Raw genomic sequence first — 114,600 nt, 5'->3', positions numbered from 1 at the left:
TAGTAATTTGTTTTCACATTTTTTATGAGGTGGTGTTTTGTAAGGTGTTGATTTTTAATCTTATTATATAGAATCTAGAAAGTTGTTATTTGTAAAAGGCTAGATTTGAAAATAGACAAATCTGTCTATTTTTTATAAAATATAGTAGTTTATAACTCAGATTTATAAAAAAGTGATGTTTAATAATATCTTTCAAATTTTAGAGAATTTTGGTTTTCTCTCAAAACATCGTTCGGTATACCTTCAATTTTCAGATGCATCCCTGAATAGCCAAGTTTTTTTACAACGTATAGATGGGCAACATTATCTTAATCAGGGCATAACTGCAGATTTGATTTGTTTATCAACCAATGCTCACCTTCCACTTAAAAAATTTATAGGTGTACAGGTTGCTGTTGATCAGGTGACAGATCAAGGACAATTATTTCGTACTACAGGTATTATTACTGGAGCGTCACAGGGGCAAAGTGATGGTGCTCTAACTTTATATAAGCTCACAATAAGTGATTCAACTTATCTTTGGCATAAACGCAGAAATAGCCGTGTGTTTATGAACAAGAGTGTGAAAGAAATTAGTGAAATTCTTTTTCAAGAATGGCAAGGGAAAAGCCCATTATTTGCTGCTAGCCTTACACTAGATTTGAGTGGGTTAAAACAGCAATATGATACTCGTCCTTTCATTATGCAGTTGAACGAAACTGACTATGACTTTCTAACTCGTTTATGGCGAAGTGAAGGTATTAATTGGCTGATTGATGAAGCGGAACTGATTGTACCGAATAATACAGATCATATTCAGGCACAAAAATTACGTCTCATTGATGATAATAACCAATTTCAAGCGCTGACAAGAAGAACGGTTCGTTACCATCGAAGTCATGCAACTGAACAGTTTGATAGCATGACTAGTCTAATCGCTGGTCGTAGCTTACAGCCGACTTCTGTGTATGTGCAGCGTTGGCAGTCAGATGTATTACAACAAACAGATGGGGCTGGTAATGTACAAAGCAAACATCAACATAGCAGTAATTATGACAATCAGAGTTTAAGTCTTGAAGATGCTTGGCATTTTAGCCCAGCATGGATACAAGATTTGAAAGGTGAAGATGGTGCAACACCAGCAAGTGGTCAGCAGCTAGAAAAGTTCAATCAAAACTTAAGTGCTTATCATGATGCTCAATCTAAGCAGTTTGTTGCTCAAACTACTGTACGGGATACACAAGTCGGCTATTGGTTTGAACTTAATGAGCATCCAGAAATTGATCTACATAGTGGAGCAGACAAAGAGTTCTTAATTATTGGTAAGAGTTACTATAATCAAAACAATTTACCCAAAGATTTAAATCAGCAAATTCAAGCTTTGGTTCAACAAAGCGATTGGCAGTTGGGTAACACAGAAGAACGTCAGGGTAATGAGCTGATTTTACAACGCCGCAATATTAAAATTGTGCCTGAATATCAACCATTACAAAATCGACCTAAAGCTTCTCCTCAACGTGCACGTGTCGTTGGTCCAGAGGGTGAAGAGATTTATGTTGATCAATGGGGACGCATTAAAGTTCGTTTCTTGTTTACCCGAAGTGATGACCATAACCACGATGGTGGAGCGGGAAGTAATGACAATGACACTGATTCAGCTTGGATCGATGTTTTAACCCCTTGGGCTGGAAAGGGGTATGGTGTACGTTTCTTGCCACGTGTTGGAGAAATCGTTGCTATTAATTTCTTTGATGGTAATGTCGATCGCCCATTTGTAGTTGGACGCATTCACGAGGCCGAACGTCATCCAACCCGATTTGACCAGAAAGGACAGTTACCCGATACCAAAAAACTAAGTGGGATTCGTTCAGAAGAGGTGGATGGAAAAGGCTTTAACCAGTTACGACTTGATGATACGACTGGGCAAATTAGTGCACAGTTACAAAGTAGCCATGCTGTTAGTCAGTTAAACCTTGGTAATTTGAGCCATCCTAAAGAAAGTGCGACAAGTGAAGGTCGTGGTGAGGGGTTTGAACTCAGAACGGATCAATGGGGGGCTGTTCGAGCTGGTAGTGGTTTACTCATTACTACTCATAAACAAGACCAAGCCCAAGGTGTACACCTTGATGCAAATAATGCCGAACAACAAATAGAGGATAGCCTCAACAATGCCAAAGCACTTAGTGAAGTTGCTAAAAATCAGCAAACCGATCCACTAGAAGTGCTTGAAAATCTAAAAACTTTTTTAGAACAAATTGAACAGCAAGATAAAGATAAAGCAGCTGTATTTAAGCAAGCTATTATGGTGTTAAGTGCACCAAATAGCATGGCTATAGTGAGTAACGAAGACATACATCTAAGTGCAGATGGCCAATTAAGCCAAAGTGCTGGAGATAGTATTAATTTAAGCACTCAAAAGAACATAATTGCACACGCACAAAATAAGATCAGTCTTTTTGCAGCCCAACAGGGAGCTAGGCTCTATGCGGGTAAAGGGAAAGTTGAGATACAAGCCCAAGCTGACGGAGCAGACTTAATTGCACGTAAAGGTGTTCAGATTATTTCTACAGAAGATCGAATTGAAATTACTGCCTCTAAAGAAGTTGTAATCACATCTGGTGGTTCCCAAATTAAGATCAATAGTTCGGGAATTTTCCCCGTCACAGGCGGGAAGTTTGAGGTGAAAGCTGGGCAGCATGTATTTACTTCTGGAGCAAGTGTAAGTGCAAATACTCAACAGTTACCTGTGTTGGGAGAGCTAAATCAGCATAATTTGCGGTATCTTTTGAAAGATAAAGAAGGTATTCCGTTTGCTCATCATAAATATATTGCTTTTATGGCAAATGGGAAAAAGCTGGAAGGTATTACTGATGAGAATGGATATACTCAGTTAATTAAAACTGTACGTCCAGAAGAAATATCTGTCCACTTGTATAACAATGAAGAAATTAATATAGATTAGTCATGACAAAATTCTATCCATATGTTGTATTAAAAACTAATGTTAGTCCTAAGTTATTAAAATATAACATTTATATATACAACACAGTACGCAACCAAGCTGAGACAGCTATTCTTTTTAAGGATACTGCTTTTAAGAAAATAGGTAATGAGCTTTATCAAACTAAATCGATCGAAATCGATAGCTCAAAAATAGGACTAGAAAGACTGAGAGATTGTGTCATTATTCTTAATTTATATCGACTAACTACTTCAGGGCAAGAAAGTTTAGTGATTAGTCATTATATTGTTCCAGATAAAATTGAATCTTATCCTTACCAAAATCATGAAAAGAATAAAAATATTCCAGTAACAAAATACGTTGAGTCAACTGCTGTCACTAAAGTTGTTAAAGGTGATGTTTCTAAAAATGATTTTGAACTTGCTTTAAACCGAAATCGAATTTTTCAGTGTATTGACTCTGGGTGTAAACCAGGAGAGGCAAAAGATCCTTTTTCTAAAGCCCAAATTGAGGCTGGATTACAGTCGAGATTGAATGAACCTCTTCCAGATCAAGATAGAACATCATTATGTGGGCCAGCAGCTTACTTTTTTTGTTTAATTAATTTAAGTCCGTCTAACTATAAATTAGCAGTAAAACAACTATGGGAAAAGGGTCAAACTAAAATTGGACAGCTTGAAATTAAGCCTTCAATAAATGGATGCAGAAGAGTCCGAAATTTTTATAAAAAAACAAATGGTGAACCCAATATTCCTCCAATTGATTGGATCACATTTGCAAGCTTACGTGAATCTGAGAATTTAGCTCTTAAACTTAATGATCCTGAACAAGAGGTTGCAGGAATTACACCCTGGCCAGAACTGAGTAACTGGTTTAAGAAAACAGGCTTTAAGGGCTTAAAAACGTACCCCTTTTATTTTAATGGTTATAGTCCTAGTTTAATAAGTGAAATTAACCGATACGCTGGTGAAGGTTATTATGTAATTACCTTAATATCAGCAAGCCTTCTTAGTAGTGGTACTAGTTCAGGTACTCAAAGTTTTCCAGATCATTGGATTGTTTGGACTGATAAATTAAGAGATATAAAAGGACAGCCGATTACAAACTCTTCAGATCCTTATAAAACTGAAGTTCGACTGAAAATGTTTACGTGGGGGGAAAACACCCAAAGACTCGGTAGAGGTATATCTCTATATAATTTCGAAAAGAAAGTTTTTTTTGCTTTAATTGTTAAAAAGGAAAAATTCTAATGAAAATTAAACTTATTGCTATTTTCTCAATATTATTGATACTTACAGGTTGTGGTAAGAAATATACGATTACACCTGACGAATTACCAGTTGCTCAGGTCAATCAAAAATATTATCAAGTGATTCATATTGAAGGTGGTAAAGTCGTTGATAAAGATCAACCATTGAATACAAATATACCTGAAGATTTAGGAGTAACAGTTCAACCTGCTAATAATCTCGATGGTTATAATATTATTGAAGTCAAGGGAACCCCAAAGTATAAAGGTACATTTACAATTCATATTTGGGCTGGTTTTTATGGAGGCGGTAGTAATGAGATCAATAAAACTTATAATTTTACAGTTAAGTAAAAAGAGATTTTAACTTGTAATAAGTAAATTGAAATTTCTATCCATTTAATAGGAATAAGAGAGACTAATGATGGGGAAATCTAATCACTATATTTGCTCTATTATTTTTTTAATATTATTGATACTTACAGGTTGTGGAAAAAAATACAAGATAACACCTGATAGCCTGCCTATAGCTCATGTTAATCAAGAATATAAGAAAACTATAGAAATATCAGGAGGTAAGGTTGTCGATCAATATGCTGAATTAAATACGAATATTCCAAAAGACTTTGGGATAACTGTTCAACCAGATAATGATTCAAATGGCTATAATATTTTAGTTGTGAAGGGGACTCCAAAATGTAGTGGAGAATATCTCATAACGATAAGAGCTGATTTCTTCGGTGGTGGTGGTGCTGAAATCAAAAAAACCTATACTCTCAAAGTTGAGAAATAAATATTTTAAATTTTAAGAAGTTCCAAAATTAACTTAATACTCTTCCCAAAAAATAGTTTTATTTATAGGCTATTTTTATTTGCAATTTTTATCAATGCAAATTTAACAATAAATTTTAATATTTGAAAGCCTTCTTGGTCGTGGTAGTTAATTTTGAAAAGAAAGTGCTTTTTGCTTCAATTGTTAAAAAGGAGAAACTCTAATGAAAATTAAAATTATCGCTATTTTCTCAGTATTATTGATGCTTACAGGTTGTGGTAAGAAATATACAATTACTCCTGATAGTTTGCCTATAGCTCATGTGAATCAGGAGTATAGACAACTTATTCAGATTTCTGGAGGTAAGGTTGTAGATAAAGATGCTGAATTAACTACAGATATTCCCGAAGATCTTGGTATTACAGTTAAACCAGAAAATGATTTATCTAGATACAATATTATAGAGATCAAAGGAAAACCAAAATATAAGGGGTCATTTTCTATAAAAATTTGGGTGGGTTTTTATGGAGGTGGTAGTAATGAAATTAATAAAACTTATACTTTTACAGTTCAGTAAGAATTTTAAAAATTAAATTAATCTACATGTCTATTATTGAACCAGATTAACTAAATATAAAAATAGTGTCGATCAAAGATGTTATTAGATTATTCTTTATTTCTTTGTGATAGGAAACATAAGGACGAATGGGAAAGGAAAGTAACTAAAGTTGCTTACTTTCCTTACTTTAAAAATAAATTAAACCTGAACTTAATTTATATAAATATTACTTCTTTTGCTTAAAACGGTATTTACATTTTAGACAGCGATAATCTTGAAAAATATTCTTGTCGATTATTACGCCAGCTTTCTTACCAAAAATATTACCAACTACACCGCCAGTAATTCCTGCACTAATGGCACCAACAAAAGTCCCTACAGTTCCGCCAACAATTACACCTAAAGGACCAGCAACAGTACCAATAGCTGCTCCAACAGTAGCACCAGTCGCAGCACCACCTACAGTGCCTGCCGTTGTGCCAGCAGCTGTGAGTAAAACACCGCCAGTTGTTCTAAGTAATTTGTCATGGTCACGTGCTTCAATTTCTGTAGAACCACACTTAGGACATTGCAGAGCTTTTTCCATAAAATTTCCTGTCTTCATCATTGAGTGACACAGTTGACGGCTAAATCAGTAAAGTGGGTAAAGAGCCTGTCTTGCGATGCAGTATCTTTTGCCTATTGAGTGATCGTAACGATAACTGGTCTGCTTTGATTTTAGCTGAACATTGACACAAATATTTATAGATCATGTAAACACTTGTACTTTAATAATTATCTCATTAAATACCAATGCTTAGAATGACTAAGGTTTACATATCCATGTGTCTAGCAGAGAGCAATTCAATAATGATGAATAGAATGTGAATGGTTTTTTGAATAGATTTTCTGAAGTTGCTTAGGGTGACAATATGGTAAATGATAAAAGGCTTATCCAGTTTGAATAAGCCTTTTTTGAATATTAGAGTGCTTTTTTCCAACTTAGAAATTTATATAGCCCAAACATGAATGTAATCCAGATTGGAATTAAAATAACTGATTTTTCAAACCCTTGAGTCCACATGATATATAAAATCATGCCAATAAAAATCAAAACGATATAGTTACTTAAAGGTGAAAATAGAGCAGGGAACTTGGCAACTTTATTTTCAAGTTTCATGGCACGTTTAAACTTTAAATGCGTAAAGCTAATAATTGCCCAGTTTAAAACCAGTGCAGTCACGGCCATGTACATGAGATAGCTTAAAGCTTCTTCTGGGATAAAGTAGTTCAGCAATACACAACCGAAAATCAGAATAGAAGAAAAGATAACAGCAGGTGTTGGAACCCCTTGTTTGCTGACTTTTGTAAAAATTTTGGATGCATGGCCTTGTACTGCTAGACCATATAACATACGACTGTTTGCGTACATACCGCTATTATAAACAGACAGTGCGGCTGTTAAAATAATAAAGTTAAGCAAATGTGCTGCCCAACCAATACCAAGCTGGCTAAAAATCATCACAAATGGACTTTTATCTAAACCACCGAGGTCAAGCTGATTCCACGGAATAAGCGACATGATGATAGCAAGCGAAGCCACATAGAAAATCAAGATTCGAAAGATGACTTGGTTAATGGCTTGTGGAATGCTTTTTTCAGGATTTTCAGCTTCAGCAGCAGTCATTCCAATTAGTTCAATACCGCCAAAAGCAAACATTAAAAAGGCGAGCATATAAAATAGGCCCGAGAACCCATGCGGGAAAAATCCGCCATGTTGCCATAGGTTTGAGACGCTAGCGATAGAGTCACTACCCGCTGTAATCAATAAATATAGACCAAACACAATCATCGAAATGACAGCAGCGACTTTAATAATAGCTAACCAAAACTCAGATTCACCATAAAATTTAACATTGCCCAAGTTCAAACATGTGACTAGAACAAAGAAAAATAAAGCTGATATCCAAGCGGGAATATGGGGCCACCAGTAATGTACATATTTAGCGACTGCTGTCAGCTCGGTCATTGCAACTAGAATGTAAACTACCCAATAGTTCCAGCCCGATAAAAAACCGGGGAATCTTCCCCAATATTTTTGTGCAAAGTAACTAAAAGAGCCGACCACAGGTTCTTCTACGATCATTTCACCCATTTGGCGCATAATTAAAAATGCAACCAAACCAACGATGGCATAACCTAAAATAATAGAAGGACCAGCGGACTGGATGACTTGTGCAGAACCTAAAAATAAACCTGTCCCGACAGCACCACCCATAGCGATTAACTGGATGTGACGATTTTTAAGTCCACGTTTTAATTGGGAAGATGAGTTGCTCAAAATATATGCGCTGAATTAAAAAGCTGGCGCTATTGTAATAGATTGGTTAGGGATAACCTAGTTTGAAAAGGATTTTACTCAGTTAAATAAAAAAGGATTCGCACAAAACTGCACGAATCCTTTTTTAGAAAAAGAGATCTTTTTAAGATTAGAAAGACACCATTTTGCCAGGGTTCAGCATTGCACCGATTCCATACATGCTTTTTGCGAGTGGAATAACAACGGGTGCAAGGGTACGACCAAACATAATATTTTGATGGTCAATTTTAGATAACATTTCAAAGTCATTAGATTGCCCGACAAAATCACTTGCGATGGCTTTACCAATACGAACAGTCTGCGCCACACCATGACCGCTCCAGCCGTGAACAGCATAAATTGGGAATTTATTGCCAAACTTACGGCTATCGACTGCACCATTTACCGTTAAATCAGTCGTTCCACTCCAGACAAAATCCATCTCTAGATTTTTAATTTGAGGGAAAACTGTATGAATTCGATGCTCTAGATAATTTAAAGTTTTCTCTGGTCCCCAACATGTGCCAGTGCCTTGTCCACCAAACAATAAACGGTTATTAAACACAGGGCGGTAGTAATCAATCTGGAACTGAGTGTCATAAACTGGATGTCCAAATGGCAGAAGCTCTTTTGTATCAAGCTCTAGCGGAGCGGTGGTTGCAACATAAGTATAAAATGGAATAGTGGTATTGTTTTGTTCTGATAAAAGTTTAAATGACGCATGATGTACCGCTAACACCACAGACTTTTTAGCTTTTACGACAGCATTTGCTGTATGAACATAAATACCATCTGGTTTTTCTTCTATTGAAATGACTTCTGTTTGTTCATAGACAGAACCGCCGTTTTGGCAAAAGCCATAAATTAAGCCACGGTTTAAAGCTAAAGGATGGATTTGTCCACCCAACTCATCAATTAAACCGCCCGTATAATAATCAGACTTAATATAGTCCATGAGTTCATGTTTACCCACAATGCGGGTATGGTCTTCACCTAAATATTTTCGTGCGTCGGCGCCTTGTGTTAAGCCAACTAAATGTCCTTCATGAACGGCGGCAGTAATGTGACCATATTTTCGGTCAAAGTTAAGTTGGTATTTTTCCGAGATGTCATCAATGAGTTGCATCGCTTCTGTAGAGGTAAAATGCCAGAGTTTTTTGGCATCTTCATAGCCTAAGCGATCGGCCATTTCTTGAGCTTCCCAGCGAGCTAAACCGGGGGTAAGTTGTCCGCCATTTCGGCCAGAAGCTGCACTACCAATGCGATTTTTTTCTAATAAAACAGTATCTACGCCTTGTTCAGCTAAATGTAATGCACTCGATGAACCTAATAAACCACCGCCAATAACCACGACATCACATTCAATATCAGCTTTTAAACTGTCAAAAGTATGCCAATCAGAAAGTGAGCTTTCATAGTAGTTTGCTGGATTATCTGCCGATGCACCTTCTACAGTTGTTGCGTCAAATTTTGCATGCTTTGGATTTAACCAACTCCACTCTTTGCCCACTTGTAGAGATTTACTTGGTTTATATTCCACGTCTTTTAAAAGTTGAGGTTTAGAAATAATTTTCATGACGAAGTTCCTTAAAAATTAATAAGCATTACTGATAGCAATACTTTGTTTTTTAATCGTTTTATAGATAAATAGGAGAATGCCCAAAGCTAACCAGAAACATCCAAAAATCAGTGAAGATGAGTCAAGATTAACCCAGAGGCAAATAATGCTGATTACAGAGATAAGCGGTAAAAATAGGTTTAGAAATTTGTTTTTAAAACCTGCGCGCTGTTTATCTTTAATATAAAACTTCATAAAAACAGAGAAATTTACGGCTGTAAAAGCGACTAGGGCACCAAAGCTGATGAGGCTTACGACTTGGGCTAAATCTAGAAAAACCGCAGACATTGAAATAAGACCAACAAACAAAACCGAAAAAAATGGTGTACCTAATGAGATATGAATTGTCCCAAAATACTTTTTAGGAAAAATATTATCGGTACCCATTATATACAGTAAACGTGAAGCACTGGCATGAGAGGCAAGGCCAGAAGCGACAGTGTTCATAATTTGTCCGCATAAGAATACAGATTGGAAAAAAGCACCACCCACGTAAAGCACAATTTCAGGCAACGCTTCAGATGGATGCTGAAAGCGTAGATTGTTTGGAAAATAAAGTTGAATAAACCAAGCTGCTGTGAAGAAAATCAGTCCGCCTGCAAGAGTTGTTAACATGACTGCGCGGGGAATATTTTTGGTGGGTTGTTTGGTTTCATTAGAAAGCGTGGTAACCGCATCAAAACCTAAAAATGAAAAGCACAAAACTGAGGCACCCGCAACGAGGGGGAGTAAAGATTGGTGCTCATGCCAGAGTGGCGCCAAAGTAAGCACATGCTCATAACCTTGAGTCGAGCCAATACCCTTAATCACTAAATAAACAAAAATGACCATAAGTATGATGGGGGCAAATACAAACAACAGGCTTAAATTGGCGAGTAATCGAATGCGGAAACAATTCACTAAAGTGACTAGGCTTGCTGATACAAGTACCCAGAACCAGTAAGGCAGGCTTGGGATAAGGGCTGTGAGATAAATCGCAGCTAGCAAAACATTAATGAGGGGTAATAACAAATAGTCGAGTAGTGAACACCAACCGACAAAAAAACCACTTTTAGGCCCTAAACTTTCAGCAGTATAGCTATATGCTGAACCTGATTTTTCTGAATTTTGACTAAATCTTGCATAGCTCCAAGCGGTGAGTAGCATGGCACCAAGTGCGAGCAAATATGCCAGTGGTACGTGTCCATTGGTAATTCCAGAAACAATACCGAAGGTATCAAATACCGTCATAGGGGTCATGTAGGCAATACCAATAATCGTGACTTGCCAAAGAGACAGTTTTTTTAAGGAAGACGTTTTATTTTCCATGTCATTTCAACCTCAAATTCGTTGTTTTGCTTTTCATCCGGAAAAGCGATGCTATTTTTGAGCCAAAACTTCCCCTAGACCTGAATAAACAAGTCTGTTTGGAGAAACTTTGAACAAAAGCTAGGGGCTGTTTCGCTTTAGTGATGCCCTAAAGCAAGATCAGATATTTATATTTTCGGCTTCACTCTAGATCACGACCAGTTGAAAAGATTGACACGGTCGTGAGAGAACCTGCTCATGGCTTTGGTCTTTAAATAATGTGCCTGTTCTGATGGTGATGTCATTTGAAGTAATCACTCGAGAAGAGTCGTTAATCACAATTGCTTTTTGCTTAATATTCTTGAGCTTCGGCATAAGAAGTTTTTCGAGTGCGGAAACTAAAATATCGGTAGCAATTACACCGATAAATTGATCACGAATCATGACCGGATGGGCAAGGGTGATGGTGTATGCGCCATTGCAAATATAGTCGACATAGGGTCCATGGATGCACGGACTTTTGTTTTGAGCAGGCTTATGGAACCATTCGAAAGAGCGAAAATCTAAAAATCGCTGAGCATTTTGATAGTTTTCAAGTTTGGCTTGCTGTAACTGATCTTCTTTTTTATACCACCATTCGAGTGTCCAATAATCCTGTTCTTCTTGCGTTGCAGGACTATAACTTGCAAAACCAATACCTTGACTGTAATGGCTTTCCTGTAATGCCTTTTTAATTTCCTTTTGCAAAGCTGTGCGTTCTGAACCTGAAAGCTTAACGTCTTTTGTTTTTTCAGGTTCATGTTTTGAAAGAATTTTGCTCGCTTTAGTTGCCAGCTTTTCTGTAATGGCTGTCGTTTCTTCAACCACCGTCTTTAACAAATTTTGAAGCTCTTCTATATCTAAATGTTGGGTCATTCCTATAACTCCTAAAATTCCGTATTTCTCACTCGATATTTGATAAGCGCTCTGTTTTATTATTTTTATTCGATAGATAACTTATATCGAAGCATTTGGTCTGTTAGCATCGAAATGATTTTTCGCGCTTGAATAACAGCATCATCTTCATTGCCTTGAACAAAAGATGATAAAAGTTGGTGGTGTTGAGCGACGACCAGTTGATGAAATTGATCATCTTGATAAAGCACTGCGATGAGCGGCGCCCATTCGGCTTGTATAGTTAACTCTTGATTTGCCAAGCGAGCTGATTGAGCAAAAGAGGTGAGTGTGAGCAAGCAACGTAAATCAAGTTGGGCACGAGTGTCTGCTTCAACGGCCTGTTCAAATTGATCGATAAGTTCTTTGATTTTGCCCAGCTCATATTCAGTGGTTCTTTGTGCTGCCAAATATGCAGCATGACTTAAAATTGCACTATGAAACTCGCCTAAATCAGCTAGATATTCATTGGAAGCTTGACGCAGAGGGTGCTTGTTTAAGAGTAAATCGGAAGGTAACTCGCAAACAAAGCTTCCGCCGTTTCGCCCACGTCGTGTATCAATCAAACCTTTTACGCGTAAAGTATTTAAAGCTTCACGAACTGTAATGGGTGACACTCCCATTAAGCGAGCTAAATCCGCTTCGTTAGGAAGCTGTTCATTGCTTTTGAGCAATCCAGAGATAATTGCATTTTCCAAGCGTTCTACAACTTGTTCCGATCGAGTTGCCTGAGCGATAGGTGCAAAAATTATCGTATATGCTGACATGGCGAATTCTCTAAAAGCTAAGTCCGAGACTTAGCTTAATGAAACGGATAAATGGTTAAAACACGCCATATTGATGGACTGCCTGTTCATCTTCAGGCACAGCTGGTATTGCATCCCAAAGTTCAACAATTTTGCCATTATCTACACGCCATAATTCAAAATAGGCATGTCGATTTCCAGCAATACTTCCTTCGGAATGTGTCAAGACAAATTGACCATCAGCAATGGAGCGGTGAGTTTTGGAGTATACCAAACCTTGTCCTTCATTACGGATATTGTTCAAAAAATCAATCACTTCCTTAACACCATCGCCAATATCTGGGCTATGTTGAATGAACTGATCGTTGTGAGTGTATTCTTTAAATGCTTCGTAGTTGCCATCAATTAATGACTTCTTAAAGAACGAGGTCACAATCTCACGATTTTTCTCTGGATCATGATGAGTGACGATTTCTGTTGGACCATCTAATTGTGTTCTACCACTCACATTCGGAGCTGCTTCTGCTACCAGTCCATCCCAATGTTCCACAATTTTGCCGTCTTTCACTCGGTAAATATCAAAACCAACTAACGGGTTTTCATCTAATCCTTGAAAGCGGCCATGAATTGCAACCAAGTCACCATCTGCCAATACACGTACAGCTTCATGTTGCATGTCAGGACAGTCTTCTACCAATTGGCGAAGGCCTGAAATGCCATTTGCAACGAGTGGTGAGTGCTCTATAAAGTCTTCAGAAAAATAACGGTCCAGAGCAGTGGTGTCGTGCAAATTAAAGAGTTCGTGATGGGCTTTAGTCACCAAGTCTTTCATTTCTTGTTTATTCATTTTGATTTCCTTTCAAAACTCATTGTTATTATTCATTTGAACTCATTACATGTTTAACGCGGGTATATTCTTCAAAACCGTAGCCAGATAAATCTTTACCATAACCTGACTTTTTGAAGCCGCCGTGTGGCATTTCTGCGGTTAAAGGAATATGGGTGTTAATCCAAACTGTACCGAAATCGAGTTCACGAGACAGACGAGTTGCGCGGGCATGGTCTTTGGTCCAAACACTTGAAGCTAAGCCATATTCAACATCGTTGGCTTTTTCAATCGCATCATTTTCATCTGTAAATTTTTGAACGGTAATCACTGGTCCAAAAATTTCATTTTGAATTGCTTCGTCGTGTTGTTTTAAGCCACTAATAACCGTCGGTTCAAAATAGAAGCCTGGACGGTCTGCCTGTTTCCCGCCCGTTTCAACTTTAGCGTGAGCAGGTAAGTTGTCGATAAAGGCTTTAACATTTTTCAATTGGTTGGCATTGTTAAGTGGGCCATAAAGTGCGTCTTGATCATCTGGATCACCAAAACGGGTATTTTTTGCAGCTTCAACAAGTTTAGCTAAAAACTCATCATGAACTGCTTCAGACACAATTACACGTGTTGCCGCAGTACAGTCTTGGCCTGCGTTGAAATAGCCCGTTAATGCAATCATTTCAACTGCTTTATCGAGGTCGGCATCTTCAAAAACCACTACAGGTGCTTTACCACCAAGCTCAAGATGAGCTTTTGCTAAATTTGCCGCAGCAGAAGCAGCAACTTGTAATCCGGCGCGAACTGAACCTGTAATCGAAACAAGTGCAGGGGTTTTATGTGATACAACTTTTGAACCGACCTGAGCTTGGCCTAACACCACGTTAAATGCACCTTTAGGGAAAAATGGTGCAGCAATTTCTGCCAGTAAAAGCGTACTTTCAGGCGTAGTATCACTTGGTTTAAGCACTACTGTGTTGCCTGCGGCTAAAGCTGGAGCAATTTTCCAAACAGCCATCATGAGTGGATAGTTCCAAGGTGTAACTTGACCAACCACACCAACTGGTTCGCGGCGAATTGAAGAGGTTAAACCTTCTAAATATTCACCTGAAGCAGTGCCATTGAGTAGGCGAGCAGCACCTGCAAAGAAACGAACCTGATCTGCTGATGCACCCACTTCTTCCGATGCAATTAAGTGTTTTAACTGACCCGTATTACGACTTTGAGCCTCAATTAAACGCTCCGCATTTGCTTCAATAGCATCTGCCAAGTTGAGTAATGCTTTTTGACGAGTCGAAGGTGTACTGCGTCCCCAAATTTTAAATGCTTCTTTTGCAGCAGCATAAGCTGCATCAACTTCTGCCTCGGTTGCATTCGGTGATTGCGCATAAACTTCACCGGTCACTGGGCTTACCAAGTCGAAATAATCATTTCCTTTGCTAGCAATATATTCGCCGTTAATAAAGTGTTGTAGTTGAGTTTTAGCCATTTTTTATACCTTGTCCTTAGGTTTTAACATATAACATATAATACTATATGTATTATGTTTTAAATTTTCTGTCAAATGCTTTGATGAAGGGAGTAAGTGAAAAAAGTTGGAATTTAAATCAAATTGGATTTTAAGTTTTTGATTTGATTGTTTAAAAAATATTAAAAATTTATTGAAGATTTTTAGGAGAGGTTGATTGTCGTACTAGTTCAGTAGATTTGATGAAAGACAATTGAATAATTTGCTAATCGAGAGCAGCTTGAGGAGCCAAGATTCATACTTAGCTCATCAATTTTTTGATCTTATGATTTGAAATTAAAGTGAATGATTAGGTTTTATGACTCGCAAGCAGAATGCTAGTTTCACTGTTATAAATACCTGAAATATTCCTGATTCTTTCTAAAACTTTATCGAAGTTTTCTAAGGTGTCAGAGCGTAGCTCAACCAAAATGTCCCATTTGCCATTGGTTTTATGCAAACATTCCACGGCACTTTCTAGGCGTAATTCTTTAATCACAGACTGTGCTTTAGTGCCTTCGACCATAATGCTCATCCATGCACGGATGACGTTGCGTTCAGCATTCGGTTTAAAACGAACCGTATATCCGGTAATAATGCCCGAAGACTCAAGATACTCCATTCTCTTCTTAATAGTTGCTCTTGAAACGTGAACTTTTTCGGCTAATTCAGTAACAGACATCCGTGCGTTATCTTTAAGTAAACCTAAAATAATTTGATCAATGTTATCCATATTGTAATTGTCAATTATCAAATTGGTAAAAAATAATTCATTTTTGACTGAATTACAAATTTTGTGAATCAATTTGATTTTGAATAATAGGGTCATCAGTTAAGCCTAATAATTCAATTTAATGGACTAGATAAAATGAATAATTTTGCAGTTTCTCGTGATGACTTTAATGAGTGGATGGTTCCAGTTTTTGCACCGGCAAATTTCATTCCGGTACGTGGCGAAGGTTCACGTATTTGGGATCAAGAAAATAAAGAATATATCGATTTTGCAGGCGGGATTGCAGTAAACGCATTAGGTCATGCACATCCAGTGGCAGTGAATGCTTTAACAGAACAAGCAACAAAACTTTGGCATGTAGGCAACGGTTATACAAATGAACCCGTTCTACGCCTTGCAAAACAACTCACCGAAAATACATTTGCAGATAAAGTATTCTTCTGTAACTCAGGTGCAGAAGCGAACGAAGCTGCACTCAAGCTAGCTCGTAAAGTTGGGCTAGACAGTGGTGTAGCTGGTAAAAGCGATATCGTTGCATTTAACAATGCTTTCCACGGCCGTACCTTATTTACCGTTTCAGCGGGTGGTCAACCTAAATATTCACAAGACTTTGCACCACTTCCAAATGGCATTAATCACGTTGCCTTTAATGATTTAGAAGCTGCCAAAGCAGTCATTAATGAGCAAACTTGTGCCGTGATTGTTGAGCCGATCCAAGGTGAAGGCGGCGTTATTCCTGCTGACATCGAATTTTTAAAGGGTTTACGTGCACTGTGTGATGAGTTTGGTGCCTTACTTATTTTTGATGAAGTACAAACCGGTGTTGGCCGTACAGGTGCACTGTATGCTTACATGAACTCTGGTGTTATTCCAGATGTGTTAACGACTGCAAAAGCACTAGGTGGTGGTTTCCCAGTAGGAGCAATGCTAACAACCGATAAGTTTGCTCCGCATTTTTCAGTCGGTACACATGGTACGACTTATGGTGGTAACCCGTTAGCGAGTGCGGTTGCAGGAGCAGTATTTGAGTTTATTAATACACCTGAAGTGCTGAATGGCGTTAAAGAGCGTCATGACTACTATAAAAACGCTTTAAATCAATTAAATGAAAAATATGAAGTCTTTAAAACGATTCGCGGTGAAGGCTTATTGATTGGTTGTGCATTAAAAGATGAATTCGCTGGTAAAGCAAAAGATATTAATAATCTTGCGGGTGAAGAAGGTTTATTGAGTTTGATTGCTGGTCCAAACGTTGTACGTTTTACACCGTCTTTGATTATTCCATTTGCTGATATTGATGAAGGTCTAAAACGCTTTGAACGTGCGCTTGCTCGCTTTGTAGAAATGCAAAAGGATGAACAAGCAGCATGATGATTATTCGTTACATTGAACCTAAAGATGTTAATGACCTTTACCTGTTGGCGCAAAAAGCAGGTTTTGGTTTGACATCTTTGCAGCCAAATATGGAAAAGTTGGCTGCACGTATTGAACGGGCCTGTAAAACCGTAGCAGGTGAACTTCCAAAAGCAGATCAAGTTTACTTATTTGTTTTAGAAGATACTGAACTCAACAAAGTTGTCGGTGTTTGCGGAATTGAAGTTGCACTTGGTTTAAAAGAACCTTGGTATAACTTTCATGTAGGAACCCAAGTTCATGCATCTGAACCCTTAAGTGTTTATAACGCTTTACCTACTTTATATTTGAGTAATGACCATACCAACTGTAGTGAGCTTTGTACTTTATTTTTAGATCCTGACTATCGCTTAAATAAAAATGGCAAATTTTTATCTAAAGTCCGTTTCTTATTTCTCTCAGCATTCCGTCAATATTTTGAAGAAACGATTGTTGCTGAAATGCGTGGATACTCTGATGCAAATGGACAGTCACCATTTTGGAATGCGGTAGGTCATAAGTTTTTTAATATTGAATTTACCAAGGCCGATTATTTAAGTGGAGTTGGGCAAAAGGCTTTTATTGCTGAGCTGATGCCGAGACATCCACTCTATGTCGATATGTTGCCTGATGATGCGAAAGCTGCGATTGGCATTGTTCACCCAAATACTCGACCAGCCTACAACCTCTTGCTTGAAGAGGGACTACGCTACAAAGGCTATGTCGATATTTTTGATGGCGGTGCGACGCTACAAGCAGATATCGAAAATTTACGGGCAATTAAAGAAAGTCAGACTGTAGCGGTACAAATTGAACAACCTGAAAATATCGCTGTAGGTGATGAAGCTTACATTGTAGCCAATGATGACTATGAAAATTATCGCGCCATTCTTGTGTATAGCAAACCGCACCAAAATATATTGCAGTTAACAAAAGAGCAGGCAAACCAATTGAATGTTGAAAATGGCTCTTTAGTTCGGGTGCTAAGTGTTCAAGTTAAACAAATTTCGAATCCAGAAGTGGTCAATAAACTCAAAGCGACTGAACATTTTCGAATGGCTGTTAATTAAGCGGAAATTACTACACATTTCACCAAATTTAAGAAGGAATAATATATTATCGCTAGCGCAAGATGGGTATATGGATAAATACAATCTTGCTCGCTGAGCTGGAATTAATTAGCCTGTTTTTCTATATAAAAGGTAAATCAATAAAATATTTAATTAACTTATATATTTTAAATATTTATTGAAAATATATTGAGAAGAGCGGGCTAATATAATAACGAAGGAAAGGAATGATGAATAATTTTTATTGTTATAGGTGATAGCTTTTTAAAAGGAATTTATAAGGTCTTAAGTGATTTAATAATATCTTTAGAATGGTTTAATGGACTAAATTAATAATCATATAATTTATTTATTATTAAAGCATTTACGACGGTTGCTATAAATTGGAGTAAATATTACATGAGTAAGAATAACGGAAAGCAGTTCCTGGAAGGAGATCTTCTTGGTAGTCAACATATGACTGAGCAAGAAGAAGAGAAATTGCAGCGCTCACTGACAAATCGTCATATTCAGATGATCGCAATCGGTGGTGCAATTGGTACTGGATTATTTATGGGTTCCGGGAAAACATTAAGTGTTTCGGGTACTTCAATTGTTTTAACCTATTTAATTATTGGTTTCTTCTTTTTCTTCGTGATGCGGGCAATGGGTGAATTGTTGCTTGCCAACACGAATTTTAAAACCTTCGCCGATTTTGCAACAGCTTATCTTGGTCCGTGGGCGGGGTTTTTCCTTGGTTGGTCCTATTGGTGTAACTGGATTATTACTGCGATTGCCGATGTAATCGTGATCGGAGGGTACATGCAGTTTTGGTATCCCGATTTACCCGTTTGGATTCCGGCATTTACATCATTGGCCATCTTAACCATACTCAACTTTGTGGCCGTTCGGCTTTTTGGTGAACTTGAGTTTTGGTTCTCACTCATCAAAATTACTGCAATTATTCTATTTATTCTGGCTGGTATTTATTTAATTGGGACCGGGTTTACTTCACCAAATGGTGTTAAGGCTTCAATGAGCCATTTGTTTGAAACAGAATCAATGTTTCCTTATGGGGTAACAGGTTTCTTGGCAGGTTTTCAAATTGCCATATTTGCATTTGTGGGTATTGAGCTTGTCGGTACGACTGCTGCTGAAACTAAAGATCCGCATACTTCACTTCCAAAAGCGATTAACTCTATTCCTTTACGTATTTTATTATTCTATGTGGGCGCGTTGGTTTGTATTATTGCAGTCACATCTTGGGCAAAAGTTTCACCAGAAAAGAGCCCATTTGTGGAAATGTTTACTTTGGTCGGGTTACCAATTGCGGCAGGTTTAATCAACTTTGTTGTTGCGACTTCAGCTTTATCTTCTGCAAACAGTGGAATCTTTGCGACCAGCCGTATGTTATACGGTTTGGCTTTAGACAACGATGCCCCTAAAAGCTTTAGTAAGCTGTCAAAAAGAAAAGTTCCAATTCGCGGACTTATATTTTCAATGGCGTGCGTAACGGTTGGAACATCTATTTTATTTATTGTGCCTAATGTTATGACTGCATTTACGATTATTTCAGCGCTCACTTCAATTTTATGTATTTTTACGTTTATGTTGATAGTGCTTTCATATATTTATTATCGTAAGAAAAGCCCTGAATTACATGCCCAGTCAAAATATAAAATGCCGGGTGGATTATTTATGGCTTGGATGACCATGTTATTTTTAGTGTTTACTATCGTAATTTTGGCTTTGGACCATGATACTTTAATTGCACTTGAGTGCTCACCAATCTGGTTTATTGGTTTATTTATTGCGTATAAATATAAAAAGAAAAAGATGTTGCAGCTTGATATTTTAAAAGCACAAAAGGTTGATTATATTTAAGCTAGAAGATGTAATTTTTTTAAAGCTAGGCGTGTGTCTAGCTTTTTTATTTTTACAATAAGGAGCTAATTGAAAGAAGTTCAACTTAAAAAGATAAGAGGTATACAAATAAAATTTGAAATGAGATATGGTAAAAATTGTATAATATATAGTTATATATAGATCAGTTGTTTAATTACTAATTCGTTAAAAAATGAGAAAATAATGTTTGAGATAACCCCATACGTTGGAGCCGGTTTAATTAAGTTTGGCATAAGAAGAGAAGAAGTAAGAAAACTAATGTCTGAGTATGAGCCTAGAGTGTCTTGGGAAACCTCTTATTCAGAACCTACTATTGATCGTTATGATAAAACTGGTGTGAATGTACACTATGATAGTACTGATAAAGTTATAGCATTGGAGTTTTATGAGCCTGCTCAAATTCTTTTTAAAGGTATAGAAATATTTAATCTTTCTGCATCAGAAGCTTATAAACTAATGGCTTCATTAGATAAAGATATTGCTATTGATGGGGATGGTCTAACTTCATTTAAATTTGGGATAGGCTTTTATGAGCCGAATTATGAAGAAGAACCATTTTTACCAGTTGAAGCAATTATAATATTCATAGAAGGATATTATGATTAGAAATATAATGAGAAAAATAGATATTTGAAAATTTATATCATTCAAACAAAAGATTCTTGAATAAAAGGAAGTATAGTGGATAAGCAAAAAATTGTAATAGACTATTTAGATAAAAATAATGAACTATCAAAAGAGTTAATATGGGGAGAGATGTACAAGACTGATCAGTACTTTGTTAGAAGTATTCCTTTCTTTGCACCTAATCTTGCATTTGATGATCTTATTCAGGTTGAAATAGAAAATGAAAAGCTCTATTTTGATGATTTAATAAAACCATCTAATAATTCAACATTAAGAATTGTATTTTTTAATAACGATATTAAATGTATTGAAAAAATATTAACTACTTTGGAGTCTTATTTATGTAGTTGGGAAGGCTTTGAAGGTAGATACTATTATGCAATTAATATACCCAAAAAGGTTGATTATAATCTAATTAAAAAATATTTAGATGATAAGAAGATTTTTTTTGATTATGAGGAATCATGCTTGTCAGATAAGCACTCAAGTGATTTATGCTTGTTTTAAAATATTAGTAAATAAAAGAGAGGGGGAATTAGTCATGAGTGATGTTGATAATTTAAATAGAAAATTTGTTGGATATGATAATGTGCATTCTATAAATATGTATTTTGATGACTTTGATGGAGCCTATAATTTAGATATGGTTTTAGCCAAAGATTTATCAGATATATATAGTGAAAAAATAAAAATTAGATTCTTTAATATTACTAATCTTTATCTGAATGATGTTGGTAATAGGTTTACTCAGTTTTGTAGAATGTATATTGAGAAAAATTTAGATGGATGGGATGGTGTTAAATACAACTTAAATCAATTAGAAGATGATAGAATTCTCTTTAAATTTTTTAACTTTGAATTGTTGGAAGAGTAATTTTTATAAAATAATAAACTTTGTATTTGGGAATTTATTTAGTCTATATAAATTAATTTATTGAGAAAATAATGACTGATTTTGTTAAAGAATTATCTGCCTGCCGTGTTGAGGGAACACAACTTCCTTTTTATCCTGAAAAAGTACAAGGTTATACAGAGCAAGAAGTAGAGCTAATTGCTAAAAATCTTAATCTTGATATACATGGACAATTTAGAGATTTTTTACTTCAAATAGGAAAATGTTCAGGGGGCTTATTATTGAGTGATGAGTTCTACATGTATGATTATAGATGTGAAAAATATTTTTTTATCAACTATCAAAAAAATATTCAAGAAGATGATTATATGTTTGATAATCAGGGAAAATTAAATCCTGTAGGCAAAAAAATATTTTTTCTATCCTGTGAATATGAAACCTATCTGTATTATTTATTTACTTCTGAGCAGGATAATTATGTATGGTTCCTTGATAGTGCTGAATCTGCAATTTGGGAAAAAACTAATATGACCTTATTTGATTATCTAAAAAATTATGTTTTTGAAAAAACTAAAAGAAATCGATTTATAGATTTTGATTTAACAGAAGAACAAATTAATAGATCTATTACAGGTCGTTTGTTATAGAAAAAGCCTCATAACGAGGCTTTTTCTATACTCTTTATTTAATATTGGGATCGCCTTTTTTTAAGAAAAAGCGAATCGCTAACTTTTGTAGGAATGTTCCATAAGGAGGGTGGAAAAGCTGAGTCGGGAAAAACCGATGACGAATAAATACAGTTTTTGCATGAGAAAGTTCACGAAAACCTTCTTCGCCATGATATGACCCCATGCCTGAGTTTCCGATACCACCGAAAGGAGCATCGTGGTTGACTACATGCCAGCCCCAGTCATTAATGGTCACACCACCCGAATGAGTTTCACGTAAAATACGATCACGTTCTACTGAATTATGCGTAAAGCAATAAAGTGCTAAAGGTCTTTCGTCCGATTTCACATAGGTAATCGCATCATCTAAAGAATCATAAGCCACCACAGGTAAAATAGGGCCAAAGAGTTCTTCTTTCATAATGCGCATATCTGGCGTGCAATTCAGCACAATCTGTACAGGCATCCTGCGACCTTGTTGGTCAAAGCTGTAAGTGTCACAAGGAACAATACGTGCACCTTTTTCTTGTGCATCGGTCAAAATATCTTGAATACGTTTTAAATGACGGTCATTTACAATCGATGTGTAATTCTCATTGTTTGTGATGTTTTGACCAAACATTTTTATAAAGCTTGATTTCGCTGCATCCACAAACTCATCAATACTTTCTTTTGGAACCAACGCATAGTCAGGCGCTACACAGATTTGACCACTATTAGTTGCTTTGCCATGGGTAATACGTTTTGCTGCATCGGCAAGTGGATAATTACGGCTCACAATGGCCGGTGATTTGCCACCTAACTCAAGTGTAACAGGTGTTAGATTTTCAGCAGCAGCTCGCATGACGACTTTGCCAATGGTAGGAGAACCTGTAAATACAATATGGTTAAATGGCAAAGAGGTAAATCTTGCTGGGTCTGTAATTTCTTCACCAAACACGGCCACTTCATCTTCATTAAAAACTTCGGCAAGCATGCGTCGAAGCATGGCATTAGTATTCGGTGTAATTTCAGGCAGCTTAATCATGACTCGGTTGCCTGCAGCTAAGGCGGCAATGAGGGGGCCAAGTGCTAAATAAACCGGGAAATTCCAAGGCACAATCACACCAACCACACCTTTCGGTTGGTATTGCACACTTAAACGGTTTGATAAAAATAAAAGCTCGGTACGCCGTTTACTTGGACGCATCCAGCGGCGTAAATAATGAATGGCATGATCGGCTTCCAACACAGAGCCAAGCAAATCTAGTAGTTTAGATTCATCAAATGATCTAGAACTAAAATCGGAATTAATCGCAGCAGCTAAAGCATCTTGATAACGGATAATTTGTTTTTTGAGTTGATGCAGTTTGGTGCGGCGTGCTTCAAGGCTTGGGTAAGGATCTGCCTCAAAATTGGCACGTTGTTTGGAAAAAATAAGTTCCATATGTTCAGTGGCAGAGCCGCTATATTCTTTTAAGGTAGACTGTTCCATTATTATTCCTTCCATACTTTTGCTTATCATACTTTATGCTTGAAGCGTTGTATGGTCGATGTTAAATTGAGACAACAAGAGGTAGTTTAGTGCCATTATGCATGTCACTCTAGGGATGGTGTGAATTAAATGCCTAATAATGTTTATAAAAATACAAATGCGGTTATCGAAGGAAATTATGATAATACATCCTTAGGTGCCAATACATATTTGCTAGGTTTGACCAGTTTATTTGATGAAATGGGTTCGCAAGACCATTCAATATCAAATGTTCTATCTGGCACAAATATTTCACCAGATGCGATGAATCAATCCTCTTTATATATTTCCCAAGTCCAAAAAATTCAGCTATTTCAAAATATTCAAAAGCTATCTCATGATCCCTTGATCGGACTACGCGCAGGGCAAAAGCAGCGGTTGTCTGATTTTGGGGTATATGGCTATGCGTTATATTCCTCACGTAATTTTAGACAAGCAGTCGAGCTTGGCATTCGACACATTAAGCTTGCAGGGCCTATTTTAAAGAAGTCTTTTTATATTCGAGATGATGTTGCCGTTTTTGAAGGGCAGGATATTATTGCTCTTGGTAAGCTTCTGCCTTTAGTGTGCGAGTTTTGGTTTAGCTCAATGCAAACCTTGATTGAACGGGTGCTTGAAGGGCCGTTCCAAGCGAAGAAGCTTTTGTTGCCCTATCCAGCGCCTGACTATGCAGAAGAATATGAAAAAGTTTTTCATTGTCCTGTTCAGTTTAATGCTGGGGTGATGCAATGGCACTTTGATTTAAAATGGCTCGATGTGCCTTGCCCAAATGCCAACCCGATTACTGCGGACATGTGTAAGTCGTTTTGTGAGCGGATGTTGGGTGCTGCTGAACTTGAAGAGCCTGAGCTGGTGAAAACGATTCGTTTAATATTATTGGATGGAACGGGGCTTTTTCCATCGGCTCAAGAAATGGCTGAACGCTTACATATTTCAAAACGGACTTTACATCGGCGCTTGGCAGGTTTTAGTCTGACTTATCAAGAGTTATTAGATGAAACTCGGCGTCGTCTTGCGGATGAATATTTGCGAGGAACAACTTTAACCGTAGATGAAATTGCTGAGAGAATCGGCTTTTCAGACACCTCTAATTTTAGAAAAGCCTACCGTCATTGGACAGGCATTTCACCAAATGAGTATCGAATACAGTACCTAAATTAGAATCAGCGTTGTCTGCTACTTAAATCGAGAAAGTAACTTTTTCTGCAAAAATGGATTACAGAGCAAAATCGCAAATAAAATAATAAATATGCCGATAATGCTGAATAGATCCGGTAATTCATGCCAAAAAACAAATCCCCAAATTCCTGCAAAAATAATAGCAATGTAATTCATTGGGCCAATTTGTCCTGCCGGTGCTAAGCTGTAGGCATAAGACATAAACAGTTGACTAATATTAGCTAAAAGTCCTGCGGCAATGAGGAGTGCTAGTTCATGCCAAGTGAAAATACGCCAATGCCAGAACATTGGAATAGAGGAAATTAAACTACCAAAAACACAGAAGTAAAAAACGATACGTTCAGGCGGCTCTGTACTGGTTAAAGCCCTTACGGTGACAAAGGCCATTGCTGATAAAAAGCATGCACCCAAGCCAATAAATGATAGTGCGTTAAATAGACCTTGATCGGGTTTAGCGACAAATAAAACCCCAATGAGCCCAATCACAGCGGCAAAAATAATCGATTTGGTAATTTTTTCTTTTAAGAAAAGCCATGCAATCAGTGGAATAAAGATAGGAGATGAATAACTAAAAACCATGGCGTTCGATAGTTTTAAGTTCGCAATGGCATAGAAAAAACCATACATGGCGGCTAGGCCGACAATACTTCGCCACGTATGCATCCAGAGTTTATCGGTTTTAATAAAATCTAGCCCCTGTTTAAAGAGCATCGGAATAAAAATAAATAAACCTACAGCATTTCTAAAAAATACGACGGTCGCATTGTCTACCGTTTCTGAAGCAAAACGAATGCACACTCCCATAATGGAAAATAATAATGCTGATGTCATAAGACAAAGCAGTGCTTTTCCAAGTTGAGTTGAGGGGAGATTTGAAGCAGTCTGATTTTGCATAGAGAAATGAGTTTTTGGTTTTCGATGTTATTTTAGCAGCGCTGTTATGTTTTAGTGAAATGTGTCGTAATTAATATGGGAAATAAGAAAGATGAGGTGATATAACCTCATCTTATAAACCTTATTAGGTCACGGGTGCTGGGTTAAATACAGCGAGTGAGTTATGAATACCCCAACGGTCCGACCACGTTTGCTGCTCACCACTAGCCACTTGTAAAATCAGTTCAAAAAGTTCCCAGCCCACGTCTTCAATGGTTTTCTTCCCAATAGCTATATCGCCGGCACTGATATCAATCAGGTCATACCAACGGTTTGCAATATTGTTTCGGCTTGCCATTTTAATAACCGGCACAGCTGCCAGCCCATAAGGTGTACCGCGGCCTGTGGTAAAGACTTGGACCGTAATTCCAGATGCCATTTGCTGCGTACCACAGATAAAGTCACTTGATGGCGTTGCTGCAAAAATTAATCCTTTTTTAGTCGGTCTTTGACCCGGTGCGAGAACTTCTACAATCGGTGAGCGGCCCGATTTGGCGATCGATCCCATCGCTTTTTCTACAATGTTATTTAGTCCACCTTTTTTATTACCCGGTGTGGTATTGGCACTTCGGTCTACTTGGCCTGCTGCTAAGTAGTCATCGTACCATTTCATTTCTCGAATTAGATCTTTGGCAACTTGTTCATTTACTGCGCGTGGAGTAAGTAGGTGAATGCCATCGCGGACTTCTGTAACTTCCGAAAACATGACGGTGCCGCCACATTGCACAATTAGGTCAGCTGCGAAACCAACGGCAGGGTTAGAGGTGACTCCCGAAAATGCATCACTCCCACCACATTGCATGCCTACAACTAAATTAGAAGCTGGAACTTTTTCTCGAGTACGTTGATTAAGCTTTTCAAGGTGTTGTTCTGCCACGGTTAAAATATGGTTCACCATACTTTCAAAACCGTTGTGGCGTTCATCTTGCAACTGAATAATATCTTCGTTTGCTAGGGGAATATATTTGTTTTCTTTGGGAATATTTAAAAGTCGTTCGGGTTGCATTTTTTCGCAGCCCAGACTTATAACCATAATTTCTCCACCAAAATTAGGGTTGAGTGCAAGGTTATGTATGGTACGAATAGGAACAATTGCAGCGGGTGCATCAATTGCTACACCACAACCATATAAATGGTTTAATCCAACTACTCCATCTACATTTGGATATTTAGGAAGTAAATCGCGCTCAATAATTTTAACGACATAATCGACAATACCCTCTACACAGTTAACACTGGTCGTAATACCTAAAATATTCTTTGTGCCGACGCTACCATCCTTATTTTTATAACCTTTAAATGTATATCCGCTCAAGGCTGGAAGGTTTGGATCAGGACGAGTTGCTAACTCAAGATCATCTAGCTCAGGTGCCTCAGGCATTTGGGTAACGGCTTCATTTACCCATGAACCCGCGGGTAAATCTTTATTGGCATAGCCAATAATCTCCCCATAACGAACAATTGCTTCACCTTGCTTTAATGACTCTAATAAAACTTTATGTCCCTGTGGCACATGATCAACCAAAATAAGTTGGTATTCCTCAATAGGTGTAGAAGGTGGTAAACCGCCGTCATTCACTACAATGGCTACATTATCAAGAGGACTAATTTTTATGAGGAGAGGCTTCAGCATGATCGTTCCTTGTATACATTTGAAGAGAGGTCATAACGCTTAAGTTAGTTAAGCGTTATGACTTAAAGTTCTAAGAGGTAGGTTTTAATTCGAAGCGCTGAATTTTGCCGACAATAACCGTATAGCAAATGACAGCTGCGATGGCATGTACACCAACATAAGTTAATGCAAGGTTGAAAGAGCCTGTACTTGCCAAGATATAGCCGATCACAATTGGGGTCACGATTCCTGCCGTATTACCAAATGCATTCATCATTCCACCTGATAAACCAACCATTTCTTTTGGTGCAACGTCAGACATCACTGCCCAGCCTAAAGAGCCGATTCCTTTACCGAAGAATGATAAGGACATAAAGAATACGATTGCTGCTTGAGAATCGACGTAATTACACATAATGATTGAGGTTGAAACCAAGAAGCCGACTACGATAGGTAGCTTTCTTGAAAAGCTTAAGCTGTAATTCATTCGAATTAACTTATCTGAAATTAAGCCACCTAAAATTCCGCCTACAAAGCCACAGAGTGCTGGTGCAACCGCCGCAAAACCCGCTTCTAAAATGCTGAGATGTCTTTCTTTGACAAGGTAAACAGGGAACCAAGTCAAGAAAAAATAGGTCAGTGTATTTACACAATATTGGCCAATAAAAATACCGAGCATCATACGTGAAGCAAGAAGTTGTTTAACTTTACTCCAAGTAATTTTCTCTTTTTTAGCGTTTTGGCTGTTTTCGCCCATATCCAGTAAAGCACCTTCTGAAGCAATGTATTTGACCTCTTCAGGATTTACTGTTGGATGATTCGTCGGGCTATAAATGACCTTGAGCCAGATAAAGGAAAGAATGATTCCTAAACCACCCATGACCCAGAAAATAGACTGCCAATGGACGGTTGCAACAAGCCAGCCCATGAGGGGAGCGAAAAGTACGGTCGAGAAGTAAGAGGATGAGTTGAAAATGGCAGCTGCAGTACCACGTTCTTTGGTTGGAAACCATGCAGCAGCAATTTTACTGTTACCCGGAAAAGCAGGTGACTCAGACAAACCGACTAAAAATCTGAGTATAAAGAGTGAAGTAATAATGGTCGCAGTATCACCTAAAATGTCGGTAAAACCGATTAAAACAGTGAACAAAGACCACAAAAACAGACTCCAGAAATATACACGGCGAGCACCAAACTTATCGAGTAGCCAACCACCTGGAATTTGACCAATCACATAGGCCCATGCAAAGGCCGAGAAAATATAACCCATGGTGACTGAATCGATTCCCAGCTCATGAGACATTGGCGTTGCAGCCATTGAAAGGGTTGCACGATCACCGTAATTAAAAGCCGTGACCAAAAAAATCATCGCAAGAATGTAGTAGCGAGTTTTTGTATGTTTGGCTCTTTGCTGAGTCACTACAGCAATATTTGTTTGCAGATTATCCATATACAAACTCTTTTAATAATCGACCTATTTGCATATCCGTGAAATAGGTGACGTCATGTCAAATTCATCGATAGAATAGATGAGAAAACGGAATTTTGTATCTACTCTATAGTCCTAGTTCTAAAACCGCGCCTTTAGATGTATGACATCATATGATTAAAAATATTATTTTGACAAGTAGGCTCGAAAAATAATTTTCACATGGATTTATATTGACAAGTTGTCTGATGTCTTATAAGTTTTGGTAATGAAAAAATAGTATCAGAATGCCAAGGAGTATTTTAATGGCGACCTCTACACCTATCGTTAAATCAATTCGAGCAATTCCTGTTGCTGGACATGACAGCATGCTGCTCAATTTGAGTGGTGCTCATGGACCTTATTTCACTCGTAACATACTCATTATCGAAGATAACTCTGGAAATATTGGTGTAGGTGAAATTCCAGGCGGAGAGAAAATTTTAGCGACATTAAATGATGCTAAAGCCTTGGTAGAAGGGCAACCAATTGGCGAATATAAAAATCTACTTAAAAAAATTCAGCAAACTTTTGCTGATCGTGACAGTAGTGGCCGAGGTAATCAAACCTTTGATTTACGTACAACCATTCACGTTGTAACAGCCTATGAGTCAGCATTGCTTGATTTACTTGGTAAGCATTTAAATGTAAATGTTGCAAGTTTACTTGGTGAAGGGCAACAACGCAGTGAAGTTGAAGTATTAGGGTATTTATTCTTTATTGGTGACCGCAAACAGACTTCATTAGACTATGCGACTACACCTCAACATAACCATGATTGGTATAAAGTCCGTCATGAAAAAGCGTTAACACCTGAGGCTGTGCAGCGTTTAGCAGAAGCTTCTTATGACCGTTATGGTTTTAAAGACTTTAAATTAAAAGGTGGTGTATTACAGGGCGAACAAGAAGCCGAAGCTGTTACAGCTATCGCGCGCCGTTTTCCAGAAGCACGTGTGACGCTTGACCCAAACGGAGCATGGTTTTTAGATGAAGCAATTGCTTTGGGTAAACATCTTAAAGGCGTGTTGGCCTATGCAGAAGACCCGTGCGGTGCAGAACAAGGTTATTCAAGCCGTGAAATTATGGCTGAGTTTAAGCGAGCAACGGGGTTACCGACCGCCACGAATATGGTTGCTACTGACTGGCGGGAAATGTCGCATAGTATTCAATTGCAAGCTGTTGATATTCCTTTAGCTGACCCGCATTTCTGGACGTTGGAAGGTTCGGTGCGTGTTTCTCAGTTATGTAAAATGTATAACTTAACGTGGGGATCGCATTCAAATAATCACTTTGATATTTCCCTTGCCATGTTTACTCATGTTGCAGCGGCTGCAGTAGGTAAGGTAACGGCAATTGATACGCACTGGATTTGGCAAGAAGGTACAGATCAACTGACTAAAGCACCGCTTGAAATTAAAGACGGTAAAATTCAGGTACCAACAGCACCGGGACTTGGTGTTGAGCTGGACTGGGACCGAATTAACCAAGCCCATGAACTTTATAAATTAAAAGGTTTAGGAGCTCGTAATGATGCGGATGCGATGCAATTTCTAATTCCTAATTGGACTTTTAATAATAAAAAGCCATGTTTGGTTCGTTAATCTGACTCGATTTGTATTTAAATATTGAATTGATAGCTGTCCTTTGGGGCAGCTTTTTTATTGCTATAAAAAAATTAATTTTAAAAAGAAAAAAGATATTGATTAAAATAAAATTTATGATGTAAGATGTCTGACAACATAAACATGTATGGATATTTTCTAATGGATGCTCTTGAGTTAAAAAACATTGTTTCTGATGGCCTTCTTTCTTTTCCGGTTACTGACTTTGACCAAAATGGGGACTTTAATAAATCTTCTTATGCAAAACGTCTTGAATGGTTAGCACCTTATGGTGCAAGTGCATTATTTGCTGCGGGTGGTACAGGCGAGTTTTTTTCGTTAACTGGCAATGAATATTCTGAAGTAATTAAAACAGCGGTCGATACTTGTAAAGGTAGTGTACCGATTATTGCCGGGGCAGGTGGCCCGACACGTCAGGCGATTGCTCAAGCACAAGAAGCGGAACGTTTAGGGGCACACGGTATTTTGTTAATGCCGCATTACCTAACTGAAGCAAGCCAAGAAGGTTTAATTGAACACGTTAAGCAAGTATGTAACTCAGTAGACTTTGGCGTAATTTTTTATAACCGTAGCGTTTCAAGATTAAATCTCGATTCAATCCAAAAGTTAACTGAGATGTGCCCGAACTTAATCGGTTTTAAAGACAGCTCCGGTCAAATCGATATGATGACGGCCGTGACTCAGACTATGGGTGATCGGTTGTCGTATTTAGGTGGTTTACCAACAGCAGAAGTTTTTGCAGCGCCTTATAAAGCTTTAGGTTGCCCAGTTTACTCGTCAGCTGTGTTTAACTTTATTCCAAAGACTGCTATGGAGTTTTATGACGCACTTCGCAGTGATGACTTTGAAACAACCAATCGTTTGATTAAAGATTTCTTCTTGCCATTGATAAAAATTCGCGACCGTAAATCAGGTTATGCGGTAAGCATGATTAAAGCAGGTGCCAAAATTGTTGGCCACGATGCTGGTCCTGTGCGTCCACCATTAAGTGATTTAACTCAAGCAGACTATGAAGATTTGGCCGCGCTTATTGCGACACTCGGTCCGCAATAATTTAACTGTTTAGGTAGTGGAGCTTTAAAATGAGTAAAAATAACGGTCGGCAGTTTATTAATGGCCAACGCGTTGCTGCAAATGCACCAGCTTTAGAAAGTATAGGTGCAAAAGACTATCAGCCAACAGGTTATGTATTTAGTCAGGCAACACTTGAAGAAGTGGATCAAGCTGCTCAAGCTGCGCATAACGCTTTTTTAGTTTATAGCCAAACGACTCAAGAACAACGTGCATCTTTTCTTGAAGAAATTGCTCGCCAAATTGAAGCATTGGGGGCGAACTTGCAGGAGGTCGCTTCACTTGAAACAGGTTTGCCACTTGCTCGTCTTCAAGGTGAAACAGGTCGGGTTACTGGTCAGCTAAGACTATTTGCTGAACTTTTACGCCGTGGCGATTTTTATGGTGCCCGTATTGATGTGGCATTACCAGAACGTAAGCCTTTGCCTCGTGTTGATTTGCGTCAATATAAAGTTGGTGTAGGACCGGTTGCTGTGTTTGGCGCGAGTAATTTCCCACTTGCATTTTCAACTGCAGGCGGTGATACCGTAGCTGCTTTAGCAGCAGGATGTCCAGTTGTCTTTAAAGCACATTCTGGCCATATGGCGACTGCTGAGCTTGTTGCAGAAGCCATTGAAAAAGCAATCGAAGTTTGCGATATGCCTAAAGGCACATTCAATATGATTTTTGGTGGCCGTATTGGCGCAAACTTGGTAGAACATCCACTGATTCAGGCAGCTGGTTTTACGGGTTCTCTTGAAGGCGGAATGGCGCTTTATAACCTTGCGCAGAGCCGTCCTCAGCCAATTCCATTCTTTGCTGAAATGTCGAGTGTGAACCCAGTAGTGGTTTTATCTGAAGCGCTGAGTTCTCGTGGTGAACAAATTGCTCAGGATACGGTTGCTTCATTCAATATGGGATGTGGTCAGTTCTGTACAAAACCAGGGTTAATTTTAGGCGTACAAGGTCCTGAATTTGAGAGTTTCGTAGCAGCTTTAGCTGAAAGCACGCAAAAAGCTGTGCCTCAGGTTATGTTGAATGAAGGTACTTTAAAAAGTTACCGTCAAGGTATTGATGCTCTAAACAGCGAAGCTGGTTTTGAAGTTATTGCGACAGGTCAAGAGGCCGAGCTAGTTTCTCAAGCAAAAGCACATCTATTTAAAGCGGACCAATCTGTTTTACTGTCAGGCAACCCAAAACTACAACATGAAGTTTTCGGGCCAATGTCGATTGTGATTGGCGTAGAGGATGAAGCGACTTTATTAAAAGGAATAGAAGCTTTAGGTGGACAGCTCACGGCAACGATTATTGGTGATGAAAATGAGTTGTCCGAAGCAGGCGAACTTCTTCATTTGCTAACTGGTAAAGCTGGCCGTGTATTGTTTAACGGTTTCCCGACAGGAGTTGAAGTGTCTGATGCCATGGTGCATGGTGGCCCTTTCCCTGCAACCAGTGATGCACGCGGAACTTCGGTAGGTACGGGAGCAATTGAGCGCTTCTTGCGTCCGGTATGTTTCCAAAATACACCACAAGTTTTATTACCCGATGCATTAAAAGATAATAATCCACTACAGATTACTCGTCTGGTCAATGGGCAGTTAAGTCAGGCTCAACTTTAAAAGTTGTGCAGCTCAATCAACGCTATTGAGCTGCATATTTTTTAACTTATTCAACGCATTATTAAATATCAACAGAAGTACAAGTTGCTTACTTTTTAAATATATGTGAGAGCTTGATAAGGGAGATAAAATATTTTGATTTTAATAACTTAGAGGTATAAAAACCGAATATGACTATCGTCTAAGTTTATAGTAAAATGAATTTTCTAATTTTTTCAACATTTCATGAGTTCTTCAGATTATGTCTAGTGCAATTAAACCTAGATCAACAAAAAAACTAAGCCAGATTATTGTAGAACAACTGATCGAAAAAATTCAGTCTGGAGATTTCCAAGTCGGAGAGAAAATTCCGACCGAACTTGAATTAATTGAAACTTTTGAAGTAAGCCGTTCCGTTATTCGTGAAGCAATTACTGAATTGCGTTCTTTAGGGTTTGTCGAAACTCGTCACGGGATTGGTACTTTTGTAAAAGAGCAAACTGTTGAACAGAATTTTTTGCTGTCTAATGCCAGTTTAGAAACTATTAACGATATTGTTTCTTTACTTGAGCTTCGAATTAGCCTTGAGTCTGAAGCTGTTTTTTTAGCCTCTGAGCGCCGTAAGCAAATCCATATTGATAAAATGAAAGCTGCGCTTGAAGACTTTGAACGCCATATTTCATCAGATGCAAATGATGGCACGGTAAAAGCTGATTATGATTTCCATATTGCCATTGCTGAAGCTTCTGAAAACCAATATTTCGTTGATTTTCTAAAGTATCTCGGTGAAAAAATTATACCGCGTGCACGCTTAAAATCTATTGAGCAAAGCCCAGAAAACCGCGAAGAATATTTAAAAGCGGTTCATCATGATCATGTCAATATTTATAACGCAATTGTCGATCAGGACGGTTTATTGGCCCGACAAATGATGCGAGCTCATTTGTCTAAAAGTATTAAAAAGTTTAAGCAGTAAAGCTTGAGCTAAGACTAAGATAAAAAAGAGAGCTTATTTAAGCTCTCTTTTAATTTTTAGGGTGCTATTTACAGCTAAAGTTTTCAGCTTTTTCGCTATTACCTTGACCATTGTAACGGGCAATCAGTGGGTAAGGACAAAGTGGACGGGTGCGGTCTGGCGCCCAGTCTTGTGGAAGCTCAGTATTGATTTGACCACTCGGGTTACCTGCGCCGCGTGCGGTTGCAATAATTTTGTCAGGTGCTTGCCCATATTCCACCCAGTTGACTAAAGCAGTCAATGCATCAAATTGGTCAGTCGCAATGCCATCACGGGTATGGTTCATGCCCGGAACTCTAAAGAAACGTGCGAATTCAGGTGCTGTACCTTTTGCGTCATTTTTATAGTGTTGTAGCAGTTGATCGTACCAATTTTGGGTGTCATCTACAGAGAAAACGCCGTCTGCTGTGCCTTGTACCACAATCATTTTTCCACCGTGATTACGGAGTTTATCTAGATTCAATTCATCGGGCGGCATCATGAATGACATCGAACTTTCGGTATACACATCATTGGTTGCCGATAGTTTTGGATAGTCGGTATCGAAGTTAAAATTAAAGGCAAATTGTCTAGAATTTTGAGTCACAGTTGGGTCTGGTGGAACCTGAAAAAGAATGCCGACTGCAACCGGGTCACGTGCTGTTCCCACCGAAGATTCGAATTTCCAGCTTGCCCAGTTACTACCGACTAAACCGGGGTCGAAAGGTTGAGTTGCATAGAGCGCTTGTCCAGCCGAATTTACAGGACCGCGGTAAATGTTGGCTAATACATCAATTTGTTCGGTGCTTAAACAAGTACCATCTCTTGTGCTTGAGCAAACGGGTACATCTTTGTGAATATCAAAAGCTGTACGGCAAGCCTCGACATCTTGAACCAAGCCATCTGCAACACCGTCTAAGGCATCGCATCGATCTAAAATCGCTTTTGCTAAAACTTTACGCTCTGAAAGGGTCAGGGCGGTACTTAAGTCATTTTCATCTGTTGCGACACGACGAAGCTGCTGCGCTGTGTAGAGTTGAGCTGCTGCTGCACGAGGTAAATGAAAACCTGGTGTACTCGCTAGAATTCCGTCATATTGGTCGCCCAAACGGGTTGCGGCAATCATGGCGTGTCGCCCACCGTTCGATGTACCGCCTGCATAGGAGCGGTCTGGCAATTTACCATATGCGGCTTTAATTAGGTTTTTTGCCATAGGCGTGAGTTTGGTAATCGAACCGTAGCCGTAGTTAATTCTGGCTTGAGGGTCTAAACCAAACATTGGATTTTGTGAAGCATTATGTCCTGCATCGGAAGAAATAACAGCAAAACCATTATGCAGGGCATTGGTCAGTGGACCACCGCTACCGACCTGACCCGTTGCAGGTACTAAATTACCATCGGTTCCACCATTGCCTTGATAGAGAAAACGGCCGTTCCAGTCTATTGGTAAGCGCATTTCAAAACCAATTTGATAAGTTTGTCCATCCACAGGGCTTACACGTTGATCCATATAACCTTTGACCAGACAATGTGCGCCAATCGGTTTATTGGCGACCGTCAATGTGCCTGTTTCTTGAAGGGTGGCGGAACTAATGACCGTATTGTTGTATTGAAATCCGAGTAAGTCTGAACAGCTTCCTGTCATTTTTACGCCAACAGCAGGAGACAGCTGCGGTGGTTTGTTTGTTGAGGGAACCGTTGCCTCATCATTATCACTTCCACAGCCTGCCAAAGTACCAAGCATGGCAAGCACTAAAGCGGAGTGCATCAAAATTCGTTTATTGTTGGTGTAATTCATTTATTCATATCCTTATTGAATGAATGTTTGCAATTAATCTAAAACCAAAAAATTAGCTGTGCTTCGTGCAATCATTTTGTTATTTTGCCAAGCTTCACTTTCGAGATTCAGTACGGTTTTGCCTTGTTTAATGAATCGGCATTTCATAATGACTTCTCCCACAGCACAGGGCCTTAAAAAATCCATCGTTAAATTGATGGTGGTAGCGGGTTTATGGCCATTGGCGAGATACGCAAAAAGTCCCATCACGTCATCAAGCATGGCGCAGATCATGCCGCCTTCAACGGTGCCGCGTGGATTAGTAAAGCTTTCTAGGGCTGTGTAATGGATAGTGAGTTCAGTATTTTGGTCATTCCAATGGATATTATGTCCGCCCAAATGGTGATGGATGGGCGGTAAGTGTTCTAAAGTTTTTTGATCCATAATGAAGGCTCCATCCTTTTTGTAGGTGTTATAAAAATTATTATTTCAGGGTATAGGCATCATAAATAACCGCTTTGCCCAAGCGCATTGCACTACCTACCGCAACGGTCTGGTTAAGCCATGAATATTTAGGTGAGCTGGTTTCAAACTGCATGGTAATTTTGAAATAGTAATTTTTCGGGTCGACATCTTTGCCTTGGGCAAGCTGTTTTAGTGTTTCTGCCGAGCCATGGCGGTAACCTTTGGTTTGAAGATAAATAAGCGCACCGTCATCGGTTTCTAACAAATATCGCGTATCAATAATGGCTAGTCCTTTACTGTCGACAATTTGCCAATCTGCACCATTATTTAAAATGCGGCCTTTAAGTGATTTGCCTTCAAATGTCCCACCTGTAATAGGAATAATTCGGCGTTTACCTGCGTCACTGGTCGTGCCTAACTCCCAAACAGGCGCATTTAGATCAACACTAAATTTTGCTAAAGGCTCAAGCTGAATAGGTGGAGGGCTATATTGCGTTTCGGCATGAGTCAGGCCAATTAAAAAAATTCCGCAGAGTAGCGTTACAACTTTCTTCATGATGAATTTCCCGAAATAAAAAGAGGTTCTATGTGTGACAGAACCTCTTGTTTTGAATTATTTAAATTTCCATGTGTAGTCGATGTTGATACGGGTTTCGTTTACAGGTTTGATGTTGGCTGTAGAGAGCATGTTGTTGTCATAAATGGCGTAGCGCGCGCGTAACCCTAAATTTTTTAACCAGCCACTTTGAACGGTGTAACCTAAATCAAAGTCTGTTTCGTGTTCTTTTAGATTGGTTCCGCCTAAGTTAGGTGCATAAATATTGTGACCTGTGGTGTAACGGGTCATAAAACGTAAACCCGGCACATAATCTTTAAAGTCATATTCATAACGGAAGCTATAGGCTTTTTCTTTTGGATTTAAAAACTCGCCTGGCCATGTGTCGATGAGTAGACCCGTTTCACCTCCCGTCAAATACGGAAAGGCGGTGTCGCCGTGATGTTGGAAGGTTCCAAAAATAAATTTATGGTTTTGATGTTTGAGTTCGAAATGCGCATGATAAAGGTCATTATCGACTAAGCCTGCTTTCGCCTGTCCGTCATCTCGGCTGCGGTAGTAACGTAATTGCGAGCTAAAGTTAGTGGTGTCATTAATTTTGTGTTGATGTAAAGCACCGACCATGGTTTGGTTATAAAGCTCATCAACATCCATATAAAAAGCGGTGAGCTTGAGTGCAGGATTAAACTGATAGTTTCCACCTAAGTAATAAAGCCCATCAGTTTCAGCACTTTTAAAGCGTCCATTTACGCCTGAAATTTTAATTTTTTCATAGTTGGTCGAATCCCGATGATTCACTTTATCGAGGTATGCTGCCTGTAAATCAAAATCTTTAATATCTTTACTAGTCAGTGAAATGCCTCGATAGGTTTGAGGAAGCAAACGAGCAGGTGAAGCTACTAAAACTGGGTTCATCGGCATTAGCGTACCAATGCGTAGCTCGGTCTGGCTCATTTTCGCTTTTGCTGTGACCCCAATTTCGCCATAAGAGTCAGCAGGTTCGTTGGTGCGGGTGTCTCTAGGTAAGTTTCCTGTACCACCATGCTCTGCATCCGCATCGAGTTTAAAGCCTGCCGTTGCAAGCATATCCAGTCCAAAACCGACAGTCCCTTCGGTATAACCTGAATTGGCTTTAAGAATAAACCCTTGTGTCCAGTCCTTGGCAGCAGGGTAAGCGGATTGCTCTTGGTAGTCGCGGTCAAAATAGAAATTTCGCGTGGTGAGTTCTACTGAACTGTTATCAATAAAACTGCCAGCCCACACTGAACCTGAGAGCATAAGGGTAGAGTACATCCATAATTTCGACATAGCATTTCTTCCTGAAATATCATTTTTTGTTTTCAACAAGGCATAATTGTTCTGTCTGCCTTGTTTGGTTTTTAAATCGAATTATTTTCCGAGCAGTTCTCGGGCGACGATTTCTTTCATAATTTCATTGGTTCCCCCATAAATTTTTTGTACCCGCGCATCCACAAAAAAGCGTGAAATCGAGTATTCCTGCATGTAGCCGTAGCCGCCGAAAAGCTGAAGTAACTGATCAATCACTTCACATTGAGTGTCGGTAATAAAGCACTTCAATGCGGCAACCTGAGTCACGCTTAACTGGTGTTGTTGATATAGCGCTGCACATTGATCTACAAAGGCTTGTGCGGCTTTTGCTTTGATTTGTGCGTTTGCTAGTACAAATCGCGTGTTTTGCATTTGGCTTAAAGGTTGTCCGAAAGCTTTACGTTCTAGTACATAGTCTTTGGTGATTTCGATGGCGCCTAAAATTGACCCCAAAGCCATCATGGAAATACTCAAACGTTCGCGAGGTAACTCTTGCATTAAATAAGCAAAACCTTGTCCTTCTTCACCCAAACGCTGAGTTGTAGGCACACAGACATCATCAAAAAATAGTTCGGCTGTATCTTGGGCATGCAGCCCGATTTTTTGCAAAGACCGACCTTTTTTAACGCCGTCTAAAGTGGCATCGACTAATAAAATTGAAATACCTTTTGCTTTGGCCTGTGGATCGGTTTTTGCTACCAGAACGATCAGGTCGGCATGCAAACCATTTGAGATAAACGTTTTTGAACCATTCACACGATATTGTTCATTTTCTAAAATGGCCTGAGTGCGTATAGCCTGTAGGTCTGAACCCGCATTGGCTTCGGTCATGGCAATTGCAGTGACGACTTCACCTGTCACCATTTTCGGTAACCAATAACGTTTTTGCTCTTCGGATCCGATATTTTGCAGATAAGGAGAGACCAGCTCATTTTGCCCGCCAATCGCAACTGCCAAAGACGCAAAGCCCGCTTGAGCAGTTTCTTGAACCAGCATGAGGGAGTAATGAACAGGAGCGCCGTAGCCGCCATATTCCTCGGGTACATCGACGCACAAAAAACCATTCTCCCCAAGACGAAGCCATAAATCACGTGGGATAAGGCCATCGTGTTCCCACTGTTCGTAATACGGGGCAACCTGTTCTTTTAAGAACCTGCGATAGCTATCCCGAAATAGTTCAAATTCTGTATCGTGTGGCATGTTGAACCTTTTTTAGGCAAAAGTGAGGCTGTAGCTCAAACCGAAATTTGAGCTTCCTTTTTTATTTCAATTGCTTATTGTTTTAAGGTGGGCACCCGAATAATCAGCGGGTTATCAGTCTGCTTTTGATAAAGCTCATCAATTAATGGTGCACGACGCTTGGTAATACTGCTTTGATTGAGGTTGCCTTTATCGGTCACTTCACCTGCATCGAGTTGAGGTGGTTCGATCATTAAATAAAGCATGGAGACTGTATTTGAGCTGCCAGTCGCATCTTTATTAAAGGTCGTTAAAAATTGGCGGAACCATTGCTGAACCTTAGGGTGTTGTAATATCTCTGTTGCAGAATGCTCACCAAGTTTAAGACCTGCATATTGAGCACACGCTTCTAATTTTGGAAAAATCAGAAAACTAACAGCATTCAGGTTTGAACCTGTAATACAAACATCTTGAATCAGTAAATTACCTTGAATGAGCACTTTGTTGCGTAGTGTGCCGACATTCACAAAAGTACCCGTATTGAGTTTAAAGTCTTCAGCAATTCGTCCGTCGTACATCAGTCCTTTGGTTGGATCATTGATGTCGACTAAACGAACGGCATCGCCTGTATGGAAAAAGCCTTCATCATCGAAAATAGTACTTTGTTGGTCCGCTTTTAAGCGCCAATAGCCTTTCATGACATGTTTGCCACGAACACAAAACTCAAGTTTGTCACCACATGGAACTAGCTTAATTTCGCATCCCGGAGCAGGGTAGCCAATAAAACCAGCCATCACACGTGGGCCAGTTGTAAAAGCACAAGAGGGAGCAGTTTCAGTCATGCCTAATCCGCTCATAATGCGAATTTTTTCTCCGCAATGTTGCTGAGCAATTTTATCGAGTCTGTTCCAGCCCGCTTCTGAAAGCGCTGCACCTGCAAAGAATAGAATTTTAACTTTGGCAAAAAAGCGGTCTCTTAATTCTTCATCTTTTTCTAACGCTTCGGTGAGTTCTTCCCAACCTTTTGGCACATTTAAATAAACTGTCGGAGAAATTTCTTTGAGATTACGAATAGTTTCGTCAAATTTTCCGGCAACGGGTTTGCCATCATCAATGTAAATCGTACCGCCGTTATAGAGTGCGATGCCGACATTGTGACTGCCGCCAAATGTGTGGTGCCAAGACAGCCAGTCGAGTAGGACAGGCGGTGTTTCTTCAAACTCAGGGAAAGTCTGCAATAGCATTTGCTGATTAACACATAACATTAAATGTGTGGTCGGTACAGCTTTAGGTAATTTGGTTGAACCTGATGTAAATAAGAATTTGGCAATCTGGTTTTCATCAAGGGTTTGGTAAAATTCTTGAACATTTGAAACTGGCGTATCTAACAGTGATTGAAAAGATGTGCAGATCTGATCGCCCACAATCCCTTTATTGGTCACCACTTCAATATCAGATGTAATACACGCTTGAATGGCTTTAGCAAAGGCTAGTCCATCGCTGGCATAGACCATACCAGGTGTGAGCACTTCAAACACATGTTTGAGTTTGCCAAAGTCTTGAGAAATCAGAGAGTAGGCAGGGGAAATAGCAGAGAAAGGCACACCCGCCAGCATGGCGCCCATAGAGAGTGTTAAATGTTCGAGATCATTACCACTTAAAATGATGAGTGGTCGTTCTTGGCTTAAATTACGGTCATGCAAAGCTTGAGCAATGTGCCATGCGCGTTGTAGAACTTCTGCATAACTCAGTTTGACCCATTCGCCTTGAGCATTGCGTTTTGCTGCAAAAATATGGTCGGGTTTGGTTTGTGCAAAATGAATTAACCGATCTGTCAGTTTTTGTGGATACGGTTTTAATTGCTCTTTTGGGCTGATATAGAGCGTGTCATCTTTATGGTGATAATGAATATCATGTTGCCCTAATTTTACGAACCGTTCGCGGTCTTGTGATTGAGTGGCATTCATTTGCATTTCTTTCACTCCATGGAAAGCGCATCACTGCGCTTTATTTTTTGCATCATGCAATTTTTATTTAATTTGTCGGTATTCGCATTAGCCTGACTAAATCGGGTAATGACGTGTTTGAGTTTGAATAGTAATCCAGCGTAGTTCGGTAAATTCGGCAACAGAGACTTTACTACCAAAACGTCCGTAACCACTCGATTTTGTTCCGCCAAATGGCATTTGAGCTTCGTCATGTACGGTTGCGCCGTTAATATGACAAATACCAGAATCAATCTGTTTAGCGACTTCTAATGCCAGCGAAATATTTTGGCTAAACACTGCCGAAGAAAGGCCGAACTCGCTGTCATTTGCCAGTGTTACACCTTCTTCAATGCTTGAAAAACGTTGAACTGTGCATACAGGTCCAAATGATTCTTCGCGGTAAAGCAGCATGTCAGGTTTAATATTGAGAACCAGTGTCGGTTGCATAGTGGTGTCTTCAATATGGATACCTAAAGGTAAGTCAGCCCCTTTGTTTTGGGCATCTTCTAGCAAATGCTGAATACGGTTTGCAGCACGGCGACTTTCTAAAACACCGAGTACATTGTCTTTTGAGGTTGGATTACCTGCCTGAATAGAGCGGGTTTTTTCAATCAGTTTTTCAATAAATTGGTCGGCAATATTGTCTTGAACCAAAACACGTTCGGTCGACATACAGATTTGACCCTGATTAAAGAATGCTCCAAAAGCAACTGCATTTACGGCTTCATTAATGTCAGCTTCATTTAAAACCACAACAGGGGCTTTCCCACCGAGTTCGAGTAAAACTGGTTTTAAATATTTGGCAGCAGTCTCGGCAATAATTTTTCCGACTTTGGTTGAGCCGGTAAAATTAATGCGTTTCACGGCTGGATGAGACACTAAGCGCTCCACGATTTGTGGTGCATCTTCGGCGGCATGCGTAATCACATTCACGACACCTTCACCCAGACCCGCTTCATGTAACACTTCACCAATGAGACGATGTGTTGCTGGGCAGGCTTCTGAGGCTTTTAACACTACCGTGTTACCACAAGCCAAAGGCATGGCAAGCGCACGTGTTGCCAAAATCACAGGAGCGTTCCAAGGTGCGATCCCTACAATCACACCGCAAGGAACTCGTACACCCATCGCAAGATTGCCAGGCACATCTGACGGAATGAGGCTTCCGTCAATTTGTGTGGTCATTGCGGCTGCCTCACGTAACATGTTGGCAGCAAGATGAACGTTAAACCCATACCATGTTGCAGTTGAACCTGTTTCTTGCATTCCAGTTTCAATGAATTGCTCGGTCTTTTGATCCATTAAATCGGCTGCTTTTAATAAGCGTAAGCGACGTTCGGTAGGCGAGAGTTTCGACCATACTTTAAAAGCTTGTTGTGCCGAATCGATTGCACGGTCTACATCTTCTAGTGTTGCGGCAGCAGCTTTACTGGCTACTGATCCATCAATTGGGCTAATACGCTCAAAAGTTGCCTGATTTGATGCATCAATAGATCGACCGTGAATAAGTAACTGTACATTTTGCATGGGTTGTGTCCTTACATTGCCATTAAAGAATCAAAAGTTAACCAGTACGTTTATAGCTCTGTAAACCCGGTTTAATTGATTTTTCATCTAAAAATTGTTTCAAACCTTCTTGGCGGCCATTTTCAGTATCTCGGTGGATACATTGATCAAGTTTGGCATATAAGTAGTCTTCGTTTTGGTCCCATGTCAGTTCACGGCAACGCTTAAAGCCATTTTTAGCGGTACGAAGAACCACAGGGTTTTTCTCAAGTAGGCAATTTGCAAGTTCAGTCACTTCTGCTTTTAATTGGGCAAGCGGTACGCTTTTATTCACAAGGCCCATGGTTTCAGCTTCTTTACCACTAAAGGTTTTACCCGTCATGATGTAATACAAAGATGCACGATGACCTACGGTATCTGCCATTGCTTTGCTTACAAGGTTACCCGGTGGGATCCCCCAGTTAATTTCAGATAAACCGAAAGTTGCTTCATCTGCTGCAATTGCTAGGTCACAAGCCACTAAAGGTGAGAAACCGCCTCCAAAGCACCAGCCGTTAACCATAGCAATAGTTGGTTTTGAATACATACGAAGAAGTTGCCACTGCCAGCGACATGAGTCGCGGCGAATACGTTCTTGGAAAATTTCAGGCTGAGTGTCGACTTCACGGAAATATTCCTTCAAATCCATACCCGCTGTCCAAGAATCACCTGCACCCGTCAACACTAAAACACGTGCATCTTGATCAAGCTCAAGAGTTTCTAGCACATCAATCATTTCGCGATTGAGTGTTGGGCTCATGGCATTTTTCTTTTCCGGACGGTTTAGGGTGACCCATGCAATTCCATCTTCAACTTTAACATCTACTGTTTCCCAGCGGTTTTCATAACTCATCTTCATACTCCTTGAATGATTTTTTGCTGTTCTGGGATTTAATTTAATATCAGTTAAGCTTACATTCAAGTCTTTTTTATAAAATTTCATAAATATTTTATAATCCATTGTATTTTAAATATTAATTAATTTTATCGATGATTTAATATAAAAATATGTTGATTTTTTAGTAAGTTTAACTGATATTTTGGTGTGTTTAAACAATAATACACAAAGGGCTAAATGGAACGACTAGTCAATAAAGGACAACACAATGGAAAAAATATCAGGACAGCCTTCAAGGGCAAAAATAACGTTGCTACTGTGCTTTGCCATAGCAATTTTTGAAGGGTTTGATCTTCAATCAATGGGGGTAGCCGCTCCACGAATGCGGGCTGAGTTTATGCTAGACAATGCCCAGATGGCGTGGGCATTTAGTGCTGCAATTTTAGGGACGTTACCAGGTGCGATATTAGGCGGTCGGTTTGCTGATATTGTAGGGCGTAAGAAAATTCTGATTTTTAGTATTTTACTTTTTGGAATTATGTCTTTGCTAACGGCTTATGCAGCTAACTTCAGTTTGCTATTACTCATTCGTTTTTGTACAGGTTTAGGAATGGGTGGGGCATTACCAATGATGATTACACTTGCCTCTGAAGCTGTACCTGACCAGCACAAAGGCACCGCAGTGAGCATTATGTATAGCGGCATTCCTTTTGGCGGATTACTCACTTCTGTGGTTGCTATGTCGTTGGCAGGCGATGCAGAGTGGCGTCATATTTTCTATATTGGTGGGATTGCACCTATTTTACTCATTCCACTGATTATGCGCTTTTTACCAGAGTCAAATGACTACCTGCAACGAAAAGTTCAAGCGCAAAAAACCACACCATTCTTTGAAGTTTTATTTGCCAAAGAACGTCGTATGTCAACCATTCAGCTTTGGATAAGCTTTTTCTGTACGCTGGTGGTACTGTATTTCTTGTTGAACTGGTTGCCATTGCTGATGGGTGCGCAAGGTCTATCAAAACTACAGGCAAACTATGTACAGATGGGCTACAACGTTGGCGGAATTTTAGGTTCAATCCTCATGGGCGTATTGCTTGATAAATTACGCATGAGCTTTGTGATTAAGCTGATTTATCTCGGCATTTTATTCTCACTGTGCTGTTTAGCAATTTCTCCAACAGTGGCTTTACTAGCACTTTCGGCAGTGGGTTGTGGCTTATTCATTGTGGGTGGACAATCGGCGTTGTATGGTCTGGCAGCCATGTATTATTCAACTGAAATGCGTGGAACTGGAGTAGGTGCAGCAGTTGCAATCGGGCGTATTGGTTCTTTTGCAGGGCCGTTAATGGCTGGTTTTTTACTCTCGCTTGGACAAAGCTCGACCATCGTGATTGGTTCAAGCATTCCAGTGATTTTAATTGCAGCGATCTCTGCATTACTTCTTGTCAAAAAACCTAAACAGCCTGTACATTTAGTACAAAGCTCAGGTGCTCGCTAAGTTTTAACGAAAGTATGGGGTAGATCCTCATACTTTCACTACAGTTTTTCTTATGATGATTGAAAGGTTATGGTACGTTCGAATTTAGTTCCAAAAAAAGTAGAAGATGAGCCTAAGTTAAGTTACATGATTGCTCGTGTTGACCGAATTATTAGTAAACATTTAACAGAACACTTAAAAGAGCTTGAAATTACCTTACCGCAATTTACTGCACTTTCTGTTTTAGCTTCAAAAAGTAATTTATCCAATGCCAAGCTTGCTGAGCGCTCTTTCATAAAGCCGCAATCTGCCAACAAAATTTTGCAAGATTTACTGGTGAATGGCTGGATTGAGAAAAAACCTGACCCAACACATGGCCGCCGTATTTTAATTACACTGACAGACAGTGGTATTGATAAGCTAAATAAATGTAATGAAGTGGTTTTGAAAGTTGAAGAAAAAATGCTTGAAGGCATTGATATTAACTTGGCTTATTTAATCCGTAATAACCTTGATATTATGGTCAATAATCTTAAAAATCTTTAATTGAATGTGGTTTGTAAATTAATTTTTTAAAATCTACAGAAATGCTTAAGCACTGATTCACACAGAAAATTTATTTCATTTTGCAAATGAACTTGCTAGCATCGAAGAGACGTTTTTGGTGATGTGTGGCAGCGAATGTCTTCAGGACAACAAGTTTTACTTAAACTAAGAAAAATGATTATTTCAGGGGAACTTGAGGGCGGTGCCAGAATTGCCGAAATTCCGACTGCCGAGTTACTTGGCGTTTCAAGGCAGCCTGTTCGTATTGCCTTTCGGTTGCTCGAGCAAGAAGGCCTCCTCATTAAAAACCCAACTCGTGGTTATACAGTTCGTGAAATTTCAGAGCAACTTGTTCATGATGCGCTCGAAGTTCGCGGTGTGCTTGAAGGGTTGGCTGCAAAAACTTTGGCAGAACAAGGCTTAAGCGAAGAACAGAAAAAGACACTGCAACATTGCATTCAAGAAACTGAAAAACTTTTTAATGAAACAGACGAGTTTGGCGATGCTGAACTGGAACGTTATCACCATTTCAACGTCATTTTTCATGACACGATTATTGAAGGTGCGCAAAACGTTGCACTCATCCAAGCCTTAGCGAAAAACAATCAATTGCCGATGGCGTCTGCCCAAGCCATTACCTATGACCAGAATCAAGCTTTGTCTGAATATCGTCGTTTGCACTATGCACATTTGCAGCATTGTTCGATTTTCGATGCGTTGGTACATCGTCAGGCAGGGCGTGCTGAAACCTTAATGCGTGAACACAGTAGTGTGGTGATTTTGGGTGAAACGCTAAGAAATGTTCTCAGCGCTTAAGGTGAAAGAAGTTCCTTTATTTCTGAATAAAGAAACTTGAGTATTAAAGCTCAATCACAAGATGTTTAGTTTTTGCACGAGAACAGCAGGGCGTAAACTGGTCATTCAATGCATGTTCCTCATCGGTCATGAACATATCTCGATGATCTGGAGTGCCTTCTACCACACGGGTAATACATGTACCACAAATACCTTGTTCACACGAAACAGGAATATCAAAACCATTTGCAATTAATGCTTCTGTTGCTGTCTGCTCTGGTAATACTTCAATTCGGCGGCCTGTACCTTTCACTTCAATGGTGAAAGCTTCATCGTTGGACGTATCTACCTTTTGAGCAACAAAATGCTCTTGATGTAACTGTTCGCTATGCCAACCCGCTTGTTCGGCCGAGCTCATGACAAACTGCATAAACCCTGTAGGTCCACATACATATAAGTGTTTATCAGGTGAAGATTGGCCCAAAGCTTCTGCCATATTACATTCGGTGTCTGGTTGGTCTTGAATGTGAAAATGAACTTGCTTACCAAAGTGCTCGGTTAAATTGCCATAGAAGGCAATCATTTCATGACTACGAACGAAGTAATGTAATTCAAAAGGAATATTGGCCGACTTAAGCCGATATGCCATCGACAAAATAGGGGTAATACCGATACCACCCGCAAATAAAACCGCTTGTTTGGTTTGAGGATGAATTTCAAATAAATTACGCGGCTCACCAATTTTTAAATGATCGCCTTCACGATATTCGGTGTGGATGCAACGTGAGCCACCGCGTGAATTGGCATCATGTAAAACGCCAATCACATAACGATGCTTTTCAGTGCAGCAGTTTGAAAGTGAATATTGACGGGTGAGGCCGTTTTTTAGGTGCACATCAATATGCGCACCTGCTTCAAAACTCGGCAGCTCCGTACCATTTGCTGCAACCAATTCAAATGCACGAATAGTCGGGGTGAGCTGATGAATTTTTTGAATAATAACGTCCATGTTCATGCTCCTTTAAATAATCCGAATGTTTGGAAACTTCTGTGCGGACGTTTCAGGAGGTGTTTTATTTTCTTCGGCAAGTAGTCGCTCAATCACCTTACGGGACTGGACACCGCCTGCGTCGATGTTGAGCATCAGTAACTTGCGATGTGGGTTGTTTAAAATATTTTGTTGTTGTTGCTCCAGCATTTCTAAATCTTCAGTAAAGATTTTGCCTTGGCCTTCGCGAATTTGATCGGTGAGTTCAGCATTGTCTGGCTGGAAGTTACGTGCCATTCCCCAGAAATACCAGTGAGAGGTTTCAGTTTCTGGTGTAATAAAATCAACCACAATTGAGGAAACTTTTTTGTCACTTGGTGCGTGATAACCACCATGTCCGGCATGCGCTACACCCACTTCAATATGCACATTGCTTGGCGCAAAGAAGTGGCAACGTTGCCAACGGTCAACGGGTACATCGTCTGCCAAGTGATTACCGCGAAGGGCCATTTGCCAAAATGGAGGTGCGATCACATTTTCCATATAGCGTTCAGTAATGACATGGTCGCCGTCAACTTTAGTGACTGGCAGGGCTTCATCAATTTCTTTTTGTCCAATACTGCTGGAGTGAACATAGGTTTCGTGGGTTAAATCCATCAGATTATCGACCATCAAGCGATAGTCACACTGAATGTGAAACAGGCCTCCGCCATAGCTCCATTCAGGATGATCTGCCCATTCTAAAGTTGGCAGTTTTGCTTCATCTGCTAAAGCTTTCTCGCCTGGCCATATCCAAATAAAACCGAATTTTTCGACAACTGCATATGATTTATTGCAAGGAAAACCATTTACACGTTGGGCTGGCATTGAAACGGTCTTTCCGTCACAGCCCATCACTAAGCCATGATAGCCACATACAAGGTTGCCATCTTCGACATAGCCAAGTGAAAGTGGGGCACCACGATGGGGACAAAAATCTTCAACGGCTGCAACTTGATTTTTTTTGCCACGATAAAAAACAATTTTTTCACCACAGATGGTGCGACCTAATGGTTTGTCTTGGATTTCTTCTGGACGGCAGGCAACATACCAAGCATTTTTAATAAACATTGTGACGACTCCTTATCACTTATTGGATCCAATTTATAATAAATAAAAATATTGGTCAATTGATAAGCAGTATATTTTTTAAAAAATATTGATCTTTTTATTTGATTGTTTTGTAGATTTTTAATTGCTATTAAAGACTTTTGTATTTACTTTGAATTTTAGAGTGAAATTTTTTATTCATCTTAATTTGGATCCATAATGACTGTGGTTAAGCCATTATGGGAGTGTGGAAATTTAGAAATTAACCGTGTAGTGAAGCATCATGCGCTGTTCATCCAGACTTTTGCCATGTTTGGTGTCGTAGTTAATATTTAAGAAAAGAAACTTAAGATTTTTAATCCAAGCATTGAGATCATACTGAATCAACACATCACTTTCTTGTTCAAAGTCATTTTGATTCATTGTTTGAAATGAATCGCCATAAATATATTTGTAGGTCACTTTTAGACCCTTGATATAGTCTTTAAAGTCATACGAGGCAACGAAATGATAAGATTTTTCATCTGCTTTGGTAAACGCGCCTAAGGTCCAGTTCACCATGTGCGGGATGGGCATATTGTCGAGTTTTGGAATACCATCTTTGCCAAAGTTTTCTTGATAGCCAATTCCAGTTGTAAAGTTTCCATGTTTAATGAAATGCATGGCCCCTATAGATGTATTGTCATATTCGCCAAGCTTTGATTTGCCGACATCGTCGTGGCGAAACACACGTAATTTTGTGGTGTGCAGCTTCGTCCATTGATAATCAAAAGCAAAGTAACTTTGATTGATGAGATCTGTTAAGTAACCATTATAAAATTTCCAGTGGTACCGAGGTGTATTGCCGTCCCATTGAAAGAAATAGAGTCCGTCAGATTCATGTTTTGATATGGCGAGTTTGTGATAGTCCTCCTCATTTTTTGGTGAATAACGGTTAATCAAACCCAGCTCGAAATTTTGTTGCGGTGTCTTATATTTTAATTCTAAGCCTTTATAGTTCACCCGTAATTGATGTGTGTCTACTTGTGGCGTAAGTGGTGAATTGGGAGTGATTTCACCTACATTCATGTGAAAGTTTTGATATTCAACTCCAGCACCTAAGCCATATTTAACTTGGTCTTGTGCTTGTTTCTTGGTGTTAGGGTCAAAGGGTATGACCATATCATTGGTGTGTTGGTCGCTACTTAGGCGATATGCATATTGGATGCTTGGATTGAGGTGGAGTTGAACCTCATTAAGCTTGGTGGTCCAGTCACCACGATAAATCAAGCCTTGACTCAAGCTATTAGTATCGGGGCTAGTACCATTTTCATATTGTCTGTCGAAGTTGAATGTTTTTAGTGTGAGTGTATTTTGAAAATTAACATCGACTGCACTATGAGCTAAACAGCAGGCAAGGGTCGTCCCTGAGAAGAAAATCCCATAAATAAAAATATGCTTCATTTTTAAATCCGTTTAAAAGCGTTTTACTGTTCTAAATCCGACATGGCTAGTTGCAAGGTCGAGTTCCTGTGGATGCCTCGCGGCAGCGCGATAACGTGCGCAATAATTGGTTGCGCATAAATAAGATCCACCTTTAATCGTATATTGCAAAATCTGTTCGTGACTTTGCCGATATTTCGATGGATCTCCCATATGGTGATCTCGTGGGCCTGTATAGGGTGTTTGCGTCCATTCCCATACATTGCCAATCAAGTCATATAGCCCAAATGGGTTTTTGCTAAAACAACCAACAGGGGCCACATCCTTAAAGCCATCTTCCTGAATGTTTTTATAAGGAAATTCGCCTTGCCAGAAATTGGCTACAATATGGCCTTCGTGGGTCGGGCCAATATCGGAATTTTGCTGAAAACCTTTGGCTGCATATTCCCACTCAAGCTCAGTCGGTAAGTCATGACCTAGCCAGTTTGCATAAGCGTAGGCATCATTCCATGTCACCATACGAACAGGCTCATGAGGCGCGGGTTGTTTAGGGTTGTTTAAGCCCCATGGATGTTTCCAATTGGCCCCTTTTTCAAATTTCCACCATTGTAATTCTTCAACTGGATGATCTGGTTGTAGAAACATAGCTGCGCCGCCTTGCTTCTCTGCATCGGTGACATAACCCGTTTGTTTAACAAACTCTTGAAATTGAGCATTGGTGACTTCAGTCGCATCAATTAAAAAAGCGGGAACTGAAGTTGCCTGTAAGTTTAATGGGCGTTCATCTTCATAACCTTGTGTGGTGCCTAAAACAATTTTTCCTTGCGGAAGCTTGACCATGCCTGCTTCTTTATTTTTAGGCCAACCCGAAGGAAGGCCCGAATAAGAATTACATTTAGCTTTGCTGCCTAAGTCGGGCAAGGTGGTCTGTTCTAGTTGAGGCGTGGTTTTTTGGCATGCACAAAGTAAGAGGAACGATGAAAGCATCATGATCTGTTTCATCTGGTTTTCTCTACTTTTTGTTGTATTGCTCAAAATCCACAACACCATTTTCGTCTGCATATCTTAAATATTTATCATTTAAGACTTTGGCGATCTCAGGATGGGCTGCATAAACATTATGTTGTTCATTAAAATCTGTTTTTAAATTGTAGAGTTCCCAGCTATGGCTCTTAAATTTAGAAGGTGAGTTTTCAACAAGTTTCCATTCGTCAGTTTTAGCGTAGCGGCTGCCATGTAGTTCTTTAAAGTCATAATAATTAACAGGACGAATACGGGCAGTATTATCTTTAAACGCAGGGATCAGACTAAAACCAGATGGTTTGATTTTGGTACTAGTTGCTGGATAAATTTGACTATTTTGAATGCCTGCTAGCTCCATAACAGTTGGGAATATATCTCTGACTGTCGCAAAGTTATTGTTAATTCCATGTTGTTTAGAAATCTGAACAGGTGATTTAACAATAAATGGGACTCGTACTCCGCCTTCTGAAGCAGCTGACTTCCAGTGGGTAAATGGTGTGCTGCTCACTTCGGCCCAGCGTGGTCCCATGTATAGATATGAGCTGGCGTTGCCTATATTTTCATAGCGATTGTCAGCATCACCCATTGGGAAATTATGATCACCACCTTCAGCGCCGTTATCTGACATAAACACAATCAAAGTATTGTCATATAAATGATGCTTTTTAAGATATTGAATGACATCGCCCACACGGTCGTCTAATTGGGTAACCATGCCCGCATAAACTTCCATTTTACGCGCTTCATATTTGCGCTCTTGTGGGGTGAGTTCATTCCAGCTTTTTGTGCCTAAAGCTTGGTTACCACGCTCGACTGGGTATTCTGCATTTTCAGGAATTAATCCTAATTGCTTTTGTCTCTCAAAGCGTTGTTTACGAATTGCATCGTAGCCTTGATCGTATTTACCTTTATATAGGTCTCTATAATGAGCAGGTGCTTGTAGCGGCCAGTGTGGAGCGGTATAGGCTAGGTAGGCAAAAAATGGTTTTTGCGCTTTATTTTTGTCTAAATATTCAAAAGCTTTTTGTGTAAAAAAGTCGGTCGAGTAGTAGTTGTCAGGCAAAGTGGTCTTTTGACCATTTTCAGTATATTGAGTGTTGCGTGGATAGTTTTTGGGTTGGTCTTTAAAATGTAAATCGAAGCCATCGAGCAGAGCAAAAGATTGATCAAAACCACGGGCTTTAGGGTTTTGTTCGGGAGCATAGCCTAAGTGCCATTTACCAACCATGAAGGTGTAATAATCTTTTGTCTTTAAAATCTCTGCGAGTGTGTAAGCATTTTGCGTTAAATGACCTGAATAGCCATCAATTTTGAGGAGTGCACGCGGGCTATCGGCTCCAACTAATTTTTCTTGTCGTTTTGAAGTTTCATACATGGCACCTAAACCTACCAAGTGGTTATCGGCACCTGTCATAAGCTGTGCACGAGTAGGTGAGCACATTGATGAAGCATGAAAATTAAAAAGCATTTTTCCTTGCTTTAATAGACTATCAATATGAGGAGTTTTAATTTCGCCACCATAAGCACCAATATCTGAAAATCCAAGATCATCGGCCAAAATAATCATGATATTCGGTGGTTGTTGATTTTTTGGAGGTGCTGCTTGCGCTGTGTAAAACAATTGGCTGGCAAAAAAAAGTCCCAATGTAAGCTGGCTTACTCTTTTGAGTTTCATAACAACAATCCTTTGATGTTTTAAAAATGCATCTTGCATTTCCTGGAAATAAACTGAGCTTTTTTTGGCTAAAAAATGCTCTGGAATCGATCATAATAGATTTTTTAATATGGATCCATAAAAATATTCAAGCATCCTAATTTTATGGTTTTAATAATTTTATACTTATATAATTTATGTGTTTATATACTTTTTGATAATCTGTTTATAATTTTAGTTGATTTTTTGGATCCAAATATTCAGTATAGAAAAAGAGCAGGATGCTCAAAAAACAAATATTCCTCTAGGTCATTATGGATACGGATGTGCATACCACCCAATCGCTCATATCAGCAATGTCGTGTGTATGTCTTATCCAAGGGAGATACACAAATGGAAAGAGACGTTCTAAGTGAGATCAATCAAAACAATATGAGCCGCTATCAATGGTTCGTCATTTTGATCTGTATTTGTCTCAATATTATTGATGGCTTTGACGTGATGGTAATGGCATTTACTGCTCCATCCGTGTCAGCAGAATGGTCACTTTCAGGCGCACAAATTGGCTTGTTGTTAAGTGCTGGCCTTTTTGGAATGGCTGCTGGTTCAATTTTTCTCGCGCCTTTAGCCGATAAAATCGGTCGCCGTTTACTCATCTTAGTTTGTCTTGTAATTGCAGGTCTTAGCATGCTGGGCTGTGCTTTTGTACAAAGCCACGGCATGTTAGCTGCACTTCGGTTTATTACCGGAATTGGGGTGGGGGGCATCCTTGCGAGTAGTAATGTATTGGCAAGTGAATATGCCAATGCTCGCTGGCGTAGTCTCGCAGTGAGCTTAATGTCTACAGGTTATGGAATTGGTGCGACACTGGGCGGGGTACTATCACTGGCATTGATTGAGCATTTAGGTTGGCGCTCAATCTTTTTAGCAGGAGGGGTTACTACCATTGCAATGCTGCTAATCAGCGCATGGTTATTACCTGAATCTTTAGATTACTTACTCGCGAAGCGACCAAAACAGGCACTAGAACGAATTAATGCAACTGTAAATCGTATGGGGCTAAACGAATTACCAGTTATGCCGCGTTATGAAAAGATCAGCACGCAAAATAGCAGTGAACTGGGCAAATTATTTGCTGGACAACTTGGATTTCAAACACTTTGTTTGTGGTTTGCATTCTTTTTAGTGATGTTTGGCTTTTACTTTGTCATGAGCTGGACACCAAAAATTCTAATTTCAATGGGAATGTCACCAGAGCAAGGTGTAAGTACCGGTATTTTAATTAGTATTGGTGGGATTTTCGGGGCAGCCATTATTGGTTTATTGGCATCACGTATGAAAATCTTCTATGCCTTAAGCCTGTTTTTAGGACTAACCTCGGCATGTGTTTTCCTATTTGTCGCTGTCTCATCTCAAGTCAGCATTGCACTCATGGTGGGGTTATTACTTGGCACACTCATTAATGGCTGTGTGGCAGGTTTATATTCTATTTCTCCAACAATTTATGATGCTGAAATCCGTAGTCGTGGCGTGGGCTATGCAATTGGTTTTGGACGAATTGGGGCAATTTTATCGCCAACGGTTGCAGGCATCTTCCTGGATAAAGGTATAGCACCCGCAACGCTTTATGCCTATTACGGTGTGGTGTTTATTTTGGCTATTTTCCTGATTTTAAGTTTGGGTAGTGCTTTTTACCGAAGTAAGAAAGAGCAGAACTACTCGCTTAAAACAGCACCTTAATCCATTAAAAATTAAAGAGTTGAGATAAAAAATGAAAAAGACACCAGTATGGGTGGGGGTATGTTTGTGCCCATTATTTAGTCAAGTTGTGCATGCCGAATTTCTTGCAGACAGTAAAGCTGAGCTAACACTACGTAATTTTTACTTTGACCGAGACTATAAAAAAGACCCATATCCCTATACAGCAAGTAGAGATTGGGCGCAGGGTTTAATTTTTAAAGGACAGTCTGGCTATACTGAAGGTGCGGTTGGGTTTGGTGTTGATGTACTGGCAATGGCAGGTTTTAACCTGATGGGAAGCCGTGCTGATGACTATGCGCGTAGTGGCTTATTACCAGTGAATACCGATAACTCGCGTGATGATTATTATGGAAAAATAGGCATTACAGGAAAGGCTAAATTTAGTAAAAATGAGCTTTTTGTGGGTGATTTAGTTCCACAATTACCGACCATTTTTTCATCGCCAGCGCGTTTGTTCCCTCAGACTTACCGTGGTATCCGTTTTGTTTCAAATGAAATTCCAAATCTTCAACTCGAAGGCTTTTATGTCGATGAAGTACGACAACGTGATTCGATTCGTTATACCGATGTTGGAACAGACAATATCAACCATCGTTTTGACAAAGCGGCAACTACTGATTCTTTTTATACATTAGGTGGAAGCTATCAGTTAAAGGATTATCGTCTACGGGCTTACCATGCTGAACTCAAAGACATTTACCAGCAACAATTTTTAGGTTTTAACGGCAAACAATCTTTAAATGATCAACTTAATTTTTTAAGTGACGTGCGTTTTTTTAATAGTGAAGAAACTGGAAGTAAAAAAATAGGAGAGGTCGATAACCGACATATTAGTGGCTTATTTGGTTTGAACTATCAAAACCATACAGTTTCTTTGGGCTACATGCAGTCGTTTGGTTCAACTGGTTTACCATTTTTGTCAGGAACTGAAAGTCCGGTTGTGCTTGATTTTATGAGTTCTGACTACTCAAATAAAGATGAAAAAGTCTATTCGATTCGTTATGAATATGACTTTAAAAATGCGCGGGTAGGTGATGTTTCATTAAATGGACTACGCTTTATGACCCGCTATGCAAAAGGTGAAGACATTGATTTGTTGCAATATGGCGATCAGCGTTTTAAAGAAGAGTCGATGGAATTTGATTTAGGCTATAAAATTCCTGAAGGTAAGTTAAAAGGTTTGGGAGTGCGAGCTCGTTTTTCTCACTATCGCAACGATATGCCTACCAATATGACATTTCATTCGACAAATGAAACGCGGTTAAATGTCGATTACACCTTTAAGTTTTAACGTTCAATATTTATTAAATTAAAGACAAGTTAAAACATTGTGAGCAGCAATGTTTTAACTTTAGTTATCAACTTCACAAAATCCCTCTATAATACCGCCAATCTTATTAAAGCCACTTGAGTCTCTCATTAAACACATGGCTTTAATCTCTCATTTTTTTAAGTCAATTTCTTCGCTGTGATTCGGCTTATTTTTCAATATTTAGAATTTTATGTGTCTGTGCTGACACATAAAAATATTTAGGTGCCAGCATGGAAATTAAGGTTAATTATCTCGACAATCTTCGACAGGAAGCTAAGTTCGATGACTTTACAGTAATTGCCGATCAACCAATTCGCTACAAGGGTGACGGTTCGGCACCGGGCCCATTTGACTATTTTTTAGCATCGTCAGCATTGTGTGCAGCATACTTTGTAAAAGTGTATTGTGCAGCTCGAGATATCCCAACCGATAATATTCGTTTATCGCAAAATAATATTGTTGACCCTGAAAACCGCTATAAGCAAACATTTAAAATTCAAATTGAATTACCAGCCGATATTTCAGAGAAAGATCGCCAAGGGATTTTACGTTCGATTGACCGTTGTACTGTTAAAAAAGTGATTCAAACGGGTCCCGAATTTATTATTGAAGAAGTTGAAAGCATCGACGCAGATGCGCAAGCATTGTTATTGCCAAGTTTAACTTCAGAAAGCCATACCTATATTCAAGGTAAAGACCTGCCATTAGAAGAAACCATTGCCAATATGTCTGCCGTTTTGGCAAATTTGGGCATGAAGATCGAAATCGCGTCTTGGCGTAATATTGTTCCAAATGTGTGGTCGTTACACATTCGTGATGCACAGTCTCCGATGTGTTTTACCAATGGTAAAGGTGCAACTAAAGAAAGTGCTTTAGCGTCTGCATTAGGCGAGTTTATTGAGCGTTTAAACTGTAACTTCTTCTATAACGACCAGTTCTGGGGTGAAGATATTGCCAATGCTGAATTTGTGCATTATCCAGATGAAAAATGGTTTAAACCGGGTCCAAATGGTGAATTACCTAAAGAAATCTTAGATGAATATTGTCTTGAGATTTATAACCCAGATGATGAGTTGCTTGGCACACATTTATATGACACCAACTCAGGTAATGTAGAGCGCGGCATTTGCTCGTTACCTTTTGTGCGCCAGTCTGACGGTGAAGTTGTCTATTTCCCATCAAATTTAATTGAAAACTTGTACTTAAGTAATGGTATGAGTGCAGGCAACACTCTGGCAGAAGCCCAAGTTCAATGCTTGTCAGAAATTTTTGAACGTGCTGTTAAACGTGAAATTTTAGAAGGTGAAATTGCACTTCCAGATGTTCCAGAAGACGTATTAGCAAAATACCCAAGTATTGTTGCTGGTATTAAAGGTCTAGAAGAGCAAGGTTTCCCTGTATTAGTGAAAGATGCATCGTTAGGTGGTCAGTTCCCTGTAATGTGTGTGACTTTAATGAACCCGCGTACGGGTGGGGTGTTTGCGTCTTTCGGTGCGCATCCAAGTTTTGAAGTTGCATTGGAGCGTAGTCTGACCGAATTACTTCAAGGTCGTAGTTTTGAAGGCTTAAATGATTTACCTCAACCGACTTTCCAAAGTAATGCGGTTACTGAGCCGAACAACTTTGTTGAGCACTTTATTGACTCAAGCGGTTTGGTATCTTGGCGCTTCTTTAGTTCTAAATCTGACTATGATTTTGTTGAATGGGATTTTTCTGGCGAAGGCGAAGAGTCGAATGCAGAAGAAGCTGCAACACTGTTTGGTATTCTCGAAGAGATGGGTAAAGAGGTATATATGGCAGTCTATGAGCACTTAGGTGCGACCGCTTGCCGTATTTTAGTACCGGATTACTCAGAAATTTATCTCGTTGAAGATTTGATTTGGGACAATACCAATAAGGCACTTTCATTCCGTGAAGATATTCTAAATCTGCATCGTTTGGATGATGAGCATCTTGAGGCATTGGTTGAGCGCTTAGAGGAATGCGAGTTAGACGATTACACTGAAATCACCACACTCATTGGTATCGAATTTGATGACAATACAGTTTGGGGTCAACTCACTATCTTAGAATTGAAATTGCTAATTTATGTTGCTTTACAACAATTTGAAGAAGCAAAAGAGCTCGTCGAAACTTACTTGCAATACAACACCAACACCGTTGAGCGTGGCTTGTTCTATCAGTGCATGAATGTGGTGCTGGAAGTAATGTTAGATGAAGAACTAGAGCTTGAAGACTACCTGACTAATTTCCGTCGTATGTTTGGTGATACACGAATGGATGCGGTATTAGGTTCTGTAGAGGGTAGTGTTCGTTTCTATGGTTTAACACCAACAAGCATGAAACTAGAAGGACTTGATCGCCATTTACGTCTGATCGAGAGCTATAAAAAATTGCATGCAGCTCGTGCTAAAGCCGTAGCGATGTAATTTAAAAAAGTGAAAGAAAAAAGCCTATTTTTAAATAGGCTTTTTTCATAAAACAACTCGCAATTTAAGCAGAAGCTTTAGTGATCTCTAAAGATTCTGTCACTGTTTGATCATCTTGCTGCTCACCCAAAGTATGTTTAGCCGGAATATAAGACATTGCGCGTTCTGCAAGAGCTGTAATGGTGAGACTTGGGTTAACCCCTAAATTTGCACCTAACATTGAACCATCTACAACATATAAGTTTTTATAGTTAAAGACACGGTTTTGTCCATCTACTACGCCACGCTCTGGACTTGATGCAATTGCGCAACCACCCATACAGTGGGCTGTAAAAGGTACGTTAAACAAAATTTCGGTAATAGTCGTCATTGGGTGGCCATTAAACATTTTGGCAACTTTTTCAGTAAATGCATTGGCCTGCGGAATATACACAGGTAGCTTTTTACCTTCGCTCGATAACACCTTACCAAAAGGCCAGAACCAATTACGTTTCAAGCGCATGTTAATTGAGGCATCTGCTGTTTGCATCACCAAGAAAATTAAAGTCTGACGTGCAAAACTGACAGGGTTACTCATGCGAAGGAAAATAAATGGATGGCAAATAAGTGCCCATAGCCAAAAGAATATACGTGTCCAACCCGGTTTGCCTTTAGCCATGTAAGTACACATAAGACCCATGGCATCTGAACCAGTTTGGTAACGTGTCGCTTCAATGTGGGTGTCATGGTCAATGTAAATACTTGAACCAATGGCCACACCTTTACTCATGTCGACATCTTTACCAAAAAAACGAACACCTAAAATCGACTCGGCATTGGTACGTACCCGATTACCCAAATCATCAGAAATATTTGGTAGTGAACCAGACTGTTTTAAACGGAACAACATTTCTTGGGTTCCCAAAGAAGATGCTGAGAAAATCACATTACGAACACGCCATGTACGGCGTTGTTTGTTAAACCATGAGCTTGAACATTCAGTCGTAACTTCATAGCCATCGCTGCCATCGGCTTTACCATTAAGTGGTTTAACGTCAACAACTTTGGTTTCTTCGTAAACCTTGGCACCATTTTTTTCGGCAAAATACAAATAGTTTTTATCTAATGTATTTTTTGCGTTGTGTTTACAACCCGTCATACAGCCGCCACATGCCGTACAAGTTCCGCGGTCTGGACCTTCGCCGTTAAAGTACGGGTCAGGGTAGGTCTTGCCACCTTGTTCACCTTCGGGGGGAAAGAAAGTTGCAACGCGCGTCGGTTTAAACGTATGTCCAACCCCAACTGCATCGCCCATTTTTTTGAGCATGTGGTCGGCAGGACCGAAAATTTTATTATCCGTCACCCCAAGCATACGTTCGGCTTCAGCATAGTGCTGTGGCATTTCATTTTTCCAGTCCGCTGCATCTGCCCACGTGCCTTCATCCCAAATATGTTCAGGTGGAACAAGTAGGGTATTAGCGTAGGTGATTGAACCGCCACCTACGGCGTTCCCGCAAATAATGGTGACATGGCGAAAAAAACGCATGTTGAAATAACCAAAAAGTTTCATGCCCGGGCGCCAAATCCAGCGACGGGTATTCCAGTTATTTTTAGCAAAATCTTTAGCTTCCCAGCGTCGCCCCATTTCCATTACAGCAACTGAGTAGCCCTTTTCGGTTAGCCGGCAGGCAGAAACACTACCACCAAAGCCTGAACCAATAATGAGGTAATCATAGTCATAATTGTTTGTTGTCATGCCGAGGACTCCTCTCTGGCGATATTTTTATATTGACTGTGTATGTTTATCAATGAATTGCCCAATGCGCTCAATCGAGTCATTAGATTCTTTTAGTATACCCGCGTGGAATTGAAAAACATGTCCGACCTGGTCATAAACCCTTAAGTTTGTCGGAATACCATACTTTTCAGTTTGTTCAGCCAGGCGTTTTGCATCGTCTAATAAAACTTCTTCGGTACCGACATGAATCAAAACAGGTGGTAATCCAGTTAATTCAGCATAAAGTGGGGAACAGGTTGGATCGGTTGCCGATTTTTGTCCGCAATAGTTTTTTGCACACCAAGTTAACCAGCCCTCTGACAACATCGCATCTTGGGTAGCATGAGTTTTAATCGTGCTTCCAGATAGGCTTAAGTCAACCCAAGGTGAAAGTAAAACTAATGCTGCTGGTAACGGTAACCCTGCATTTCGTATTGCAATTGCCGTACTTAGACTCAGTCCGCCGCCAGCAGAATCGCCAGCGATTACGAGTTTTTTCGGGTCTTGTCCTTGGGCAAGTAAAGCTTTATAGACTGCAACTACATCTTCAATAGCAGCAGGGCTTGGGTGTTCTGGGGCTAGGCGATATTCAGGCAACCAGACTTGTGTCTGAGCTACATGTCCGATCTGAGCGGCAAGCTTAGCATGACTTTTTGAGCTACCCACCACATAGCCACCACCATGTAAATACAAAATACCGCGTCCTGATTGAGTCGTTTTGGGCTGAATATGGACTGTCGGTACTTGAGCAATTATTTGCTTTTTTGTTTGATAACCACGAGGCCCAAGCACAATAGCGCTGGCTGCATCACTACAAAAACGTTGTAGCCTTAGTGGTGTTTTAGGGGATAAAGCTGGACGTAGCGTGGTACGGATGGTCCATGCAAGAAGCTGCTTCATAATAAGGACTCATACTAAGCATGTTAGATTAATCAGCATCTCTTAAGATTAAGAGCATGCTGACCACTATTTTTATTTTGCTGATTTGTTGAGTAGGCGAGTTTGCCAAGCAGTCGCGGCTGCAAAGATCTTTTGGTAACCCTGTGGAAGAATACGCTGAATCACATCAACGGCTTTTGCATCGGCTCCAATAAGTAAACGGCGACGATTCTTGCGAACAGCTTCCAAAATTTGTTGAGCTGCATCATCAGCAGGGGTGCGAAGTAATTTATCGAAAGCATCCTGACTTTTTAGAGGGTCCATTCCCAAAGACTGGACGCTATTATTCATGCGGGCAGCTTTTGCAATATTGGTGCGAATACCACCCGGATGCACACAAGTCGCGCTCACACCAGCATTTTGCATATCAAGTTCTTGGCGTAATGATTCAGTAAAGCCACGAACAGCAAATTTACTGGCGTTATAAGCACTTTGGGTCGGTTGAGCTGTTAAGCCAAACATACTGGAAATATTAATAATATGCCCATCACCACTTTGCTTTAAGTATGGTAAAAACTCTTTGGTGCCATAAACCACGCCCCAAAAATTAATACCAATGAGCCATTCAAGATCTTCATAGCTCACACCTTCAGCCGTACTACCAATTGCGACACCAGCATTATTAAAAATCAGATTAACTTGGCCATGTTCATCTACTACTGCCTTTGCCCAAGTGGCAACTTCATCACGCTTAGCTACATCAACTTTTTGAGTGGTGACTTTGACAGAATAAGGTGCCAAAAGCTCGACTGTTTTAGCTAATCCGACTTCACTAATGTCAGAAAGTGCCAGATGGCAACCTTGTTTGGCTAATGCAATGGCAAGTGCTTGTCCAATACCAGAACCCGCACCTGTCACAGCTGCGACTTTATTTTTAAAAGACTTCATAAAATTCTCCGTTTATTTTTCTCATTTCCTATGGTGAAGCTTATTTAAGAAATAGCCGAAACCTGAGTGTAGTTTTCAATGTCAAAGCGACGAGTACGTTGACGATATTCAAGAGTAAAACCTGGCCAGTTATTGGTATTTTTACCCTCAGCAGTTTGATACCAACTGGTACAACCTTGAGCCCAGACAGTTTTTTTCATTTTTTCTTGAATGCTTTGATTAAACTCATGTTGAACTTCTGCACGAACATTGGTGAACAGGAGTTTTTTTTGTAGAGTTGTCTGGATGGCATCTAAAATATAATTCACTTGGCTTTCAATCATATATACAATTGAGTTGTGCCCAAGATTAGTGTTTGGTCCATACAACATAAAGAAGTTTGGAAAGCCGCTCACAGTTAAACCGAGATAAGCTTCTGCACCATCTTTCCAAGTGTCTTTTAAGGTGCGGCCATCAAGACCTGTAATTTGCATTGGCGCCATAAATTCTGTTGCGGCAAAGCCCGTACCATAAATAATGGTATCAACCTCTCTTAGATTTCCGTCCGTATCTAAAATTCCATTTTCAGTAATTTCTTGAATGCCCGTATTAATCACATCGACATGAGGCTGGGTCAGTGTTTCATACCAGTGGTTAGAAATTAAAATACGTTTACAACCAATTGGATAATCCGGCATTAAGCGGTGGCGCAGCTTCCCATCTTTAACGACTTTACGGATGTGGCGCTGGAATAAATATTCCACCAAAGGCATTTCATTTAAAGAAGTTGTAAAAGCAAGTAGGCGAATTTCATGGTGTCCATATTGCAAGGCGCGGTCTAGACTTTGCAAAATCGGCAGTTTACGGAAAGCTTTTTTCTCTAAAGGCTGGTAAACCCGATCTGGTTTAGGAATCACGTAAGGTGCCGAGCGTTGATAAACATCGAGATGAGCAACCTGTTTAGCAATCTCAGGTACGAACTGAATTGCACTTGCACCTGTACCGATTACTGCAACACGTTTGCCAGTTAAGTCATAGTCATGGTCCCAACGCGCTGAGTGAAATGCCTTACCCTTAAAGTTTTCAATACCTTTAAGTTTTGGATAAGCAGGGCGGTTGAGTTGGCCTACCGCACCGACTAGAAACTCAGCTTCAAACTGTTCACCAGTCGTACTTTGAATGTGCCATACACCTTTTAGGGCATCAAATTCAGCACTGGCAATTTCAGTATTAAATTGAACATGCGGACGAATATCATATTTATCCGCACAGTGGCGTAAATATTGATAAATCTCTTGAGATGTCCCATAGCGATTTTTCCAGCCTAGCTCTTGCTCAAAAGAAAAAGAATACAGATGAGAAGGCACATCACATGCAGCACCTGGATACGTATTGTCACGCCAGACACCACCGACATCGGCAGCTTTTTCAAATAGAGTAAATTGTTCAAAACCTGCTTGTTTGAGACGAATGGCAAGTCCTAGACCACCAAAACCAGTGCCAATAATGGCGATGCGTACATTTTTATTTGAATTAGATGACGAGTTAAACATGGGCTGCTCTAAATCCTTAAAAACAGTGAGCGAAAAAATCGCAATTTCCTGTATGCAGAATAGACGTTTATTTGCTTGATTTAGAGGATGGATGAGGACAAAATATTGTGATTCGAGGACATTCTGAGCAATACAGTGAAGTATGCATGGGCTTTTGAACGCAGTGTACATAGTGTTCGGTTAATGGCTGATTTTGCAGTGGAATCAGGCATCTCTTATAAAACAATTTTGCAAGGAACTGGGCTTAGCCAACAACAATTACTCGACCCTAATATGGTGGTGACAGGCCATCAGGAATTACAGTTAATTCAGAACTTGGTTGAGCAACTAGGAGACAGACCGACATTAGGCTTGGAAGTGGGTACGCGTTATCATTTCACCACATTTGGGCCATTAGGTATGGCACTGATGAGTAGCGCCAGCATTCGCGAAGCATTAGATTTGGCCTTGACCTATTTTACCTTAACCTTTGCTTTTACCCGCTTTGATGTGTCGGATACATCCCAGGGAATTCGCATTGAAATTGATGAGCAAGATATTCCATCTTCAGTACGTCAATTCATTATTGAACGCGATGCCGCTGCACTCATTACGGTACAGCGAGATTTGGTGCAAGACAATTTTTGCCAGTATTTGGCTTTTTCTTTCCAACTCAAAGGTAATGCCGAGCCTTATCAGGACTTATTTGGCGTGATGCCAGAATTTGGTGTAGCTAAAAGCTTTGTAATTCTGGATCCGCAAAAAGTAGACCAAAAGTTGCTTATGGCAAATGAATTGGTTTTACATACAGCTGAAGAACAGTGCCGTCAAATATTAGAAAAACGCCAATCACAAAATAAATTTACAACCTTAGTGCAACAGCAGCTTATGAATGTGCGAGGGGAAATGCCCTCTATGGAAATAGTCGCTGACCGATTGCATTTAAATGCGCGGACCCTACGCCGTCATTTGGCATTAGAGGGAATGACTTTTATTCAAATTCGTGAAGAAGTTAGACAGGTTTTAGCTGAGCAATATTTGGCATTACCAAAAGTTTCGGTTGAGCAGATTGCCGAGTGGTTAGGTTATGCAGAACCTGCCAGTTTTATTCATGCTTATAAAAGATGGCATGGGAAAACACCTCATGCCATGCGGCTTAACAACCAATAATCAAATTATCTTTATTTCTTTAAACGCAAATGCAATAAGCGTGTTGCTGATGTGTGGCGAATTTCATCAATCCTTCCATTAAAATATCGTTCAGTGATGGCTTCACCTGAAAGATCTTCGACTACTTCAAATCCCATCTGCTCCACTGCATGATGTAAATCTCTTGGTTTAAATTGACCTAATAAAGGCTCTTTCAACAAATGGGTAAACTGCGCAACCCCCATACTTCCAAGTCGCTCAATACTGTTTAATTCCTGAAAATCGGTCGAATAGTCGAGTACCACTTCGCTACCGTTTGCAGCAAATTCAGCAATACTTTTTAAAGTTTGCAAGGTCGTTTGCGGGTTTAAATAGTGCGTTGTGCCTAACCATGAAAAAAATGCAGGAGCAGATGAATCATAGATACTTCTGGTCAGAGCTTCTGAAATAGACTCTTTCTCAAAGTTAATCGCAACAAATTCAACGGTAGCAGGAATATTGCCTAGCTTTTTTAGTTTGGCTTGTTTGGCCGCTTGAGTATCAGGATGATCAACTTCAAAAATTTTCAAAGCAGGGTAATGGTGTGATTCACGTAGTGCAAAAGAGTCTAGGCCAGCACCCACTAATACATATTGTTGAGTGTTCTGTTGAACTGCTAGATCAAGTAAATCTTCGGCATATCGGGAGCGACCGACCACTTGCCCAGTAAGTAAACCTAAAGTGCGGTTTAAAACCGCAGAATTCATCACTTTAACAATCAGTGGGTTAGAGAGCAGTTTTTTCCAGCCTTTACTCGTTAGTTCAAAAGCATAAGGGTCTGAAAATACAGGGTTCTGTGTATTTTGAAAATGATTGGCTCGTAATGCAGCAGCGGCTTCAGCAGTACGGCTTGATTGTCCTTCTTTCATCTTTATCCTGTTTTTTTATTTCTTGAAGATATTCAACGAAGAAGGCAGTGCATTTCATGAAAACCTAAAATACACTGCCTATTTCTTACAACGGATTTGATCGAAATTACAAATTAGTAAGTTTTCGTCGTTTGATACGTCACTTCATAATCTTTCAAATCTACTTTTTTCAAACGCTGTTTAAGTTTTTTTAATGACCAAGGCCATGCGGCAAAGTTACGACCGTTGGCATCAAGGTAATAACTCTTACAGCCGCCACTATTAAATACGGTTGTTTGCAGGTGTTTTTGAACCAAGTCATTGTGCTTTTTAATCACATCAGATTTAACATTTAACTTGCTAATTCCTTTGTTTTTAATTTTCAATAAGCCATCTACGATATAGTCGAGTTGTGCTTCTGCTAACCCAATGAAAGAATCATAGACCAATACGTTTGGACCCAAAACTAAAAATGCATTCGGTACATTCTCAATATTGGTTCCTAAGTAAGCCTCTGGTGAAGTGTTTTTCCATAAATCATTTAAACGTTGTCCTTTTTCATTAAACACACGTTTACCGATTGGTGGGTGAGATACTTCAAAGCCTGTACCCCAAATAATCACATCAACTTCGTGGCGTTCACCATTGGCAGCAACCACCGTATTGCCTTCAACTTTCACTAAACCATGAGGGATTAGGGTTGTGTTCGGTGCTTGTAGTGCAGGGTAGTAATTATTAGCGAACAAAATACGTTTGCAACCAATATCAAAGTTTGGTGTTACATTTTTACGTAGAACTGGGTCGTTAATTTGCAATTTAAGTAATTGCTTACCCAATACATTGACTGGTTTTAGGGCAAGTGGATTACGTAAACCAAAGTTAATCGCATTCAGCGTTAACGCGACACTTTTACGCCAGCTCGCCTGAATAGCTGGATATTTCGCAATGACTGATTTACTAAACTCTCCCAAGTCTGTATCTGGTTTTGGCAGTACCCAAGGTGCTGTACGTTGGAACACAAACAGTTCTTTCGCTTTTGGTTGGATTTGTGGCACAAACTGAATAGCAGATGCACCAGTACCAATCACTGCAATGCGTTTACCTGTGAGGTCATAATCATGATTCCATTTCGCTGAATGGAACATTTCGCCTTTAAATGTTTCTAAGCCTTCAAGACGTGGAATTTGAGCTTCGGTAATTGGACCTGTGGCAAAAATAACGGTTTTAGACAAATATTGTCCAGTAGTGGTGTCAAGCACCCACACATGACGTGAATCATCCCACGCTGCGTTAAGCAACTCGTTGTTAAACTCAATTTTAGATGCAATATTAAACTCGTTACTCACATCTTCCAGATAACTTAATATTTCTGGTTGGCGCGCAAATAAATGGCTCCATTTTGCACTTGGTGCAAATGAGTAAGAATAAAGAGCAGAAGGTACATCGCAGCCACAGCCTGGGTAGGTGTTTTCACGCCATGTTCCACCAACACGACTAGCTTTTTCAATAATTTTATAATTGGTATAACCAACTTGATCTAGGCGAATGGCAGCAGCGATCCCTGAAATGCCCGCACCAACAATAAAAGTATCGAAAATATGGCTTCGTGATTTGACAGCTTTTTTTGCTGATGCATTTGTTTTCATTTGAGCAGTCATATGTGTACTACCTATAAATTTCTTATTTAAATAATTTGTACGATGTACCAAGGAACTTGGTATACAAGCTTGGGGATGCACGTTTCATGAGCCAGAATAACTTCGCATCAATTTGAGGAATGGTATACATCTCATCCTGATCAAGGCGATTAAGGGTTAATCTTGCAACATCGTCACTTGTGGTGAGCGCATAGTTCATCAGTGCATGGTCTGCTAGCTTTGAATAACGTCCTGGAATTCGACCATTTTTAATGATATTGGTGGGTACCAGCGTCGGGCAGAGCACATTCACTTTAATATTAAACTTACGCAGTTCGGCAGAAAGCGTTTCTGAAAGCGCACGCACACCCGCTTTAGTCACGTTATAAGCAGTCATTTCTGGTGCAGCCGTGTAAGATGCCGCAGATGCCACATTAATAATCGCGCCGTAACCTAACTTTTTAAACTTGGGAACAAATGCATGACAACCATGAATAACACCCCAAAGGTTAATATTCATGACCCAGTTCCAGTCTTCTAAGGTTAGCTCGTCAAACTTGCCACCCAAACCTACACCAGCATTATTAATGACAAGAGTTACAGGGTGCCCAAGCAAAATTTCAGCAGTTTCAGCGAGATGGTTAACTTGTTCAGCATTACCCACATCACAACGCATAGCAAAAGCTTTTGCGCCTTCTTGTTCAAGAAGTTTTACTGTTTCTTCAGCAGCTTCGAGATTAATATCTGCACACACTACGCTACCACCACGTTTCGCAAGTTCAATTGCAAAACTTCGACCAATCCCACTGCCTGCACCCGTCACTACGGCATAAGCTTTTTGGCTTGGTTTAACTTTCTTTTTGCCAAATAAAATCATGATTCATCCATAAATAGCTTGAAGAGATACCAGCTACCTATTCGATAGCTGGAAATGCAGGACGATTAAGACATGCGTACTGGTGGGGTAAATTCTTTAACAAAGTAAGGAGCAATTGCGCCGCCTTCGGTCAGCAATTTCTTTTTGTAATACTCAAGATATTCAGTCGTATCATGATCATTTGGATGAAAGTCTGGGCGTAAGTAGTCAAGAATTTGACCAATCGTACTGCCGAAAACTCCGTCTTTTGGACCAAAGATTAAGCCTACACCACGACGGGCGTCCTTCCAGAATTTCAAGGTCAGCATCTCTTGTGGCTTTCTTAAAACAGGGACAAATAATGTAGTCGCAGGGATTAAACCTAAAATGGTAAATAGCGCGAGGAAGAAACCAGATGCACGTAGTGCATAACTACCATTTAACAGTTGATAGACATCATAGGCAATATCTTTATGCTCAGATTCTTCAAGCATATGCCACATCCACAATGCGCGGCTTTTTTCGTCATTTGAATAATAGAAGTTCTTTTCATGCTTCATCATGTATTCAGCAAGTACCGCAGTAAAATGCTCAATACCCGCCATCATTGATAATTTGAGTGGCTGTGGAAACTTTAAGAAAACATATTTAAAGAAGTTTGAGCCAAGAAAACGATATAGCGCAACAGGATATTCAGCATCTTGAAGGGCATCGTTATATTCATTGTGCAATTTTGAGTGAATTGCTTCTTGGCCAATCAACGACGTTACTCGCTGCTTTAATATTGGATCTTTGATAAATTCACGGTGATGGCGAGCGGTTTCAATAACCAGATCTTCGCCATAAGTTAAAAACACCGAAAGTGTGGCAAAAAACAAAGTAGCAAATTGATTGTCCATATAGAATCTGACATCAATTTCTTTACCATCAAAACCAATATTTAAATGTCTGATTGGAATTGAGCTTTTGCTAGCAAAATCTGGTAGCTCAATTTCACGCTGAAATTTAAGTTTGTTGAATGATTTTTTAACTGCGGTCGAGATCATGGCGACACCCTGAAGCAAAGTAGTGGTGCATTTTGATGAAAATTAATAAACTCAATGATCAACAAAGCACTGTAAAATTCCATTTTCAAAAACAGATAATTCTCTGCATTGACTACGGTGTTGTTGCTCCGTTATTTGTTTGATTATTTGGCTGAATAACGGAAGAAGAACCGAGGCAGACAAAAGAGCTGCTTAAAGAGTCTTCTTTAATTTTTTCATATTAATCTGACATTATGTTCGGATTCAATTCGGGTAAATTTTTAAATATATAAAAGTATTTTTTAGACATTCTTTGTAATAATAATTTTAAATAAATTTGATTTATATTTTTGAAATATAACAAATTAAATTTATTCCTGATCTCGGAAAATAGTAAATAAAAGCATCGATTGATTGATAAGTTGAGATCTGTTTTTCTCAGTTTTTCTGATTAAGTTTGACAACTATTCGGATTTTGTTTTTTTATTTCTACCGAGTTAGATTACATGCTAATCTGACTTTATGTTCGGATTATTGATTAGATCGTATGACTACGCGTAAACCTCGTCAAACTCGAGCCAAAGTCACTGTCGACACGATTATTGAAGCAGGTTTTATTGCAGTGGCACTTCATGGACCGAGTGGAACCACGACACGTCATATTGCAGAAATTGCAGGGGTGAGTGTCGGGTCTTTATACGAATATTTTAAAAATAAAGAAGAAATTTATGATGCGATGAATCACTTTTTTGTTCGGGAAATTCTGGACATGATTACAGAGCTTACACCGACGATTTTACAGTTGGAGTTAGAGCCTGTCATTGAAATGATTTTTTATACTTTTAGTGATTTATTAAAGAAAAATAATGACCGCTATTTGACTGTTTTGCGCTATGCAGGGGAATTGCAGTACGACAAATACATTCCCAAAATTGAACAGGCTTTAATGGAAGTCATCATGAAATATATGATGCATAATCCCAAATACCTAAAAATTAATAATTTACCCGTAATTACCTATATCTGTATCAATAGTGGAATTTTTAATGTCGCACGGCATCTTATTTTGCCAAACCCTTATATTAGTTTTGATGAAATGGTACAGGGGCTAACCACGATGATCATGAGTTATATCAACACAGAGATGGCGCGTTCAGAAGAGCATTGAGCAGAGATAGCATTTTCATAAGTCGACTAAACAATATAAAAAGCCCTCACATAAAGTTTATGTGAGGGCTTAATTGCATTATGGCATGGTTGGAACTTCTTCAGGACGCATATCGAAAATCAAAATTTCGGCGTTATCACCATTGGTAAACGATAAGCTTCCACCGTCACGAATACGTGCTGCATCGCCAGTATTAAAAGTTTTACCATTTACATCAACACGACCTTTGGCAACGTGTAGGTACACATAACGACCCTCAGGAATTACAAATTCAGCAGTTTCTTCACCATCAAAAAGACCTGAGTAAATATTAATGTCTTGTTTGATCGATAAAGTTTTCTCACCACCTTTTGGTGAGATGATCAAATGCAATTTACCGCGTTTGTCTGCTTCATCAATATGAACTTGTTGATAGCCAGGCTCTGTATTCACTTCATTTGGAACAACCCAAATTTGCAAGAAATGAACACCTTCTTGAGCTGAGTGGTTAAATTCACTATGAGCAACACCACGACCTGCACTCATTAGTTGAATGTCACCCGGCACAATCACAGAACCTGTACCCATTGAGTCTTTATGCTCTAATGCGCCTTCAAGCACATAGGAAATAATTTCCATATTGCGGTGAGGGTGAGTACCAAAGCCTTTAGATGGAGCAACGTTATCATCGTTAATTACAAGGAGGTCCGAAAAACCGACTTGTTTAGGATCCCAATAGTTAGCAAATGAAAAGCTATGTTTTGATTGTAACCAACCATGATGTGCTGCACCACGCTCGTGAGATAAACGCATATCAAACATGATGTATTCTCCTCATTTAATTTTTTATCTGAGTGCATTTTATCGTAGCGTTTATGGGAATAAATCTCTGAAAATAGAAAGCTTGGTGTGATTTATGGAACGATGAAACTTGAACGTAATGTTGCTAATCAAAAGATAGTAATAAAAGCTATTTCTTAAATAAGATGAAGATTACGTTGAATAGAATTTTATTTGTAAGCTGGAGAAGAACCACAGAAATTAGTAGCTAAAGAAACAATTTTAAAGAAAACCGCATAAACAAAAATAGTTCCTTTTTATTTCATCTGAAGCTCGGTAAATAAAAAAGAAATTTTAAGCCATATACACATTTGTCTATACCTTGTCTTTAAAATAAATTAATAATTAAATGTGATAAAAAAATAATATTAAAAAATAACTAAAATAAGTTCTAATAAAATAAAGGTACTTTTCAATGGAAAAGTTTAATAATTATTGGTGATTTTATGAATATTTTAAAAATCACATTTATTTTCAATTGCTTGAGTGGTAATGTATTATTGTAAATAAATGTGAAAATATTCACAAAGCTATAATTTTTTGTTAAGATCATTAACATTAAAAACATAGAGATAATAATAATGATCAATAAAGTATTAATAGTGTTGTGTGTGGGTATCGTCTTTGTACTAGGGTATTGGGTGTATTTAGATACTCAAAATAAGAGACATCAAGAGCTAATGCGGATCATACAAGAGGCTGAAAAAAATTTACAAAGTATCGAGCGAAATCCTAATCATGCTCATCATAGCAATTTAGCCTCTTATAATATGCAACAATATATAGGCGAGAAAAAAATTATTTTTTAGCAATGTTGAGCTATAAATTTCTAATTTTTACAGTGCCATTGGTCATATCTTTTCATAAATTTTGATCATGTTTCTGTTGAATCTGTTAAACTTATTGAACGTATAGTAAAAAAGCTGCATAGGGGTTATGCAGCTTTTTTGTGTTTCAAGAGGGGCTGTGGTTATTTTCTACGTATACAACTAGAAACCAAATGAGTGGCATATTTGTTGCTTCTTAAATTTGAGATTCTTGTTTATAGGACTGAACAGAAAAACAATATTGTTCAGAGACCTACATAGACGTAAATATTCCACAGTTCAGATTTTGCATAGAGGCTACTTATGGCGGCGCCCAATTCTTCGGCAGGCTGGTTAGAGCGTTTATTTAAGCTAAGCGACAATAAAACCACTTTCCGAACTGAAGTTCTTGCTGGTGTAACTACATTCCTAACGATGTGTTACATCATTATTGTCAATCCACTCATTTTATCTGAAACCGGCATGGATCATGGTGCCGTATTCGTTGCGACCTGTTTGGCAGCAGCAATCGGATGTTTAGTAATGGGGATCATTGCTAATTATCCAATCGCACTGGCCCCTGGTATGGGTTTAAACGCTTACTTTACCTATTCGGTTTGTATGGGAATGGGCGTGCCATGGCAAACAGCTTTAGCCGCTGTTTTTGTTTCAGGCCTTGTCTTTCTTGCAATTAGCTTCTTTAAAATTCGTGAAGCGATTGTTAATGCGATTCCAATGTCACTTAAATTTGCAATCGGTGGTGGTATTGGTTTGTTCCTAGCACTGATTGCACTAAAAAATGCTGGAATCATTGTTGATAACCAAGCGACATTAGTTGGTTTGGGCGATATTAAACAGCCTAAAGTATTATTAGCGTTATTCGGATTTTTAATGATTGTGGTTTTACACCAATTAAAAGTTCGTGGCGCAATCATTATTAGTATTTTAGTTGTTACGGCCATCGCTACTGCTTTAGGTTTAAATGAATTTAAGGGTGTAGTGGGTCAAATTCCTTCAATTGCACCAACATTCATGCAAATGGACTTTGAAGGTCTATTTACTGCAAGTATGGTCGGCGTCATTTTCGTATTCTTTATTGTGGACTTGTTTGACAGCACAGGTACTTTGGTTGGTGTTTCACACCGTGCAGGTCTTTTACAAGACGGTAAATTACCTCGTTTGAAGAAAGCATTATTTGCAGACTCTACTGCAATCGTTGCAGGTGCCGCATTAGGTACATCTTCAACTACACCATATATTGAATCAGCTTCAGGTGTGGCAGCAGGCGGACGTACTGGTTTAACTGCTGTTGTGGTTGCAGTCTTATTTATCTGCTGTTTATTTTTAGCACCTCTCGCTCAATCTGTACCAGGTTTTGCAACGGCGCCAGCTTTATTGTTTATTGGTGTATTGATGATCCAAGGGATCACTCACATTGATTGGGATGATATTACTGAAGCTGTTCCAGCATTTTTAACCATTGTATTTATGCCATTCACCTATTCAATTGCTGATGGTATTGCAATGGGCTTTATTAGCTATGCATTAGTTAAATTATTCACGGGTAAGGCAAAAACTGTACCGTACATGGTATGGATTATTGCTGCACTTTGGGTATTTAAATTTATCGCATTTGGCGGTTAATATGATTTTTTATAATTTTCTTCTTGAGCTATCTTAGACATAGTTTTCAATAAGAAGAAAATTATAAAAGGGTGTGATTTTGACCACACCCTTTTTCTTTAGACGTGGAGTTAATATGAATCAAGTCGAGCTGATTCGCGCCTTACCAAAAGCCGAATTGCATGTACATATTGAAGGGACTTTCGAACCTGAATTAATGTTTGCAATTGCCCAGCGCAATCAGATTCAGATTCCTTACAAATCTGTTGAAGAAGTAAAGCAAGCTTATAACTTTCATAATCTTCAATCATTCTTAGATATTTACTATGCTGGGGCGAATGTTCTTGTACATGAACAAGACTTTTATGATTTAGCATGGGCTTATTTTGAGAAATGTGCCGAAGATCATGTCGTTCACACAGAAATGTTCTTTGACCCGCAAACCCACACTGACCGTGGTATTGCATTCTCAACAGTGATTAATGGTTTAAAACGCGCTTGTGCAGATGCCAAAGCTAAGTTTGGTATTAGCTCTCAACTGATTATGTGTTTCTTACGTCATTTAAGTGAAGAAGCTGCATTTGAAACACTTGAGCAGGCTTTACCATTTAAACAAGACATTATTGCAGTTGGCCTTGATTCAAGTGAAGTAGGGCATCCGCCAGCTAAATTTGAACGTGTTTTTGCTAAGGCGCGTGAAGAAGGTTTCTTAATCGTTGCACACGCTGGCGAAGAAGGCCCGCCTGAATATGTATGGGAAGCTTTAGATCTACTTAAAGTGAATCGTATTGATCATGGTGTGCGTTCTGAAGAAGACGAACAATTAATGGCACGTTTAATTAATGAAAAAATGCCATTAACAGTTTGTCCTTTAAGTAACTTAAAGCTATGTGTTGTTAAGGATATGAAAGATCATAATATCCGCCGTCTTTTACAAAAAGGCGTACATGTGACGGTTAACTCAGATGATCCTTCATATTTCGGTGGTTATATGAATGATAATTTCTTTGCCATTCAACAGGCATTAGATTTAACCAATGATGAGTTGAAGCAACTCGCAATTAACTCTTTTGAAGCCTCTTTCATTTCAGATGAAGAGAAACAAAAGTGGATTGCAGAAATCCAAAAAATTTAAATAAAAAAACCGCCCATCTCGGGCGGTTTTTTTATATATCAGGTTTATTTAGGTTGTTTGGTCATACTATTTAAAATATTGTCTTTATCAATAAAGTGATGTTTCAAAGCTGCAAGTACATGCCCAACAATGAGAAAACCGGCAAACCAAGAAATATAAATATGTAATGGTTTAACAACAGCTAAAAGCTCTGGGTTATCTTGCACTAAACGCGGAATTTCAAATAAATATAAAACAGGGGCAGGATGACCAGCACTCCAACTAAACAAGCAACCAGTGACAGGTAAAGCAACCAAAATCACATAAAGGAGTAGATGACCAACATGTGCCAAAGTTTTCATCATCGGTGACATAGTGTCAGGTAGTTTTGGAGCTGGATGTGTATAGCGCCATAAAATCCGGATAATTACCAAAAAGATAATTGTGGTTGCAATATTCTTGTGCAACGTAATCACATCACCTTTAAAGCTGCCATCAACGTCATAGCTTAAAAAATTTCCACTATAAAAGCCAATAACCCATGCGACGATGAAAATAATTGCCATCACCCAATGCAGAATTTGTGCGGTACGGGTGTAATACTGAGAGGAAGCAGCAGGCATAAAAGACCCTTTTTTTGTCGTTTTGATTTGTGATTTTAGGGGAAAGCACAGATTTTGAGAAATGTTTTATATGTGACAGAGCGTGCTAAAAACAGAACGTTTTACTCCCAAAAAAGCATTTGATGAGCTGAGTTTCGCTCGGCAAAATAGTTTGCATAAATGCATCAAATTATTTGTTTCTTCTAAAGTTGAGTTTAGGCACAATACGCGCTGCCAACGTTCAATCAAAGGAAAAATGATGAAAAAATTGATGCTCGCTCTAGCGCCAGTTGTTTTAGCTTTAACAGCATGTGCAACAACTACAGGCACTGGTACAGGTGCTGCTTCTGCACAAACCACAACTCAACAATTGGGAGTTGCTGCGTTAAAGGTTGCTGTAAATGCGAAATGTATTACAGAGATTAATAATGTTGCAGCTTGGAAAACAGCAACAAAATATATGACTGCTGAGCAACGTGATAGCATCCAAACGAATGTATGTGGTTGTGTGAGCGAAAAGGCTCCAAACAGTGTGACAGCAGTAGAATTAGCTGCAGCTGCACTTGATGTAAATACACGTGCTACAATCGTAAACCAAGTGGTTTCTAAAACTGTAAATGCTTGTGTGGCAGAAGCTTTACAAAAGTAATTAATAAATTATGTGTTAAAGAAGGCTGATTACTATTGATCAGCCTCTTTTGTTTAAAGGTAGTGAGTTGATGTTTATTGCTGGTGTAGATGAGGCGGGACGGGGGCCTTTAGTCGGTTCGGTTGTGGCAGCGGCCGTTATTTTAGATCCGAATAATCCAATTTTAGGATTAAATGATTCTAAAAAATTAACTGAAAAGAAACGTGAAAAGTTGTTTATTGAAATACAAGAAAAAGCCTTAGCTTGGTCAATTGCTGAAGCAACTCATGCTGAAATTGATGAGCTAAATATTTTACAGGCGACTTTTTTGGCTATGCAACGCGCTGTTGATAGCTTGAAAACTCAACCTCAAAAAGTGATCGTTGATGGTAATCAAATTCCGAAAGGAATTATTATTCCTTGTGAAGCCATTGTTGGTGGAGACGCAAGCCATGCTGAAATTAGTGCAGCAAGTATCTTGGCAAAAGTGACACGAGATCGACAAATGGCAGAATTAGATCAGCAATATCCGTTATTTGGTTTTGCCAAACATAAAGGATATCCAACCAAAGCACATTTTGAAGCGATTGCCGTGCATGGCGTGATTGATCAGCATCGTCGTAGTTATGCACCTGTTAAACGTGCTTTAGGTCTATAAATACAAGCACTTAAAAAATTTAAAGCGACTATAAAGTCGCTTTAATTAGGGAGAGAACAACTTCATACTAACGATTGAAGTTTTTCTGTGCATAATTATCATCTTCATAAGAAACTTGATAATCTTGATCAAGATGTTGAAGGTGTTCATGCATTGCACGTTCATGTTGAATACGTTGATAAATTTCTTCGCGATGAACAGAAACCTCTTTTGGTGCATTCACACCAATACGAACCTGGTTTCCTTTGACGCCAAGCACAGTAACACTGACTTGATCCCCAATCATTAATGTTTCCCCGACACGGCGGGTCAGAATCAGCATGTTTATCTCCTTGCTAAACGCTTAAAACTGCAATATTGGTACCCAAATAAAAAGCTCAACCTCAGTTTTCAGTCAGATTCTAACAGAAATATGAGAACAAAGTCATATTTTGATAATCACTGCCAAAAAACTTTCCGTTTAATATAACAGAGCCGCTATAAAAAAAACTATAGCGGCTCTGTGTTTTCTTTGATTATTGTCGGACAAGTAAACATTTTTTAATGAATTCTTGACCGTTTGGTAAAATTAAGCGCGGGCGCTGCTTTCACCATGTTCGCGATCTAAACCAAATGCGGTATGTAGGCAACGAACTGCAAGTTCAAGGTATTTCTCATCAATAATGACAGAAACTTTAATTTCAGAAGTTGAAATCATAAGAATATTGATACCTTCATCAGCAAGGGCAGTGAACATTTTGCTCGCTACACCTGCGTGTGAACGCATACCTACACCAACGATAGATACTTTAACGATGTCATCACGTGTTGAAACTTCACGTGCGCCAATATTTTTAGCAGTTTCGTTTAAGATTTTTTCAGCTTTCGCTAAATCAACACGGTTTACAGTGAAAGTGAAATCTGTAGTGCCATCTTCTTCAACATTTTGCACTATCATATCGACTTCGATATTGGCATCACTTACTGGTGATAAGATTTTAGAAGCAATGCCTGGTTCATCAGGTACACCTAAAATCGTTAATTTTGCTTCGTCACGGTTAAAAGCAATACCTGCAATAATTGGCTGTTCCATAGTATCTTCTGCCTCAGTAGTAATGAGTGTACCAACATTTTCTTTAAATTCGTCGTCAAAAACGCCGTCGTCGTCATTATCAAAGCTTGATAATACACGTAAAGGAACTTGATATTTCCCGGCAAACTCTACTGAGCGAATTTGTAAAACTTTAGAACCTAATGATGCCATTTCTAGCATTTCTTCAAAAGAAATACGGTCAATTTTTTTGGCTTTAGGAGCAACGCGAGGGTCAGTGGTGTAAACACCATCTACATCAGTGTAAATCTGGCATTCGTCAGCTTTTAAAGCAGCAGCAAGAGCAACACCAGAAGTATCTGAACCACCTCGACCTAGTGTTGTGGTATTTCCATTAGCATCAAAGCCTTGGAAACCAGCAACCACAATAACACGGCCTGCATCTAGGTCATTGGTCATGACATCTGTATCAATAGACTCGATACGCGCCTTGGTAAATGCACTGTCAGTTTTAATACCGACTTGACGTCCGGTATAGGATTTAGCTTCCACACCAATCGAATTAAGTGCCATAGCTAACATGGAAATCGTCACCTGTTCACCGGTTGAAACCATTTGGTCTAACTCACGTGGGTCAGGTGTTTCGGTAATGGCTTTAGCGAGAGCAAGTAGGCGGTTTGTTTCACCACTCATTGCAGATACGACCACAACAACCTTGTGACCGTGATCATGCCAACGCTTCACACGACGAGCAACATTTAAAATGCGCTCGGGGGTACCCATAGAAGTACCGCCATATTTTTGAACGATTAATGCCATATCGCCTAAACCCTTATAATTAAACGGGAAAAGTATATTCTTGCTTCCTTGGTTTCATTATATGTACACCATTATGTACATAAATGAAATTGCTGAGTTTATCTAGCAAGCCGTGATTCGGCGGACAGTATATAGTAACGTAAATATGCTAACAATCATTGATCTGGACTAATTTCATCAAGTTTGCTGATTGTTAGCTTCGGTACAACTTATATAGCTTTTTTTAGTTGCTTCTTTTGCTGGCATTCTTCCTCCCACTTCATTACATCAGTAGCGAGGTATCTTTTCATTGTTCCGCCCTCAGAACTTAATGCCGGGGCTGGGAATGGAATCCCCCAAGGTGTGTTAATTTCCCACCGATTAAGTGTGCGTTTAGTAATATGAAACATCTCACACACATTGTTAGATGTCAGATATTTATCCACATTAGCCCTCCTTACTTTCCGCTTTAACTTCTAACTGGATGCCTTCATATGTGCCATCACCCCCACAATTCAGACAGTGTGTATATATGCCTAAACCATCCCCATCAGGACTAAAGTTTTCAGGTAATGAAACATCTATAAATTCAGTACCGCCAATTGGCTTCGTATGAATATGAGGGGCAAGGCCGTAATAGGGGAAAATGCATTCACCGTTCCCGTCATCACAAAAATCACATGTTTTAACTTTTAATCCACTCATCCTTTAGTTCCTCAACTCATTACGTTCTTTCTTCAATTGACGCAAAAGGTTGTGAAGGGTAACGGTTACAGCTTTATCTAAACTTTTAGTTGAATGGAATTCTGCAAGCTGAGACAGTGCTAAACCAAAAATGTGATATGCAAAAACTTTTGCAGCTTCCGGATTGTTTTTGATAAGCTCCTCAGTACTTGGACAAATGATTTCTTCAAAAATATGAAGAGCCACCTGATCCGGAGTACCTTCAATACGGCTAGGGCTCAAATTAACTTCACCAATAACTTTGCTCATTGTTGAGAATCCTCACTTAAAATTTCCCATTCACCCCAATCGCCCAAATAACCAGATTTTGAAATGCTTGTTGTAATCACTTGACCATCATCACAAGTTACTTTCATTCGATTGGCATCTATGCGAACAGCTTTATAAACAACATCCATTTGTAAATTTGCTGGTAAAGGACTTGAGCCATTTACAGATTTAATTCTTACTTCCATTTTTAAGCCCTCAAATATTCTTCTTTAGTCCACTCAACAAACTCTCTATAAAGCTGCTGGGCAGGTTTATTTAATCGGTTGTGATAGTCGATCGTTATGCGCCGCCAAGCAACTGGTACCGCATAATGCTTTGTTAGAAACATTGCTTGGTCCATGCCTTGCCGGACTATTACGTAGCCCAGCAATTGCAAGTAGTACATAAAACCAAGCATGTGTTTTTGGCTCACTTTCTTGTACTGATCTTTCATGTTAGAAACCGTCCACTAATAAATAATCAGGGGTAGATTCTTGTTGAGTAGGTGTAGGATTCTCTAATTCATAGCGGCGTTTTCTCACATACCCCATTAGCTTCGGTTGAATCTGCGGATCTCGTGCAGCCACGTCTATTTCCAAAGCATCTAGCGTTGTAAGGTCTGGTGCAGTTTGGATTTGAACCATTAAAGAGGGTGGCTCATTAGCAGATGCCTTTTCTTTTTCTAGCTCTTCAAGACGTTTGTGAGTGGCGAGAAGGATAGGCTTCATTTGTTCGTCATCCCATGTGCGGGTATAACGATAAACCGCATTTACTTCTGCAGGTGTTTTTGACTCTTTTACACGCTGTAGAAGAGTATCTAGGGTTTGCTGATACTCATTGTTTTTTTCTTGCTCAGGTGTAGGCTGAGTTAAAAAATCTTCAGGTGAAGACACATAAGGTTGTTCTGTAATAACAATCGCACTATCTAAAGCTGATCCTATATTTTCTGAAATATCTTCGGATTGCACCAATGAGTCTTCAGAAGTAGTTACATTTGTTTGCTCAGTAATAACAATTGTAGGTTGTTTAACTTCATCAACAATTTCAGAAGTCTTTTCTACAACTACTGTCTGTGCACCTTTTGATTTCTTAGCACGCTGTTTCTTTGGTTCGTCACCTAGGCGAATAACACTAAAATCGTCACTAACTTCAAAACCTAACGCTTTAGATAGTGCTTTTAATTGAAGCTTGGCGTTTTCTGCATCACGTTGAACAAAGCCGCTATTAATAGATTCAATTAATGCGGTGGTTCTAAAATTCACGACGTAAATAGAAGGCGAATATGTAGTAATTACAAAAACATCCTGTCCTTCCTCATATTCATCAATAGTTAATGGCTTTGTGAATGTAATGCCAGCCAGCTCAATAGTTTCGATTTTGATGCAGAATTCAAAACCCGGTTTACCAAAAACAGAAGCGGGGAATTGATCTAAGTCAGAAAAGTCCAACATGTCTCCAATAGGACGACATAGAACAGTTTTACCTTTTTGAAGTGCTGCAAATGCTTCTTGAGCAGTTAAAATATTTTTCATGCTGTCATCCCCGTTTTCGCTAAGGTTTCAATTTCTTGTTTAACTGCCTTAAGTTTTGCCGCTTCAATTTGGATAAGGGCATCGATACCTAAGTGCTCACAAACTGTTTTTACATCGAGGCCACGTTCAGCAATAAAGTTTTGAAGTTCATCTCTTTGTTGATCTGAGATACCGTTAAATTCAGGTGGACTAATCCAAGTGCCACGTTGTTTATCAAACGTGCAATTCAATGCTTTAGCTCTCATTAACATTGCTTGTCGCATGTTCTGGTAATACATGTGTTCTTTATCAAGCGACTCAGTTAATTGATTAAGGTCACCTGCATGCTCAGCTTCTTCACAGCTTTGTTTCCAGTTTTCTAGCTCTTCTTGGGCTTTAGCTGCTGCAAGTTGTGCAGGCGTTAAGGTGTTAATGTGATCTTTAGCTTGAGTAATCAGGTCAGCCAAGAAAGTAGGGTGTGCTTTAAGATCAGGTACCCATACTTCACCGGTTTCACCGCCTAAAGCACCTGAGTTTTTCGCATGATGTGTAGGCGAAGGTTTGAAATTAATAACGCGGGCATTTTTACCTTCACCAGTAGTAACAGTTGTTAGATAACCCATGACATCTGCGATACGGTAAAGCTCGTTACGGTTTTTACCACCTAGATCTGGGCGGTAAATAATTTGATCACCGTTTTGATCTTCTGATGCGTGTGCAATGAAAACAACATCTTTACCTAAACTGATCAAAGTATTGATGTATTGCTTGAACGTTTGGTTCGCTAAACCTTGAGCCTTTAACTTTAAAGAACCATCTTTTTGACGGTTATTTGCCGTTAGTAACAGGTGGGTTTTAATGCATTCAAGCATTGCACCCACGGTATCAATGACTACGGTTTTATATGGTGCTAAGTCCTGCGGAGTAAGGTTTGCAACATCACTCCATTGTTGAACCTGTACAACCGCACCACGACGTAATTCACCAGTACGGTGAGCACCACGGTCAAAGTCAAAAGAAATTGCTTTTTCCGCAGTAAAGCCCATTGATGATTTACCTAAACCCGGATCAGCGTATAGGTACACAATAATTGCTTGAACCAATAAGGTTTGATCAGCCGTAATAATAGGTAGAGCCATTTTTCTTATCCTCATCTAGAGCCGGTGAAGCCGCGTTTTTGCTTGTAAGCCTTGCGGTCATAAGTAGGGATATTTGTTTCACGCAGTTTTATTGCGAGCTGCTTTCTGCGTTGAAAATCGATTTCTTGTGTGAGTTCATTCCAAACTTTTGGATAGTCGGTTTGAAACTTAGACACATTTAAAGGCGTCTTAACTCCGTCTTTAACTTTGTAAAGAACTGAGCCATTAGCATTAGATGCGTACACTTGCCAGCCAATGCGGACAGAGTAGAGACCCTTATCATCACGGCCTAAAAATGACTTGTAGCCGTCAGGATGTTTTTTGAAATTAGACATGTTCAGCCTCCTTACATTCGCATGTACCAACAAAGGCATACGTAAGCGGGCTAGGAGCATCAACAGGTGAGACGTCCTTAATATTTAAAGGAATAATTTCTTTGCGATATTTAACTAAAACCACATCACCTTCACGGCAATTGACAATTCCTTCTCTTGAAGAAAAACGTGCAGATTTAGAAGATTGGGTTACTCTGCAAAATGAAACCTCATCACCAGCTTTGATTTTTGAACGGTCAACAGGAATCATCTTCTTGCAAGTAGGGCAGTTATAATCTTTCATTAGGCTGCCTCCAACCATTTATTACGGTCGATATAGCCCGCTAATAAAATATTTATGTTTTTATGGTCGTCATGATTGGTGAAATCATTCCAAGGTTTGCCGCTTAAGTCAGTTACTGACTCAATAGCAAGGTTAGTAATTTCAGCCGCTGTAAAATCAGATCCAGCTACACCATAGCTATCAGCTACGCCGTCAAAATCGAAGCTTACGTTTAATTTGAAGCCGTCTATGCGGATAACAGCTACACCAGTTTTTTCACCAGTTTGCTTAATTCCTAAGAGTTCATATTCAGAAGCAACTACTTGTTTGCTTTCATATGAGTAATTAGAAGGGACGCTAGAATTAGCAGTTCGATATTCACAAGAACTCAAGGCTACAAGTACAGCAATTGCTGTAACTCCAGTTATCTTATGCTTGTTTGAAAAGGTTTTTACGTTCATAATTGATCTCGCAGTTTGTAAAAGCACATCGGACCTGGGGAGGGCGGTGTGCTTTTTTGTTGTCTGTGAGATAAATATTAGGTAAACCTAATTATTAAGTCAATAGGTATTCCTAATAAAATTAGAAATACCTAATTTTTGTGCTTTAATAGACAAAAGAAAACCCATCACAGGGATGGGTTGTTTGGAGTTTGTTATGGATAAAAATCAATTGAAATTTTTAGAAGAACTAACCGATTTATCGCATAAACATGGAATTTATTTAACTAATATCTTAGATGAAGCCAGTAACACAAAAGATGATATCTATATGGCCGAGATAGAAGGTCATATGAATTCAGCTGGCTATGAGCTGCAAGAAAATGGATCTTTAGTATTTACTTGGTATTAAACTAATTTAACACTTAATCCTGAATTAACCCCGCCAGGAAGCCCTAGAAAAGTATCAATTCCAATGTTTTTTCTTAGATCGGCTAGTAGGTCGTTTGGATTAACTGTAATTCCAATTTTTTGGATTGATTCACTTCGCGCATTAGACACTTCTTTTGCGCGATATACTTCTAATTCTTTATTTTCGTTAATAGCAATACGTGCTAATGCACGAATATAAAAACGATTAAATTCACCTTCTGCAAGTGTTTCATGTGCATTACTTGGTGTTTTAGATGCTCTACCATTTTTATCTACTGAAGAGGCATTAAACATATGGTCTTTACGAATTGCATTAGCAAGAGTTTGTTCATTACCCCCCTTAATGCTCTCAATTAAAATATTTGGATAACTATCAATCCCATGTTGATTAAATCTTTTACTGTAATACAGGGTGTTGCTGGAGATGTCTAAATTCACCTCTTCAAGCATTGCATTTCGTACATTGTCATTTAAGTCTAAAAAATTAAAACCCATGTTCTTCTCCACCCGATCTGTTGTTAAGACTGTGTCGGGTTCACAGTTTATTAATCTTTTGTGTTATTAATTTTCTGACCTAGCTTTCCTTCTTTTACCAACTGCACGACCTGCTCATTAGTAAGCACAGGAATAAAGACTTTGTCGCCAATATCTTTAGAAAGAATCTTTACTTCTTCAGCAGTCAACACCAAAGCTTCACCATGTTTCGCAGCATCATTGATGCGAGCAATAATCTGGTTGATTGGTCGTTTTGAATTGTCCATAAGTCTTCCTGTGATTAATGCGAATAAGGATGTTCTTGTCTGTGCTGACTTGGCGGCACGATATCTGTAATAGCGGTAATACTTTCAACCTCGTCCATTTCAAAGAAAAATCGCTCCCCACCATTCACAGAAAGCAAACTTAAAACCCCACCATTGATGCCGACAAATTCTTTAATTGTGCATCTTCCATCCTTCAAGCACACCTGAACAAACTCATTCGGCACAAGATCTGCATCAGGGTCGCATACAACATACCAGCCATTACGAATTGCTGGAAACATTGAGTCGCCAGTGCCTTTAATGCCATAGGCTCTTGGTCCTGCTGTATGAGTTGGAACATAGCCGTCACCCGCATTTCCGTCATACCCCATATCAGTGAAGTACCCATCCATCCCCATCTTTGAATAAGCTTTTACAGGAACCCAACGCTTAGATGATGGGATAAACGGTTTTTCGATAATTGTTGAAAATAAAAGAGCTTCATCACTATCACTAATATTGTATTTCTTTTTAAATTTCTCGATATCAAGTTGCTTAAATTTATCCTTAGTGCTTGTTTGAATCTCTCCTGTTCCAGATGCTAGCCATAAAGGATTAACATTCAAAAATTTTGAAGCACGTAATAAATTTTCTCCTTCCATTGTTTTGGATTTACCAGATAGCCAATCACTCACAGAAGGAGGTTTTACTCCGACTGCACGAGCAAGTTCGACACCTTTGATCTTTTTAGGTGGCAATACTTCCATGGCATATCTAAGTCGTTCAGCAAGAGTGTTCATACAACTATCCTCACAATGTTAGGAAATCCTAACATAAATAAAATTAGGTATTCCTATTGATTTAATATAAGGAATGCCTAATAATTAAAGAAAAATTAGGAGCACGTTATGAATGACGCACAACTTATAGACAAGCTAGGTGGTGTCACAGCGGTAGCAAGACTTCTGGGGATTGCTCCGTCATCAGTTAGTGGATGGAAAGCTATTCCCCTTGATAGAAAAATCAGGCTAGCAGTTATTGCTGAAGATCTTGGTTTAACAACGCGAAAAGAGCTTTTCCCTGATAACTATCAAGATATTTGGATTGAACTTCGTCCCCAGACGACAAAAAGCAAAAACCTTGGATCATTAACCGCTTAGGACCTTAACCATGAGCAAAGTATCAAATGAATTGCCTGCAAGCGCTAGCAATAACGAGTCGCTCATATTGCAAGCACTTAACGCTAGCAACCAAAGACAAGTAGCAGAGATGATAAATGTCGATGCGAGCATCCTTTCACGGATGAAAACAGAAAAGAAATCAAATGGATGGACTGAGATTGAGTTTATTAGCTTTTTGTTGACAGCCATTGGTTTGAAGGTTGTGCAAGAAAGTGATGTGTATTGCTCACCTGAAATTGCAGAAGCAACGCGAGTTTATTTAGCACATGCATTCACTTCCCCTGAATACATGCGGATTTTATTCAAATAAAAAACCACTACCTGCGGGAACAGGAGTGGTTTCGCATTCACAAATTTAGGAACCCATGAATATGCAAACTAATTTATCAGAACAACTAATCGAACTCAACTCACCAGATTTTTTAATAGGTGACGTTGTAGTGCTTACTAAAGAGTGCCGAAATTTTAAATCAAACGATTTATTTGAGGTTAGAAATAAAACTTTGACTAGGTTGTGGACTATCCAATCAGAGAATCATTTGATTCTGGTTTCATCAAAAGAAATCCGCACAGCAACAGTTGCAGAACTTAATGCCAAACGCCGGCTAACAAGCGCTGAGCAAGCATTAGCGGAGGTGTCATGAACAGCTTTACACAGCAAATCAAAGATTCTCGTCAGCAGAGCGAAATCCAATCTTTTTATGAGCCTGCATTGCGAGTGCTTGAGCACCTATTTGAGGTGAAAAAGCAAAATTTACGCAACAAAGGTTATGACGAAAATAATGCGGCGGTAACCAAAGTTGAATTTTCAGAGGCTATGGCTCGTCAATTTCGCATAACGCAATGGTTAGCACAGCAGATTGTAACTAGCTTAACCAAGGCGTATTTGGTTGATTCTTTTGGAGGCTATGTTAAGCCAAAGGATGGTGAAAAGTGAGATATGCAGTAAGAAGAAAACAGGATATTTCCGTTTCCACCACACCGCTAGAGGTGGTGATTCCACTGGAACAACCAGTAAAGATCTATTCGGCTAAAGAATTAGCAGCCATGCCACTTTCAGTCATGAATGCCGCAATTGAGGCTCAGGAAAGATTTTATCAACTTGAAGAATTAACCCATATGGGGGGGCAGGCTATAGCAGTTCGCCGTCTCATGGAGGATGGGCACAAACTAATTCAGGTGAAAGAAAAGTCTCGTATTCGCTACAAAATCAACAACGAATTTATTCCTCCAAGAATTATTCGTCAGTTGGAAATGCGCGGTCTTGTAAAATTAGGAGCAGTCACTGATGTATAAATATCTCCACCATATCAGCGACTTTATGGTTGCTACAGCGCACCTTAGCCCAGTTGAAGAGTGCTTTTATCGCCGTGCTCTCGATTTTTATTATTTGAATGAAAAACCATTACCCAAAGAAACCCAGTCGGTTTTTCGTCGGTTACGTGCAAATACCCAAGAAGAAAGGGATGCAGTATTAATTGTGCTGCAAGAGTTTTTTGTGGAAGAGGAAGACGGGTTTCACAACAAACGTTGTGATTCAGAAATCGCCGCTTATCAAAAAGTAGGGGATAAAAATCGTGAAAATGGTAAGAAAGGTGGGCGTCCACGTAAGGAAAAACCAAAAGAAAACCAAAGTGAAGGCGACTCGGTTAATTCTGAAAACCCACAAAAACCCAGTGGGTTAATTTTGGGTTCTGAAAGTGAAAGCCAAAAAAACCTTAACCATAAACCGTTAACCGATAACCAATATATAGATAGTAGTAGTAATGCGCGTGAAGAAAATTCGCAATTTACACCAATCCAATTTGCTCAGTATCAGATCGATGATCACAAGCGTTACTCAATGCGTGAATTCATTTCTGAATACAGCGAGTTTCAATACGATTTCATCTCACTTGCTCAACAAAGATTTGTTTCTGTACCTGAAATCGACTTGAGAACCATGATTCAAAATTTCGGTGACTGGTACTTTGCAAACGAATCAAGCTCGTTGAATACACCAAGCATCTGGTTGGTTAAGTGGTTCTCTTGGGTTCAAAACAACGAGAAACAAGTTGCTGCTAACCGCAAGAAGCAAGAGCAAATCACTTCAGTTGGGCAAAAAACACAAGAGCCGGGTTACTTCGCAAATCTTTTTGAAGAACAAAACCAGTCTCAAATCGTGGATGTAACCCCTTCAAAAAAGTTTCTAGTGAGTGAGGAGGTAGGTCATGCATGAGATTACCTTGAACGAAGTGCGTCAATTAATCGCTTCTCTTCGCACTGTTTACGCTGCTCAGTTCAATAAGCAATTTCCAGCAACAGGCGAAAGCGCAATTCCTCTGTCAGTGGTTGAGCAAATCGCACTTAAAACACTGGTTGGCGTTCAACAAAACCAATTTAACAACGCACTTGGTCGTTTACTTACAGCAGGTGGACGCTTTATGCCGTCATTTGCCGAGTTTCGCACCTGGTGTATCGGTGAAAGTTGGATGTCTCCAGAAGAAGCTTGGTCTCGCGCATGTAAGTTTACAACTGACCGTTCCGTGGTTATTACCCAAATCACTAAGTACGCCTTAGACGAGGTTAGGTATTTGATCGAAGCCGGCCAAATGCGAGCAGCTCAAGATAATTTCTTCGGGACCTACAACGTGATGGTTGCTAAAGCTCAGTTAAAAGGCCGTCAGCAAGAGTTTTACACTCCACCGCTACAACTAGAACACAAAGAACCTAAACACGTTCCTGTGAGCAATGACGAGGCTCAAAAGCATCTCAAATCATTGATGGAAAGATTAAAAATCAATGGTCGTAAACCTGCACCAGTTCAAAAACTTGAGGCAAAAGAAAAAGAGCCTGAGCTTATAAAAGAGTTGGGCCCTGATCCTTTCGATAATCCACACGAATACGCAGAGATGTGCCGTCGGGAGGGTATGCCAATTCCTAGAAATATTCAGCGATTGATTGATGGGGTGAATGTATGAATTCCATGACAAAAAATAAGTTATTTGGATTAGCTGATGATCGAACTGATGTATGGGCTACGCCGCAAGATTTTTTCGAAAAATTGGATCGAGTATTTAACTTTGATTTAGACGTTTGTGCTCTGCCTGAAAACGCTAAATGTGAACGTTATTTTACACCTGAAATTGATGGTCTAAAGCAAGAGTGGACTGGGACATGCTGGATGAATCCACCTTACGGCAAAGAAATCATCGATTGGGTTGCTAAGGCAGCGGAAACAGCAAGTAAAGGGCATACGGTAGTTGCACTCGTTCCAGTAAGAACTGATGCCCGATGGTTTCAAGATTACTGCTTAGGAAGAGAAATTCATTTTATTCGTGGACGCCTAAAGTTTGGTGGTTCTAAAACGAATGCACCTTTTGGTTGCTGTGTTGTGGTGTTTAGACCAAGCCTGATAGACGTCAGTTGGGAGAAATCAGCATGACTAAATTCGAGATTTTAAGCTGTGGCTTACTCATTTCGTGTGTAACAGCAGTACTTTGCGGTGCGGTGGTTTTGTGGTGGTTGGCGCGTAAAGAGCTAGATGAAAAAGGATATCGCCATGAGTAAATGCCAACACTGTGCAGTTGAAGAGTTAATAAATTCTTACTGCGGTTTTGCAGAAGTTAAGGCTCTTTGTGAAAAATTACGAGGCCGATATAACCGTAGTGGCTTATCTAATACTGATTACAACGAGTTACTTCAATTAGAGAAGGCACTTGACCAAGCGAAGAAGTTTAATGCGGAGGGCGCAAAAAATGGACAGTAGATGGATTGAAGCGCAACGCCGTGAAATGGAAAAGCTTATTTCACCAGAGCTAATCAAGTCGAGAGATTTAGCACGTCAAAGTTACTTCGATCATATGGAAAAAGAAATGGCTGACCACGTATCACGCTCAATTGAACCACTCAGCGGTAAAAAGCAAAGCACTCTGGTTGAACTAAGGGAGTCAATTGAAAAACTGGCTCAGAAGTATAAACAAGATGCTCATTCTTCCAGCCTTTTTGGTGATCAGGATAAAGCGCGAGTTTATAACTGCTTTGCTAATCAATTGGACCATTTGCTGAAAGGTGGTGCTTGATGTCATCAGTCAGCATTGCTGAATACCGTAAGTTATTTCCTATTAAGAAAAATAAAAAGCGGCGTTCAGCAAAGCAAGTTGCCAGACAACCAAGTGTGGGTGAAATGGTTCTGGCAACGCATTTAAGAGCATGCAAGATAGGTTTTGAACAGGAATATAAGTTCCATCCAAAACGCAAATGGAGAGCTGATTTTCTGATTACTGGTACAAAAATTTTGATTGAGGTTGAAGGCGGGATCTGGAGTGGAGGCCGCCATACAAGGGGCAAAGGCTATATAGGGGATATGGAGAAATACAACTCCGCAGCAATGATGGGTTTTACAGTTTTACGGTTCAGCACAGAGCAAGTTAAGTCCGGTATGGCATTAAAGCAAATTGAATTATTAATTAAGGGTAAATAGGAAGGCGATTATGTTGGTTGAAAAGTTTGATTTTATTGAGTTACTTCGCCTTGCTATTGCTCAAGGCAAAGCTGAAGGAAAGAAAATTTCGAAAGATGTAGTTTTAGGTGAATTAGCGCTGTTATCGCCAGCTGCAAAGCTTTGGGCCACTGTCTTGATTGAAAAGGTTGATTTTGAGCGAATCGCAATAATTACCCCAGCACAAAAACAGACTGAAACTTTTTACAGTAAGTATGACTTTAATTTTCAAACCGAACGCCGTATTGAAGATATTCCGGGTAAGGTTGAGTTTGTTCGTGGTGAGATTAAATCAGGTAATTTTTTCCGAGCGCGAAATAAATTAGCGGTAGAGATTCATAAAGAAATGGTAAAGAAAAAATTTACCCCTACTAATGCCCAAGGTGATCTTACTAATCTGGCAAAAGGTATGGCTGAGATTATTTTGCGTGGCCATGTTTTTGTTAAGGCTATGTGTGGAGTCTGCCAAGGGTTGGGTAAAATTGAGACATTTGGTTTAAATGGCTTTCCAAATGGGGCCATGTTTTGTGGGAAGTGTAATGGAACTGGAAAACGACCATATACGTTGAAAGAGAAAATGAATATTGCTGGCATTGATGCAACTAAAACAGCTTATATAAAGAGTTATCAGAAATTTGAGCTGTTTGGAGAATCAATCGTTGCTGAATGGGAAAATGAAATTAGAACGCGTATTTCTCGATCATTCCGTTTTGAACTTCCTGATAGTCAAGAAACTTACGCTTGACAGTTGGGTATACACTTGAGTATAAAGATTTCTAAAATGGGCGAAATGTAAAGTAATCGCCAGAATGAATTTAAGAGCTCGCCAATCGGTGGGCTTTTTTATTTTTAAATATTTCAGTATTATCAGTGTGTTGCTTTAAGTAACACTAAACCTTATTGATCAGCGCACATATCAAAAAAAGGGGAGCTTGCCTACTAGGCAAGCTTTTTAAATTGATGATTTAAACACAATAATCCATTTTAAAGCTCAATAGAAAGATCAAACTTCCATAGCTTTTATTTGTACTAATTTATTGAATATAATCGTTTTTATAATTTTTAAAATTTTCTTAAACTAAAAATGGAAAATTTCTTGTTGCAACATTGTTATAATAGGACTACCTTAAGAAAAATACTTTATAAAAATGAGGAGCTGCTGAAATGACACAGTATCTCATGTTTGCGGAAAATATTTATAACAAAATTAAAGATGAGGAATTGTTTTCACATGACTGTATTGAAAATATGAACTTACTTATGACATGTATACGCAGAGAAATTAAGGGAACAAAATTTAAATTAAAATATAATTTTATTGATTTTGTTGAATTGTTTAGTAAACAATTAGATGAATGTAAAGTAAAAATAGATGTGAGTTTGATTCCTCCTCATAATTCAGAAGGTGAGTATATTTTATGGTTAGCTGGATTTATCGAAAAAATTACAGAAGGTGGACCTAAACCACCTCCGCCTATAAAGAAATTTATTCCAGAGTATATGAGCTTCAAATCTGAATTAGATTTTTTACCCTTAAATGAGGAAAAAATTCAAAACGAAGGTAAAGAAATTACGGATTACTTTAATTCAAAGCTTTATAAGGCAACTTTTAAGAAGTAATACTATATTGCCTGTGAGTTTAGCCACCGCCTTAGGGCGGTTTTTTTATGGGCAAGATAAATGGACGATAAAGAGTACTTTTGGCTTACTCGGAAAAAAGAACCTAAAACCAAGCCTAAATCCAGACCGCTACCTAAAGCTACTCAAAAGTACTTAGAGGCAGAGGAAGAATTTACTGAAGCTTTAGACAATCTGGAAATTAAATACGAAAAGAAATTCCAGTTTAAATCAACAAAGCATTGGCGTTTTGATTTTCATTTAATTGAACATCGTATTTTAGTTGAAATTGCTGGCGGTCCCTGGTCAGGTGGACGAAAGGGCAAGCTGGCAACAAAGGCGTGGAGTATGGACCGTTACGATGTTGCTGAATCAATGGGATATACCGTTGTTCGGTTAGAGGCAGCACCAAGATTTAAGATTAATGAATCTGGTCCATTACAGATCCAAGCTCATTTCGCAAGCCAATGGCTAAAGAATTTAAAGAGGCAAATATTTAATGGATCAGATCAGACCATTTCCTCCAACTGATTTTATGGATCAGGCAGAAGAAGAGGAAGCACTCCGTTTAATACCGGCACCTGATTTAAAACAATGGGTAGTTGCTAATTTTCTTACGCTTGGTGGTCCTTTACATAATCCAGACCATGACCATATCGCTGAGATGCTTCATGACAATGAGGGTTTCTTGGCTTTTGCATGGGCTTCTTCTGCTTATACCAGAGCTAAGCGTATGGTGCTTGGCCAATGTGAAAAGGTTATGTTTCAACAAGGCGGCTGGAAGAAAGCCCGACAAGAGCAGCAAATGCGCGACTGGTTCGGATTCGTTCCAGTTTACTTAATCACAATCGATGCAAGCTTTTGTGAAAAGGCAAACGATAGCGAGTTCTGTGCTTTGCTTGAACATGAGCTTTATCACATCGGTGTAGAACGAGACTCGGACGGTGAAATTATTTACAGTGATCATACTGGCTTACCAAAGCACTATTTAGCCTGTCACGATGTGGAAGAGTTTATCGGTGTTGTAAAACGCTGGGGAGCAAATGACAGTGTTAAGAGGCTTATTGAAGTTGCTAAAAACCCGCCGTTTGTTTCTGATTTAGATATTTCGAAATGTTGTGGAAACTGCGTAATCAATTGAGCCTTATGGCTCTTTTTTTTGCCCATTTTGTTATACGTAGTTATACGATGAGGAAGTTATGGCGACACTAAAAGAGCCTGTAAAAATCTTTATAGTTCAGTCTCTTGCTTGTCGTGATACACCTCAAGAAGTGGCTGAACTCGTAAAACAAGAATTTGGCGTTGATATAGATCGTGTTCAAGTTGCAACTTATGACCCTACAAAGGTTGCTGGTAAGAACTTAAGCAAAAAGTATGTCGAACTATTTGAAAAAACCAGAGATGAGTTTGATAAAGGTTTGATTGATATTCCTATTGCTAATAAGTACTACCGATTGAAGCAATACCAAAGACAGCTTGAGAAGACTAGAAACGTCAAAACAGCCTTAAAAATTCTTGAGCAAGCCGCTAAAGACATTGGTGGTCAATTTACTAATCGCCAAGAAATTACAGGCAAAGACGGCGGACCATTACAAACGGTTAATTCGGATGTGCCTGTTCCAATGGAAGATTACTTAAAAGCGCGGAGGGAAGTCTTAGATGAGTACTGATGCGGCTCGGGATAAAGCCATCCTGATTGAGGCGCAAGAAGATTTATATTTCTTCACAAGGTACATGTTTAAGGAGCGCCGTGGTTATAAATGGATGCAAAATTGGCACCACTTAGAAATCTGCGAAGCATTAATGAAAGTTTATCGCGGAGAGATAAAGCGGTTAATTATTAACGTTCCACCACGATATTCTAAAACTGAAATTGCTGTAATTAATTTCATGGCTTGGTGTTTTGGTAAGAATCCAGACTGTGAGTTTATTCATATCAGTTACTCGGCAATGCTTGCCGCAAATAATGCCTTCCAAATACGAACCCTTGTGCAAGAAGAGGCGTATAGAAAAGTCTTTCCCGAGCTTACATTGCGTGATGATAGTAAGGCTAAAGACTTCTGGAGAACTTCCCAAGGTGGTGTCTGCTATGCGACTGGTACAGGCGGCACGATTACCGGTTTTGGTGCAGGAAAACTTCGTAAAGGCTTTGGCGGCTGCATTATTATTGATGACCCGCACAAAGCACATGAAGCTTCATCAAAAACTATTCGAGAAGGGGTAATTGATTGGTTTCAGAACACACTCGAATCGCGTACTAACTCGCCAGATACGCCGATCATTGTGATTATGCAGCGACTTCATGAAGATGATTTAGCTGGATGGTTGCTAGGTGATAGAAAAGACGGCGTTCCTGTAGCTGGTGGTAACGGTGAAGTGTGGGAGCATCTATGTCTTTCAGCTATTCAGGAAGACGGATCCGCACTGTGGCCAGCAAAACACAATATCCAAAAATTGAGGCTAATGGAGCAAGCAGCACCATATGTATTTGCCGGGCAGTACCGACAAATGCCATCACCGCCAGCAGGCGGTTTTTTTAAGCCCGACAATATTCAAATTGTTGATGCTTTGCCTGCGGATGTATTGAAACAAGTTAGGGCTTGGGATTTTGGGGCTACCGAAAATGAGGGCGACTTTACAGTAGGTGTGCGAGAAGCTCTAGGCGCAGATGGTTTTACTTACATTGTCGATGTAACTAGAGGACAGCTTGGACCTGACAATGTGAATAAGCGCTTAGAACAAACAGCAAAAATAGATGGGAAAAAAGTTTCTGTGCGTCTACCACAAGATCCCGGTCAAGCTGGTAAATCGCAAGCTAGTTCATTTGTGAAGCTTCTTGCGGGTTATAGCGTGATAGCTAAGCCAATTTCAGGTGACAAGCTTACACGGGCACAACCATTTGCGGCCCAAGTTAACGTGGGAAATGTACGAATGCTCAAAGGTGAATGGAATAAGGATTTTATTGATGAGCTTCGTCATTTTCCTAACGGTACACATGACGACCAAGTGGATGCAGCTTCAGATGCGTTTAATGAATTACATGAAGGATTTGAAACCTTCTTCGCTGATATGGGATTTGCTCGATGAGTGATGTAACTTTTCAACATGCTGAATATGTTAAGAACTTGCCATACTGGCAAAAACTTGATGATGTTTGTGAAGGTGAAGATGCAGTTAAGGCTAAAGGTGAAAAATATTTGCCGATGCCAAATGCACATGATAAATCACCTGCAAATAAAAGCGCTTATGAGGCTTATCTTACCCGTGCAGTCTTTTATGAAGTAACAGGGACTACATCAAATAGTTTAGTTGGTGCAGCTTTTGCAACCGATCCAAGTTTTAAATTTCCTCCGGAACTTGCTCATTTAGAACGTAATGCAAATGGTGCTGGTTTAAGTACTTATCAATTGGCTCAAAATGGAATTCGCCATTTATTGAAGCATTATCGTTGTGCTTTATATGTAGATTATCCCGATGTGCCACCAGCTCGTAATCTAGCGGAATTTAAAGCGCAAAAAGCCTATCCAATGATTCATTTATTGAATGCCATAGATGTAGTGAATTGGGATTCAGTAATGGTCGATAACCAGAAAAAACTTTGTCTCGTAGTTATCCGTGAATTTAGGTCTGAGCGCGGTGCTGATGGATTTAGTAAAACCGAACAAGAGCAATATCGTGTACTTCGTTTAGAGCAAGAGGGTAATGGGGAATATATTTATTCCGTTCAGGTGTATACAAAGGGTGAAAAGGGTAACTGGGTTGGCGGAGATAAGAAGTTTCCAACAGATTACAACGGGAATTTCTGGACTTATATACCTTTTACATTTGTAGGTGCAATTGATAATTCAGAAGAGATTAAAAAGCCTCCATTACTTCCTTTGGCTAATCTCAATTTAGCCCATTACAGAGACAGTGCGGACTTTCAAGAGTCCGTTTTTTATATGGGGCAACCTCAATACTTTGCAAAGGGTGTTACATGGGAATGGTACGACCAAGCCAAAAAACGTGGCATATACATTGGTGCGAAAGTACTTTTGCCTTTACCTGAAAATGGTGGATTAGGAATTGTTCAAGCCGACCCTAATACTCTTGCCCGGGAAGCGATGAAAGATAAGTGGGAAAAAATGAAGGAGATGGGGGCACGTTTAATCGAGAAGGGTTCTGGAAGCAAAAAGACTGCTACAGAGGCAAATAGTGATGACGCCGTTCAACATTCCGTTCTTTCGCTTTGTGTAGTCAATATGAATGAAGCCTTGTCAGCAGCATTACGATGGGCTGCTAAGTTTGTAACGCCTAATGTGGATGTTCTAACTAAAGATGATTTGATGTTCGAAATCAGTCAGGAATTTAATAAACAAGGGTATCAAGCTGAACTAGCTCGACAATTATATGAGGCAGCTTTACAAGGCCGTTCTTCATTTAAATCTTGGTGGGAATACAACCAAACAGGTATGTTCCCTAAACAAAAATATGAAGAAGAGCTTCAGAATGTTGAAGCAGAGCAAGATGGGACTTTAAATCAAAAGGTAGAGTGAGATGGCAACAGATATCAAAAAACTATTTGAAGCACTCACTCAGCACCAGGCCTATCTTTATCGTGCTTCATCAAAAACGGTAAATGAGTTATTGGCTTTATTCAATGATGATACGAGCAAGATGCTATCTAAGCTTCGGGATTTATTGGATGAGCTTAATGAGTCGGAGAAAGTTGCTTTAGCTGGTGGTAAATATACAACTTCAAATTTAAGGGAAATTAGGGATTTGATTGCCCAATGGTTTGCCAGTGTTAATTTAGCATTACCTGAAGCTTTTGCCGTTTCTGCTACGGCGCTGGCTGTTTATGAGGCCAATTACGTAGCTAAGCTCTATGGAGCAAAAATTAATAAGCCTGATGGGGAAAAACTATTCTTATCCGCTAAAAAAGTTCCGTTGGCAGGTGGCGCTCTTGTCGATGATCTGCTTTCAAGAATTGCTGAAAGTGCCCGTCAAAAGGTTGAGTATGCAATTCGAGATGGTATTAATTCAGGCAAAACTAACCAAGAAATTGTTCAGCGTATTCGTGGTACCAAACGGCTTAACTATGAAGATGGGATCTTAAATGGTACCAAAACTGATATTGAGCGAACGGTAAGAACTGTGCGAAGTCATGTAGCTAATCAAGCCTATCTAAATAGCTTCAACCAAATTGGCTTTGAATATGTCCGATTTGTTAGCGTTTTAGATGGACGAACTTCTAAGCTTTGCGCTTCATTAGATGGTTCAGTGTGGGAAATAAATGATCCGGCAAAGCGAGTGCCGCCGTTACATCCTAACTGTCGCAGTATCTTGGTTCCGGTCGAGAAGGACGGTCAACTTGTTGGCGAACGGCCATTTGTAATGGACGAACGTAGAGTTAAAGACATCCCCAAAGAAGAGCGAAGCCAGTTAATAGGACAGTTAGATGCAAACACCACATTCAAAGAGTTCTTTAAGAAAACAGATGATTTCTTTCAAAGGGAGTGGCTAGGGCCAAAGCGCTTTAAGCTCTATAAAGATGGGAAATTTGATTTTGATAAGTTCTTTGATCCTGAAGGCCGTTTCTATAGCTTAGATGATTTGAGAAAGTTGGATGAAAAAGCTTTTAAAAAGTTGGGTCTGTAATTTTTCTTATGTTATATTTTTTAAAACATCAGAATTTATACAATATGAAAACAATAGCTTTTGTATGTCTAACCCTAATTTCCATCACTTGTTTAGCTGAACCAAGTCAAAAATATCTTAAAGAATATGATCGATTGTCTGAAGCTTTGGAGTCAGCAATGGCAAATGCATATTCTTTTGATCCTGCAACTGGTCAAGTAAAACAGGCTACTCAAGATTTAGAAGCTAAAAATAATTTATGTAGAGCTGCCCAGGCGAAACTAAACCTCACCACGTTTTTAAAAGACAATTTAGAGGAATCTAAAGAGCTTTATAAATCTATTGATGGTGCAGAGACTCTAGATAAAAATTATCTTAGTGGACAACAGCAGGAACAACAAAATCTCGTTTCAAATTTGAAAAAAGACCTTGTTGGAACTGGATTTAACTGTGAGTAATTATCGCCGATGACAGGCAATCCTAAATTCACTTTAGACACAATTTTCACCTATAAAAGCGCCCAAACAGCGCTTTTGTCATTTATGGAGTTTGGCTTATGAGTGAATCAAAAGTTAGGCATTTAGTACTTAAAAGAGTTTCAGATAAATCTTCTCATCTTGCTCTTTGTGACGAGGAAACAGGTATTCCATTAGCTGGATTAACCTCTGTAAAAATGAATTGTAGTATTTTTGAGGGTCCAGCGACTATCACGGCAACATTTGATGTGGGTGGTCCTCAAGGCATCCGCTTATTTGGTGATGAACCTAGATCAGAGGTTTGGAATAAAAAGTAAACGTAGCTAAAGGTACTACAAATGCCTGAAAAGCAAATCAATATGTCAGATGCTCAATATATTCTGAGCACAAAATGAATTCTGGTGCCATTTCTTCAAATTAAGGTTTCAAGCCATGGCAATTTATGGTTTTACTTTTGAAAGATTAAAAGCAATTGCACTCATCAAATAGAACTTAATTTTTAACCATAGCACCTTCGGGTGCTTTTTTTGCGAGAAGAAAATGCCAAGCCCTATTATCCAATATTTCCAATATGAACATTTACCTGAACATTTGCAGCAAGTTAGTAAGCCAATTGGTGATTTAGCTCGGCAAATGGATGAGCAACTTCCTGACGGGCCTGAAAAATCCACAGGATTAAGAAAGCTACTTGAAGCAAAAGATGCATTTGTACGCCAAGCTTTAAGTAAATAATCATTTATAGAAATGAAGCGTCCTAAAGGGCGCTTTTTTATTGCCTGCCGAAAGCGGATGCTAACGGCGAATCCGGGCGGATGCCCATTTTGTATATATAGGTTGGATGACCAATGAAACTTAAAACAGTAACAATCGACGGTAAAGTTTATGCGGAAGTAGACGGTGATAAGCCGATCTATATTCATGATGACGGCAAAGAAATGCCACATGATGCACCACACTCGGTAGCAACAATTGCACGCTTAAACAATGAAGCTAAAACACATCGTGAAGCCAAAGAAGCAGCCGAAAAAGCATTAAAAGCTTTTGAAGGAATTGAAGACCCAGTGGCAGCTAAAAAGGCATTACAAACAATCCAAAATCTCGATGATAAAAAGCTGGTGGATGCCGGTGAAGTTGAGAAAGTTAAAGCTGAAGCTATCAAAGCAGTTGAAGAAAAATATGCTCCGATTGTTGAGCAACGTGATGCTCTTGAGGCCTCATTGCATAAAGAGCTTATCGGCGGTGGTTTTGCTCGTTCTAAGTACATTCAAGACAATATTGCAGTACCTGTGGATATGGTGCAAGCGACCTTTGGTCATCACTTCAAAATCGAAGAGGGCAAGGTGGTTGCATATGATCCGAACGGCGAAAAGATTTATTCACGTGTTCGCCCTGGTGAACTTGCAAATGTTGATGAAGCTTTAGAGTCATTGGTTGGTGGATACCAGCATAAAGACTTAATTCTTAAAGGTGGTAAAGGAACTGGTGGCGGTTTTCAAGGTGGGGGCAAAGGTGGAGCGCCTGCAGGAATGAAACGCAGTGAAATGTCTGTTTCTCAGAAAGCTGACTACATCAAAGAACATGGCAATGATGCCTTCCTAAAACTGCCGAACTAATCATTAAAAATTTGGAGATAAGTCGTTATGACTACAACAGTTAACTCAGACATGATCATCTACAACCAATTGGCACAAACTGCTTATTTAGAGCGTTTGCAAGACAATTTGAATGTATTTAACCAAGCCTCTAATGGTGCAATTGTTTATCGTAATGAGATCATTGAAGGTGATTTCAACAAAGAAGCATTCTACAAAGTGGGCGGTAGCATCAAACATCGTGATGTGAATTCAATCGCCAAAGTAGTGCCTGAGAAAATTGGTTCTGGTGAATCTGTAGGTGTAAAAGTCCCATATAAATATGGCCCTTATGCTTCCACTGAAGAGGCATTCAAACGCCGTGCACGTACACCTGAAGAATTTGCAATGATTCTTGGTTATGATTTAGCAGATGCATTGGTTGCAGGACGTTTACAGTACAGTTTAGCCTCATTAAAAGCAGCTATTTCTAGCAACCCAGATATGGTTGCCAAAGGCAGTATTGCGGTAGATGGCCGTAAAGCACTAACACGTGGTATGCGTAAGTTTGGTGATAAGTTTGGTCGTATTAGTTTGTGGGTGATGAACTCAGATACTTATTTCGATATTGTCGATGATGCAATCACTAAGCAAATTTATGGAGAATCTGAAATCGTTATCTATGGTGGTTTACCAGGTACCTTAGGTAAGCCGGTATTGGTTACAGATGCTGTAGGTGATGATGATGCATTTGGTTTGCAAATGGGTGCGGTTACTGTTACAGAATCACAAGTACCTGGCTTCCGAGCTTATGACATCAATGATGAAGAAAACTTAGGCATTGGAATGCGTGCTGAAGGCGCGTTCAACTTAGATATTCTTGGTTATAGCTGGGATACATCAAAAGGCGAAAACCCTGACCTTACTTTACTTGGTTCAAGTGCCAACTGGAAAAAACATGCTACTAGCAACAAAATGACAGCAGGCACATTGCTTGACTTGTCTGGCACAACAACTGGTTAACTCATAAACATCTCACTATAAGAGGGCTATTAAGCCCTCTTTTTACATTAAAGAGAAATGCATCATGAAGCTAATTTATACACGTATTGCTGCTGCAGCTGCGTTAGAGGTTGGAACTATTGCCAATCCTGATTATTACGAAAATCCGAATCGAAGTGCTAAAGAAGTAATTATTTACGGTGATTACCCGAAAATCCAAAATGATTACGAAGCTTTGGATATTCCAGTTGAAGTTCGCAAATTGGAAGAGCCTGCAAAAACGACTTTGGCCACAGTAAGTACCGTGATTGGAATTACCCCTGAACTGCAAAAAGTTGTTGAAGAAAACACTCAACTTAAACAGAAAATCGAAATCTTGGAACAAGCTAGTGGTGATAGTTCGGAGTTAATTTCTGAAAACTCACGTTTAAAAGATGCTGTACTCCAAGCTGACAATGCTGCTAAAGCGGCTGAAGGAAAGGTAGTAAGCATTCAAGCAGAGTTTGATGCTTTTAAAAATGATGTTGCTGCTATGCAAGCGCGTATTACTGAATTGGAAGCTGGAAATGCTTCAGAAAATCCAGCAACAGAAACGGCAGCTAATGATTTTGAAAACTGGTCAAATGATCAATTAAAAGAGTATTTGGCTAGTAAAAATATTGGTTACAAGCCGTCAGCAACAAAAGCAGAACTTCTTAAATTAATCCCTAAGGAATAATGCAATGAGCTTTATTACTGTAGATGACGCAAATTCAATTTTGGGCAGCGATTTTGCACCAGACAGTGATAAAGCTCGTCTGGTAAAGCTGGCTAATGTATGGATGAAAAACAGAATTGGTTTTGTACCAGATCCAATTGATCCACTTCTTAAAGATGCTGCATGTGAAATTATCAAAGGAATTCTGGCCAAGGTAATTTATAACGGCAAAGACCAGCAGTTGAAGCGTAAGAAAGTTAAAGCTGATTCTGTTGAGTCAGAAAAAGAATATCAAGACGGATCTGAAGCAATCTCTAGCTTTGAACAGATAGCAATTGATTTTATTGATTCACTTGATTTGAAAGATCCAAATGCAAGTTTTAATGGCTTTGGCATACCACTTTACAGGGCATGATATGGGCTTACGTGACGAAATTCAGGCAGATATTGCCGAAGCATTTAATGATGATTTAGCGGACGCCGTTCATACCTTTACATGTGAGCGGATCTCAAAAACAAATTGGGATCCTAAGACTGAAACGTATGTTGAAGTTAAAGAAAACTATTCTGGCCGTGGCGTTCTGTTTGGCTCATACAGTCAATATGAGATTCAAACGCTTGGAGTATTGGCCACTGATAAGAAGGCTACAGTGCTGCAGAATGAAATTACCAAAGAGCCAATGATTGATGATGAGTGGCTAACAGCCTTAGGCTCATTCCGGGTAATTCATATTCAACAGGATCCAGCCTCTACTATTTGGAAATGTCAGTTGAGGAAGGTTTAGATTTATTATCAACTTAATATATACTCCAATTAAAATAAAATGGGGTGTAATTGATGTGCAGAAAGAACAAATAAATGGTCAAATAATTGAGTTAAAACTTTCCGTTCATGATGCTTTAATGGAAAAGGGTTTTAGTCTCACTATCAAACCTGATTACAATTTAACTGAAGCTGAATTTAAAGATTTAAAAAGTCCAGCAAGAAGTTGGGATTTTCTAAGTACAGGGCTTTTTATGTTCGGAATTGGTTTGCTTCTAACTTGTTTGAGTCGCTTCCTAGCTCAGAATTTTTTATCTTCTTCAAAAGTAGAACCCTATGAATGGATATGCGGAATCATTTCCTTAATTCTTGCAGGTATCGCTTGGGGAATAGGTTTAATGGTTTCAAATCCCAAAAAAGAGGTTATGAAAAGAATAGAAGATCATTTTTCTACACATATGCCTTTTCAACAGTTTGTAAGTAAGAGAGATAAATAATGTTTACATTTAATAATTTACCAGACAATTATTTACCTCTTGATAAATTAACTATCTGTAGTAATAAAATAATTGGTGGCGGATTCCCATTTTCATTAGGTGAGGGGTTACCAATTATTATTGGAGGAGGGAATAATCCGAATGTTTGGATTCAAGCAGTAACAAATATTCATACCAAAACTCTTTCATTAATTGTTGAGGAAAATATTTCTAAAGCTAAAGAAATATCAGTAGTTAAACCAACTAATGGTGTTATTGAAGTTTATTATAAAAGCACTTTTAAAATTTTACGTGTAAAAAGCAATGGTGAAAAATCAGCTACAATTTCTCATTTAGATTTAAGACCGATTGGATTAAATATTACGGGAACTCCTTTTCAGTTAAATATTGGTGGATCAAGTTTTTCAAATAATACCGTTAAAGGTACCAATGTTTTTGTTGGGCTTGGATAATTCTAAAAATGATAATTAAACCCGCTTCGGCGGGTTTTTTAATGAATGCAATTTTGGAGTTTAGATGATAAGTATAGATTATATTCCTGAATGGTATATCTCTCCTTTCCAACATGTGCAGTACACGCTTGCTCGAAATCAACTACACATGGATTTGTTATTTGAAGATATGGATAAGGCCGATCAATTTTTGGATATGGGAGCGGATGCGCAAGTTAGTACTTTTTCTGATGGTGCATATGCAATCGTCCAAATTGGTGATACGGCGGATAAAGACCGAATTCAAGTTTATGGATTGCTTTTACATGAAGCTGTTCATATCTGGCAAATAGTAAAACGGCGAATGGGTGAGCGCGAGCCGAGTGTTGAGTTTGAAGCGTATTCGATACAAGCGATCGCTCAAGACCTTTTTGAAATGTTCGAAGCAAGTGAGGTTAAAAAACATGGGGTGGAAGGGAGCAAGGCCGAGCAGCTTTAGTTTTGAAGTTGAGAAACAAGCAGATGAGCATGTAAAAAAAATCACCATGGATACAGTGCAATCACTCGTTGTTTCAAGTCCTGTTGATACAGGTGCTTATCGGGCATCGCATATTGTTTCTGTTGGATCTGGCGATTACGGTGTGCGGGAACCCTCTACAAATGCGGTGCAAGATGCCGCGATTCAAGCTGTTAAATTTAAGCTGGGTAGTTTGATCTATATTCAAAACAACCAGCCATATGCTGAGCGTTTAGAAAACGGTTGGTCCGATCAAGCACCGCAGGGCATTTATAGCACAACGTTTACTTATATTACTCAAAAGTACGGTGGCTAAAATGGCAATGACTTTAGAGCAAGCTAGACAAGCTATCGTGGACCGAATGATGAGTTTTACAGGGATTTCTCAAGATAGAATCCAGTATCCAAATGCACCAGGTTTTACGGTACCAACAAAAGGTGTGTGGTGTCGTTTAACCATTACGGGAGGACCAAGTTTTATTGCTGGACTAGGAAATAAGCCGTGTACACGCCGTACTGGGAATATCTTAATTCAATGTTTTGCCCGTCCTAATACTGGAGACAGGGAAATAACAGAACTTAGTGATGCATTGCTGGCACATTTTGAATATTTCTCAGTCGAACATTTAGAATGTTTGAATGGACAATCAATTTATTCCGGTCAAGATGCTGACTTTGTTCAATATAATATTACGATCGGATACAGAGTGAATTGATATGTCTTGCATGCTTACATTAGAAGAAATTGAAATTAAAAAACAAGAGCTTGAACGACACTTGGCAGATGTAATGGCTAAGGAGCTAAGTAAATGGCAGTTGTCTAATAAATTATGTATTTCTGATGTAAAAATTCGCCTCGCTAATGTTAATAGCATAAATGGACCAAATTTAAATATTGTTACTGGAGTAAGTGTTGATTTGGATGATTGATATTAAGTTTTAAAGAAGTTACCGCCTGAGGGCGGTTTTTTTTACGTCCCTAATTTTATAGCCACCTTCGGGTGGCTTTTTTTATGCCTAACGTCGGAGTATATAGATATGTCGAGTGGTGCACGTCAGATAACACAAATCGCGAAGGAAACCACTGTTGGTACCACACCATCACCCTTCGCACGTACGACCTTTGAATTTACTGAAAATGGCCTTGATGCGACAGTAACAAAGGAAGACTCTAACTCAATCACAAGTGGCCGTATTGCACGTTCATCAATGATTACCGGTGCAGAGTATGCCGGTGAATTAAAATGTGAAGCGAAGTACAGTTCATTAGTTCAAGACTTAATGGCTGCAGCTGCTTTTAATAATTGGTCGTCAAATGTATTAACTTTTGGTGGCACACTTCGTCAAACATTTTCTGTTTTACGTGGCTTTGAAGATGTTAATGACTACCATGTTTTCCGTGGGTGTCATGTAAACACTTTTGGAATTGATATTCCTGAAGCTGGCTTAATTACAATGACTTTCGGCCTAATGGCTCTCGGTCGAACAAACTTTTCTTCAGCACCAGCTGGAACAATTACAGCTGCAGATAACAATCCCAAAATGTCGAATGTCTCTGTAGGTGACATTTTGATTGATGGAGTTTCTCAAGCAGGGATTTCATGCTTGACCGCTTTTACATTTAATTGGGATAACACCATGCAGCTACAACGCTGTTTAGGTGGAGGGATTGATGCACGTGCAATCCTTGAAATGCTTGCTGCAGGTACTGGCTCATTTACCGCAGCTTGGTCACGCAATACATCCGATATGTATGAAAAGCAATTCACTAACAAAACGATTTCATTAAAAGTTCCAATCACTGATACAGATGGGAATAAATATGAAATTTTTATTCCTAAAGCTGAAATTACAGCTCCATTACCTAGTGGTGGTAATTCAGATCTTTTAAATGCTTCATTCGAATATAAAGTCGTAGAAGTAGCACCAACAATTACTCGTACACCTGCAGCAGTTCCTGCGCCTTAAATATTAATCTGATAGCAGCCTTAGGGCTGCTTTTTTTGGAGTTTAAAATGGCTTTAAAAGTAAGCATTCAGACCAGTAAAACAGTTAGCAAATGGCGGGAGTATGTTGATGGCGATGGCAATGTTTTAGCTGAATTTAAGATACGAGGTATCGCATATAAACCATATCAAGTAGCTCTTGAACGAGCAAATAACCAAATCACATCTAAAGGTTATGACGTAAGTAAAGCTAGTAAAGATGACAAGCTCTATCATGAATTGCTTCTTGAAGCTGCAGCCTGCCATTTAATTGAGGACTGGAAAGGCGTAGTTTTTGAAGAAGTAACCGAAAACCAAGAATTGATTGTGTATGAACCAGAATATTCGCAGGAAAATGCAATTAAATTGTTGAATCTAGGTGATCTTGGCATAGCAATCTGGTTGTTTGTGAGACAAGAAGCAGAAAACATCCAAAAAGAAGCAGATTCTTACAAGGATGAAGTGGTGGGAAAGTCCTCAAGCTCTACAACTGGTCAAAGTTCAACTCAGAGCAAGAAGCGAGTGACTACAACCAGAAGCAAACGGCAATCGCCCAAGCCTTAAATTTGAAGAAGCCAGAAGAATTCCAGAAGCCTGAATATTCATTTACCTCACATGCAATATTAACGGCATATAACATCATTTCACGCTCAAGACGTTATGAGCAAGGTATTCCTCTAGCCTTAGATATTTCATCTATATCTGCATATTGTGATCATTATGAACTACCAGTCGACAGAGATATTTTTAACGACTGCATATTCGCTATGGATAATATTTTTCTTGATGATTCGCATAAAAAAATGAAGCATCCTACTAAAAAATAACCCTAGAGGTATTTACCAAAAATAACCCTAGTGTTATAATTATCTCATCAAGTTAATAAGGGGACGGTGTGAAAAGTCTGGATTTAATCAAAATGATTGAAGCAGACGGTTGGTATGAGGTTAGGGTTTCAGGAAGTCATCATCACTTCAAACACCCAACCAAAAAGGGATTAGTTACTATCCCGCATCCTAAAAAGGATTTACCAAGCGGAACTGTTAAAAGCATTTTGAAGCAAGCGGGTCTAAAGTGACCCGCTTCAATCAGACTCATATAGTCCTATTTCGCAGTACGATTTTGTACATGAGGTGAGTGCAATGTTGTATCCAATTGCTATCGAGAGAGGTACAGACACCGAGGCCTTTGGTGTCACCGTTCCAGATATTCCAGGATGTTTTAGCGCAGGCGATACATTAGAGGAAGCTATCGAGAACGTTAAAGAGGCAATTTCTGGCCACTTAGAAATCCTTGCTGAAGATGGAGAAGAAATTCCATTAGCATCTGACTTAGCAAAATTTGTAGATGATCCAGATTATAAAGGCATGATCTGGGCTGTTACTGAGGTGGATGTTAGTCGTTATCTTGGTAAGCCTGAAAAAATCAACGTAACTTTACCTAGCCGTTTAATTCGCAAGATTGATGATAATGTAGGTAAAGATAAAAGATTTAAAACTCGTTCTGCTTTTTTGGCCGCTGGTGCTGAAAAGCTACTACATGCTTAAAATAGAAAGGCCACTCAATCGAGTGGCTTTTTTATTACCCACCTGTTAAATTTAACTTATTAGAAACGATGGACTTTACAAGAAACGGTGAAATTATGCAGAAGTTCTTAGCAGTAGGGGTATTCAGTTTAGGATTAGCAGGGTGTATGACACCAATGACTCCTACACAGCAGGCTATGCCAGAGATATCACAAGTAATAGAAGTTCCAAATAAATCGAAGGATCAGATATTTGAAGATTCAAAGATATGGATCGCTCAATCATTCAAATCTGCAAATAATGTCATTCAGTATGCTGACAAAAGCACAGGTTCTATTATTGGGAAAGGGAATATACAGTATCCTTGTGATGGATTTATAGATTGTGGTGCTTTTGGTAATGATAGAGTTAATTTTACAATCAAAATTGATACTAAAGATAGTAAAGCAAGAGTAACGATTAATGATGTAACTAGAACAAATCTGACTTATGTTCAAGGTGGTGTGAACAATCTAGGGAAAGAAGTCCCTATCACAATTCTGCAGCATCAACAAAAAATTGCTGTAAAACTTAATAATGTAATCGACCAATACAAGTCAGCAATTACATCGACTAAGGCTAATGAAAACTGGTAGCCAATAGTCAACAAAATTTGAACGCATCGTAAGTATTACTTAATTCAAAAACCCACTCACTGAGTGGGTTTTTTATTGCCTAGAGGAAAGTTAAAGATGACTCAAGAATCACGTTTAATCATTACTATTGATTCAAGAAATGCGGAACGAAACGCAAGAAATCTAGGCAATGAACTCGACAGCATAGAAAAGAAAGGGGATTTTGCATCAAAGTCCATGGATAGTTTATCTGTAGCAACAAGAGCACTTGCTGGACACATGGCAGGTCTTGTTACAGTTGGCGCGGCCATATCCAAAATGGATGAGTATACAGGCTTACAGAACAGACTTAAGTTAGTAACCACGAATCAAGTTGAGCTAAATAAAGCAACTGAAGATACATTTAGAATTGCTCAGAAAACCTATTCGACATGGAATTCTATATTACAGGTTTACCAGCGATTTAGTGATAATGCGAAAACGCTCAATTTAAATATGGATGAAACAGCTCGTCTAACTGAAACAGTATCGAAAGCTGTTGCAATTAGTGGTGCAAGCGCAGAAGCTGCTGATGCAGCTTTAGTCCAATTTGGGCAGGCACTGGCGAGCGGAACTCTCAGAGGTGAAGAGCTGAACTCCGTTATGGAGCAAACACCAGCACTTGCAAAAGCGATCGCACAAGGGATGGGCATTACTGTAGGTCAACTTCGTTCAGTTGCTGCTGAAGGGAAGATTACTTCAAAAGAAATCGTTAAGGCCCTTAAAAATGTTCAAGATGACGTTGATGCTCTTTTTGCAAAAACAGATATCACTATCGGTCAATCACTCACTCTTTTAAATAACGAGATCACAAAATTTGTCGGCGAGTCAGGAAAGGGAAGCGGTGCGGCTCATGTGCTTGCTGATTCGATTCAGCTTCTTGCATCAAATTTAAAGTTGATTTCTGATGGAGCACTGGTGTTAGGGATTGGACTTGTAACTAAGGCAATCGCTACTAAAACCGTTGCGGTATATGCCGATGTTGCAGCAACTGCCGCAAATGTAAAAGCAAGCAAAGAAAAGGTTATTGCAGACGCAGCTGAAGCAGCCGCTGCTGTAAAAACAGCACAGGCGCAAATAGCAAATTCACAAGCAACATTGCAGGTTCTAGCCGCTGAAAAAGCATTAGAAGTTGAAAGACTAAAAGCTCAAATGAATGCGGTCGGTCGCACACAATCAATTACGCGTATGGCCGAATTAAAGAAAATTGAGGCTCAGGTAACGCGAGAATTAGCTGCTGCAGAAACAGCATTAGCAGCTGCACAAACTAAGGCCAATGCTACAAAAGTGACAGCATTAACAACATTAGGGCGACTTGGAAAAGGAGCTTTAGGGCTGGTAGGTGGACCTATTGGTGCACTCGCTTTGGGAGTTTCAGCACTTGCTGCCACATACACTTATTTTAAGGACAAGGCAGAGGAAGCTAATAAGAAGCTTGAGGAGCAAGCTAAGGTTGCTAATCGATCTGCAACGGAATTAAAAAATTTAAAAGGTCAAGCCAAAACAGATGCAATTAATGACTTAACTACTGCATTCAAGGCTCAAAATGATGAGCTTACAAAAATGGAATATCGAGTAGGTGCTGCGTTAATTGATATCCAGAATTATGCACAAGGAAATGCTGAAGTAGCTCGGATTTCAAATGAAGCTCGCTTAGGAACCATTAGTTATCAAGAAGCTTTGCAACAACTAGCAAAAGTGAAATTACCGCCTAGTTTAAGACAAGCGCTTGAGGAACAAATTGAAAAATACAAGGATGCATATGACAAAGCTGATAAGACAAAAACAGCTATTAAGCTATTTGGTATTGAAGTATTCGTAGCTGGAAATAAAGCCCAGAATGCTGCTATTGAACAGCAAAAACATGCTGATGCAATACAAAACACCAAGCAAGCAGCAGATGAGGCACAAAAGTCCTTACAGAAAATGTATCAAGATAAATTGTGGGATTCTCAATTTGTCGAGATAGTTATGAAAAAAGGTTTTTCTGAGTCTCAAGCTAATGATTTACTGAAGCTTTATAAAGATTCTTTAGCTAAGGGTCTTAAGTCAGCAGACCGAGAGGCTCTAAAATCATTAACGGATACTTGGAAATCTGAAGAATCAATCAAAGCTATGACCGATGCTAGAACTGATTCTATACGTGAGCAAAACAAGGAGCTAAAAAATCAGCAAAAAGTACTAAGTGTAAATGCGAAAGTCCTAGCCAATGCTTCAAAATTCGGATTTTCAGATCTAGAGTCTAAATATGAGTTATTGCCAGGCTTACTATCAGCAATCAACATGCAAGAAAGCAAAGGTGATGCAAACGCAATTGGTCCGCATACTAAATACGGGAAAGCCAAAGGTGGTTTCCAGATGCTGGATGATACTGCCAAGCGCTGGGGGTTGGTTGGTAAAGAAGTTTTTGATACTGGTAAAGCTGCAGAAGCAGCTGCGAAATATCTAAACTTTTTGTTTAAAAAGTTCGGTAATTGGGATCAAGCAATTTCTGCCTATCATGCTGGAGAAGGTAGCGTAGAAAAAGGTACCAATATTGGTCCAGTTAATAGGCAGTACGTTAAAAACGTAAAAGGATATGTTGCTGGATATAATGGTTTTGATATGAAGGGAGTCTCTGAAAAAGATTTCGATTCATACCTTAATCAATTTCTGAAAACTCAAGAGGAGACCGAAAAGTTACGTGATCAGTATCGAGATAAAGATACGCTTGCTGAGAAAGAATATTTAAAAAGAATTGGTGAGTTAAAATTGCATTTTAAAGATGCAGAGTTAAAGCAGCTCACTGATAAAGAGACAGCACGTTTCAATGCTCAAAAGGAGTTAAACACTGAACAACTTGAATTTGAATTAAACGAGTTCCGTTTAAATGAAGTTCAAAAGCTGGAAAAACAAAAGCAGATTAAATTACTGCAAATCAAAGCATCAACTGATTACTCTGAAACTGAAAAAGAAATTCGAATCAAAGCTGTTAATACAATGTTTGATTATGAAATTTCTGAGTACAGAAAACTCCAAAAGCAAAAATTGGAGGAGTATCGAAAAACAATGTATGAGCAAGCCTCAATACCACAATCAGATGTTATTAATTTACTAGCTAAAAAGAACCTAACTTCTTCGCAATATGATTCATGGAATCTACAGAATCAATATAGTGATGAAATGCAGAATGCTAATGATACATATTCCTCAAATGTTAAAGCAGTTTCAGAAGATAAAACAATTGTTGATGAAGAAAAGCGATTCCAAGCTTTATTAGAGGCTGAAGAACTTTTCCGTCAGCAAAAGTTTGCTATTAATGAAAAATACACTTTGATGGAACAAGAGCTTCAGAAGTCATCTCGGCAGACAGAAATAGAAATTTATGGGCAATTATTATCCCAAGCGTCAAGCGTATGGGGAAATATGACAGCAATGGTAAAAGAGTCTGCTGGTGAACAATCCGCTGCTTATAAGGCAATGTTTTTGGTACAGCAAGCCATGGCAATGGGGACTGCAACGATTCAAGCATATCAAGCCTACAGTAATGTATTAGCTAATGCGCCTTATCCATTAAATATGACTATGGCTCCTATTGCTCTCGGGCTTGGTATGGCTAATGTCGGCCTAATTGCAGCCCAAACAATTGCTGGCTTTTCTGATGGCGGTTATACCGGTAATGGTCTTAAACACACTCCAGCAGGCATTGTTCACAAGGGCGAAGTCGTATGGTCTCAAGAAGATATCAAACGCTGGGGTGGTGTTAGCGTTGTTGAAAGCATGCGTCAAAGTAAACCAAGTGGTTATGCAAATGGAGGTTATGTTTCTAATAATACTAGTGAAGCTATAGCAGCCCGACGGGAGGCACGACAATTTGATGCGATTAATTCAAATCAAACACAAAGCAGTTCGAGTCAAGTTCCAATCAATGTTTATGTAACAGTTAATCCGGATGGATCAAGCAAAACTGATACCCAAAATGACTCTAAGCAGCTTGGGCAAATGATCGGCAATGCTGTTAGAACGATTATCCGGCAAGAGCAACGACAAGGCGGTTTATTATCAAAGTAACCCACTCGAAAATGTGGGTTTTTTATTGGAGATCTAAAAATGAAATCTCTTAGAAAGCAAAAACGTCGATTTACTTTAAAAGAACACCAAAAATCAGAAATGACTTTAGGTGCGCAAATTGGTGAAGCCGTAAAGAAATTAATTCTGAAAGATAAACGACAAGGAGGCTTACTTTCTAAATGAGCAACCTTAAATTTACTTTTGAGTGTGACTTAAACGGAAATAGTAATACTCAGCGCTTTAATACGTTATCAAGCAAATTTGGTGACGGTTATGAACAAAACATTGCTGTAGGTATCAATAACCGATCTGGTGAATGGACTTATCAAAGAACGGCTTACAAAGCCGAAATTATGCAAATCAAAGCATTCTTCGATCAGCATAAAGGCGCTGAGTCGTTTCTATGGGATTCGCCATTAGACGGTGAGGTACGAGTTAAAACAGGTGAATATCAACCCCGTTGTCTAGGTGGTGATGTTTGGCAAATCTCAACGACATTCACCCAAGTCTTCTACCCTTAATTTAAACCCCTTTAAAGCCCCTTTTTAGGGGCTTTTTTATGCGAGTAAGAAAATGACGATTCAAACAGTAAATCTAGGTACGGCACCGACTGGCGCAGGCGGCGACACATTCCGCTCTACTGGCGCAAAAATGAATGAAAACTTCACAAATAATACTCATGCAGCTAGTCGTTATGTAGGTACTGCTGCTGGGAATGTGATGGAGGTAGGTGCTTTTGGGATTGGAACAACAGGTGGCTCAAGTACATTCTATTCAAATATTAATATTAGTAATATTCCAGCCGGTTTTTATTCAGTTTCCCCTACAGCTACAGGATCGCCAGGAATAAATGGGGGTGGGAACCTGTTCGCTTTTAGTAGTGCAAATTATCAAGTCCAACTTCATAAGCAAAATCTTGAAAACCAATTAAGTATACGATTTGGAACGGGTCCAGATTCGTTTACTGGCTGGGGAAATATCTTAATTAGTGGAATTAATACAACAACAGACTCGAACGGTTTCATTAAGTCAGCATCACCCGTTGTTAAATTGTTTGCAGATAAAATTGAACCTAACGATGAAGCTGCTGAGCAACCCCTCTCTTTTGAGAAATTAGGCATTGGTCATTACCTTGTTAAAGGATCATCCGGCTTTGCTAAAGAAGGTTGGTGGATTGAAATTCCGACCGACACTCACGGCAATAAGATTTGTGCAGTTGAATATCAGACATTGGAAAATGGTGATCTTGAAATTAAAACATACAAGAAAAAAATGAATGAAGAGGGTGACATTGTTGCTAATCTTGATGCACCAATCGATATTCCGAACAATGCAAATGGTGAGCCGCGCTGGATCGATATTCGATTAAACAGCATTAAAAAGACAGTCGTCAGAAAAATTCCACGTACTGAAAAACAACCGCGTATGGTCCAGCAAGTAAAATATGCACCGCAATTGACCTATATCACTAAATACGAAGATTTATTTGATGATGAAGGAAAAGCTGTAATTGTGGATGGCAAGAATTATAAAAAGCCAGTAACTCACATTCAAACTGATCAAAACGGTACCCCAATCTTAACGAATCAACCTGTCATTAATGAAAATGGTGAACCTGTACTTGAATGGGTGCAAGCAGTTGATAGTGAAGGAAATCCTGTTTTTGATGATGTGCCAGTCTTAGACAAAGATGGAAATCCAATCTATGACGAGGTGACTTATGACCCTGAATAGTGATTTCCAGAAGCTGTATGTCGATGGATTAATCCATTTGTATGAACTAGATGCCAGCGGCTTAGGTGCTGGCATCTTGCGTTTTCACGGGCATATTTCTTTTCAAGACTGGGAGAAAATCTACTCTTCAATTGGTTCAAGTGGTCTGATCGGTGCCGACTCTGGCAGCATTGGCAAAGTTTTTGATGCTGGCGATCAAAAAGTATGGAACCGCAATATTATTTGGCAAGGACAAGTTTTTGAGCCGATGGCACTTGAAGTATCTGGTCTTGAAATGCGATCAGATGGTAAAGCTTCAGCACCCACTTTAAGCATGGCGAACAATATTAACGGCATTCAAAATGCTGTGTCTGCTTACTGTTTGCAGTTTAAAGACTTTGCTGGGGCTAAGCTTAAAGTCATTACCACACTTGCCAAATACCTAGATGCCGAAAACTTCACAGCAGGTAATCCAACTGCATCGAATGAATCAAAAGAGCAAATCTGGTACATCGAGCAAAAGACATCTGAAAACGCCCAGCAAGTAACTTTTGAGCTGTCCAATCCAATCGATTTTGAGGGTTTGAAAATCCCAGTTCGACAAATTACTTCACTTTGTCATTGGTGCATGGTCGGGAAGTACCGGGGCGAGGAATGTGGTTACACAGGTGTAGCAATGTTCACTGATAAAGATGAGCCAACTGATAATCCTGCACTTGATCGATGCGGTGGACGTTTACGTTCTTGTCGCTTGCGCTTCGGTGAAAACAAACCGTTGCCATTTGGTGGGTTCCCGGCTTCAAGCTTATTGTGAGGTCTTATGAAACTTACGGCAAAAATTAAAAAAGCAATCATGGCGCATGCTGATGAATGCTATCCGCTTGAATGCTGTGGTGTGATTGTTGATAAGCAATATATCGCTTGTCGCAATGTTTCAGCTCAATCTGATCAGTTTGAAATACATCCTGAAGATTTAGCTATGGCAGAAGACCAAGGCGAGATATTAGCGTATGTGCATTCACACCCTGACGGAACTACAAGAGCCTCAGAACTAGACTTAATTCAGATTGAGTTACATCAAAAGCCGTGGGTAATTTGTTCGTATCCGGATCTTGATTTTCAAGTCTACGAGCCTTGCGGTTATCGCGCCCCTTTAGTGGGGCGTAATTATTTTCATGGCTGGCAAGATTGCTATGCGCTTGTACGTGATTTTTATAGTCGTGAATTGGGTGTAGAGATGATGGATTTCGAGCGTAAAGATGGTTGGTGGGAAGATAAAGACCATCCATCACTTTACCTTGAAAATTACGAAAAAGCAGGTTTCTTTGAAGTTGATACACCGCAGTATGGCGATATGCTTGTTTGTCGTGTTGGGCGTACCGAGCATCCTAATCATGCGGTTGTTTGGCTGGGTGATAATGGACAGCTTAAATCGGAGCAAACTGAGCAATGCATAGGTTCAAGCTTAATTCTGCATCATCCGTATAACAGAAAGTCAGTACGCGAAATTTATGGCCAGCAGTGGAAAGATCGTACGGTAAAAATCTTGAGGCATAGAGATGTTAAAAACAATTAAGCTGTACGGCATCTTGGGGCAAAAGTTCGGTCGTGAATTTAAGCTCGATGTCGCAAATACTCGCGAAGCCATGCGTGCTTTATCCGTTCAGATCGCTGGCTTTGAACACTTTATGTTGCATGCACATGAGCAAGGTCTACGCTTTGCCGTATTTTTAAAATCAAAGAACTCAAGTAATAAACGAGGCAAGAAGCGCCCAGCTGTTTATGACCATGAAACAAAACGGTTAATCACTGGTGACAATATCGGTGAAGAACAGCTCGATATGAATACTGAAGCTGAGATTATTCATATTGTTCCACGTGTAGTTGGTGCAGGCGGTAATGGAATATTACAGACTGTTTTAGGTGCTGTGATGGTC

The 114,600-nt window shown here is 39.3% G+C and carries 128 protein-coding genes and 1 pseudogene; 78 read left to right on the top strand and 51 right to left on the bottom strand.

Going from position 1 to position 114,600, the window contains the following annotated elements:
* The first annotated feature begins 175 nt into the window (after positions 1-175).
* The 5 genes from HJG58_RS14280 to HJG58_RS14260 all read left to right on the top strand — a co-directional run bounded on the left by HJG58_RS14280 (position 176) and on the right by HJG58_RS14260 (position 5,539).
* The gene (locus HJG58_RS14280; RefSeq protein ID WP_170249422.1) at positions 176-2,941 is read left to right on the top strand and encodes a type VI secretion system Vgr family protein; all 2,766 of its coding nucleotides are present in this window, start codon (positions 176-178) and stop codon (positions 2,939-2,941) included.
* A 2-nt stretch (positions 2,942-2,943) separates the two neighbouring features.
* Complete coding sequence (locus HJG58_RS14275; protein WP_170249420.1) at positions 2,944-4,191, top strand: hypothetical protein; 1,248 nt, start codon at positions 2,944-2,946, stop codon at positions 4,189-4,191.
* Positions 4,191-4,544 carry a hypothetical protein gene (locus tag HJG58_RS14270; protein ID WP_170249418.1) on the top strand — a complete coding sequence of 118 codons (354 nt, stop codon included), beginning with the start codon at positions 4,191-4,193 and terminating at the stop codon, positions 4,542-4,544. The genes HJG58_RS14275 and HJG58_RS14270 overlap by 1 nt, the downstream gene beginning before the upstream one ends.
* A 67-nt stretch (positions 4,545-4,611) precedes the next feature.
* A complete protein-coding gene (locus HJG58_RS14265; protein WP_235944520.1) occupies positions 4,612-4,983 on the top strand; it encodes a hypothetical protein in 372 nt (123 codons plus the stop codon).
* 202 nt (positions 4,984-5,185) lie between these two features.
* Positions 5,186-5,539 (top strand): hypothetical protein, encoded by a 354-nt coding sequence (locus tag HJG58_RS14260; RefSeq protein ID WP_170249416.1) that lies wholly within the window; start codon positions 5,186-5,188, stop codon positions 5,537-5,539.
* A 208-nt stretch (positions 5,540-5,747) separates the two neighbouring features.
* Here HJG58_RS14260 and HJG58_RS14255 read toward each other — a convergent pair whose 3' ends face one another.
* The 9 genes from HJG58_RS14255 to HJG58_RS14215 form a co-directional block, all read right to left on the bottom strand.
* Positions 5,748-6,107, bottom strand: coding sequence for a hypothetical protein (locus HJG58_RS14255; protein WP_002120526.1), 360 nt, complete (start codon positions 6,105-6,107; stop codon positions 5,748-5,750).
* Positions 6,108-6,482: 375 nt separating this feature from the next.
* Positions 6,483-7,841 carry an amino acid permease gene (locus tag HJG58_RS14250; RefSeq protein WP_170249414.1) on the bottom strand — a complete coding sequence of 453 codons (1,359 nt, stop codon included), beginning with the start codon at positions 7,839-7,841 and terminating at the stop codon, positions 6,483-6,485.
* 148 nt (positions 7,842-7,989) lie between these two features.
* Entirely contained in the window at positions 7,990-9,435 is a 1,446-nt protein-coding gene (locus tag HJG58_RS14245) for an NAD(P)/FAD-dependent oxidoreductase (RefSeq protein WP_170249412.1), read from the bottom strand.
* A gap of 18 nt (positions 9,436-9,453) precedes the next feature.
* The gene (locus HJG58_RS14240; protein ID WP_167563946.1) at positions 9,454-10,785 is read right to left on the bottom strand and encodes an APC family permease; all 1,332 of its coding nucleotides are present in this window, start codon (positions 10,783-10,785) and stop codon (positions 9,454-9,456) included.
* Positions 10,786-10,971: 186 nt separating this feature from the next.
* Positions 10,972-11,679, bottom strand: a complete 708-nt coding sequence (locus HJG58_RS14235) for a cache domain-containing protein (protein ID WP_130118685.1) — start codon at positions 11,677-11,679, stop codon at positions 10,972-10,974.
* Between the two features lie 65 nt (positions 11,680-11,744).
* Positions 11,745-12,464, bottom strand: a complete 720-nt coding sequence (locus HJG58_RS14230) for a FadR/GntR family transcriptional regulator (protein ID WP_046813644.1) — start codon at positions 12,462-12,464, stop codon at positions 11,745-11,747.
* A gap of 55 nt (positions 12,465-12,519) precedes the next feature.
* A complete protein-coding gene (locus HJG58_RS14225) occupies positions 12,520-13,290 on the bottom strand; it encodes a nuclear transport factor 2 family protein (RefSeq protein ID WP_170249410.1) in 771 nt (256 codons plus the stop codon).
* A gap of 28 nt (positions 13,291-13,318) precedes the next feature.
* Positions 13,319-14,749: a gamma-aminobutyraldehyde dehydrogenase gene (locus HJG58_RS14220; protein ID WP_170249408.1), complete on the bottom strand. Its 1,431-nt coding sequence runs from the start codon at positions 14,747-14,749 to the stop codon at positions 13,319-13,321.
* Positions 14,750-15,077: 328 nt separating this feature from the next.
* Positions 15,078-15,500, bottom strand: coding sequence for an Lrp/AsnC family transcriptional regulator (locus HJG58_RS14215; RefSeq protein ID WP_002001056.1), 423 nt, complete (start codon positions 15,498-15,500; stop codon positions 15,078-15,080).
* Positions 15,501-15,635: 135 nt separating this feature from the next.
* Between HJG58_RS14215 and HJG58_RS14210 the strand changes: the two genes are divergently transcribed.
* The 7 genes from HJG58_RS14210 to HJG58_RS14180 all read left to right on the top strand — a co-directional run bounded on the left by HJG58_RS14210 (position 15,636) and on the right by HJG58_RS14180 (position 21,973).
* A complete protein-coding gene (locus HJG58_RS14210; RefSeq protein WP_170249406.1) occupies positions 15,636-16,871 on the top strand; it encodes an aspartate aminotransferase family protein in 1,236 nt (411 codons plus the stop codon).
* Positions 16,868-17,962, top strand: coding sequence for an arginine N-succinyltransferase (gene astA, locus HJG58_RS14205; RefSeq protein WP_170249404.1), 1,095 nt, complete (start codon positions 16,868-16,870; stop codon positions 17,960-17,962). The genes HJG58_RS14210 and astA overlap by 4 nt, the downstream gene beginning before the upstream one ends.
* A 399-nt stretch (positions 17,963-18,361) precedes the next feature.
* Entirely contained in the window at positions 18,362-19,825 is a 1,464-nt protein-coding gene (locus HJG58_RS14200; protein ID WP_205668396.1) for an amino acid permease, read from the top strand.
* Between the two features lie 300 nt (positions 19,826-20,125).
* Entirely contained in the window at positions 20,126-20,452 is a 327-nt protein-coding gene (locus HJG58_RS14195) for a hypothetical protein (RefSeq protein WP_081403625.1), read from the top strand.
* A 75-nt stretch (positions 20,453-20,527) separates the two neighbouring features.
* Positions 20,528-20,980: a DUF4265 domain-containing protein gene (locus HJG58_RS14190; protein ID WP_014206140.1), complete on the top strand. Its 453-nt coding sequence runs from the start codon at positions 20,528-20,530 to the stop codon at positions 20,978-20,980.
* 34 nt (positions 20,981-21,014) lie between these two features.
* Positions 21,015-21,347 (top strand): hypothetical protein, encoded by a 333-nt coding sequence (locus HJG58_RS14185; RefSeq protein WP_032004080.1) that lies wholly within the window; start codon positions 21,015-21,017, stop codon positions 21,345-21,347.
* A gap of 71 nt (positions 21,348-21,418) precedes the next feature.
* Positions 21,419-21,973 carry an SMI1/KNR4 family protein gene (locus HJG58_RS14180; protein WP_170249402.1) on the top strand — a complete coding sequence of 185 codons (555 nt, stop codon included), beginning with the start codon at positions 21,419-21,421 and terminating at the stop codon, positions 21,971-21,973.
* A gap of 34 nt (positions 21,974-22,007) precedes the next feature.
* On the opposite strand, the gene HJG58_RS14175 is transcribed toward HJG58_RS14180, so the two are convergent.
* Entirely contained in the window at positions 22,008-23,468 is a 1,461-nt protein-coding gene (locus HJG58_RS14175) for a coniferyl aldehyde dehydrogenase (protein ID WP_170249400.1), read from the bottom strand.
* 129 nt (positions 23,469-23,597) lie between these two features.
* Between HJG58_RS14175 and HJG58_RS14170 the strand changes: the two genes are divergently transcribed.
* Positions 23,598-24,668 carry an AraC family transcriptional regulator gene (locus HJG58_RS14170; RefSeq protein ID WP_170249398.1) on the top strand — a complete coding sequence of 357 codons (1,071 nt, stop codon included), beginning with the start codon at positions 23,598-23,600 and terminating at the stop codon, positions 24,666-24,668.
* Positions 24,669-24,683: 15 nt separating this feature from the next.
* Here HJG58_RS14170 and HJG58_RS14165 read toward each other — a convergent pair whose 3' ends face one another.
* The 3 genes from HJG58_RS14165 to HJG58_RS14155 all read right to left on the bottom strand — a co-directional run bounded on the left by HJG58_RS14165 (position 24,684) and on the right by HJG58_RS14155 (position 28,681).
* Positions 24,684-25,580, bottom strand: a complete 897-nt coding sequence (locus tag HJG58_RS14165) for a DMT family transporter (protein WP_170249396.1) — start codon at positions 25,578-25,580, stop codon at positions 24,684-24,686.
* Positions 25,581-25,704: 124 nt separating this feature from the next.
* Positions 25,705-27,252, bottom strand: a complete 1,548-nt coding sequence (garD, locus tag HJG58_RS14160) for a galactarate dehydratase (RefSeq protein ID WP_170249394.1) — start codon at positions 27,250-27,252, stop codon at positions 25,705-25,707.
* A 70-nt stretch (positions 27,253-27,322) separates the two neighbouring features.
* Positions 27,323-28,681 carry an MFS transporter gene (locus tag HJG58_RS14155; RefSeq protein ID WP_047480210.1) on the bottom strand — a complete coding sequence of 453 codons (1,359 nt, stop codon included), beginning with the start codon at positions 28,679-28,681 and terminating at the stop codon, positions 27,323-27,325.
* A 284-nt stretch (positions 28,682-28,965) separates the two neighbouring features.
* Between HJG58_RS14155 and gudD the strand changes: the two genes are divergently transcribed.
* The 4 genes from gudD (at position 28,966) to HJG58_RS14135 (ending at position 33,945) form a co-directional block, all read left to right on the top strand.
* Positions 28,966-30,300 carry a glucarate dehydratase gene (gene gudD / locus HJG58_RS14150; RefSeq protein WP_170249392.1) on the top strand — a complete coding sequence of 445 codons (1,335 nt, stop codon included), beginning with the start codon at positions 28,966-28,968 and terminating at the stop codon, positions 30,298-30,300.
* 162 nt (positions 30,301-30,462) lie between these two features.
* Positions 30,463-31,374 (top strand): 5-dehydro-4-deoxyglucarate dehydratase, encoded by a 912-nt coding sequence (kdgD, locus tag HJG58_RS14145; RefSeq protein ID WP_170249390.1) that lies wholly within the window; start codon positions 30,463-30,465, stop codon positions 31,372-31,374.
* A gap of 29 nt (positions 31,375-31,403) precedes the next feature.
* On the top strand, positions 31,404-32,990 hold the full coding sequence (locus HJG58_RS14140) for an aldehyde dehydrogenase (NADP(+)) (protein WP_170249388.1): 1,587 nt from the start codon (positions 31,404-31,406) through the stop codon (positions 32,988-32,990).
* Between the two features lie 241 nt (positions 32,991-33,231).
* Entirely contained in the window at positions 33,232-33,945 is a 714-nt protein-coding gene (locus HJG58_RS14135) for a FadR/GntR family transcriptional regulator (RefSeq protein ID WP_005042034.1), read from the top strand.
* A gap of 64 nt (positions 33,946-34,009) precedes the next feature.
* Here HJG58_RS14135 and HJG58_RS14130 read toward each other — a convergent pair whose 3' ends face one another.
* From HJG58_RS14130 to HJG58_RS14095, 8 genes are all read right to left on the bottom strand, one after another.
* The gene (locus tag HJG58_RS14130) at positions 34,010-35,761 is read right to left on the bottom strand and encodes a tannase/feruloyl esterase family alpha/beta hydrolase (RefSeq protein WP_170249386.1); all 1,752 of its coding nucleotides are present in this window, start codon (positions 35,759-35,761) and stop codon (positions 34,010-34,012) included.
* A 33-nt stretch (positions 35,762-35,794) separates the two neighbouring features.
* Complete coding sequence (locus HJG58_RS14125) at positions 35,795-36,184, bottom strand: PaaI family thioesterase (RefSeq protein WP_170249384.1); 390 nt, start codon at positions 36,182-36,184, stop codon at positions 35,795-35,797.
* A gap of 40 nt (positions 36,185-36,224) precedes the next feature.
* Positions 36,225-36,761, bottom strand: a complete 537-nt coding sequence (locus tag HJG58_RS14120; protein WP_170249382.1) for a DUF3237 domain-containing protein — start codon at positions 36,759-36,761, stop codon at positions 36,225-36,227.
* Between the two features lie 57 nt (positions 36,762-36,818).
* Positions 36,819-38,069 (bottom strand): OprD family porin, encoded by a 1,251-nt coding sequence (locus HJG58_RS14115; protein ID WP_216076579.1) that lies wholly within the window; start codon positions 38,067-38,069, stop codon positions 36,819-36,821.
* Positions 38,070-38,150: 81 nt separating this feature from the next.
* Complete coding sequence (locus tag HJG58_RS14110; RefSeq protein ID WP_170249380.1) at positions 38,151-39,290, bottom strand: acyl-CoA dehydrogenase family protein; 1,140 nt, start codon at positions 39,288-39,290, stop codon at positions 38,151-38,153.
* A gap of 74 nt (positions 39,291-39,364) precedes the next feature.
* A complete protein-coding gene (locus HJG58_RS14105) occupies positions 39,365-41,251 on the bottom strand; it encodes a feruloyl-CoA synthase (RefSeq protein WP_170249379.1) in 1,887 nt (628 codons plus the stop codon).
* A gap of 81 nt (positions 41,252-41,332) precedes the next feature.
* Positions 41,333-42,784: an aldehyde dehydrogenase gene (locus tag HJG58_RS14100; protein ID WP_170249378.1), complete on the bottom strand. Its 1,452-nt coding sequence runs from the start codon at positions 42,782-42,784 to the stop codon at positions 41,333-41,335.
* A gap of 37 nt (positions 42,785-42,821) precedes the next feature.
* Complete coding sequence (locus HJG58_RS14095) at positions 42,822-43,661, bottom strand: p-hydroxycinnamoyl CoA hydratase/lyase (protein ID WP_169538806.1); 840 nt, start codon at positions 43,659-43,661, stop codon at positions 42,822-42,824.
* 247 nt (positions 43,662-43,908) lie between these two features.
* On the opposite strand from HJG58_RS14095, the gene mhpT reads away from it, so the two are divergent.
* The 3 genes from mhpT (at position 43,909) to HJG58_RS14080 (ending at position 46,482) form a co-directional block, all read left to right on the top strand.
* Positions 43,909-45,141, top strand: a complete 1,233-nt coding sequence (gene mhpT, locus HJG58_RS14090) for a 3-(3-hydroxy-phenyl)propionate transporter MhpT (protein ID WP_170249377.1) — start codon at positions 43,909-43,911, stop codon at positions 45,139-45,141.
* A gap of 69 nt (positions 45,142-45,210) precedes the next feature.
* Positions 45,211-45,666 carry a MarR family winged helix-turn-helix transcriptional regulator gene (locus tag HJG58_RS14085; RefSeq protein ID WP_017386391.1) on the top strand — a complete coding sequence of 152 codons (456 nt, stop codon included), beginning with the start codon at positions 45,211-45,213 and terminating at the stop codon, positions 45,664-45,666.
* Positions 45,667-45,789: 123 nt separating this feature from the next.
* On the top strand, positions 45,790-46,482 hold the full coding sequence (locus HJG58_RS14080) for a GntR family transcriptional regulator (RefSeq protein WP_005802836.1): 693 nt from the start codon (positions 45,790-45,792) through the stop codon (positions 46,480-46,482).
* Positions 46,483-46,525: 43 nt separating this feature from the next.
* Here the strand turns inward: HJG58_RS14080 and HJG58_RS14075 are convergent, their stop codons facing one another.
* The 5 genes from HJG58_RS14075 to HJG58_RS14055 form a co-directional block, all read right to left on the bottom strand.
* On the bottom strand, positions 46,526-47,470 hold the full coding sequence (locus HJG58_RS14075) for a PDR/VanB family oxidoreductase (RefSeq protein ID WP_170249376.1): 945 nt from the start codon (positions 47,468-47,470) through the stop codon (positions 46,526-46,528).
* A 12-nt stretch (positions 47,471-47,482) separates the two neighbouring features.
* Complete coding sequence (locus tag HJG58_RS14070) at positions 47,483-48,559, bottom strand: aromatic ring-hydroxylating dioxygenase subunit alpha (RefSeq protein WP_170249375.1); 1,077 nt, start codon at positions 48,557-48,559, stop codon at positions 47,483-47,485.
* 234 nt (positions 48,560-48,793) lie between these two features.
* Positions 48,794-49,981: an OprD family outer membrane porin gene (locus tag HJG58_RS14065; RefSeq protein WP_170249373.1), complete on the bottom strand. Its 1,188-nt coding sequence runs from the start codon at positions 49,979-49,981 to the stop codon at positions 48,794-48,796.
* Between the two features lie 12 nt (positions 49,982-49,993).
* The gene (locus tag HJG58_RS14060; RefSeq protein WP_170249429.1) at positions 49,994-50,947 is read right to left on the bottom strand and encodes a formylglycine-generating enzyme family protein; all 954 of its coding nucleotides are present in this window, start codon (positions 50,945-50,947) and stop codon (positions 49,994-49,996) included.
* A gap of 25 nt (positions 50,948-50,972) precedes the next feature.
* On the bottom strand, positions 50,973-52,658 hold the full coding sequence (locus HJG58_RS14055; RefSeq protein WP_170249371.1) for an arylsulfatase: 1,686 nt from the start codon (positions 52,656-52,658) through the stop codon (positions 50,973-50,975).
* A 372-nt stretch (positions 52,659-53,030) separates the two neighbouring features.
* Between HJG58_RS14055 and HJG58_RS14050 the strand changes: the two genes are divergently transcribed.
* From HJG58_RS14050 to HJG58_RS14040, 3 genes are all read left to right on the top strand, one after another.
* Positions 53,031-54,377, top strand: a complete 1,347-nt coding sequence (locus tag HJG58_RS14050) for an MFS transporter (protein ID WP_170249369.1) — start codon at positions 53,031-53,033, stop codon at positions 54,375-54,377.
* A 31-nt stretch (positions 54,378-54,408) separates the two neighbouring features.
* On the top strand, positions 54,409-55,689 hold the full coding sequence (locus HJG58_RS14045) for an OprD family outer membrane porin (protein ID WP_171545297.1): 1,281 nt from the start codon (positions 54,409-54,411) through the stop codon (positions 55,687-55,689).
* A gap of 251 nt (positions 55,690-55,940) precedes the next feature.
* A complete protein-coding gene (locus HJG58_RS14040) occupies positions 55,941-58,139 on the top strand; it encodes an OsmC domain/YcaO domain-containing protein (RefSeq protein WP_170249367.1) in 2,199 nt (732 codons plus the stop codon).
* A 64-nt stretch (positions 58,140-58,203) separates the two neighbouring features.
* On the opposite strand, the gene HJG58_RS14035 is transcribed toward HJG58_RS14040, so the two are convergent.
* From HJG58_RS14035 to HJG58_RS14020, 4 genes are all read right to left on the bottom strand, one after another.
* Entirely contained in the window at positions 58,204-59,874 is a 1,671-nt protein-coding gene (locus tag HJG58_RS14035) for a GMC family oxidoreductase (RefSeq protein ID WP_086264388.1), read from the bottom strand.
* Positions 59,875-59,901: 27 nt separating this feature from the next.
* Positions 59,902-60,795: an alpha/beta hydrolase gene (locus HJG58_RS14030; protein ID WP_170249366.1), complete on the bottom strand. Its 894-nt coding sequence runs from the start codon at positions 60,793-60,795 to the stop codon at positions 59,902-59,904.
* A gap of 72 nt (positions 60,796-60,867) precedes the next feature.
* A complete protein-coding gene (locus HJG58_RS14025) occupies positions 60,868-61,722 on the bottom strand; it encodes an SDR family NAD(P)-dependent oxidoreductase (protein ID WP_170249364.1) in 855 nt (284 codons plus the stop codon).
* 44 nt (positions 61,723-61,766) lie between these two features.
* Entirely contained in the window at positions 61,767-63,254 is a 1,488-nt protein-coding gene (locus HJG58_RS14020) for a flavin-containing monooxygenase (RefSeq protein ID WP_170249362.1), read from the bottom strand.
* Positions 63,255-63,389: 135 nt separating this feature from the next.
* Between HJG58_RS14020 and HJG58_RS14015 the strand changes: the two genes are divergently transcribed.
* A complete protein-coding gene (locus tag HJG58_RS14015) occupies positions 63,390-64,403 on the top strand; it encodes an AraC family transcriptional regulator (protein ID WP_170249360.1) in 1,014 nt (337 codons plus the stop codon).
* An 11-nt stretch (positions 64,404-64,414) separates the two neighbouring features.
* Here the strand turns inward: HJG58_RS14015 and HJG58_RS14010 are convergent, their stop codons facing one another.
* The 4 genes from HJG58_RS14010 to HJG58_RS13995 all read right to left on the bottom strand — a co-directional run bounded on the left by HJG58_RS14010 (position 64,415) and on the right by HJG58_RS13995 (position 68,808).
* A complete protein-coding gene (locus tag HJG58_RS14010) occupies positions 64,415-65,290 on the bottom strand; it encodes a class I SAM-dependent methyltransferase (RefSeq protein WP_170249358.1) in 876 nt (291 codons plus the stop codon).
* A 113-nt stretch (positions 65,291-65,403) separates the two neighbouring features.
* A complete protein-coding gene (locus HJG58_RS14005) occupies positions 65,404-66,927 on the bottom strand; it encodes a flavin-containing monooxygenase (RefSeq protein WP_170249356.1) in 1,524 nt (507 codons plus the stop codon).
* Between the two features lie 22 nt (positions 66,928-66,949).
* Positions 66,950-67,783: an SDR family NAD(P)-dependent oxidoreductase gene (locus HJG58_RS14000; protein ID WP_002163159.1), complete on the bottom strand. Its 834-nt coding sequence runs from the start codon at positions 67,781-67,783 to the stop codon at positions 66,950-66,952.
* A 65-nt stretch (positions 67,784-67,848) separates the two neighbouring features.
* Complete coding sequence (locus tag HJG58_RS13995; RefSeq protein ID WP_002163169.1) at positions 67,849-68,808, bottom strand: metal-dependent hydrolase; 960 nt, start codon at positions 68,806-68,808, stop codon at positions 67,849-67,851.
* 526 nt (positions 68,809-69,334) lie between these two features.
* On the opposite strand from HJG58_RS13995, the gene HJG58_RS13990 reads away from it, so the two are divergent.
* The gene (locus HJG58_RS13990) at positions 69,335-69,955 is read left to right on the top strand and encodes a TetR/AcrR family transcriptional regulator (protein WP_002163161.1); all 621 of its coding nucleotides are present in this window, start codon (positions 69,335-69,337) and stop codon (positions 69,953-69,955) included.
* A 78-nt stretch (positions 69,956-70,033) separates the two neighbouring features.
* On the opposite strand, the gene HJG58_RS13985 is transcribed toward HJG58_RS13990, so the two are convergent.
* Positions 70,034-70,756 carry a pirin family protein gene (locus HJG58_RS13985; protein WP_005070386.1) on the bottom strand — a complete coding sequence of 241 codons (723 nt, stop codon included), beginning with the start codon at positions 70,754-70,756 and terminating at the stop codon, positions 70,034-70,036.
* A gap of 599 nt (positions 70,757-71,355) precedes the next feature.
* Here HJG58_RS13985 and HJG58_RS13980 point away from each other — a divergent pair.
* The 3 genes from HJG58_RS13980 to HJG58_RS13970 all read left to right on the top strand — a co-directional run bounded on the left by HJG58_RS13980 (position 71,356) and on the right by HJG58_RS13970 (position 74,338).
* Positions 71,356-71,583, top strand: coding sequence for a hypothetical protein (locus HJG58_RS13980; RefSeq protein WP_171545296.1), 228 nt, complete (start codon positions 71,356-71,358; stop codon positions 71,581-71,583).
* 321 nt (positions 71,584-71,904) lie between these two features.
* A complete protein-coding gene (locus HJG58_RS13975; RefSeq protein ID WP_170249354.1) occupies positions 71,905-73,224 on the top strand; it encodes an NCS2 family permease in 1,320 nt (439 codons plus the stop codon).
* Positions 73,225-73,339: 115 nt separating this feature from the next.
* A complete protein-coding gene (locus HJG58_RS13970; RefSeq protein WP_170249352.1) occupies positions 73,340-74,338 on the top strand; it encodes an adenosine deaminase in 999 nt (332 codons plus the stop codon).
* A gap of 44 nt (positions 74,339-74,382) precedes the next feature.
* Here HJG58_RS13970 and HJG58_RS13965 read toward each other — a convergent pair whose 3' ends face one another.
* Entirely contained in the window at positions 74,383-74,940 is a 558-nt protein-coding gene (locus tag HJG58_RS13965) for a cytochrome b (RefSeq protein ID WP_078220412.1), read from the bottom strand.
* 238 nt (positions 74,941-75,178) lie between these two features.
* Between HJG58_RS13965 and HJG58_RS13960 the strand changes: the two genes are divergently transcribed.
* Entirely contained in the window at positions 75,179-75,568 is a 390-nt protein-coding gene (locus HJG58_RS13960) for a hypothetical protein (RefSeq protein ID WP_005076998.1), read from the top strand.
* Positions 75,569-75,638: 70 nt separating this feature from the next.
* A complete protein-coding gene (gene rnhB / locus HJG58_RS13955; RefSeq protein ID WP_170249351.1) occupies positions 75,639-76,205 on the top strand; it encodes a ribonuclease HII in 567 nt (188 codons plus the stop codon).
* 67 nt (positions 76,206-76,272) lie between these two features.
* Here rnhB and csrA read toward each other — a convergent pair whose 3' ends face one another.
* From csrA to HJG58_RS13895, 12 genes are all read right to left on the bottom strand, one after another.
* Positions 76,273-76,527, bottom strand: coding sequence for a carbon storage regulator CsrA (csrA, locus tag HJG58_RS13950; RefSeq protein ID WP_000906487.1), 255 nt, complete (start codon positions 76,525-76,527; stop codon positions 76,273-76,275).
* A 246-nt stretch (positions 76,528-76,773) separates the two neighbouring features.
* Complete coding sequence (locus HJG58_RS13945; protein ID WP_002115333.1) at positions 76,774-78,054, bottom strand: aspartate kinase; 1,281 nt, start codon at positions 78,052-78,054, stop codon at positions 76,774-76,776.
* Between the two features lie 209 nt (positions 78,055-78,263).
* The gene (locus HJG58_RS13940; RefSeq protein ID WP_000362184.1) at positions 78,264-78,479 is read right to left on the bottom strand and encodes a hypothetical protein; all 216 of its coding nucleotides are present in this window, start codon (positions 78,477-78,479) and stop codon (positions 78,264-78,266) included.
* A 1-nt stretch (position 78,480) separates the two neighbouring features.
* Positions 78,481-78,738, bottom strand: coding sequence for a hypothetical protein (locus HJG58_RS13935; RefSeq protein WP_000015928.1), 258 nt, complete (start codon positions 78,736-78,738; stop codon positions 78,481-78,483).
* A 3-nt stretch (positions 78,739-78,741) separates the two neighbouring features.
* A complete protein-coding gene (locus HJG58_RS13930) occupies positions 78,742-79,026 on the bottom strand; it encodes a hypothetical protein (protein WP_000048750.1) in 285 nt (94 codons plus the stop codon).
* Complete coding sequence (locus HJG58_RS13925; protein ID WP_000453808.1) at positions 79,023-79,232, bottom strand: hypothetical protein; 210 nt, start codon at positions 79,230-79,232, stop codon at positions 79,023-79,025. The genes HJG58_RS13930 and HJG58_RS13925 overlap by 4 nt, the downstream gene beginning before the upstream one ends.
* A 2-nt stretch (positions 79,233-79,234) precedes the next feature.
* Entirely contained in the window at positions 79,235-79,480 is a 246-nt protein-coding gene (locus HJG58_RS13920) for a hypothetical protein (protein ID WP_000654849.1), read from the bottom strand.
* Position 79,481: 1 nt separating this feature from the next.
* A complete protein-coding gene (locus HJG58_RS13915) occupies positions 79,482-80,558 on the bottom strand; it encodes a hypothetical protein (protein ID WP_020752379.1) in 1,077 nt (358 codons plus the stop codon).
* The gene (locus HJG58_RS13910) at positions 80,555-81,676 is read right to left on the bottom strand and encodes an ATP-binding protein (RefSeq protein WP_004793763.1); all 1,122 of its coding nucleotides are present in this window, start codon (positions 81,674-81,676) and stop codon (positions 80,555-80,557) included. Before HJG58_RS13910 ends, HJG58_RS13915 begins: the two co-directional genes overlap by 4 nt.
* An 11-nt stretch (positions 81,677-81,687) precedes the next feature.
* A complete protein-coding gene (locus HJG58_RS13905; protein WP_170249348.1) occupies positions 81,688-82,011 on the bottom strand; it encodes a hypothetical protein in 324 nt (107 codons plus the stop codon).
* Positions 82,004-82,294, bottom strand: a complete 291-nt coding sequence (locus HJG58_RS13900) for a hypothetical protein (protein ID WP_000656410.1) — start codon at positions 82,292-82,294, stop codon at positions 82,004-82,006. Before HJG58_RS13900 ends, HJG58_RS13905 begins: the two co-directional genes overlap by 8 nt.
* The gene (locus tag HJG58_RS13895) at positions 82,294-82,734 is read right to left on the bottom strand and encodes a hypothetical protein (protein ID WP_041172359.1); all 441 of its coding nucleotides are present in this window, start codon (positions 82,732-82,734) and stop codon (positions 82,294-82,296) included. Before HJG58_RS13895 ends, HJG58_RS13900 begins: the two co-directional genes overlap by 1 nt.
* Before the next feature lie 196 nt (positions 82,735-82,930).
* On the opposite strand from HJG58_RS13895, the gene HJG58_RS13890 reads away from it, so the two are divergent.
* Positions 82,931-83,125: a hypothetical protein gene (locus HJG58_RS13890; protein ID WP_000360255.1), complete on the top strand. Its 195-nt coding sequence runs from the start codon at positions 82,931-82,933 to the stop codon at positions 83,123-83,125.
* Here HJG58_RS13890 and HJG58_RS13885 read toward each other — a convergent pair.
* The 3 genes from HJG58_RS13885 to HJG58_RS13875 are packed head-to-tail and all read right to left on the bottom strand — an operon-like array spanning position 83,122 to position 84,685.
* Positions 83,122-83,640: a hypothetical protein gene (locus HJG58_RS13885; protein WP_000506575.1), complete on the bottom strand. Its 519-nt coding sequence runs from the start codon at positions 83,638-83,640 to the stop codon at positions 83,122-83,124. The genes HJG58_RS13890 and HJG58_RS13885 overlap by 4 nt on opposite strands.
* Positions 83,641-83,690: 50 nt before the next feature.
* Positions 83,691-83,906: a hypothetical protein gene (locus tag HJG58_RS13880; RefSeq protein WP_000370485.1), complete on the bottom strand. Its 216-nt coding sequence runs from the start codon at positions 83,904-83,906 to the stop codon at positions 83,691-83,693.
* A gap of 14 nt (positions 83,907-83,920) precedes the next feature.
* Positions 83,921-84,685 carry a LexA family transcriptional regulator gene (locus HJG58_RS13875; RefSeq protein ID WP_065388113.1) on the bottom strand — a complete coding sequence of 255 codons (765 nt, stop codon included), beginning with the start codon at positions 84,683-84,685 and terminating at the stop codon, positions 83,921-83,923.
* A gap of 108 nt (positions 84,686-84,793) precedes the next feature.
* Between HJG58_RS13875 and HJG58_RS13870 the strand changes: the two genes are divergently transcribed.
* The 47 genes and pseudogenes from HJG58_RS13870 to HJG58_RS13645 all read left to right on the top strand — a co-directional run.
* On the top strand, positions 84,794-85,045 hold the full coding sequence (locus HJG58_RS13870; protein ID WP_000996060.1) for a Cro/CI family transcriptional regulator: 252 nt from the start codon (positions 84,794-84,796) through the stop codon (positions 85,043-85,045).
* A gap of 10 nt (positions 85,046-85,055) precedes the next feature.
* Positions 85,056-85,376, top strand: a complete 321-nt coding sequence (locus tag HJG58_RS13865; RefSeq protein ID WP_000049332.1) for a hypothetical protein — start codon at positions 85,056-85,058, stop codon at positions 85,374-85,376.
* Between the two features lie 61 nt (positions 85,377-85,437).
* Positions 85,438-85,710, top strand: a complete 273-nt coding sequence (locus tag HJG58_RS13860; RefSeq protein WP_086376855.1) for a hypothetical protein — start codon at positions 85,438-85,440, stop codon at positions 85,708-85,710.
* The gene (locus tag HJG58_RS13855) at positions 85,707-86,003 is read left to right on the top strand and encodes a hypothetical protein (protein WP_162278177.1); all 297 of its coding nucleotides are present in this window, start codon (positions 85,707-85,709) and stop codon (positions 86,001-86,003) included. The genes HJG58_RS13860 and HJG58_RS13855 overlap by 4 nt, the downstream gene beginning before the upstream one ends.
* A complete protein-coding gene (locus HJG58_RS13850) occupies positions 86,000-86,362 on the top strand; it encodes a hypothetical protein (protein ID WP_001268068.1) in 363 nt (120 codons plus the stop codon). Before HJG58_RS13855 ends, HJG58_RS13850 begins: the two co-directional genes overlap by 4 nt.
* A complete protein-coding gene (locus HJG58_RS13845) occupies positions 86,355-87,284 on the top strand; it encodes a YdaU family protein (RefSeq protein WP_000280082.1) in 930 nt (309 codons plus the stop codon). Before HJG58_RS13850 ends, HJG58_RS13845 begins: the two co-directional genes overlap by 8 nt.
* Entirely contained in the window at positions 87,277-88,026 is a 750-nt protein-coding gene (locus HJG58_RS13840; protein WP_000544513.1) for a hypothetical protein, read from the top strand. Before HJG58_RS13845 ends, HJG58_RS13840 begins: the two co-directional genes overlap by 8 nt.
* The gene (locus HJG58_RS13835) at positions 88,023-88,490 is read left to right on the top strand and encodes a DNA N-6-adenine-methyltransferase (protein ID WP_001087504.1); all 468 of its coding nucleotides are present in this window, start codon (positions 88,023-88,025) and stop codon (positions 88,488-88,490) included. Before HJG58_RS13840 ends, HJG58_RS13835 begins: the two co-directional genes overlap by 4 nt.
* Positions 88,487-88,615 carry a putative phage replication protein gene (locus HJG58_RS13830; RefSeq protein WP_000159939.1) on the top strand — a complete coding sequence of 43 codons (129 nt, stop codon included), beginning with the start codon at positions 88,487-88,489 and terminating at the stop codon, positions 88,613-88,615. The genes HJG58_RS13835 and HJG58_RS13830 overlap by 4 nt, the downstream gene beginning before the upstream one ends.
* On the top strand, positions 88,608-88,814 hold the full coding sequence (locus HJG58_RS13825) for a hypothetical protein (protein ID WP_000030898.1): 207 nt from the start codon (positions 88,608-88,610) through the stop codon (positions 88,812-88,814). Before HJG58_RS13830 ends, HJG58_RS13825 begins: the two co-directional genes overlap by 8 nt.
* Positions 88,804-89,127, top strand: a complete 324-nt coding sequence (locus tag HJG58_RS13820; RefSeq protein WP_043041592.1) for a hypothetical protein — start codon at positions 88,804-88,806, stop codon at positions 89,125-89,127. The genes HJG58_RS13825 and HJG58_RS13820 overlap by 11 nt, the downstream gene beginning before the upstream one ends.
* Positions 89,127-89,528: a DUF559 domain-containing protein gene (locus HJG58_RS13815; protein WP_002120863.1), complete on the top strand. Its 402-nt coding sequence runs from the start codon at positions 89,127-89,129 to the stop codon at positions 89,526-89,528. The genes HJG58_RS13820 and HJG58_RS13815 overlap by 1 nt, the downstream gene beginning before the upstream one ends.
* Positions 89,529-89,538: 10 nt before the next feature.
* Positions 89,539-90,291: a hypothetical protein gene (locus HJG58_RS13810; protein WP_000959661.1), complete on the top strand. Its 753-nt coding sequence runs from the start codon at positions 89,539-89,541 to the stop codon at positions 90,289-90,291.
* A 419-nt stretch (positions 90,292-90,710) separates the two neighbouring features.
* Positions 90,711-91,166 (top strand): hypothetical protein, encoded by a 456-nt coding sequence (locus HJG58_RS13805; RefSeq protein ID WP_000195754.1) that lies wholly within the window; start codon positions 90,711-90,713, stop codon positions 91,164-91,166.
* 60 nt (positions 91,167-91,226) lie between these two features.
* Positions 91,227-91,694, top strand: a complete 468-nt coding sequence (locus tag HJG58_RS13800) for a hypothetical protein (RefSeq protein WP_003313085.1) — start codon at positions 91,227-91,229, stop codon at positions 91,692-91,694.
* Positions 91,663-92,304 carry a putative metallopeptidase gene (locus HJG58_RS13795; RefSeq protein ID WP_003313084.1) on the top strand — a complete coding sequence of 214 codons (642 nt, stop codon included), beginning with the start codon at positions 91,663-91,665 and terminating at the stop codon, positions 92,302-92,304. Before HJG58_RS13800 ends, HJG58_RS13795 begins: the two co-directional genes overlap by 32 nt.
* Before the next feature lie 58 nt (positions 92,305-92,362).
* The gene (locus HJG58_RS13790; protein WP_031965423.1) at positions 92,363-92,833 is read left to right on the top strand and encodes a DUF2280 domain-containing protein; all 471 of its coding nucleotides are present in this window, start codon (positions 92,363-92,365) and stop codon (positions 92,831-92,833) included.
* Entirely contained in the window at positions 92,823-94,250 is a 1,428-nt protein-coding gene (gene terL, locus HJG58_RS13785) for a phage terminase large subunit (RefSeq protein ID WP_031965422.1), read from the top strand. The genes HJG58_RS13790 and terL overlap by 11 nt, the downstream gene beginning before the upstream one ends.
* Positions 94,247-95,698: a DUF4055 domain-containing protein gene (locus HJG58_RS13780; protein WP_001286359.1), complete on the top strand. Its 1,452-nt coding sequence runs from the start codon at positions 94,247-94,249 to the stop codon at positions 95,696-95,698. Before terL ends, HJG58_RS13780 begins: the two co-directional genes overlap by 4 nt.
* A 1-nt stretch (position 95,699) precedes the next feature.
* Positions 95,700-96,803: a minor capsid protein gene (locus tag HJG58_RS13775; protein WP_000179751.1), complete on the top strand. Its 1,104-nt coding sequence runs from the start codon at positions 95,700-95,702 to the stop codon at positions 96,801-96,803.
* Between the two features lie 8 nt (positions 96,804-96,811).
* Complete coding sequence (locus tag HJG58_RS13770; RefSeq protein ID WP_004743774.1) at positions 96,812-97,240, top strand: hypothetical protein; 429 nt, start codon at positions 96,812-96,814, stop codon at positions 97,238-97,240.
* Between the two features lie 98 nt (positions 97,241-97,338).
* Positions 97,339-97,575 (top strand): hypothetical protein, encoded by a 237-nt coding sequence (locus tag HJG58_RS13765; RefSeq protein WP_031965421.1) that lies wholly within the window; start codon positions 97,339-97,341, stop codon positions 97,573-97,575.
* Between the two features lie 223 nt (positions 97,576-97,798).
* Entirely contained in the window at positions 97,799-97,990 is a 192-nt protein-coding gene (locus HJG58_RS13760) for a hypothetical protein (RefSeq protein ID WP_001139861.1), read from the top strand.
* A 113-nt stretch (positions 97,991-98,103) separates the two neighbouring features.
* On the top strand, positions 98,104-98,871 hold the full coding sequence (locus HJG58_RS13755; RefSeq protein WP_000770056.1) for a DUF6651 domain-containing protein: 768 nt from the start codon (positions 98,104-98,106) through the stop codon (positions 98,869-98,871).
* Between the two features lie 27 nt (positions 98,872-98,898).
* Positions 98,899-99,852, top strand: a complete 954-nt coding sequence (locus HJG58_RS13750) for a major capsid protein (RefSeq protein ID WP_023188265.1) — start codon at positions 98,899-98,901, stop codon at positions 99,850-99,852.
* 64 nt (positions 99,853-99,916) lie between these two features.
* Positions 99,917-100,549, top strand: coding sequence for a stress-responsive nuclear envelope protein (locus HJG58_RS13745; RefSeq protein ID WP_002053055.1), 633 nt, complete (start codon positions 99,917-99,919; stop codon positions 100,547-100,549).
* Positions 100,550-100,553: 4 nt separating this feature from the next.
* The gene (locus HJG58_RS13740; RefSeq protein WP_000008494.1) at positions 100,554-100,943 is read left to right on the top strand and encodes a hypothetical protein; all 390 of its coding nucleotides are present in this window, start codon (positions 100,554-100,556) and stop codon (positions 100,941-100,943) included.
* Position 100,944: 1 nt separating this feature from the next.
* Positions 100,945-101,313 carry a hypothetical protein gene (locus tag HJG58_RS13735; RefSeq protein ID WP_025467978.1) on the top strand — a complete coding sequence of 123 codons (369 nt, stop codon included), beginning with the start codon at positions 100,945-100,947 and terminating at the stop codon, positions 101,311-101,313.
* 55 nt (positions 101,314-101,368) lie between these two features.
* Entirely contained in the window at positions 101,369-101,788 is a 420-nt protein-coding gene (locus tag HJG58_RS13730; RefSeq protein WP_002053092.1) for a hypothetical protein, read from the top strand.
* Complete coding sequence (locus tag HJG58_RS13725; protein WP_002053117.1) at positions 101,788-102,240, top strand: hypothetical protein; 453 nt, start codon at positions 101,788-101,790, stop codon at positions 102,238-102,240. The genes HJG58_RS13730 and HJG58_RS13725 overlap by 1 nt, the downstream gene beginning before the upstream one ends.
* Positions 102,241-102,304: 64 nt before the next feature.
* Positions 102,305-102,718: a hypothetical protein gene (locus HJG58_RS13720; RefSeq protein WP_031965420.1), complete on the top strand. Its 414-nt coding sequence runs from the start codon at positions 102,305-102,307 to the stop codon at positions 102,716-102,718.
* The gene (locus HJG58_RS13715; RefSeq protein ID WP_001983390.1) at positions 102,684-103,052 is read left to right on the top strand and encodes a hypothetical protein; all 369 of its coding nucleotides are present in this window, start codon (positions 102,684-102,686) and stop codon (positions 103,050-103,052) included. The genes HJG58_RS13720 and HJG58_RS13715 overlap by 35 nt, the downstream gene beginning before the upstream one ends.
* Position 103,053: 1 nt before the next feature.
* The gene (locus tag HJG58_RS13710; protein ID WP_030423713.1) at positions 103,054-103,452 is read left to right on the top strand and encodes a phage tail terminator-like protein; all 399 of its coding nucleotides are present in this window, start codon (positions 103,054-103,056) and stop codon (positions 103,450-103,452) included.
* A gap of 1 nt (position 103,453) precedes the next feature.
* Positions 103,454-103,666, top strand: a complete 213-nt coding sequence (locus tag HJG58_RS13705) for a hypothetical protein (RefSeq protein ID WP_030423712.1) — start codon at positions 103,454-103,456, stop codon at positions 103,664-103,666.
* A 108-nt stretch (positions 103,667-103,774) separates the two neighbouring features.
* Complete coding sequence (locus HJG58_RS13700) at positions 103,775-104,704, top strand: phage tail tube protein (protein WP_049594449.1); 930 nt, start codon at positions 103,775-103,777, stop codon at positions 104,702-104,704.
* A gap of 47 nt (positions 104,705-104,751) precedes the next feature.
* Positions 104,752-105,285: a hypothetical protein gene (locus tag HJG58_RS13695; RefSeq protein ID WP_057691629.1), complete on the top strand. Its 534-nt coding sequence runs from the start codon at positions 104,752-104,754 to the stop codon at positions 105,283-105,285.
* 2 nt (positions 105,286-105,287) lie between these two features.
* Positions 105,288-105,548, top strand: a complete 261-nt coding sequence (locus tag HJG58_RS19220) for a phage tail assembly chaperone (protein WP_078195077.1) — start codon at positions 105,288-105,290, stop codon at positions 105,546-105,548.
* Positions 105,549-105,616: 68 nt separating this feature from the next.
* Positions 105,617-105,799: a type II toxin-antitoxin system HicA family toxin gene (locus tag HJG58_RS13690; protein WP_000838147.1), complete on the top strand. Its 183-nt coding sequence runs from the start codon at positions 105,617-105,619 to the stop codon at positions 105,797-105,799.
* A 64-nt stretch (positions 105,800-105,863) separates the two neighbouring features.
* On the top strand, positions 105,864-106,268 hold the full coding sequence (locus HJG58_RS13685) for a type II toxin-antitoxin system HicB family antitoxin (protein WP_002053018.1): 405 nt from the start codon (positions 105,864-105,866) through the stop codon (positions 106,266-106,268).
* Between the two features lie 95 nt (positions 106,269-106,363).
* Positions 106,364-106,882, top strand: a complete 519-nt coding sequence (locus HJG58_RS13680) for a DUF4468 domain-containing protein (RefSeq protein ID WP_005070358.1) — start codon at positions 106,364-106,366, stop codon at positions 106,880-106,882.
* A 96-nt stretch (positions 106,883-106,978) separates the two neighbouring features.
* A complete protein-coding gene (locus HJG58_RS13675; protein ID WP_170249346.1) occupies positions 106,979-110,950 on the top strand; it encodes a tape measure protein in 3,972 nt (1,323 codons plus the stop codon).
* 39 nt (positions 110,951-110,989) lie between these two features.
* Entirely contained in the window at positions 110,990-111,133 is a 144-nt protein-coding gene (locus HJG58_RS13670; RefSeq protein ID WP_164523119.1) for a hypothetical protein, read from the top strand.
* Entirely contained in the window at positions 111,130-111,471 is a 342-nt protein-coding gene (locus tag HJG58_RS13665; RefSeq protein WP_170249344.1) for a phage tail protein, read from the top strand. The genes HJG58_RS13670 and HJG58_RS13665 overlap by 4 nt, the downstream gene beginning before the upstream one ends.
* Positions 111,472-111,523: 52 nt before the next feature.
* Entirely contained in the window at positions 111,524-112,684 is a 1,161-nt protein-coding gene (locus HJG58_RS13660) for a phage tail fiber protein (RefSeq protein ID WP_170249342.1), read from the top strand.
* Positions 112,671-113,477 (top strand): phage minor tail protein L, encoded by an 807-nt coding sequence (locus tag HJG58_RS13655; protein WP_126052707.1) that lies wholly within the window; start codon positions 112,671-112,673, stop codon positions 113,475-113,477. Before HJG58_RS13660 ends, HJG58_RS13655 begins: the two co-directional genes overlap by 14 nt.
* Before the next feature lie 6 nt (positions 113,478-113,483).
* On the top strand, positions 113,484-114,239 hold the full coding sequence (locus HJG58_RS13650; RefSeq protein WP_126052706.1) for a C40 family peptidase: 756 nt from the start codon (positions 113,484-113,486) through the stop codon (positions 114,237-114,239).
* Positions 114,223-114,600, top strand: a pseudogene (locus tag HJG58_RS13645) (tail assembly protein); the annotation flags it as partial. The gene HJG58_RS13650 and the pseudogene HJG58_RS13645, both read left to right, overlap by 17 nt.

It is taken from the genome of Acinetobacter geminorum (assembly GCF_013009345.1).
Lineage (GTDB): Bacteria > Pseudomonadota > Gammaproteobacteria > Pseudomonadales > Moraxellaceae > Acinetobacter > Acinetobacter geminorum.
This window is presented reverse-complemented; position numbering and strand designations above follow the sequence as displayed.

Excerpts from the sequence above, each read along its gene's own strand:
- HJG58_RS14280 (WP_170249422.1), top strand. The coding sequence starts at position 176 with ATGTTTAATAATATCTTTCAAATTTTAGAGAATTTTGGTTTTCTCTCA.
- HJG58_RS14275 (WP_170249420.1), top strand. The coding sequence starts at position 2,944 with ATGACAAAATTCTATCCATATGTTGTATTAAAAACTAATGTTAGTCCT.
- HJG58_RS14270 (WP_170249418.1), top strand. The coding sequence starts at position 4,191 with ATGAAAATTAAACTTATTGCTATTTTCTCAATATTATTGATACTTACA.
- HJG58_RS14265 (WP_235944520.1), top strand. The coding sequence starts at position 4,612 with ATGATGGGGAAATCTAATCACTATATTTGCTCTATTATTTTTTTAATA.
- HJG58_RS14260 (WP_170249416.1), top strand. The coding sequence starts at position 5,186 with ATGAAAATTAAAATTATCGCTATTTTCTCAGTATTATTGATGCTTACA.
- HJG58_RS14255 (WP_002120526.1), bottom strand. The coding sequence starts at position 6,107 with ATGGAAAAAGCTCTGCAATGTCCTAAGTGTGGTTCTACAGAAATTGAA.
- HJG58_RS14245 (WP_170249412.1), bottom strand. The coding sequence starts at position 9,435 with ATGAAAATTATTTCTAAACCTCAACTTTTAAAAGACGTGGAATATAAA.
- HJG58_RS14240 (WP_167563946.1), bottom strand. The coding sequence starts at position 10,785 with ATGGAAAATAAAACGTCTTCCTTAAAAAAACTGTCTCTTTGGCAAGTC.
- HJG58_RS14235 (WP_130118685.1), bottom strand. The coding sequence starts at position 11,679 with ATGACCCAACATTTAGATATAGAAGAGCTTCAAAATTTGTTAAAGACG.
- HJG58_RS14230 (WP_046813644.1), bottom strand. The coding sequence starts at position 12,464 with ATGTCAGCATATACGATAATTTTTGCACCTATCGCTCAGGCAACTCGA.
- HJG58_RS14225 (WP_170249410.1), bottom strand. The coding sequence starts at position 13,290 with ATGAATAAACAAGAAATGAAAGACTTGGTGACTAAAGCCCATCACGAA.
- HJG58_RS14220 (WP_170249408.1), bottom strand. The coding sequence starts at position 14,749 with ATGGCTAAAACTCAACTACAACACTTTATTAACGGCGAATATATTGCT.
- HJG58_RS14215 (WP_002001056.1), bottom strand. The coding sequence starts at position 15,500 with ATGGATAACATTGATCAAATTATTTTAGGTTTACTTAAAGATAACGCA.
- HJG58_RS14210 (WP_170249406.1), top strand. The coding sequence starts at position 15,636 with ATGAATAATTTTGCAGTTTCTCGTGATGACTTTAATGAGTGGATGGTT.
- astA (WP_170249404.1), top strand. The coding sequence starts at position 16,868 with ATGATGATTATTCGTTACATTGAACCTAAAGATGTTAATGACCTTTAC.
- HJG58_RS14200 (WP_205668396.1), top strand. The coding sequence starts at position 18,362 with ATGAGTAAGAATAACGGAAAGCAGTTCCTGGAAGGAGATCTTCTTGGT.
- HJG58_RS14185 (WP_032004080.1), top strand. The coding sequence starts at position 21,015 with ATGAGTGATGTTGATAATTTAAATAGAAAATTTGTTGGATATGATAAT.
- HJG58_RS14180 (WP_170249402.1), top strand. The coding sequence starts at position 21,419 with ATGACTGATTTTGTTAAAGAATTATCTGCCTGCCGTGTTGAGGGAACA.
- HJG58_RS14175 (WP_170249400.1), bottom strand. The coding sequence starts at position 23,468 with ATGGAACAGTCTACCTTAAAAGAATATAGCGGCTCTGCCACTGAACAT.
- HJG58_RS14170 (WP_170249398.1), top strand. The coding sequence starts at position 23,598 with ATGCCTAATAATGTTTATAAAAATACAAATGCGGTTATCGAAGGAAAT.
- HJG58_RS14165 (WP_170249396.1), bottom strand. The coding sequence starts at position 25,580 with ATGCAAAATCAGACTGCTTCAAATCTCCCCTCAACTCAACTTGGAAAA.
- garD (WP_170249394.1), bottom strand. The coding sequence starts at position 27,252 with ATGCTGAAGCCTCTCCTCATAAAAATTAGTCCTCTTGATAATGTAGCC.
- HJG58_RS14155 (WP_047480210.1), bottom strand. The coding sequence starts at position 28,681 with ATGGATAATCTGCAAACAAATATTGCTGTAGTGACTCAGCAAAGAGCC.
- gudD (WP_170249392.1), top strand. The coding sequence starts at position 28,966 with ATGGCGACCTCTACACCTATCGTTAAATCAATTCGAGCAATTCCTGTT.
- kdgD (WP_170249390.1), top strand. The coding sequence starts at position 30,463 with ATGGATGCTCTTGAGTTAAAAAACATTGTTTCTGATGGCCTTCTTTCT.
- HJG58_RS14140 (WP_170249388.1), top strand. The coding sequence starts at position 31,404 with ATGAGTAAAAATAACGGTCGGCAGTTTATTAATGGCCAACGCGTTGCT.
- HJG58_RS14135 (WP_005042034.1), top strand. The coding sequence starts at position 33,232 with ATGTCTAGTGCAATTAAACCTAGATCAACAAAAAAACTAAGCCAGATT.
- HJG58_RS14130 (WP_170249386.1), bottom strand. The coding sequence starts at position 35,761 with ATGAATTACACCAACAATAAACGAATTTTGATGCACTCCGCTTTAGTG.
- HJG58_RS14125 (WP_170249384.1), bottom strand. The coding sequence starts at position 36,184 with ATGGATCAAAAAACTTTAGAACACTTACCGCCCATCCATCACCATTTG.
- HJG58_RS14120 (WP_170249382.1), bottom strand. The coding sequence starts at position 36,761 with ATGAAGAAAGTTGTAACGCTACTCTGCGGAATTTTTTTAATTGGCCTG.
- HJG58_RS14115 (WP_216076579.1), bottom strand. The coding sequence starts at position 38,069 with ATGTCGAAATTATGGATGTACTCTACCCTTATGCTCTCAGGTTCAGTG.
- HJG58_RS14110 (WP_170249380.1), bottom strand. The coding sequence starts at position 39,290 with ATGCCACACGATACAGAATTTGAACTATTTCGGGATAGCTATCGCAGG.
- HJG58_RS14100 (WP_170249378.1), bottom strand. The coding sequence starts at position 42,784 with ATGCAAAATGTACAGTTACTTATTCACGGTCGATCTATTGATGCATCA.
- HJG58_RS14095 (WP_169538806.1), bottom strand. The coding sequence starts at position 43,661 with ATGAAGATGAGTTATGAAAACCGCTGGGAAACAGTAGATGTTAAAGTT.
- mhpT (WP_170249377.1), top strand. The coding sequence starts at position 43,909 with ATGGAAAAAATATCAGGACAGCCTTCAAGGGCAAAAATAACGTTGCTA.
- HJG58_RS14085 (WP_017386391.1), top strand. The coding sequence starts at position 45,211 with ATGGTACGTTCGAATTTAGTTCCAAAAAAAGTAGAAGATGAGCCTAAG.
- HJG58_RS14075 (WP_170249376.1), bottom strand. The coding sequence starts at position 47,470 with ATGGACGTTATTATTCAAAAAATTCATCAGCTCACCCCGACTATTCGT.
- HJG58_RS14070 (WP_170249375.1), bottom strand. The coding sequence starts at position 48,559 with ATGTTTATTAAAAATGCTTGGTATGTTGCCTGCCGTCCAGAAGAAATC.
- HJG58_RS14065 (WP_170249373.1), bottom strand. The coding sequence starts at position 49,981 with ATGAAGCATATTTTTATTTATGGGATTTTCTTCTCAGGGACGACCCTT.
- HJG58_RS14060 (WP_170249429.1), bottom strand. The coding sequence starts at position 50,947 with ATGCTTTCATCGTTCCTCTTACTTTGTGCATGCCAAAAAACCACGCCT.
- HJG58_RS14055 (WP_170249371.1), bottom strand. The coding sequence starts at position 52,658 with ATGAAACTCAAAAGAGTAAGCCAGCTTACATTGGGACTTTTTTTTGCC.
- HJG58_RS14050 (WP_170249369.1), top strand. The coding sequence starts at position 53,031 with ATGGAAAGAGACGTTCTAAGTGAGATCAATCAAAACAATATGAGCCGC.
- HJG58_RS14045 (WP_171545297.1), top strand. The coding sequence starts at position 54,409 with ATGAAAAAGACACCAGTATGGGTGGGGGTATGTTTGTGCCCATTATTT.
- HJG58_RS14040 (WP_170249367.1), top strand. The coding sequence starts at position 55,941 with ATGGAAATTAAGGTTAATTATCTCGACAATCTTCGACAGGAAGCTAAG.
- HJG58_RS14035 (WP_086264388.1), bottom strand. The coding sequence starts at position 59,874 with ATGACAACAAACAATTATGACTATGATTACCTCATTATTGGTTCAGGC.
- HJG58_RS14030 (WP_170249366.1), bottom strand. The coding sequence starts at position 60,795 with ATGAAGCAGCTTCTTGCATGGACCATCCGTACCACGCTACGTCCAGCT.
- HJG58_RS14025 (WP_170249364.1), bottom strand. The coding sequence starts at position 61,722 with ATGAAGTCTTTTAAAAATAAAGTCGCAGCTGTGACAGGTGCGGGTTCT.
- HJG58_RS14020 (WP_170249362.1), bottom strand. The coding sequence starts at position 63,254 with ATGTTTAACTCGTCATCTAATTCAAATAAAAATGTACGCATCGCCATT.
- HJG58_RS14010 (WP_170249358.1), bottom strand. The coding sequence starts at position 65,290 with ATGAAAGAAGGACAATCAAGCCGTACTGCTGAAGCCGCTGCTGCATTA.
- HJG58_RS14005 (WP_170249356.1), bottom strand. The coding sequence starts at position 66,927 with ATGACTGCTCAAATGAAAACAAATGCATCAGCAAAAAAAGCTGTCAAA.
- HJG58_RS14000 (WP_002163159.1), bottom strand. The coding sequence starts at position 67,783 with ATGATTTTATTTGGCAAAAAGAAAGTTAAACCAAGCCAAAAAGCTTAT.
- HJG58_RS13995 (WP_002163169.1), bottom strand. The coding sequence starts at position 68,808 with ATGATCTCGACCGCAGTTAAAAAATCATTCAACAAACTTAAATTTCAG.
- HJG58_RS13990 (WP_002163161.1), top strand. The coding sequence starts at position 69,335 with ATGACTACGCGTAAACCTCGTCAAACTCGAGCCAAAGTCACTGTCGAC.
- HJG58_RS13985 (WP_005070386.1), bottom strand. The coding sequence starts at position 70,756 with ATGTTTGATATGCGTTTATCTCACGAGCGTGGTGCAGCACATCATGGT.
- HJG58_RS13980 (WP_171545296.1), top strand. The coding sequence starts at position 71,356 with ATGATCAATAAAGTATTAATAGTGTTGTGTGTGGGTATCGTCTTTGTA.
- HJG58_RS13975 (WP_170249354.1), top strand. The coding sequence starts at position 71,905 with ATGGCGGCGCCCAATTCTTCGGCAGGCTGGTTAGAGCGTTTATTTAAG.
- HJG58_RS13970 (WP_170249352.1), top strand. The coding sequence starts at position 73,340 with ATGAATCAAGTCGAGCTGATTCGCGCCTTACCAAAAGCCGAATTGCAT.
- HJG58_RS13965 (WP_078220412.1), bottom strand. The coding sequence starts at position 74,940 with ATGCCTGCTGCTTCCTCTCAGTATTACACCCGTACCGCACAAATTCTG.
- HJG58_RS13960 (WP_005076998.1), top strand. The coding sequence starts at position 75,179 with ATGAAAAAATTGATGCTCGCTCTAGCGCCAGTTGTTTTAGCTTTAACA.
- rnhB (WP_170249351.1), top strand. The coding sequence starts at position 75,639 with ATGTTTATTGCTGGTGTAGATGAGGCGGGACGGGGGCCTTTAGTCGGT.
- csrA (WP_000906487.1), bottom strand. The coding sequence starts at position 76,527 with ATGCTGATTCTGACCCGCCGTGTCGGGGAAACATTAATGATTGGGGAT.
- HJG58_RS13945 (WP_002115333.1), bottom strand. The coding sequence starts at position 78,054 with ATGGCATTAATCGTTCAAAAATATGGCGGTACTTCTATGGGTACCCCC.
- HJG58_RS13935 (WP_000015928.1), bottom strand. The coding sequence starts at position 78,738 with ATGAGTGGATTAAAAGTTAAAACATGTGATTTTTGTGATGACGGGAAC.
- HJG58_RS13930 (WP_000048750.1), bottom strand. The coding sequence starts at position 79,026 with ATGAGCAAAGTTATTGGTGAAGTTAATTTGAGCCCTAGCCGTATTGAA.
- HJG58_RS13925 (WP_000453808.1), bottom strand. The coding sequence starts at position 79,232 with ATGGAAGTAAGAATTAAATCTGTAAATGGCTCAAGTCCTTTACCAGCA.
- HJG58_RS13920 (WP_000654849.1), bottom strand. The coding sequence starts at position 79,480 with ATGAAAGATCAGTACAAGAAAGTGAGCCAAAAACACATGCTTGGTTTT.
- HJG58_RS13915 (WP_020752379.1), bottom strand. The coding sequence starts at position 80,558 with ATGAAAAATATTTTAACTGCTCAAGAAGCATTTGCAGCACTTCAAAAA.
- HJG58_RS13910 (WP_004793763.1), bottom strand. The coding sequence starts at position 81,676 with ATGGCTCTACCTATTATTACGGCTGATCAAACCTTATTGGTTCAAGCA.
- HJG58_RS13905 (WP_170249348.1), bottom strand. The coding sequence starts at position 82,011 with ATGTCTAATTTCAAAAAACATCCTGACGGCTACAAGTCATTTTTAGGC.
- HJG58_RS13900 (WP_000656410.1), bottom strand. The coding sequence starts at position 82,294 with ATGAAAGATTATAACTGCCCTACTTGCAAGAAGATGATTCCTGTTGAC.
- HJG58_RS13895 (WP_041172359.1), bottom strand. The coding sequence starts at position 82,734 with ATGAACGTAAAAACCTTTTCAAACAAGCATAAGATAACTGGAGTTACA.
- HJG58_RS13890 (WP_000360255.1), top strand. The coding sequence starts at position 82,931 with ATGGATAAAAATCAATTGAAATTTTTAGAAGAACTAACCGATTTATCG.
- HJG58_RS13885 (WP_000506575.1), bottom strand. The coding sequence starts at position 83,640 with ATGGGTTTTAATTTTTTAGACTTAAATGACAATGTACGAAATGCAATG.
- HJG58_RS13880 (WP_000370485.1), bottom strand. The coding sequence starts at position 83,906 with ATGGACAATTCAAAACGACCAATCAACCAGATTATTGCTCGCATCAAT.
- HJG58_RS13875 (WP_065388113.1), bottom strand. The coding sequence starts at position 84,685 with ATGAACACTCTTGCTGAACGACTTAGATATGCCATGGAAGTATTGCCA.
- HJG58_RS13870 (WP_000996060.1), top strand. The coding sequence starts at position 84,794 with ATGAATGACGCACAACTTATAGACAAGCTAGGTGGTGTCACAGCGGTA.
- HJG58_RS13865 (WP_000049332.1), top strand. The coding sequence starts at position 85,056 with ATGAGCAAAGTATCAAATGAATTGCCTGCAAGCGCTAGCAATAACGAG.
- HJG58_RS13860 (WP_086376855.1), top strand. The coding sequence starts at position 85,438 with ATGCAAACTAATTTATCAGAACAACTAATCGAACTCAACTCACCAGAT.
- HJG58_RS13855 (WP_162278177.1), top strand. The coding sequence starts at position 85,707 with ATGAACAGCTTTACACAGCAAATCAAAGATTCTCGTCAGCAGAGCGAA.
- HJG58_RS13845 (WP_000280082.1), top strand. The coding sequence starts at position 86,355 with ATGTATAAATATCTCCACCATATCAGCGACTTTATGGTTGCTACAGCG.
- HJG58_RS13840 (WP_000544513.1), top strand. The coding sequence starts at position 87,277 with ATGCATGAGATTACCTTGAACGAAGTGCGTCAATTAATCGCTTCTCTT.
- HJG58_RS13835 (WP_001087504.1), top strand. The coding sequence starts at position 88,023 with ATGAATTCCATGACAAAAAATAAGTTATTTGGATTAGCTGATGATCGA.
- HJG58_RS13830 (WP_000159939.1), top strand. The coding sequence starts at position 88,487 with ATGACTAAATTCGAGATTTTAAGCTGTGGCTTACTCATTTCGTGTGTA.
- HJG58_RS13825 (WP_000030898.1), top strand. The coding sequence starts at position 88,608 with ATGAGTAAATGCCAACACTGTGCAGTTGAAGAGTTAATAAATTCTTAC.
- HJG58_RS13820 (WP_043041592.1), top strand. The coding sequence starts at position 88,804 with ATGGACAGTAGATGGATTGAAGCGCAACGCCGTGAAATGGAAAAGCTT.
- HJG58_RS13815 (WP_002120863.1), top strand. The coding sequence starts at position 89,127 with ATGTCATCAGTCAGCATTGCTGAATACCGTAAGTTATTTCCTATTAAG.
- HJG58_RS13810 (WP_000959661.1), top strand. The coding sequence starts at position 89,539 with ATGTTGGTTGAAAAGTTTGATTTTATTGAGTTACTTCGCCTTGCTATT.
- HJG58_RS13805 (WP_000195754.1), top strand. The coding sequence starts at position 90,711 with ATGACACAGTATCTCATGTTTGCGGAAAATATTTATAACAAAATTAAA.
- HJG58_RS13800 (WP_003313085.1), top strand. The coding sequence starts at position 91,227 with ATGGACGATAAAGAGTACTTTTGGCTTACTCGGAAAAAAGAACCTAAA.
- HJG58_RS13795 (WP_003313084.1), top strand. The coding sequence starts at position 91,663 with ATGGATCAGATCAGACCATTTCCTCCAACTGATTTTATGGATCAGGCA.
- HJG58_RS13790 (WP_031965423.1), top strand. The coding sequence starts at position 92,363 with ATGGCGACACTAAAAGAGCCTGTAAAAATCTTTATAGTTCAGTCTCTT.
- terL (WP_031965422.1), top strand. The coding sequence starts at position 92,823 with ATGAGTACTGATGCGGCTCGGGATAAAGCCATCCTGATTGAGGCGCAA.
- HJG58_RS13780 (WP_001286359.1), top strand. The coding sequence starts at position 94,247 with ATGAGTGATGTAACTTTTCAACATGCTGAATATGTTAAGAACTTGCCA.
- HJG58_RS13775 (WP_000179751.1), top strand. The coding sequence starts at position 95,700 with ATGGCAACAGATATCAAAAAACTATTTGAAGCACTCACTCAGCACCAG.
- HJG58_RS13770 (WP_004743774.1), top strand. The coding sequence starts at position 96,812 with ATGTTATATTTTTTAAAACATCAGAATTTATACAATATGAAAACAATA.
- HJG58_RS13765 (WP_031965421.1), top strand. The coding sequence starts at position 97,339 with ATGAGTGAATCAAAAGTTAGGCATTTAGTACTTAAAAGAGTTTCAGAT.
- HJG58_RS13760 (WP_001139861.1), top strand. The coding sequence starts at position 97,799 with ATGCCAAGCCCTATTATCCAATATTTCCAATATGAACATTTACCTGAA.
- HJG58_RS13755 (WP_000770056.1), top strand. The coding sequence starts at position 98,104 with ATGAAACTTAAAACAGTAACAATCGACGGTAAAGTTTATGCGGAAGTA.
- HJG58_RS13750 (WP_023188265.1), top strand. The coding sequence starts at position 98,899 with ATGACTACAACAGTTAACTCAGACATGATCATCTACAACCAATTGGCA.
- HJG58_RS13745 (WP_002053055.1), top strand. The coding sequence starts at position 99,917 with ATGAAGCTAATTTATACACGTATTGCTGCTGCAGCTGCGTTAGAGGTT.
- HJG58_RS13740 (WP_000008494.1), top strand. The coding sequence starts at position 100,554 with ATGAGCTTTATTACTGTAGATGACGCAAATTCAATTTTGGGCAGCGAT.
- HJG58_RS13735 (WP_025467978.1), top strand. The coding sequence starts at position 100,945 with ATGGGCTTACGTGACGAAATTCAGGCAGATATTGCCGAAGCATTTAAT.
- HJG58_RS13725 (WP_002053117.1), top strand. The coding sequence starts at position 101,788 with ATGTTTACATTTAATAATTTACCAGACAATTATTTACCTCTTGATAAA.
- HJG58_RS13720 (WP_031965420.1), top strand. The coding sequence starts at position 102,305 with ATGATAAGTATAGATTATATTCCTGAATGGTATATCTCTCCTTTCCAA.
- HJG58_RS13715 (WP_001983390.1), top strand. The coding sequence starts at position 102,684 with ATGGGGTGGAAGGGAGCAAGGCCGAGCAGCTTTAGTTTTGAAGTTGAG.
- HJG58_RS13710 (WP_030423713.1), top strand. The coding sequence starts at position 103,054 with ATGGCAATGACTTTAGAGCAAGCTAGACAAGCTATCGTGGACCGAATG.
- HJG58_RS13705 (WP_030423712.1), top strand. The coding sequence starts at position 103,454 with ATGTCTTGCATGCTTACATTAGAAGAAATTGAAATTAAAAAACAAGAG.
- HJG58_RS13700 (WP_049594449.1), top strand. The coding sequence starts at position 103,775 with ATGTCGAGTGGTGCACGTCAGATAACACAAATCGCGAAGGAAACCACT.
- HJG58_RS13695 (WP_057691629.1), top strand. The coding sequence starts at position 104,752 with ATGGCTTTAAAAGTAAGCATTCAGACCAGTAAAACAGTTAGCAAATGG.
- HJG58_RS13685 (WP_002053018.1), top strand. The coding sequence starts at position 105,864 with ATGTTGTATCCAATTGCTATCGAGAGAGGTACAGACACCGAGGCCTTT.
- HJG58_RS13680 (WP_005070358.1), top strand. The coding sequence starts at position 106,364 with ATGCAGAAGTTCTTAGCAGTAGGGGTATTCAGTTTAGGATTAGCAGGG.
- HJG58_RS13675 (WP_170249346.1), top strand. The coding sequence starts at position 106,979 with ATGACTCAAGAATCACGTTTAATCATTACTATTGATTCAAGAAATGCG.
- HJG58_RS13670 (WP_164523119.1), top strand. The coding sequence starts at position 110,990 with ATGAAATCTCTTAGAAAGCAAAAACGTCGATTTACTTTAAAAGAACAC.
- HJG58_RS13665 (WP_170249344.1), top strand. The coding sequence starts at position 111,130 with ATGAGCAACCTTAAATTTACTTTTGAGTGTGACTTAAACGGAAATAGT.
- HJG58_RS13660 (WP_170249342.1), top strand. The coding sequence starts at position 111,524 with ATGACGATTCAAACAGTAAATCTAGGTACGGCACCGACTGGCGCAGGC.
- HJG58_RS13655 (WP_126052707.1), top strand. The coding sequence starts at position 112,671 with ATGACCCTGAATAGTGATTTCCAGAAGCTGTATGTCGATGGATTAATC.
- HJG58_RS13650 (WP_126052706.1), top strand. The coding sequence starts at position 113,484 with ATGAAACTTACGGCAAAAATTAAAAAAGCAATCATGGCGCATGCTGAT.